Origin of the sequence: Sphingomonas rustica, assembly GCF_039652585.1 — a bacterium.
In the GTDB taxonomy this organism is placed as follows: Bacteria; Pseudomonadota; Alphaproteobacteria; order Sphingomonadales; family Sphingomonadaceae; genus Sphingomonas; species Sphingomonas rustica.
Genome location: NZ_JBDIZK010000007.1, coordinates 55,747 through 170,128, shown reverse-complemented (window position 1 = coordinate 170,128; position 114,382 = coordinate 55,747). Strand labels below are relative to the sequence as shown.

Annotated in this window: 110 protein-coding genes and 1 tRNA gene (1 of these 111 cut by a window edge); 54 read left to right on the top strand and 57 right to left on the bottom strand. The window is 64.6% G+C overall.

Annotated elements, in window-relative coordinates; genetic code table 11:
• Positions 1–398: 398 nt before the first annotated feature.
• Together TPR58_RS13180 and TPR58_RS13175 are read left to right on the top strand one after the other, a co-directional pair.
• Complete coding sequence (locus TPR58_RS13180) at positions 399–2,213, top strand: ribonucleoside-diphosphate reductase subunit alpha (protein WP_346247242.1); 1,815 nt, start codon at positions 399–401, stop codon at positions 2,211–2,213.
• A 67-nt stretch (positions 2,214–2,280) separates the two neighbouring features.
• Entirely contained in the window at positions 2,281–2,664 is a 384-nt protein-coding gene (locus tag TPR58_RS13175) for an endonuclease domain-containing protein (RefSeq protein WP_346247142.1), read from the top strand.
• Between the two features lie 170 nt (positions 2,665–2,834).
• Here TPR58_RS13175 and TPR58_RS13170 read toward each other — a convergent pair whose 3' ends face one another.
• Positions 2,835–3,080 carry a DUF2171 domain-containing protein gene (locus TPR58_RS13170; RefSeq protein ID WP_346247141.1) on the bottom strand — a complete coding sequence of 82 codons (246 nt, stop codon included), beginning with the start codon at positions 3,078–3,080 and terminating at the stop codon, positions 2,835–2,837.
• Between the two features lie 77 nt (positions 3,081–3,157).
• Here TPR58_RS13170 and TPR58_RS13165 point away from each other — a divergent pair, with 77 nt between their 5' ends.
• The 3 genes from TPR58_RS13165 (at position 3,158) to TPR58_RS13155 (ending at position 4,853) form a co-directional block, all read left to right on the top strand.
• Complete coding sequence (locus tag TPR58_RS13165; RefSeq protein ID WP_346247140.1) at positions 3,158–3,481, top strand: hypothetical protein; 324 nt, start codon at positions 3,158–3,160, stop codon at positions 3,479–3,481.
• Positions 3,478–3,699 carry a hypothetical protein gene (locus TPR58_RS13160; RefSeq protein WP_346247139.1) on the top strand — a complete coding sequence of 74 codons (222 nt, stop codon included), beginning with the start codon at positions 3,478–3,480 and terminating at the stop codon, positions 3,697–3,699. Before TPR58_RS13165 ends, TPR58_RS13160 begins: the two co-directional genes overlap by 4 nt.
• Before the next feature lie 98 nt (positions 3,700–3,797).
• Complete coding sequence (locus TPR58_RS13155; protein WP_346247138.1) at positions 3,798–4,853, top strand: ribonucleotide-diphosphate reductase subunit beta; 1,056 nt, start codon at positions 3,798–3,800, stop codon at positions 4,851–4,853.
• 104 nt (positions 4,854–4,957) lie between these two features.
• Here the strand turns inward: TPR58_RS13155 and TPR58_RS13150 are convergent, their stop codons facing one another.
• On the bottom strand, positions 4,958–6,142 hold the full coding sequence (locus TPR58_RS13150; RefSeq protein WP_346247137.1) for an elongation factor Tu: 1,185 nt from the start codon (positions 6,140–6,142) through the stop codon (positions 4,958–4,960).
• A 572-nt stretch (positions 6,143–6,714) separates the two neighbouring features.
• The gene (locus TPR58_RS13145; RefSeq protein WP_346247136.1) at positions 6,715–7,608 is read right to left on the bottom strand and encodes a lipase family protein; all 894 of its coding nucleotides are present in this window, start codon (positions 7,606–7,608) and stop codon (positions 6,715–6,717) included.
• A 111-nt stretch (positions 7,609–7,719) separates the two neighbouring features.
• Here TPR58_RS13145 and TPR58_RS13140 point away from each other — a divergent pair, with 111 nt between their 5' ends.
• Positions 7,720–8,169 carry a hypothetical protein gene (locus TPR58_RS13140; protein WP_346247135.1) on the top strand — a complete coding sequence of 150 codons (450 nt, stop codon included), beginning with the start codon at positions 7,720–7,722 and terminating at the stop codon, positions 8,167–8,169.
• Here the strand turns inward: TPR58_RS13140 and TPR58_RS13135 are convergent.
• A complete protein-coding gene (locus TPR58_RS13135) occupies positions 8,129–8,665 on the bottom strand; it encodes a thermonuclease family protein (RefSeq protein WP_346247134.1) in 537 nt (178 codons plus the stop codon). The genes TPR58_RS13140 and TPR58_RS13135 overlap by 41 nt on opposite strands.
• A gap of 140 nt (positions 8,666–8,805) precedes the next feature.
• On the opposite strand from TPR58_RS13135, the gene TPR58_RS13130 reads away from it, so the two are divergent.
• Complete coding sequence (locus TPR58_RS13130; protein ID WP_346247133.1) at positions 8,806–8,991, top strand: hypothetical protein; 186 nt, start codon at positions 8,806–8,808, stop codon at positions 8,989–8,991.
• A 30-nt stretch (positions 8,992–9,021) separates the two neighbouring features.
• Here TPR58_RS13130 and TPR58_RS13125 read toward each other — a convergent pair whose 3' ends face one another.
• From TPR58_RS13125 to TPR58_RS13115, 3 genes are all read right to left on the bottom strand, one after another.
• Positions 9,022–11,085, bottom strand: coding sequence for a S9 family peptidase (locus tag TPR58_RS13125; protein ID WP_346247132.1), 2,064 nt, complete (start codon positions 11,083–11,085; stop codon positions 9,022–9,024).
• A 40-nt stretch (positions 11,086–11,125) separates the two neighbouring features.
• The gene (locus tag TPR58_RS13120; protein WP_346247131.1) at positions 11,126–11,617 is read right to left on the bottom strand and encodes a methylated-DNA--[protein]-cysteine S-methyltransferase; all 492 of its coding nucleotides are present in this window, start codon (positions 11,615–11,617) and stop codon (positions 11,126–11,128) included.
• 83 nt (positions 11,618–11,700) lie between these two features.
• On the bottom strand, positions 11,701–12,162 hold the full coding sequence (locus TPR58_RS13115) for a hypothetical protein (RefSeq protein ID WP_346247130.1): 462 nt from the start codon (positions 12,160–12,162) through the stop codon (positions 11,701–11,703).
• Between the two features lie 161 nt (positions 12,163–12,323).
• Here TPR58_RS13115 and TPR58_RS13110 point away from each other — a divergent pair, with 161 nt between their 5' ends.
• The gene (locus tag TPR58_RS13110) at positions 12,324–14,117 is read left to right on the top strand and encodes an aminopeptidase P family protein (RefSeq protein WP_346247129.1); all 1,794 of its coding nucleotides are present in this window, start codon (positions 12,324–12,326) and stop codon (positions 14,115–14,117) included.
• Here TPR58_RS13110 and TPR58_RS13105 read toward each other — a convergent pair.
• Complete coding sequence (locus TPR58_RS13105) at positions 14,114–14,263, bottom strand: hypothetical protein (RefSeq protein WP_346247128.1); 150 nt, start codon at positions 14,261–14,263, stop codon at positions 14,114–14,116. The two genes, TPR58_RS13110 and TPR58_RS13105, sit on opposite strands and share 4 nt — an antisense overlap.
• Before the next feature lie 89 nt (positions 14,264–14,352).
• Between TPR58_RS13105 and TPR58_RS13100 the strand changes: the two genes are divergently transcribed.
• The 6 genes from TPR58_RS13100 to TPR58_RS13075 all read left to right on the top strand — a co-directional run bounded on the left by TPR58_RS13100 (position 14,353) and on the right by TPR58_RS13075 (position 21,221).
• Positions 14,353–14,427 (top strand) — tRNA-Thr (locus tag TPR58_RS13100).
• Between the two features lie 213 nt (positions 14,428–14,640).
• A complete protein-coding gene (locus tag TPR58_RS13095; protein WP_346247127.1) occupies positions 14,641–18,060 on the top strand; it encodes a response regulator in 3,420 nt (1,139 codons plus the stop codon).
• Between the two features lie 7 nt (positions 18,061–18,067).
• On the top strand, positions 18,068–18,892 hold the full coding sequence (locus tag TPR58_RS13090; protein WP_346247126.1) for a CheR family methyltransferase: 825 nt from the start codon (positions 18,068–18,070) through the stop codon (positions 18,890–18,892).
• Positions 18,889–19,458, top strand: coding sequence for a chemotaxis protein CheB (locus TPR58_RS13085; protein ID WP_346247125.1), 570 nt, complete (start codon positions 18,889–18,891; stop codon positions 19,456–19,458). The genes TPR58_RS13090 and TPR58_RS13085 overlap by 4 nt, the downstream gene beginning before the upstream one ends.
• Positions 19,455–20,639, top strand: a complete 1,185-nt coding sequence (locus TPR58_RS13080) for a hybrid sensor histidine kinase/response regulator (protein WP_346247124.1) — start codon at positions 19,455–19,457, stop codon at positions 20,637–20,639. Before TPR58_RS13085 ends, TPR58_RS13080 begins: the two co-directional genes overlap by 4 nt.
• Positions 20,640–20,843: 204 nt before the next feature.
• On the top strand, positions 20,844–21,221 hold the full coding sequence (locus TPR58_RS13075; RefSeq protein WP_346247123.1) for a response regulator: 378 nt from the start codon (positions 20,844–20,846) through the stop codon (positions 21,219–21,221).
• A 120-nt stretch (positions 21,222–21,341) separates the two neighbouring features.
• Here TPR58_RS13075 and TPR58_RS13070 read toward each other — a convergent pair whose 3' ends face one another.
• Positions 21,342–22,403, bottom strand: coding sequence for an acyltransferase family protein (locus tag TPR58_RS13070; protein ID WP_346247122.1), 1,062 nt, complete (start codon positions 22,401–22,403; stop codon positions 21,342–21,344).
• Between the two features lie 181 nt (positions 22,404–22,584).
• On the opposite strand from TPR58_RS13070, the gene TPR58_RS13065 reads away from it, so the two are divergent.
• Entirely contained in the window at positions 22,585–23,415 is an 831-nt protein-coding gene (locus tag TPR58_RS13065; protein ID WP_346247120.1) for a hypothetical protein, read from the top strand.
• Positions 23,416–23,595: 180 nt separating this feature from the next.
• On the opposite strand, the gene TPR58_RS13060 is transcribed toward TPR58_RS13065, so the two are convergent.
• The gene (locus TPR58_RS13060; protein ID WP_346247119.1) at positions 23,596–24,027 is read right to left on the bottom strand and encodes a hypothetical protein; all 432 of its coding nucleotides are present in this window, start codon (positions 24,025–24,027) and stop codon (positions 23,596–23,598) included.
• A 259-nt stretch (positions 24,028–24,286) separates the two neighbouring features.
• Between TPR58_RS13060 and TPR58_RS13055 the strand changes: the two genes are divergently transcribed.
• The 4 genes from TPR58_RS13055 (at position 24,287) to TPR58_RS13040 (ending at position 30,225) form a co-directional block, all read left to right on the top strand.
• Positions 24,287–26,899 carry an O-antigen ligase family protein gene (locus tag TPR58_RS13055; RefSeq protein WP_346247118.1) on the top strand — a complete coding sequence of 871 codons (2,613 nt, stop codon included), beginning with the start codon at positions 24,287–24,289 and terminating at the stop codon, positions 26,897–26,899.
• 10 nt (positions 26,900–26,909) lie between these two features.
• Entirely contained in the window at positions 26,910–27,998 is a 1,089-nt protein-coding gene (locus tag TPR58_RS13050; RefSeq protein ID WP_346247117.1) for a glycosyltransferase, read from the top strand.
• 94 nt (positions 27,999–28,092) lie between these two features.
• On the top strand, positions 28,093–28,332 hold the full coding sequence (locus TPR58_RS13045) for an acyl carrier protein (protein ID WP_346247116.1): 240 nt from the start codon (positions 28,093–28,095) through the stop codon (positions 28,330–28,332).
• 18 nt (positions 28,333–28,350) lie between these two features.
• A complete protein-coding gene (locus TPR58_RS13040; protein ID WP_346247241.1) occupies positions 28,351–30,225 on the top strand; it encodes an HAD-IIIC family phosphatase in 1,875 nt (624 codons plus the stop codon).
• Here TPR58_RS13040 and TPR58_RS13035 read toward each other — a convergent pair.
• Positions 30,222–31,163, bottom strand: coding sequence for a class I SAM-dependent methyltransferase (locus TPR58_RS13035; RefSeq protein WP_346247115.1), 942 nt, complete (start codon positions 31,161–31,163; stop codon positions 30,222–30,224). The genes TPR58_RS13040 and TPR58_RS13035 overlap by 4 nt on opposite strands.
• 201 nt (positions 31,164–31,364) lie before the next feature.
• On the opposite strand from TPR58_RS13035, the gene TPR58_RS13030 reads away from it, so the two are divergent.
• The 3 genes from TPR58_RS13030 to TPR58_RS13020 are packed head-to-tail and all read left to right on the top strand — an operon-like array spanning position 31,365 to position 34,409.
• Positions 31,365–32,915: an MBOAT family O-acyltransferase gene (locus TPR58_RS13030; protein WP_346247114.1), complete on the top strand. Its 1,551-nt coding sequence runs from the start codon at positions 31,365–31,367 to the stop codon at positions 32,913–32,915.
• A gap of 10 nt (positions 32,916–32,925) precedes the next feature.
• Positions 32,926–34,008: a hypothetical protein gene (locus TPR58_RS13025; RefSeq protein ID WP_346247113.1), complete on the top strand. Its 1,083-nt coding sequence runs from the start codon at positions 32,926–32,928 to the stop codon at positions 34,006–34,008.
• Positions 34,005–34,409, top strand: coding sequence for a VOC family protein (locus TPR58_RS13020; protein ID WP_346247112.1), 405 nt, complete (start codon positions 34,005–34,007; stop codon positions 34,407–34,409). Before TPR58_RS13025 ends, TPR58_RS13020 begins: the two co-directional genes overlap by 4 nt.
• 8 nt (positions 34,410–34,417) lie before the next feature.
• On the opposite strand, the gene TPR58_RS13015 is transcribed toward TPR58_RS13020, so the two are convergent.
• Positions 34,418–36,619, bottom strand: coding sequence for a GumC family protein (locus TPR58_RS13015; RefSeq protein WP_346247111.1), 2,202 nt, complete (start codon positions 36,617–36,619; stop codon positions 34,418–34,420).
• 30 nt (positions 36,620–36,649) lie between these two features.
• A complete protein-coding gene (locus TPR58_RS13010; protein WP_346247110.1) occupies positions 36,650–37,375 on the bottom strand; it encodes a polysaccharide biosynthesis/export family protein in 726 nt (241 codons plus the stop codon).
• A gap of 255 nt (positions 37,376–37,630) precedes the next feature.
• Here TPR58_RS13010 and TPR58_RS13005 point away from each other — a divergent pair, with 255 nt between their 5' ends.
• Complete coding sequence (locus tag TPR58_RS13005; protein ID WP_346247109.1) at positions 37,631–38,818, top strand: cytidylyltransferase domain-containing protein; 1,188 nt, start codon at positions 37,631–37,633, stop codon at positions 38,816–38,818.
• Complete coding sequence (locus tag TPR58_RS13000; RefSeq protein ID WP_346247108.1) at positions 38,808–39,791, top strand: hypothetical protein; 984 nt, start codon at positions 38,808–38,810, stop codon at positions 39,789–39,791. Before TPR58_RS13005 ends, TPR58_RS13000 begins: the two co-directional genes overlap by 11 nt.
• A 46-nt stretch (positions 39,792–39,837) precedes the next feature.
• On the opposite strand, the gene TPR58_RS12995 is transcribed toward TPR58_RS13000, so the two are convergent.
• The 6 genes from TPR58_RS12995 to TPR58_RS12970 all read right to left on the bottom strand — a co-directional run bounded on the left by TPR58_RS12995 (position 39,838) and on the right by TPR58_RS12970 (position 47,663).
• The gene (locus TPR58_RS12995) at positions 39,838–40,974 is read right to left on the bottom strand and encodes an acyltransferase family protein (RefSeq protein ID WP_346247107.1); all 1,137 of its coding nucleotides are present in this window, start codon (positions 40,972–40,974) and stop codon (positions 39,838–39,840) included.
• The gene (locus tag TPR58_RS12990) at positions 40,949–42,163 is read right to left on the bottom strand and encodes a hypothetical protein (RefSeq protein WP_346247106.1); all 1,215 of its coding nucleotides are present in this window, start codon (positions 42,161–42,163) and stop codon (positions 40,949–40,951) included. Before TPR58_RS12990 ends, TPR58_RS12995 begins: the two co-directional genes overlap by 26 nt.
• Before the next feature lie 73 nt (positions 42,164–42,236).
• Complete coding sequence (locus TPR58_RS12985; RefSeq protein WP_346247105.1) at positions 42,237–43,967, bottom strand: ABC transporter ATP-binding protein; 1,731 nt, start codon at positions 43,965–43,967, stop codon at positions 42,237–42,239.
• The gene (locus TPR58_RS12980; RefSeq protein ID WP_346247104.1) at positions 43,964–45,292 is read right to left on the bottom strand and encodes a polysaccharide pyruvyl transferase family protein; all 1,329 of its coding nucleotides are present in this window, start codon (positions 45,290–45,292) and stop codon (positions 43,964–43,966) included. Before TPR58_RS12980 ends, TPR58_RS12985 begins: the two co-directional genes overlap by 4 nt.
• Positions 45,293–45,361: 69 nt before the next feature.
• Positions 45,362–46,246: an N-acetylneuraminate synthase family protein gene (locus TPR58_RS12975; RefSeq protein WP_346247103.1), complete on the bottom strand. Its 885-nt coding sequence runs from the start codon at positions 46,244–46,246 to the stop codon at positions 45,362–45,364.
• Between the two features lie 121 nt (positions 46,247–46,367).
• A complete protein-coding gene (locus TPR58_RS12970; protein WP_346247102.1) occupies positions 46,368–47,663 on the bottom strand; it encodes an O-antigen ligase family protein in 1,296 nt (431 codons plus the stop codon).
• A gap of 58 nt (positions 47,664–47,721) precedes the next feature.
• Between TPR58_RS12970 and TPR58_RS12965 the strand changes: the two genes are divergently transcribed.
• On the top strand, positions 47,722–49,548 hold the full coding sequence (locus TPR58_RS12965; protein ID WP_346247101.1) for a right-handed parallel beta-helix repeat-containing protein: 1,827 nt from the start codon (positions 47,722–47,724) through the stop codon (positions 49,546–49,548).
• Here TPR58_RS12965 and TPR58_RS12960 read toward each other — a convergent pair.
• Together TPR58_RS12960 and TPR58_RS12955 are read right to left on the bottom strand one after the other, a co-directional pair.
• Positions 49,464–49,877, bottom strand: a complete 414-nt coding sequence (locus TPR58_RS12960; RefSeq protein ID WP_346247100.1) for a hypothetical protein — start codon at positions 49,875–49,877, stop codon at positions 49,464–49,466. The two genes, TPR58_RS12965 and TPR58_RS12960, sit on opposite strands and share 85 nt — an antisense overlap.
• Before the next feature lie 116 nt (positions 49,878–49,993).
• On the bottom strand, positions 49,994–50,428 hold the full coding sequence (locus TPR58_RS12955; protein ID WP_346247099.1) for a hypothetical protein: 435 nt from the start codon (positions 50,426–50,428) through the stop codon (positions 49,994–49,996).
• A 426-nt stretch (positions 50,429–50,854) separates the two neighbouring features.
• Here TPR58_RS12955 and TPR58_RS12950 point away from each other — a divergent pair, with 426 nt between their 5' ends.
• Positions 50,855–52,156: an exopolysaccharide biosynthesis polyprenyl glycosylphosphotransferase gene (locus tag TPR58_RS12950; protein WP_346247098.1), complete on the top strand. Its 1,302-nt coding sequence runs from the start codon at positions 50,855–50,857 to the stop codon at positions 52,154–52,156.
• On the opposite strand, the gene TPR58_RS12945 is transcribed toward TPR58_RS12950, so the two are convergent.
• Positions 52,150–53,058, bottom strand: coding sequence for a glucosamine inositolphosphorylceramide transferase family protein (locus tag TPR58_RS12945; RefSeq protein WP_346247097.1), 909 nt, complete (start codon positions 53,056–53,058; stop codon positions 52,150–52,152). The two genes, TPR58_RS12950 and TPR58_RS12945, sit on opposite strands and share 7 nt — an antisense overlap.
• A complete protein-coding gene (locus TPR58_RS12940) occupies positions 53,059–53,886 on the bottom strand; it encodes a metallophosphoesterase family protein (protein ID WP_346247096.1) in 828 nt (275 codons plus the stop codon). It abuts the gene before it with no gap.
• Between the two features lie 367 nt (positions 53,887–54,253).
• Here TPR58_RS12940 and TPR58_RS12935 point away from each other — a divergent pair, with 367 nt between their 5' ends.
• The 4 genes from TPR58_RS12935 to TPR58_RS12920 all read left to right on the top strand — a co-directional run bounded on the left by TPR58_RS12935 (position 54,254) and on the right by TPR58_RS12920 (position 57,709).
• Positions 54,254–54,649 carry a glucuronosyltransferase gene (locus TPR58_RS12935; RefSeq protein WP_346247095.1) on the top strand — a complete coding sequence of 132 codons (396 nt, stop codon included), beginning with the start codon at positions 54,254–54,256 and terminating at the stop codon, positions 54,647–54,649.
• Entirely contained in the window at positions 54,631–55,167 is a 537-nt protein-coding gene (locus TPR58_RS12930; RefSeq protein ID WP_346247094.1) for a glycosyltransferase, read from the top strand. Before TPR58_RS12935 ends, TPR58_RS12930 begins: the two co-directional genes overlap by 19 nt.
• A 79-nt stretch (positions 55,168–55,246) precedes the next feature.
• Positions 55,247–56,641 carry an O-antigen ligase family protein gene (locus TPR58_RS12925; protein WP_346247093.1) on the top strand — a complete coding sequence of 465 codons (1,395 nt, stop codon included), beginning with the start codon at positions 55,247–55,249 and terminating at the stop codon, positions 56,639–56,641.
• A gap of 60 nt (positions 56,642–56,701) precedes the next feature.
• Positions 56,702–57,709, top strand: a complete 1,008-nt coding sequence (locus TPR58_RS12920; protein WP_346247092.1) for a glycosyltransferase family 4 protein — start codon at positions 56,702–56,704, stop codon at positions 57,707–57,709.
• On the opposite strand, the gene TPR58_RS12915 is transcribed toward TPR58_RS12920, so the two are convergent.
• From TPR58_RS12915 to TPR58_RS12890, 6 genes are all read right to left on the bottom strand, one after another.
• A complete protein-coding gene (locus TPR58_RS12915; protein ID WP_346247091.1) occupies positions 57,699–58,715 on the bottom strand; it encodes a glycosyltransferase family 2 protein in 1,017 nt (338 codons plus the stop codon). The genes TPR58_RS12920 and TPR58_RS12915 overlap by 11 nt on opposite strands.
• Positions 58,688–59,929, bottom strand: a complete 1,242-nt coding sequence (locus TPR58_RS12910) for a hypothetical protein (RefSeq protein WP_346247090.1) — start codon at positions 59,927–59,929, stop codon at positions 58,688–58,690. The genes TPR58_RS12915 and TPR58_RS12910 overlap by 28 nt, the downstream gene beginning before the upstream one ends.
• A gap of 49 nt (positions 59,930–59,978) precedes the next feature.
• Positions 59,979–62,093 (bottom strand): GumC family protein, encoded by a 2,115-nt coding sequence (locus tag TPR58_RS12905; RefSeq protein ID WP_346247089.1) that lies wholly within the window; start codon positions 62,091–62,093, stop codon positions 59,979–59,981.
• Positions 62,094–62,140: 47 nt separating this feature from the next.
• Positions 62,141–63,355 (bottom strand): outer membrane beta-barrel protein, encoded by a 1,215-nt coding sequence (locus TPR58_RS12900; RefSeq protein WP_346247088.1) that lies wholly within the window; start codon positions 63,353–63,355, stop codon positions 62,141–62,143.
• 196 nt (positions 63,356–63,551) lie between these two features.
• Positions 63,552–64,121 carry a polysaccharide biosynthesis/export family protein gene (locus TPR58_RS12895; RefSeq protein WP_346247240.1) on the bottom strand — a complete coding sequence of 190 codons (570 nt, stop codon included), beginning with the start codon at positions 64,119–64,121 and terminating at the stop codon, positions 63,552–63,554.
• Between the two features lie 175 nt (positions 64,122–64,296).
• Positions 64,297–65,067, bottom strand: a complete 771-nt coding sequence (locus tag TPR58_RS12890) for a class I SAM-dependent methyltransferase (RefSeq protein WP_346247087.1) — start codon at positions 65,065–65,067, stop codon at positions 64,297–64,299.
• A gap of 157 nt (positions 65,068–65,224) precedes the next feature.
• Between TPR58_RS12890 and TPR58_RS12885 the strand changes: the two genes are divergently transcribed.
• From TPR58_RS12885 to TPR58_RS12875, 3 genes are all read left to right on the top strand, one after another.
• A complete protein-coding gene (locus TPR58_RS12885; RefSeq protein ID WP_346247086.1) occupies positions 65,225–66,283 on the top strand; it encodes a class I SAM-dependent methyltransferase in 1,059 nt (352 codons plus the stop codon).
• A gap of 284 nt (positions 66,284–66,567) precedes the next feature.
• Positions 66,568–67,620 (top strand): dTDP-glucose 4,6-dehydratase, encoded by a 1,053-nt coding sequence (gene rfbB, locus TPR58_RS12880; protein WP_346247085.1) that lies wholly within the window; start codon positions 66,568–66,570, stop codon positions 67,618–67,620.
• 151 nt (positions 67,621–67,771) lie between these two features.
• Positions 67,772–67,930 (top strand): hypothetical protein, encoded by a 159-nt coding sequence (locus tag TPR58_RS12875; RefSeq protein WP_346247245.1) that lies wholly within the window; start codon positions 67,772–67,774, stop codon positions 67,928–67,930.
• Positions 67,931–67,998: 68 nt separating this feature from the next.
• Here TPR58_RS12875 and TPR58_RS12870 read toward each other — a convergent pair whose 3' ends face one another.
• From TPR58_RS12870 to rfbA, 9 genes are all read right to left on the bottom strand, one after another.
• Positions 67,999–69,351 (bottom strand): hypothetical protein, encoded by a 1,353-nt coding sequence (locus TPR58_RS12870; protein WP_346247084.1) that lies wholly within the window; start codon positions 69,349–69,351, stop codon positions 67,999–68,001.
• Between the two features lie 1,344 nt (positions 69,352–70,695).
• Positions 70,696–71,592: a glycosyltransferase family 2 protein gene (locus tag TPR58_RS12865; protein WP_346247083.1), complete on the bottom strand. Its 897-nt coding sequence runs from the start codon at positions 71,590–71,592 to the stop codon at positions 70,696–70,698.
• Positions 71,593–71,729: 137 nt separating this feature from the next.
• The gene (locus TPR58_RS12860) at positions 71,730–72,983 is read right to left on the bottom strand and encodes a hypothetical protein (RefSeq protein ID WP_346247082.1); all 1,254 of its coding nucleotides are present in this window, start codon (positions 72,981–72,983) and stop codon (positions 71,730–71,732) included.
• A gap of 28 nt (positions 72,984–73,011) precedes the next feature.
• Positions 73,012–73,941: a glycosyltransferase family 2 protein gene (locus tag TPR58_RS12855; RefSeq protein WP_346247081.1), complete on the bottom strand. Its 930-nt coding sequence runs from the start codon at positions 73,939–73,941 to the stop codon at positions 73,012–73,014.
• A 77-nt stretch (positions 73,942–74,018) separates the two neighbouring features.
• Complete coding sequence (locus tag TPR58_RS12850) at positions 74,019–75,260, bottom strand: lipopolysaccharide biosynthesis protein (protein WP_346247080.1); 1,242 nt, start codon at positions 75,258–75,260, stop codon at positions 74,019–74,021.
• 120 nt (positions 75,261–75,380) lie between these two features.
• The gene (locus TPR58_RS12845; protein ID WP_346247079.1) at positions 75,381–76,481 is read right to left on the bottom strand and encodes a DUF1972 domain-containing protein; all 1,101 of its coding nucleotides are present in this window, start codon (positions 76,479–76,481) and stop codon (positions 75,381–75,383) included.
• Positions 76,482–76,575: 94 nt separating this feature from the next.
• On the bottom strand, positions 76,576–77,433 hold the full coding sequence (rfbD, locus tag TPR58_RS12840; RefSeq protein ID WP_346247078.1) for a dTDP-4-dehydrorhamnose reductase: 858 nt from the start codon (positions 77,431–77,433) through the stop codon (positions 76,576–76,578).
• Between the two features lie 9 nt (positions 77,434–77,442).
• The gene (gene rfbC, locus TPR58_RS12835) at positions 77,443–77,988 is read right to left on the bottom strand and encodes a dTDP-4-dehydrorhamnose 3,5-epimerase (RefSeq protein WP_346247077.1); all 546 of its coding nucleotides are present in this window, start codon (positions 77,986–77,988) and stop codon (positions 77,443–77,445) included.
• Positions 77,985–78,869: a glucose-1-phosphate thymidylyltransferase RfbA gene (gene rfbA / locus TPR58_RS12830; RefSeq protein ID WP_346247076.1), complete on the bottom strand. Its 885-nt coding sequence runs from the start codon at positions 78,867–78,869 to the stop codon at positions 77,985–77,987. The genes rfbC and rfbA overlap by 4 nt, the downstream gene beginning before the upstream one ends.
• 725 nt (positions 78,870–79,594) lie before the next feature.
• Between rfbA and TPR58_RS12825 the strand changes: the two genes are divergently transcribed.
• From TPR58_RS12825 to TPR58_RS12805, 5 genes are all read left to right on the top strand, one after another.
• Positions 79,595–80,068, top strand: coding sequence for a GNAT family N-acetyltransferase (locus tag TPR58_RS12825; protein WP_346247075.1), 474 nt, complete (start codon positions 79,595–79,597; stop codon positions 80,066–80,068).
• Between the two features lie 98 nt (positions 80,069–80,166).
• Positions 80,167–81,279, top strand: a complete 1,113-nt coding sequence (locus TPR58_RS12820) for an S-(hydroxymethyl)glutathione dehydrogenase/class III alcohol dehydrogenase (protein ID WP_346247074.1) — start codon at positions 80,167–80,169, stop codon at positions 81,277–81,279.
• Between the two features lie 163 nt (positions 81,280–81,442).
• On the top strand, positions 81,443–81,637 hold the full coding sequence (locus tag TPR58_RS12815; protein WP_346247073.1) for a helix-turn-helix transcriptional regulator: 195 nt from the start codon (positions 81,443–81,445) through the stop codon (positions 81,635–81,637).
• Positions 81,624–82,067, top strand: coding sequence for a hypothetical protein (locus TPR58_RS12810; protein ID WP_346247072.1), 444 nt, complete (start codon positions 81,624–81,626; stop codon positions 82,065–82,067). Before TPR58_RS12815 ends, TPR58_RS12810 begins: the two co-directional genes overlap by 14 nt.
• Before the next feature lie 24 nt (positions 82,068–82,091).
• Positions 82,092–83,012 (top strand): TraB/GumN family protein, encoded by a 921-nt coding sequence (locus TPR58_RS12805; RefSeq protein ID WP_346247071.1) that lies wholly within the window; start codon positions 82,092–82,094, stop codon positions 83,010–83,012.
• A 78-nt stretch (positions 83,013–83,090) separates the two neighbouring features.
• Here TPR58_RS12805 and TPR58_RS12800 read toward each other — a convergent pair whose 3' ends face one another.
• Genes TPR58_RS12800 through TPR58_RS12785 form a run of 4 tightly spaced genes read right to left on the bottom strand, consistent with a single transcriptional unit; the run spans position 83,091 to position 86,441 of the window.
• A complete protein-coding gene (locus TPR58_RS12800; protein ID WP_346247070.1) occupies positions 83,091–83,858 on the bottom strand; it encodes an exonuclease domain-containing protein in 768 nt (255 codons plus the stop codon).
• 57 nt (positions 83,859–83,915) lie between these two features.
• Complete coding sequence (pgmG, locus tag TPR58_RS12795; RefSeq protein ID WP_346247069.1) at positions 83,916–85,304, bottom strand: phosphoglucomutase/phosphomannomutase PgmG; 1,389 nt, start codon at positions 85,302–85,304, stop codon at positions 83,916–83,918.
• A 50-nt stretch (positions 85,305–85,354) separates the two neighbouring features.
• The gene (locus TPR58_RS12790; RefSeq protein ID WP_346247068.1) at positions 85,355–85,636 is read right to left on the bottom strand and encodes a DnaJ domain-containing protein; all 282 of its coding nucleotides are present in this window, start codon (positions 85,634–85,636) and stop codon (positions 85,355–85,357) included.
• Between the two features lie 10 nt (positions 85,637–85,646).
• Positions 85,647–86,441 (bottom strand): division plane positioning ATPase MipZ, encoded by a 795-nt coding sequence (locus tag TPR58_RS12785; protein WP_428835716.1) that lies wholly within the window; start codon positions 86,439–86,441, stop codon positions 85,647–85,649.
• 77 nt (positions 86,442–86,518) lie between these two features.
• Here TPR58_RS12785 and panC point away from each other — a divergent pair, with 77 nt between their 5' ends.
• Together panC and TPR58_RS12775 are read left to right on the top strand one after the other, a co-directional pair.
• A complete protein-coding gene (gene panC / locus TPR58_RS12780) occupies positions 86,519–87,367 on the top strand; it encodes a pantoate--beta-alanine ligase (RefSeq protein WP_346247066.1) in 849 nt (282 codons plus the stop codon).
• A gap of 71 nt (positions 87,368–87,438) precedes the next feature.
• On the top strand, positions 87,439–87,735 hold the full coding sequence (locus TPR58_RS12775; protein ID WP_346247065.1) for an SEL1-like repeat protein: 297 nt from the start codon (positions 87,439–87,441) through the stop codon (positions 87,733–87,735).
• Positions 87,736–87,738: 3 nt separating this feature from the next.
• On the opposite strand, the gene TPR58_RS12770 is transcribed toward TPR58_RS12775, so the two are convergent.
• From TPR58_RS12770 to plsY, 6 genes are all read right to left on the bottom strand, one after another.
• The gene (locus TPR58_RS12770; protein WP_346247064.1) at positions 87,739–88,056 is read right to left on the bottom strand and encodes a hypothetical protein; all 318 of its coding nucleotides are present in this window, start codon (positions 88,054–88,056) and stop codon (positions 87,739–87,741) included.
• A 6-nt stretch (positions 88,057–88,062) separates the two neighbouring features.
• Complete coding sequence (locus TPR58_RS12765; RefSeq protein ID WP_346247063.1) at positions 88,063–88,515, bottom strand: hypothetical protein; 453 nt, start codon at positions 88,513–88,515, stop codon at positions 88,063–88,065.
• A gap of 94 nt (positions 88,516–88,609) precedes the next feature.
• Positions 88,610–91,177, bottom strand: a complete 2,568-nt coding sequence (gene topA, locus TPR58_RS12760) for a type I DNA topoisomerase (RefSeq protein ID WP_346247062.1) — start codon at positions 91,175–91,177, stop codon at positions 88,610–88,612.
• 128 nt (positions 91,178–91,305) lie between these two features.
• A complete protein-coding gene (locus TPR58_RS12755) occupies positions 91,306–91,968 on the bottom strand; it encodes a hypothetical protein (protein ID WP_346247061.1) in 663 nt (220 codons plus the stop codon).
• Entirely contained in the window at positions 91,965–93,050 is a 1,086-nt protein-coding gene (gene dprA, locus TPR58_RS12750) for a DNA-processing protein DprA (protein WP_346247060.1), read from the bottom strand. Before dprA ends, TPR58_RS12755 begins: the two co-directional genes overlap by 4 nt.
• Positions 93,043–93,651 carry a glycerol-3-phosphate 1-O-acyltransferase PlsY gene (gene plsY / locus TPR58_RS12745; protein WP_346247059.1) on the bottom strand — a complete coding sequence of 203 codons (609 nt, stop codon included), beginning with the start codon at positions 93,649–93,651 and terminating at the stop codon, positions 93,043–93,045. The genes dprA and plsY overlap by 8 nt, the downstream gene beginning before the upstream one ends.
• Positions 93,652–93,721: 70 nt before the next feature.
• Between plsY and murI the strand changes: the two genes are divergently transcribed.
• From murI to TPR58_RS12720, 5 genes are all read left to right on the top strand, one after another.
• The gene (murI, locus tag TPR58_RS12740) at positions 93,722–94,519 is read left to right on the top strand and encodes a glutamate racemase (RefSeq protein ID WP_346247058.1); all 798 of its coding nucleotides are present in this window, start codon (positions 93,722–93,724) and stop codon (positions 94,517–94,519) included.
• 13 nt (positions 94,520–94,532) lie between these two features.
• Entirely contained in the window at positions 94,533–94,814 is a 282-nt protein-coding gene (locus tag TPR58_RS12735; RefSeq protein WP_346247057.1) for a hypothetical protein, read from the top strand.
• Between the two features lie 80 nt (positions 94,815–94,894).
• Positions 94,895–96,556: a hypothetical protein gene (locus TPR58_RS12730; protein WP_346247056.1), complete on the top strand. Its 1,662-nt coding sequence runs from the start codon at positions 94,895–94,897 to the stop codon at positions 96,554–96,556.
• Positions 96,557–96,669: 113 nt separating this feature from the next.
• Positions 96,670–97,914, top strand: coding sequence for a 5-aminolevulinate synthase (gene hemA / locus TPR58_RS12725; protein WP_346247055.1), 1,245 nt, complete (start codon positions 96,670–96,672; stop codon positions 97,912–97,914).
• Complete coding sequence (locus TPR58_RS12720) at positions 97,911–98,354, top strand: DUF695 domain-containing protein (RefSeq protein WP_346247054.1); 444 nt, start codon at positions 97,911–97,913, stop codon at positions 98,352–98,354. The genes hemA and TPR58_RS12720 overlap by 4 nt, the downstream gene beginning before the upstream one ends.
• Positions 98,355–98,515: 161 nt before the next feature.
• On the opposite strand, the gene TPR58_RS12715 is transcribed toward TPR58_RS12720, so the two are convergent.
• The 5 genes from TPR58_RS12715 to TPR58_RS12695 all read right to left on the bottom strand — a co-directional run bounded on the left by TPR58_RS12715 (position 98,516) and on the right by TPR58_RS12695 (position 101,892).
• Positions 98,516–99,181, bottom strand: coding sequence for a class I SAM-dependent methyltransferase (locus tag TPR58_RS12715; RefSeq protein ID WP_346247053.1), 666 nt, complete (start codon positions 99,179–99,181; stop codon positions 98,516–98,518).
• Positions 99,178–100,422, bottom strand: a complete 1,245-nt coding sequence (locus TPR58_RS12710) for a BtaA family protein (RefSeq protein WP_346247052.1) — start codon at positions 100,420–100,422, stop codon at positions 99,178–99,180. Before TPR58_RS12710 ends, TPR58_RS12715 begins: the two co-directional genes overlap by 4 nt.
• 173 nt (positions 100,423–100,595) lie before the next feature.
• Positions 100,596–100,850, bottom strand: coding sequence for a hypothetical protein (locus tag TPR58_RS12705; protein ID WP_346247051.1), 255 nt, complete (start codon positions 100,848–100,850; stop codon positions 100,596–100,598).
• A 75-nt stretch (positions 100,851–100,925) separates the two neighbouring features.
• Entirely contained in the window at positions 100,926–101,684 is a 759-nt protein-coding gene (gene map / locus TPR58_RS12700) for a type I methionyl aminopeptidase (protein WP_346247050.1), read from the bottom strand.
• A gap of 1 nt (position 101,685) precedes the next feature.
• Positions 101,686–101,892, bottom strand: coding sequence for a ParD-like family protein (locus TPR58_RS12695; protein WP_346247049.1), 207 nt, complete (start codon positions 101,890–101,892; stop codon positions 101,686–101,688).
• Positions 101,893–102,039: 147 nt separating this feature from the next.
• Here TPR58_RS12695 and rpiB point away from each other — a divergent pair, with 147 nt between their 5' ends.
• From rpiB to TPR58_RS12670, 5 genes are all read left to right on the top strand, one after another.
• Positions 102,040–102,492 (top strand): ribose 5-phosphate isomerase B, encoded by a 453-nt coding sequence (gene rpiB / locus TPR58_RS12690; RefSeq protein WP_346247048.1) that lies wholly within the window; start codon positions 102,040–102,042, stop codon positions 102,490–102,492.
• Positions 102,489–103,799, top strand: a complete 1,311-nt coding sequence (gene glyA / locus TPR58_RS12685) for a serine hydroxymethyltransferase (RefSeq protein ID WP_346247047.1) — start codon at positions 102,489–102,491, stop codon at positions 103,797–103,799. The genes rpiB and glyA overlap by 4 nt, the downstream gene beginning before the upstream one ends.
• A 115-nt stretch (positions 103,800–103,914) precedes the next feature.
• Positions 103,915–104,376 (top strand): transcriptional regulator NrdR, encoded by a 462-nt coding sequence (gene nrdR, locus TPR58_RS12680; protein WP_346247046.1) that lies wholly within the window; start codon positions 103,915–103,917, stop codon positions 104,374–104,376.
• The gene (locus TPR58_RS12675; RefSeq protein ID WP_346247045.1) at positions 104,373–105,101 is read left to right on the top strand and encodes an RNA methyltransferase; all 729 of its coding nucleotides are present in this window, start codon (positions 104,373–104,375) and stop codon (positions 105,099–105,101) included. The genes nrdR and TPR58_RS12675 overlap by 4 nt, the downstream gene beginning before the upstream one ends.
• Before the next feature lie 60 nt (positions 105,102–105,161).
• Positions 105,162–105,410, top strand: a complete 249-nt coding sequence (locus tag TPR58_RS12670) for a hypothetical protein (protein WP_346247044.1) — start codon at positions 105,162–105,164, stop codon at positions 105,408–105,410.
• Here the strand turns inward: TPR58_RS12670 and TPR58_RS12665 are convergent.
• The gene (locus tag TPR58_RS12665) at positions 105,404–105,721 is read right to left on the bottom strand and encodes a chorismate mutase (protein ID WP_346247043.1); all 318 of its coding nucleotides are present in this window, start codon (positions 105,719–105,721) and stop codon (positions 105,404–105,406) included. The two genes, TPR58_RS12670 and TPR58_RS12665, sit on opposite strands and share 7 nt — an antisense overlap.
• A gap of 199 nt (positions 105,722–105,920) precedes the next feature.
• Here TPR58_RS12665 and rpsD point away from each other — a divergent pair, with 199 nt between their 5' ends.
• Complete coding sequence (rpsD, locus tag TPR58_RS12660; RefSeq protein ID WP_346247042.1) at positions 105,921–106,535, top strand: 30S ribosomal protein S4; 615 nt, start codon at positions 105,921–105,923, stop codon at positions 106,533–106,535.
• Positions 106,536–106,676: 141 nt separating this feature from the next.
• On the opposite strand, the gene TPR58_RS12655 is transcribed toward rpsD, so the two are convergent.
• The gene (locus TPR58_RS12655) at positions 106,677–108,671 is read right to left on the bottom strand and encodes an alpha/beta hydrolase family protein (protein WP_346247041.1); all 1,995 of its coding nucleotides are present in this window, start codon (positions 108,669–108,671) and stop codon (positions 106,677–106,679) included.
• Positions 108,672–108,807: 136 nt separating this feature from the next.
• Here TPR58_RS12655 and TPR58_RS12650 point away from each other — a divergent pair, with 136 nt between their 5' ends.
• The 3 genes from TPR58_RS12650 to aguB all read left to right on the top strand — a co-directional run bounded on the left by TPR58_RS12650 (position 108,808) and on the right by aguB (position 112,522).
• Complete coding sequence (locus TPR58_RS12650; RefSeq protein ID WP_346247040.1) at positions 108,808–110,460, top strand: M28 family metallopeptidase; 1,653 nt, start codon at positions 108,808–108,810, stop codon at positions 110,458–110,460.
• A gap of 162 nt (positions 110,461–110,622) precedes the next feature.
• Positions 110,623–111,624 (top strand): agmatine deiminase family protein, encoded by a 1,002-nt coding sequence (locus tag TPR58_RS12645; RefSeq protein WP_346247039.1) that lies wholly within the window; start codon positions 110,623–110,625, stop codon positions 111,622–111,624.
• Positions 111,625–111,673: 49 nt separating this feature from the next.
• Entirely contained in the window at positions 111,674–112,522 is an 849-nt protein-coding gene (aguB, locus tag TPR58_RS12640) for an N-carbamoylputrescine amidase (RefSeq protein WP_346247038.1), read from the top strand.
• Positions 112,523–112,542: 20 nt separating this feature from the next.
• Here aguB and TPR58_RS12635 read toward each other — a convergent pair whose 3' ends face one another.
• The gene (locus tag TPR58_RS12635) at positions 112,543–114,123 is read right to left on the bottom strand and encodes a carboxylesterase/lipase family protein (RefSeq protein ID WP_346247037.1); all 1,581 of its coding nucleotides are present in this window, start codon (positions 114,121–114,123) and stop codon (positions 112,543–112,545) included.
• A 109-nt stretch (positions 114,124–114,232) separates the two neighbouring features.
• A protein-coding gene (locus TPR58_RS12630) for an alpha/beta fold hydrolase (protein WP_346247036.1) crosses the window boundary here: on the bottom strand, positions 114,233–114,382 show its final stretch. Its footprint extends 1,023 nt past the window's final position; only the last 150 of its 1,173 coding nucleotides appear in the window; the start codon falls outside the window, past its right edge; its stop codon occupies positions 114,233–114,235.

The following is a 114,382-nucleotide window of genomic DNA, read 5'->3' as shown; positions in this document are numbered from 1 at the left end:
CGAAACGACTCGTTTTAGCGACGAACCGAGTCCCCCGTTCGCGAATTAACATCTTGTGCACGGATTCAAGATGGCACAATCTATAGTGGTTGCTGTGAGGGGCGAACTCTAGCACTGGTAGTTTGGACGGCACGACACCATGTCGTGATCGGGCGAATGGCCCATTGTCGCGCGGCGGTTGGACATCTTTTGTTCCCGCGCGCAGCCAGGTCGATGATATCATCGGACCTTCGCCCCGAGTCGCATCTGCGGGCCTCGCAGGAGGCTGAGTGAGTGTCAGTTTTCAGGGGCAGATCGTTATGGAATTCAGGGACACCGAAAGCAGCGTGAACGCCATCACCACCGACACCGTCGCCGCACCGGCAGACACCAAGCCGAAGGCCAAGAAAGCCAACGACATGGACTCGCACGCCATCGCGCCGAAGCTGTATTCGGTCGAGGTCGATCACAGCCGCGACGCGCTGCTGACCGAGTTCGGCAAGGAGACGCTGAAGGACCGTTACCTGCTGCCGGGCGAGAGCTTCCAGGATCTGTTCGTGCGAGTCGCATCGGCCTATGCCGACGACCAGGCGCATGCCCAGCGCCTCTACGACTATATCTCGCGCCTGTGGTTCATGCCGGCGACGCCCGTGCTGTCGAACGGCGGCACCGGCCGCGGCCTGCCGATCAGCTGCTATCTGAACTCGGTCCCCGACAGCCTTGAAGGCATCGTCCAGACCTGGAACGAGAATGTCTGGCTGGCCGCGCGCGGCGGCGGCATCGGCACCTATTGGGGGTCGGTGCGCGGCATCGGCGAACCGGTCGGCCTGAACGGCAAGACCAGCGGCATCATTCCGTTCGTCCGCGTGATGGACAGCCTGACGCTGGCCATCTCGCAAGGCTCGCTGCGCCGCGGGTCGGCCGCGACCTATCTCGACATCTCGCATCCCGAGATCGAGGAGTTCCTCGAGATTCGCAAGCCGTCGGGCGATTTCAATCGCAAGGCGCTGAACCTGCACCACGGCGTGCTGATCCCCGACGCCTTCATGGAGGCGGTCCGCGACGGCGCCGAATGGACGCTGCGCAGCCCCAAGGACCAGTCGGAGCGCGGCAAGGTGGACGCGCGCGCGCTGTTCCAGAAGCTGGTCGAGACCCGCCTGGCGACCGGCGAGCCGTACATCGTGTTTTCCGACCATGTGAACAACACGATGCCCAAGCATCACCGCGACCTGGGCCTGAAGGTCTCGACCTCGAACCTGTGTTCCGAGATCACGCTGCCCACCGGCCGCGACCATCTGGGCAACGACCGCACCGCAGTGTGCTGCCTGTCGTCGCTGAACCTGGAAACCTGGGACCATTGGAAGGACGCCAAGGGCTTCATCGAGGACGTCATGCGCTTCCTCGACAACGTCCTGACCGACTATATCGATCGCGCCCCCGACGAGATGGCGCGGGCGCGCTATTCGGCCGGTCGCGAGCGTTCGGTCGGACTGGGCGTGATGGGCTTCCACTCGTTCCTGCAGGCGCGCGGCCTGCCGTTCGAGGGCGGCACCGCCAAGAGCTGGAACAATCGCATCTTCAAGCACATCAAGGGCCAGGTCGACGAAGCGTCGATGCAGCTGGCGGTCGAGCGTGGCCCCTGCCCCGACGCGGCCGACATGGGCGTGATGGAGCGGTTCAGCTGCAAGATGGCGATCGCGCCGACCGCGTCGATCTCGATCATCTGCGGCGGCACCTCGGCCTGCATCGAGCCGATCCCGGCGAACATCTATACCCACAAGACGCTGTCGGGCTCGTGGTCGGTGCGCAATCCGTTCCTGGAAAAGCTGCTGATCGAGAAGAGCAAGAATTCCGACGCGGTGTGGAATTCGATCCTCGAACAGGGCGGCTCGGTCCAGCATCTCGACTTCCTCAGCGCCGAGGAAAAGGACGTGTTCAAGACGTCGTTCGAGATCGACCAGCGCTGGATCCTGGAACTGGCGGGCGACCGCGCGCCGTTCATCGACCAGGCGCAGTCGCTCAACCTGTTCATCCCGGCCGATGTCGAGAAGTGGGACCTGCTGATGCTCCACTTCCGCGCGTGGGAGCTGGGCATCAAGTCGCTCTACTATCTGCGCTCCAAGTCGGTGCAGCGCGCCGGCTTCGCGGGCGGCGTCGAAGCCGACAACACGCCGGACCTGCGCGAGATCCAGGTGGAATCGCGCGACTATGACGAATGCCTGGCGTGCCAGTGAGGTGCGCGGGCTAGGCGAAGCCGGGACGCCCTCCCCCCGTGTGGGGGAGGGTGGGGTGCGGGGAGATATGGAAGGTCTGACCAAGCGTCAGCGACTTCCTGCCCTGACCCCTTTTTGGTCGCGCGAACTACGCCGCAACGCGGGCGAGCCGGAACGGGTGATGAAGCGCGCACTGCGCGAAGCATTGCCGGATGCGAAGTTCCGCCATCAGGTTCCCATCGGGGCCTATCATGCGGATTTTTGTTCGCATGGGGCGAAGCTGATCGTCGAAATCGACGATGCGTCCCATGCAGAACGACGCGGGCTCGACGATGTGCGGACCCGCTTCCTGAACGACGAAGGCTATCGGGTGATCCGGTTCTGGAACAACGAGGTGATGGAGAATCGCGATGGCGTCCTTGCCGCGATCGCGGGCCATTTGCCTGCGCACCTGCGCGGGAGCTTTTCGTGATCCGACAGCCCCCTCACCCTTCCGCGGCTTCGCCGCTCCCTCCCTCTCCCACAAGGGGAGAGGGAAAGGTGGCAGTGACCTCCCTCTCCCCTTGTGGGAGAGGGAAGGGGCCCGCGCGCATCGCGCGTGGGAAGGGTGAGGGGGACTTGCCCGAAGTGTTGCCTAACGCGTCACTCTGCCTCTTCTTCGAACGACAGGGCGTTCGCGCCGGTGGCGCTCAGGCGGACCTTGTCGCCTTCGATCGCGGCGACCAGGCCGAGCGGGAGGGTGTGGTGGTGCCCCTCGTGCGACCCTTCGCCGCTGTCGGCCTTGGTGAGCTTGATCTTGTCGCCCTCGACCCGGTCGACGGTGCCGACATGGACGCCGTCGGCACCGATCACTTCCATATGTTCCTTGATCTGGCTCGCATCGGTCATGGTTGGTCTCCTTGGTGGAATCGGGGGCACAACGCCGCATGTGAGCAAAACGATGCACCGGCCGAACGGAGGATAGCATGACTCGTACCCGCACCGTCATTGCGCTCGGCGCGCTTGTCCTGCTCGCCGGCTGCGCGACCCAGGTGCCCGCCGGCGTCAGCCCCTCCGCGCCCGGCTTCCTGATGGGCCTGTGGCACGGGTTCATCTTCCCGGTCGCCTGGTTCCTCAGCCTCGTGATGCCCGATGTCGCGGTCTATGCCGTGCCCAATAACGGCGGCTGGTACGATTTCGGCTATTTCATCGGCATCTGCTTCCTGGGCGTCGGCGCGCATGGCACGCGCACCCGCATCGTCTATCGCGACCGCCCGGCGCGCCGCGGCACGGTGATCGACCACGAATGAGCCGCGGGCTGATCCTGATGGCCGGCCTGGCCGGTGTCGCGGGGACGGCGGGGCTGACCGCGCTGGTCCGCCCCGGTGCTGCGCGGCGCGTGCTGCGCCTGCCCGCGCGTGCCGAGACCGTCTATGCGCTGCGCATCGGCGGGATGATGGCCCTCGCCCTCGGCCTGCTGCTCGGCGGCTTTGCCGCGACCCTCACTCTGTCGGGCGCGGCCGCATGACGCGTCGCCCGCCCACGATTCCGACCCTTTCGGTCCCGCCTGCCATGGCAGGCGCCACCGCCCCCACCCATATTCAGTTCGCCCAGGAGTAACCCCCCATGCCTCTTCTCGAAGCCCGCAAGCAGTACAAGCCGTTCGAATATCCCTGGGCCTATGACTTCTGGAAGCGCCAGCAGCAGATCCACTGGATGCCGGAGGAAGTGCCGCTGGGCGAGGATTGCCGCGACTGGGCGCAGAAGCTCGACGCGACCGAGCGCAACCTGCTGACGCAGATCTTCCGCTTCTTCACCCAGGCCGATGTCGAGGTGCAGGACTGCTATCACGAGAAATACGGCCGGGTGTTCAAGCCGACCGAGATCAAGATGATGCTGGCCGCCTTCTCCAACATGGAGACGGTGCACATCGCGGCATACAGCCACCTGCTCGACACGATCGGCATGCCCGAGAGCGAATATGGCATGTTCCTCGAATATGCCGAGATGAAGGACAAGCACGACTATCTGCAGCGCTTCACCGTCGACACCGACGAGGATATCGCGCGCACGCTGGCGATGTTCGGCGGCTTCACCGAGGGGCTGCAGCTGTTCGCCAGCTTCGCGATGCTGATGAACTTCCCGCGCTTCAACAAGATGAAGGGCATGGGCCAGATCGTCAGCTGGTCGGTGCGCGACGAGAGCCTGCACTGCGAAGGCATCACCCGCCTGTTCCACGCCTTCGTCAAGGAGCGCGATTGCCTGACCAAGGCGGTGCGCGAGGACATCATGGACGTGTGCCAGACCACCGTCCGCCTGGAGGATGCATTCATCGACCTGGCGTTCGAGCAGGGCCCGGTGCCCGGCATGACGCCCAAGGAGATCAAGAAGTATATCCGCTACATCGCCGACTGGCGGCTGGGCCAGCTGGGCTTCAAGCCGATCTACATGATCGAGGAGCATCCCCTGCCCTGGCTCGCCCCGCTGCTGAACGGCGTCGAGCATGCGAACTTCTTCGAACAGCGCGCGACCGAATATTCGAAGGGCGCGACCCGCGGCAGCTGGAACGAGGTATGGGACAGCTTCGACAAGCGCCAGAACGCCAAGGCCGAAAAGCCGGCGAACGAGGACGCGACCGGCGGGGACGACATGTTCTCGAAGGCGGGGATCGCGGCGGAGTAACTGCCCGCCGGACATGCGAGCGACCGCATGTCGGATCATTGCCCCTCAAGTGAACGCCCGGCTCCGGAGTCTCCTCCGAAGCCGGGCGCCCCTGGCGGCGATGCCTACGTCTCCACCGTGGTGACGACGCCGGCACCGACGGTCTTGCCGCCCTCGCGGATCGCGAACCGCACACCCGGCTCGATCCCGACCGCGCGGTTCAGCTCGAAGCCGATCTCGGCCTGATCCCCCGGTGCAACCTGTGCGCCGTCATCGGTGAGGATGACGCCCGTCACATCGGTCACGCCGAAGAAGAATTGCGGCCGATACCCGCTGTCGAACGGCGTGTGCCGCCCGCCTTCCTCATGAGTCAGGACGAAGATCTGCGCCCTGCCCTTTCGCTGGGCGCGGATCACGCCCGGCGCGCTGAGGACCTGACCGCGAACGACATCGTCCCGCTTCAGTCCCCGAAGCAAGAGGCCGACGTTCATGCCGGCCCGCGCCTCGGGCACATCCTTGCGGAACGACTGGGTTCCGGTGACGATCACCTGACCCGCCTCGTCCATGCCGACGATCTCGACGGCATCGCCAACCTTAAGCACGCCGCGTTCGACACGACCGGACACGACCGTGCCGCGACCCGGAATGGTGTGAACACCCTCGATCGGCATCATGAACGGGCTCTCATAATCCCGCACGGGGTCGGGAATATGAACGTCGAGCGCGGCCACCAGTTCGACGATCGCGGCGACTGCCGGATCATCGAGATCGCCGCGCATCGCCGCGTCCAGCGCACCGAGCGCGGTACCGAACACGAACGGCGTGTCGGCATAACCGTGCGCGGCGAGCAGTTCGCCCGTCTCGAGTTCGATGAGCGCCTTCATGTCCTCCCGGTCTTCCGGGGGAACCGCGTCCATCTTGTTCACGAACACCACCATGTGGCGCACGTTCACCTGACGCGCGAGCAGGACATGCTCGATCGTCTGGCGTGCAGCGCCCTTGGTGCCGTCGACGAGCAGGATCGCGCCATCCATCTGCGAGGCGCCGGTGATCATGTTCTTCACATAATCGGCGTGCCCGGGGCAATCGATGTGCGCATAGTGCCGCGTCTCGGACTCATATTCGACATGGCTGGTGTTGATCGTGATGCCGCGCGCCTTCTCCTCGGGTGCCTTGTCGATCTGATCGAACGACAGGGCCTGCCCACCCAACCGGGCCGCCTGGACCTGAGTGATCGCGGCGGTCAGCGTGGTCTTGCCATGATCGACATGGCCGATGGTTCCGACATTCACGTGCGTCTTGATAGGCATGGTTTCCTCCTGCCTGTTGTGGGCGCCGACGGACCCGGTTGGCCAAACCGGGCCCGGCGGCCATTGGCATTGGCGCGCCAATCTCGTGGTCGGGCGGCGACGGTCGTAGCCGCCCGGAAATGAAAAGAGCCCGCTACCGGGGACCGGGCGGGCTCTCGACAAGGTGCGAGATCCGGGGTCCTGTGGAAGCGTCCCCCGGCAAGATGCGGGGCGTCAGCTCATGCCGAACAGTCGTGCGTCGACGGGGCACGATCCGAGGTGCGGCTGCGGAGCGACAATGATGATTGCGGCATTGATCATAACGGACTCCGCCAGCGCGACAGTGCACTGATAATAAAAAACCCTGGAGGCGCCGGGCCATCCAGGGTCTTGCGAGTCCGGGAGGCCAAGGCCTCCACGACGAGCGTCAGAGGCGTATCAGAATTCGATCGGGTACAGCATTCCATCGCGGGAATTACCCGACGCGATGTTCAGCAGACCTTCAAATCCAACACGCGAGAACATGGTTGATCCAATCAAAATCGATGCGCGCCCTAACTCCGTCTTTATCGAAATGCAAGTGCAACGATCCGTCACTCGTTCAGTCCGTCGACCTCCCGCGCCACCAGCGCATCATAATCCGTCCCAGGCCCGATCAGGTGCGCGCCGAGGAAGTCGTGGCGCCATGCGGCGGGGTGGAAGCCGCCGGCGAACATCGCGCGCAGTTCGGCTGCCTTGCGCTCGCGCCATTCGGGTAGCGTCGCGGTCGCGGTGACGCGGCGGCCGACCGGGCGGTAGTCACCGTTCAGAAGCGCGGGCCACATCTTGCGGACGGTCGCCTTCACCGCATCCTCGCGGTCCCAGCCCATCGGCAGATAGGGGATCATGTCGAGCGCGGTCTCGTAACGGACGCAGTCGATGCGGGAGTCGCTCTCGAAGGCGTCGGCAAACGCCTCGTTGCCCGCGCGCGCCGAGCCGAAGGTCGCCACCTCGATCGGGAGATCCGGCCAGGTTCGTGCCGCGCGCCAGGCGAACAGGTTGGCGAGCGCACCGCCCTTGCTGTGGCCGGTCAGGTACAGGCGGCGCGGGCCGCCCTCGGCCAGCATCGCGTCGACGACCCGCTCGAGCCCCGGCGAGTCGGCGCTGTCATTCCACAGGCGGCAGAGCGACTGGGCAAAGCCGCGATGGACCCGGCCGGGCCAGTCGGGATGCGGCCGGCATGAGGCCGCACCGTTGTTCGCCCAGTCGAACATCACCTCGAGCGCGCTGTGCAGACTGCCGATCGGGGGCAGCGTGCCGCGAAACGCGATCGCCACGCCTTCGGCGAACCGCCCGGCCAGCGCCACGTCGATCGTCGTCCGCCAGGGCGGCACGCCCCGCTCGATCCGCAGCGGCTCGCCGAGCCATCCCGCCGGACGCGGGTCGATGATGTGCGAATAGCTGGCACCACAGGCGAGCAGCAGGTGATGTGCGATCTGACGGTCCATCCCGCCCTTTCGATCATGTCCGTGCCGCCATCGCAAGGCCGGCGCGTGACAGCCGGGTTCGACCGGAATAGGCTGCGCGGTGCGGGCGTCCTGCCTGCGGTGGGGGATGAAATGACACGGATGGGATTGGTGGCCGCGGGCAGCGCGGCGCTGCTGCTGGCCGGATGCAACAGCTTCATGGGCGAAGCCGCCGACGGTGCGATGGAAGTCACGCGAAGCGCACCGAATCGCTGGCAGATTTCGCTCAACCGCGTCGATGCCAACGATACGCTGCGGCCGGCCCTCTATCAGGCGGCGATCGTAACCAAGGCCAATGGCTTTGGCTGGTTCCAGATCCTGCAGGCCAATGACGGCGTGCTCGGCCTGGGTCGCGGGGCCAGCTGGCTGATCGCCGGCATCAGCGATCCGAACGCGCCGGTGCCGTGCACCGCGCGCAGCGGCTATGAATGGCAGTGCAAGCCACAGGCCGTGGACGAGGTGATCGCACGGGTCGGCCCCGCGCTGAACAAGACGCCCGAGATCATCGAGCAGGATCTGCGCGTCGCCGGCGCGCAGCGCTGAAGTCCGGATCGGGGGCGTCGCACCAGGGCTGGCGCCGCCCGGTCCAGCGCCGGGCCAGCCCCTCGTCGACCAGCCTTGCGCCGAGTGATTCGCCGTCGCGGATCACGATCCTGAGCTTGCGCCCGTAACGGTCTGTCGCGCGGCCCTTCACCTCCAGCGTCACCGGTCCGGCGTTGAGCAGGTCCTGGAGCCGCTTCGTCGCGGCCTCGCCCAGCCGCTTTTCCTCGGCACAGCGCGGCGGGTGGGTCTCAGGCGCGTCGATGTCGGCGATGCGGATCTTCTCGCCATGCATCCAGATCGTGTCGCCATCGACGACGCAATTGGTGCCGCCCCCGGTGTGGCAGAAGCCGAAGCGGAGCCGCTCGCCGTCATCAGCGCTGAAGATCGCCAGCGATGGACCGGGCAGGCCCGTCACCCCGCCCCAGCCGATGATCCCCAGTCCCGCCGCAAAACTGCCCAGCAGGAGCCACCCGAACTTGCGTAACGCCACTCGCATCGGCGGGGCGATAGCAGGCTGGCCAGGAAAATGGTGCTAAAGCACCATAAATTTCAAAATCGCCGATTTCACTCCTAGTCGTGTCCAATCCGGAGGGGATTGGATCCGCGGGCCTGACGGAGCGCGATAGGCTGGCCGACATGAGCCAGCCAGCCCTTCGATGCGATCATCGCTGCGTCCATTGCGGCGCGACCGACGTCACCCGCGAAGCCTGGGCGCAATGGGACAGTCGCCATCAGGCGTGGACCGTGCGCGAGGTCTTCGACTTCGCCTTTTGCCACGCCTGTCACCGCCAGACGCGGGTCGAGATCAGCCCGATCGACTGATCCCACCCTGTCCGTCGGCGACCGGCCGATTCAGCCCTCGATCCCTAGCTGCCACAGGACGAACGCCATCTCGTCGGCGGCCTCCCTAAGGCTTTCCCAGCGGCCCGACTTGCCGCCATGGCCCGCGCCCATGTTGGTCTTGAGCAGCAGCACATTGTCATCGGTCTTGGTCGCCCGCAGGCGGGCCGCCCATTTGGCGGGCTCCCAATAGGTGACGCGGGGATCGTTCAGCCCGCCCGAGATGAACATCGGCGGATAGGCCTGCGCCTTCACATTGTCATAGGGCGAATAGGAGCGGATCAGCTCGAACGCCCTGGCATCCTCGATCGGATTGCCCCATTCGGGCCATTCGCCCGGCGTCAGCGGCAGGCTGTCGTCGAGCATGGTGTTGAGCACGTCGACGAACGGCACGTCGGCGACCACCGCGCCCCACAATTCCGGGTCCGAATTGACGACCGCGCCCATCAGTTCGCCGCCTGCCGATCCGCCGGCGATGGCGATCCCGCCTTCGTGGGTGAAGCCGTGGCCGATCAGCCCGCGCGCGACATCGACGAAGTCGGTGAAGGTGTTGGTCCGCTTCTCCAGCTTGCCGTCATGATACCATTGCTGGCCAAGATCGTCGCCGCCGCGGATATGGGCGATGGCGAACGCCATGCCGCGATCGAGATAGGACATGCGGCTGGTCGAGAAACCGGGCGGGATGGCGATACCATAGGCGCCATAGGCATAGAGATAGAGCTTGCCCGTGCCGTCGCGCGGAAAGTCGCGGGGATAGACGATCGAGACAGGAATCTCGGTGCCGTCGCGTGCGGCGATCTTCAGCCGCTCGGTGCGATATTTGTCGGGGTCGTAGCCGCTGGGGATGGGCTGGACCTTCAGCACCTCCAGCGCGCCGGTCGCGACCTCATAGTCATAGACGGTGCCCGGCGTGACCATCGACTGATAGCCGATGCGCAGCTTCGCCATGTCGTACTCGGGATTGTCGCCCAGTCCGGCGACATAGCTCGCCTCCGGGAAGGCGATCCGCGTCGGCGCGGCGTCGGGCGCATAGTCGTGCAGGTCGATCTGATCGAGCCCGTCCTCGCGCCCCTCGACGATGAAATAATTCGCGAAGCAGGCGACGCCGGTCATGTAGAAATGCTCGGACGGGGCGATCCGCTCGGTCCATTCGCCCGGCGCGGTGATCGGCGCGGTCACCAGCCGCCAGTTGGTGTGAGTGTCGTTGGTGTGGATGAACAGCGTGCCGTCATGCTCGTCGACATCATATTCGCGGCCCGTCTGGCGCGGCGCGACGCACAGCAGCGGCGCGGACGGATCGTTCGCCGGCAGCAGATAGATCTCGCTGGTGACATGGTCGCCGGTCGAAACGATCAGCCATTTGCGCGATTGGGTCTCGCCCACCCCGACGCGGAAGCCCTCGTCCGCCTCGTGGAACAGCTCGACATCCTGCTCGACCGGCTGGCCCAAGCGGTGCCAGCGCACCCGGTCGGTCCGCCAGTTGTCGTTGACCAGCGCATAGAGGAAGCCGCCCGAATCCTCGGTCCAGATCAGCTCGGACAACGTGCCGGGGATGACGTCGGGCAGATGCTCGCCGCTCTCGATATCCTTGACGCGTGTCTCGAACCGCTCCGACCCATTGTCGTCGATCGCATAGGCAAGCGTGCGACCATCGGGGCTGACGCTCAGGGCACCGAGGCGGAAATAGTCCTTGCCCTTCGCCAGCGCCGGCTCGTCGAGGATCAGCTGATCCGCACCGCCGCCCACTGGCTTTCGCCACCAGCGGCGATATTCGCCGCCCACCTCGTGGTCGCTCCAGTAGAGCCAGTCGCCGTCCTTCTGCGGCACGGTCGCCTCGTCTTCCTTGATGCGCGCGCGCATCTCGTCGAACAGGGTGTCGGACAGTGCCTTGTGCGGCTTCATCACCGCTTCGAAATAGGCATTCTCGGCCTCCAGATAGGCCAGCACGTCCTTGTCGGTGACCTCCGGATAACCCGGATCGCGCAGCCAGGCCCAGGGATCCTCGATGGTGACGCCGTGACGGGTATAGCTGTACGGGCGGGTCGCCGCGACCGGCGGCTTGGGGAGGTCGTTCATCGCACCGACCTAGCGACGCGATGCGGGTCCTGTCGAGCGTTCAGACCAGCGTCGACATCCCCTCGTGCCTCAGCAGGAACGCCTTGGCCTCGAGCCCGCCGGCGAAACCGGTCAGCGATCCGCCGGTGCCGATCACCCGGTGGCATGGCGCGACGATCGAGATCGGGTTGCGGCCGTTCGCCGCGCCGACCGCACGCGACGCGCCCGGCCGGCCGATCTGGCGGGCGATCTCGCCATAGCTGCGCGTCTGTCCGAACGGGATCGTCAGCAATGCCGCCCAGACCTGTTTCTGGAAGTCGGTTCCGCGGAAATCGAGCGGCAGGTCGAAGGCGGTGCGACTGCCTACGAAATAGCCGCCCAGCTGGCGCCCCGCTTCCGCAAGAACCGGATGCTCGGGCGCGTCGTCCATGGCACCCAGCCGCACCCGCCCTTCGCGGTCGTTTTCCCACAGAATCGCGACCAGTCCGGCGTCACTGGCCACCAGCTTCAGCGCACCCACCGGCGAGGGGATCGTCGTGAACAACAGGGTCATCGTCCAGCTCCTTCGAACGATGCGATAGCGGGTCGGCCACGCCGCCGCGTCCCGTCGCTTGCGCCCAAAGCGCTGCCCGCCACTTATCGCGCCGACTGGCCCGCCACGCCGGCCGGCCCGGCATGACGTACCAGCCGTTGCCAGGTCCGCTCGGAAATCTCCAGCGTGCCACGATCGGCAGTGCCGAAATGCAGGCGCACATATCGCCCGAATACGAAGCGGCCGGTGACGGGCTCGACCCGGATCTCGCGCCACGGCACGAGGAACGGCCGGCAGAAGGGACCGAACAGGCGCAGGATGCGCAGCCGCAGTCCCGTCCGGGTGGCGGCCAGGCCGAGAACGCCGCTCATCTGGAGCATTGCGTTCAGCACGCCCGACTGGAAATGCAGGGACAGCAGGGCCGGATCGTCGCGATCGGGGTAGAGATCCTGCAGCTCCTCCCAGCCCGATTTCCAGGCGAGCAGCTTGGTGACGCCCAGCCACATGCAGACGAAAAAGACGGGAAACACATAGGGAAACCAATCCATCAGCTGTGTGGCGTCCATCGTTCCCTCCATCGCGTTCGGCCTGTTCTATAGCGCGCAAATCTGCCAGAGAAACGGGATGCGCAGGTCCCGTCCCGTTCCGCCGCCGCGTTCGCATCGGCTGGGACGATGGGGTGTTCGGGACCGTCCGCTTATGGTCCACTGAGCCTGCAGGTTTTGACATGTCTTCCTATGCCGACCGCCTTTCCGCCCTTCGCGAACAGCTGAAGCACGACCGTCTCGACGGCTTCGTCGTGCCGCTGACCGACGAGCATATGTCCGAATATGTCGGCGCCTATGCCCAGCGGCTGGGCTGGCTTACCGGATTCCAGGGATCGGCGGGCACCGCGGCGGTGCTGCCGCAGGAAGCGGCGATCTTCACCGATGGCCGCTATACGCTGCAAGTGCGCCAGCAGGTGTCGGGCGATCACTGGGCCTATGTCGCGGTGCCCGCGACCAGCGTCGCCGGCTGGCTGGGCGAGCATGTCTCCGATGGCGGGCGCATCGGCTACGATCCGTGGCTGCACACCCGCGCCTGGGTCGAGGAAGCGCGCAAGGCGCTGGCCGAGAACGGCGCGGAACTGGTCGCGGTCGAGCGCAACCCGATCGACGCGGTATGGGCCGACCGCCCCGCTCCATCACCCGACACGCTGGCGGTGCAGAGCGACGCGCATAGCGGCAAGTCCTCGGCGGCCAAGCGCGCGGAGATCGCCGACTGGCTGAACGAGCGCAAGGCGGATGCGGTGGTGCTCTCGGCGCTCGATTCGATCGCATGGGCGTTCAACATCCGCGGCACCGACGTCAGTCACACACCGGTCGCGCTGGCCTATGCCATCGTCAATTCGGACGGGACCGCCGACCTGTTCGTCGCGGGCGAGAAGATGACCGACGCGGTCGCCCAGCATCTGGGCAACGCAATCCGCGTGCACGAGCGCAGCGCCTTCGCCCCGGCGCTGGAGGCGCTGAAGGGCAAGCGCGTCGCCGCCGATCCCGAGCGTGCGGTCGCCGCGATCTTCGATTCGCTTGACGCGGGCGGGGCGAAGATCCTTCAGCTGCGCGATCCGGTGGTGCTGGCCAAAGCTTTGAAGAACCCGGTCGAGATCGCCGGCCACCGCGCCGCCCAGGCGCGCGACGGCGCCGCGCTGAGCCGCTTCCTGCGCTGGTTCGAGGCGACCGCGCCGCAGGGCGGGCTGACCGAATTGTCGTGCGAGGAGAGGCTCGAGGCGTTTCGCCGCGAGACCGGCGTGCTCAAGGATTTGAGCTTCTCGACCATCTCCGCCACCGGTCCGCATGGCGCGATCCCGCACTACAAGGCGACCGAGGAAAGCAACCTGCCGGTCGAGCGGGGCCAGCTCTACCTGGTCGATTCGGGCGGCCAATATGCCGACGGCACGACCGACGTGACCCGGGTGATGCCGGTCGGCGAGCCGACCCGGGAAATGCGCGACCGCTTCACCCGGGTGCTGAAGGGGCATATCGCGATCGCCACCGCGACCTTCCCGGCCGGCACCACCGGGGCGCAGCTCGACGGTTTCGCCCGGCGCCCGCTATGGGAAGTCGGCCTCGATTATGCGCATGGCACCGGCCACGGCGTCGGATCCTATCTGTCGGTGCATGAGGGGCCCCAGCGAATCGCCCAGCCCTTCTATCCCGGCGGCCAGGCGCTGGAGCCGCTGCGTGTCGGCATGTTCCTGTCTAATGAGCCCGGATACTACAAGGCAGGCGATTTCGGCATCCGCATCGAGAATCTGGTGCTGGTGATCGAAAAGGATATTCCGGGCGCCGAGCAGACGATGCTGGGCTTCGAAACGCTGACCTTCGCGCCGATCGAGCGCACGCTGATCGAGTCGAGCCTGCTCAGCGCCGAGGAACGGACGTGGCTCAACGCCTATCACGCGCAGGTTCTGGCGATTCTCTCCCCCCAGCTGGAGGGCGAGGACCTGGCCTGGCTCGAGGCGAAGTGCGCGGAAATCTAGTCGGGCTTCGGCGCCTCGTCCTCGGGCGAGGCGCCGGCCTCCGGCGAATCGCCGGTCGCGCGGACCTCGCGCGCCTGGGCCTTTCGCCGACGAAGATTGGCGCGCAGCGCCTCTGCCAGACGCGCCTGTTTTTCCGAATTGCTCATGCTGATTGCGATAAACCGCGAAACATCTGGTTGACAATCGGGGGGTCCCCTGCACATAGGCCCCTCCCCGCAGGTTCCGACCCGCGAGTGCTGCCGTAGCTCAGTGGTAGAGCGCATCCTTGGTAAGGCTGAGGTCGTGAGTTCAATCCTCACCGGCAGCACCATTTCTTCCGACAGATAGACGACCTGGACTTCCCCCCAGGGGGACGCGAGGCTCGTCTCCTGAAGCGAGCGAACGCGGCGCCGCACTGAATCGGGCAGCGCCCCGCCCGCCGACATGCGGCCGAATGGCCATTTGATCGGGCAACCACCTTGAACTTGCGGCAAAAGCGCCGATAGGCATGCCGCAGTCGATCGTTTCAAAATCCGGAGACTGCATGACCGCCGCATCCCGCGCGCCCAAGTCCAAGCTCGACCTGCGGGTGGGGATCGGTCTGTTCGTCGTGATCCTGTTTTTCCTGGGCAGCGGCACGCTGGCCTATCGCAACATCAGCATGTTGCGGGCGGACACTGCTCGGATCCAGCATACGCACGAAGTGATCATCGCGCTCGAGCGGTTGATGTCGACGATGCAGGATGCCGAAACCGGACAGCGCGGGTTCCTGCTGACCGGCGACGAGCGCTATCTGGCGCCGTACGAGGAAGCGGTGTCGTCGATCGAGCCGAGGCTGGACGCGATCGCCGCCCTGACCCGCGACAATCCGAGCCAGATCGCCCGGCTGACGTCGCTGCGGCGCCATGCCCAGGCCAAGCTGGCCGAGCTGGGCGAGACGATCAGCACCCGTCGCTCAGATGGCGAGGCCGCGTCGCGGGCGATCGTCAACACCGATCGCGGCAAGGTCGAGATGGACGGCATCCGCGACCAGCTCGGGCAGATGCAGCAGGAGGAGACCCGGCTGCGCCAGGAGCGCATCACCGAAATGGACCTGGCCTACACGACCGCCTGGGTGAGCAGCATCATGACCGGCCTGCTGGGCGTCCTGATCACGCTGATCGTCGGGCTGCTCGTGCGGCGGGCGGCGACGGCGCGCAACCGCCAGCAATGGCTCCAGACCGGCCAGGCGGACCTGTCGTCCGCGATGCTGGGCGACCAGCGGAGCGGCGCGCTGGGCGACAATGTCCTGGCGTTCCTGTCGGACTTCCTGGGCGCCCAGGGCGGTGCGGTCTTCTCGCGCGACGGCGCGTCGTTCGAGCGGATCGCCACATCGGGCGTGCCGGCCGACGCCGCGATCATCGATCGCTTCGCGATCAATGACGGGCTGCTGGGCCGCGTCGTGGCAGACAACCGCCAGAGCCTGATCAGCGACGTGCCACAGGGCTATCTGACGATCGGATCCGCGCTCGGCCAAGGACGGCCGCGCCACCTCACGATCTCGCCCGCCACCGCCGATGGCGACGTGCAGGGCGTCATCGAACTCGGTTTCCTCCAGCCGGTCAGCCCGCTCACGCTGCAATTCCTCGAGGAAGCCTCGTCCGCGATCGGCGTCGCGCTGCGCTCGGCCCGCTTCCGCACCGAACTGCAGAATCTGCTCGAAGAGACGCAGCGCCAGTCGGAGGAGCTGCAGGTCCAGAGCGAGGAACTGCGCGTCTCGAACGAGGAGCTGGAGGAACAGAGCCGCGCGCTGAAGGAATCGCAGGCCAGGCTGGAGCAGCAGCAGGTCGAGCTGGAGCAGACCAATGCCCAGCTGGAAGAACAGGCCCAGCTGCTCGAGGCGCAGCGCGACGACCTGGAACGCGCCAATGTCGAGGTCGAGCAGAAGGCGCGCGAGGTCGAGCAGGCGAGCCGCTACAAGAGCGACTTCCTCGCCAACATGTCGCACGAACTCCGCACGCCGCTGAACTCGCTGCTGATCCTGTCGAAGCTGCTGGGCGACAACCCGAACGGCAATCTGAGCGACGACCAGGTGAAATATGCCCGGACGATCCATTCGTCGGGCAACGACCTGCTGGCGCTGATCAACGACATTCTCGACCTGTCGAAGATCGAGGCCGGCCATATCCAGATCCAGCCCGAGACAGTGTCGCTGGACCGGGTGGTCGGCGACATGCGCCAGCTGTTCCAGCCGGTGGCCAACGAACGCGAGCTGACGTTCGAGATCGCGCTGGATCAGGGCGGCCCTGGCACGATCGACACCGATCGCCAGCGGCTCGACCAGATCCTGAAGAACCTGCTGTCCAATGCGTTCAAGTTCACCGAGGCTGGCCAGGTGACGCTGGAGATCCGGCGCGACGGCCGGGATCATCTGGCCCTCACCGTCGCCGATACCGGCATCGGCATTTCGGAGGAGCAGCAGCGCAGCATCTTCGAGGCGTTCCGCCAAGCCGACGGCACGATCAGCCGCAAATATGGCGGCACCGGCCTGGGCCTGTCGATCTCGCGCGAGCTTGCCCGGTTGCTGGGCGGCGCGATCTCACTGGAAAGCACGCCCGGCAAGGGCAGCCGGTTCACGCTGACCATTCCGCTCGCGATCGACGGGCCCGACCTGCCCGAAACGAAGCCGGGCGCCCCCGCATCGCATCTGCCGGCCCCTGCGCGCGAGGTTCCGGCGCCACCGAAGCTGCAGTTGCGCCGCCGGGTGGATGACGATCGCGACATATTGGACAGCGCGGAGCGGATCCTGCTGGTGGTCGAGGACGACGCCAGCTTCGCCGGCATCGTGCGCGATCTGGCGCACGAGATGGGCTTCAAATGCCTGGTCGCCGGCACTGCCGAGGAAGCGCTGTCGCTCGCCCGGCAATATCAGCCGAGCGCGGTCGTGCTCGACATCGGACTGCCCGACCAGTCGGGGCTGGCGGTACTCGACCGGCTGAAGACCGACGTGGCCACCCGCCACATCCCCGTCCATGTCGTCTCGGCCAGCGACCATGCCCAGACCGCGCTGTCGCTCGGCGCGATCGGCTATCTGGTGAAGCCGGTGAAGCGCGACGACCTGGCCGATGTGCTCGGCGCGCTGGCAGCCAAGATGGACCGCAAGGTGCGCCGCGTGCTGATCGTGGAGGATGACGAGGTCCAGCTCGACGCCGTGGCGCAGCTGCTGGGGTCGGCCGATGTCGAGACGGTTGGCGCACGCACCGCGGCGGAATGCATCGAGAAGCTCGAATCGGACGTGTTCGATTGCATGGTGCTCGACCTCAGCCTGCCCGATGCCTCGGGCTTCTCGCTGCTCGAACAGCTGCGTGAGGAAGGCGGGCACAGCTTCCCGCCGGTGATCGTCTATACCGGCCACGACCTGTCCCCCGACGACGAGCAGCGGCTGCGCCGCTATTCGGACTCGATCATCATCAAGGGCGCGCGCTCGCCCGAGCGGCTGCTCGACGAGGTGTCGCTGTTCCTCCACCGCGTCGTGACCGAAATGCCGCCCGAGCAGCAGAAGATGATCCAGCAGGCGCGCAACCGCGATGCCATCCTGGAGGGTCGCCGCATCCTCATCGTCGAGGACGATGTCCGCAACATCTACTCGCTGACCAACATCCTCGAGCCGCGCGGCGCGACGATCGAGATCGCCCGCAACGGGCGCGAGGCGATCGATGTGCTCGACCGCTCGACGCAGGACGGCGGCGCATCGATCGACCTGGTGCTGATGGACGTGATGATGCCGATCATGGACGGCCTCACCGCCACCCGCCACATCCGCGAGGATGCGCGCTGGAAGAAGCTGCCGATCATCACCCTGACCGCCAAGGCGATGCCCGACGACCAGCAGCGCTGCATCGAGGCGGGCGCCAGCGACTATATGGCCAAGCCGATCGACGTCGACCGGTTGCTGTCGCTCGTCCGGGTGTGGATGCCGCGGTGATCCAGGCATGAGCGACAGCGTCGACGATATCGAGATCCGCCTGCTGCTGGAGGCGCTGTACCAGCGCTATCATTACGACTTTCGCAGCTATGCGCAGGCATCGATCCGGCGACGCCTGCGCCAGGCGCGCCAGCAGCTCGGCTTCGCGACCTTCTCGGCGATGCAGGAACGGCTGCTGCACGACGAGAGCTTCCTGCAGACGATGCTGGGCTATCTCACGGTGCAGGTGAGCGAATTCTTCCGCGACCCCGGCTATTTCCGTGCGATCCGCGAGCAGGTGATCCCGCGGCTGCGCACCTATCCCTCGCTCAAGATCTGGATTGCGGGGTGCAGCACCGGCGAGGAACTCTATTCCTTCGTCATCCTGTTCCGCGAAGAGGGGCTGGAGGATCGCACGATCTTCTACGCGACCGACATCAACCAGGATGCGCTTGATGCCGCGGCGCGCGGCATCTATGCGCTCGACCGGATCAGGGGTTTCACCGAGAATCACCGGCAGTCGGGCGGCAAGTCGTCGCTATCGGACTATTACACCACCGCCTATGGCGGCGCCGTGTTCGACAAGAGCCTGCGCGAGCGGGTCGTGTTCTCCGATCACAGCCTGGTCACCGACGCGGTGTTCGCCGAGATGCAGCTGATCTCCTGCCGCAACGTCATGATCTATTTCGACCGCGATCTTCAGGACCGCGCAATCGGCCTGTTCCGCGATTCGCTGGCGCACGGCGGGCTGCTCGGGCTGGGGTCGAAGGAAAGCCTGCGCTTCTCGCGCCACTCGGCCGCCTTTGCCGATTTCGTGCGGACCGAGAAACTCTACCAGAAGGTGGACGCATGACGGCGCCGCGTGCGGTGGTCATCGGCGCGTCGGCCGGCGCGGTCCAGGCGCTGTCCGAACTGCTGCCGGCACTGCCCGCCGACTATCGGCTGCCGGTGCTGGTCGTGGTCCATGTGCCGGCGGATCGCAGCAATTTTCTGGCGCCGCTGTTCCAGCATAAATGCCGGATCGCGGTGCGCGAGGCGGAGGACAAGGAACCGATCGCCCCGGCTACCGTCTATTTCGCGCCCGCCGACTATCACCTGATGGTCGAGGACGACGCGACGCTGTCGCTGTCGAACGACCTGCCGGTGCATTATTCGCGGCCATCGATCGACGTGCTGTTCGAAAGCGCCGCCGACGCCTATGGACCGGAGGTGATCGGCATCATCCTGACCGGCGCCAACGCCGATGGCGCCCAGGGGTTGCGGGCAATCATCGACGCTGGCGGCGTAGGGATCGTAGAAGCGCCGGACGGCGCCTATGCCGACGCGATGCCGCGCGCCGCAATCAACCTATGTCCATCCGCTTCGGTCCTGCCGCTGGAGGCGATCGCATCCCATCTGGTGAAAGCAGGCGAGTCGTGAATCGAGAGCTGAGCCCCGTCCACTTCCTCCTGGTCGACGACCTAGCGGAAAACCTGCTTTCGCTGGAGGCACTGCTGGCGCGCGACGGCATCGTGCTGCTCAAGGCGCGCTCGGGGGACGATGCGCTCGAGCTGTTGCTGCGGCACGATGTCGCGCTCGCGCTGCTCGACGTGCAGATGCCCGAGATGAACGGGTTCGAGCTTGCCGAATTCATGCGCGGCAACGAACGCACGCGTCATATTCCGATCATCTTCGTCACCGCCGGCACCGCCGACAATCAGCGGCGCTTCCGCGGCTATGAGGCGGGCGCTGTCGATTTCATCCAGAAGCCGATCGAGCCGGACATCCTTCGCAGCAAGGCGGAGGTTTTCTTCGACCTGTATCGCCAGCGCCAGCTGCTGGCCGCACATCGCGACGAGCTGGAGGCGGCGGCGCAGTCGCTGCGGGAGGCCGATCGACGCAAGGACGAGTTTCTCGCGGTACTGGGCCACGAGCTGCGCAACCCGGTTTCCGCGCTGTTCGCAGGCTTCCACCTGATGCGCAAGAAGCGCGACGACCCCGCGCGGACCGAAATCATCCATGAACAGATGGGTCGCCAGCTGACGCACCTGTCACGACTGATCGAGGATCTGCTCGACCTGTCGCGGATCAGCGAGGGCAAGATTTCGCTGCGCACCGAGCGCATCGAGCTCGACACGATCCTGCGCTCGGCGATCGAGGCCAGCCAGCCCAATCTCGACGCCGCCGGCCATGATTTTACCGTCCGCCTCCCGGACGAACCGATCTGGCTGGAGGCGGATCACACCCGGATCGCGCAGGTCGTATCCAACCTGCTCAACAATGCCGCTAAATATACGCCTGCAGGCGGCAAGGTGGCTCTGGCCGCGGTCCCGCGTGACGCTCAGGTCGACATCGTCGTGGAAGATAATGGCGTCGGCATCCCGCCGACGATGCAGTCGCGCATCTTCCAGATCTTCACCCAGGTCGAGGGTCATCGCGATTTCGCGGCCGGCGGCATGGGTGTGGGACTGGCGCTGGTGAACCAGCTGGTCGCACTCCACGGCGGATCGATCGCGGTGGCGAGCGAGGGCGACGGCAAGGGAAGCGTCTTCACCGTGACGCTGCCGCTGGCGCAAAGCGCCCAGCCGGCGGACGCGACGGTTGGAGACGCGCGGGCCTGACGGTGCCGGTTTCATCGACTCGCGCTTGATGCGGTTTCGGTACGGTTGTGGAACAGATCGGCCGATCGTGCATTTCAGGACCGGCGCGGAACTACCGGATGCATTATCTGGTTATTGACGATCCGGGCCACCCGCTCGCCTCCTCAACCCGACCCCCAAAGCCGGAAGTTCATCAATTTGGCTCATCCCCCCTTCCAGGCTCCGGTGGTTCTCGTCGTAGAGGACGAACCGCTTCAGCGAATGCTCGCGGTCGATCTGGTCGAGGATGCCGGGTTTGTCGCGATCGAGGCGGAAAATGCCGATATCGCGATCCTGACGCTCGGGCACCGTTCGGACATCCAGGCGGTCTTCACCGATATCGACATGCCCGGCAGCATCGACGGGCTGAAGCTGGCCGCCTGCGTGCGCGACCGCTGGCCGCCGATCGAGATCATCGTGACTTCGGGCAAGGCAGCACGCGCGCCGGCCGAACTGCCCGAAGGCAGCGTGTTTCTCCCCAAGCCCTATGACCCGGGCAACCTCACCCGCCTGCTGCGCGAGATGGTTCTGCACGCCGAGGCGAAGGACGAGACCACGCGATAGACCGGAGCGTGATGCCGGCAGCGCGGGGGACCCGGGCAGGCTGACCTTGGAGTTCAATCCCGGTCGGCAAACGCCTCTGCCTCCGGCAGATCATCGCGTCGCATCAACCCGGAGGGCCGCTCACCCGGACGGTCGGTCCGCCTCCGTCGCCGGCGCGTTTGACCGCCGCCCCCGGATCCATCCCCTGGCGAGCCCGGCAATGGGCAGTTCGAACGCATGATAGGACAGGAATGCGGCGACGATGGATGCGATCGCCATCGTGATTGCCGCTCCCGCGACGGCCGTACCGGGCGCAAGCAGGGGCAGCAGCAGGGTCACGACGAGCGGGTGCGTCAGGTAGAGGCTGTAGCTGGCATCGCCGAGCCGCCGCAGCGGTCCGAGCACGGCCATACGAAACAGGGGCTCCGCAATCACCGCTCCGGCGACGATCGCGATCGCGAATGGGCCGAAGAACAGCACGCGTGACAGCCCGGTCCCGATCGTCGCAAGGCCGGCGAAGGCGACCGCGATCAGGATCGCGCCGCTCCAGGCCGGCAAGCGCGACGCCGCAGAGGCGGCATAGGCAAGTGCCATGCCCGCCACGAATTCCAGGGGATGCGGGCTGGTCAGTCGAAACAACAGGGCGTCGTCCGCCGGCACCAGCGGGCGGAACATGCAGATGAACGCGAAAATCGCGCCCAGCACCAGGATGCGCCGCGCGACGCTCAGCCACAGCACCGCGGCGAACATCACATAGAAATAGACTTCGTAGTTGAGCGACCATCCGGGCACCAGCAGAGGGGTCGGCTCGCCGGTCCGCGGGTTGGTGTAGAAGACGAAGAACAGCGACTTGAGCAGTTCCTCCAGAGACGGCGCGCCCTGCCGCTGAAGCACGAGCAAGGCCGCGTACAACAGTGTCGCGACCCAGTAGAGCGGCACGATCCGGGCCATTCTCGCCCTGAGAAACCGGCCTGGGCCGACCGGGCGCCGCCGGGTCGCAACGACCATCACGAAGCCGCTGACCACGAAGAAGATGTCGACGCCGGCGGTCAGCCAATGCGGCCGCACGGGACCGTCGTGCAGCACCGATAGCGTGGTTCCCACGTGATAGACGAGCACCATGAGCGCCGCGAGCGCCCGGAGACACTGGATCGACTGATACTCATCGTGTCCGGCAGGACCTGCGGACGGACGCTCCAACATCTCGGCCCTGCCCTCTTCCCCGCGCATCGCCCACCAGTATCGGCGCACCGTTCCCAATGAAACAGCCAATCAAGCGTGATGCACCGCTCGCGAGGTTGGCAAAATGGGACCGCTCGGCTACCTCTCCGGGGTGCCGCCTGCTGTTCCTGGTGGGGATGCGCCATTTCAGGGACAGAGCTCGATGATCGCGCCACGCTATCGAAGACTTGCCGGCATCGGTTGCGCAGCGACCCTCGTGCTGATCCTGCTTGTGCTCGCGATACCGTTTCTGTTCAGGCTCTCGGGCCAGGGCGACCGCATCTCGGTCGCGGCAAGGACGACCTACACGTCCGGCCAGTATCTTGCCCATGTCCAGCCCTGGGCAGTCACCGACATGCCGGTCCTGCGGGCCTGGTCGAACGTCTCCGAGACGATGTGGATCGACCCGGCGAGATTCCCGGGCAATGTCAGGTTCAACTGGGCCTGGCCGCCCTTTTCGCCAAGAAACGGCGTCGGCGTATGGGGCTATCATCACGTGGCCTTCGGCAATGCCGACGGCGGAGAACCCGAGGCGCCGGTGCAGCCGCGTCAGGTGAACGCCATGACCGCTCTCAGCACCCGATTTGCCTGGACGGGAGACTTCAGGTTCGGTGAATCGACGGTCCTCACCGAATTCTATCTCCGCTCAAATCCGAAGGACAATGAGTCCAAGCTGATCGAGATCGGCTGGCTGCTCCACATGTCGGAGGCCACGAAGCGATTCCTGGACGACGGGCAGGCCTATGGCACCTACACGGATCCCCAGGGGCGCCAATGGCGGGTCGTCATTTTCGACACCTATCTGACCTTTTCGGCAGCCAATGGCGACGATGTCCGCAAGGGCGAGATCGACATGCTGCATGCCCTCCACTGGTTGCGCGGCAAGGGCAAGATTACCGGCAAGGAATGGCTGACCGGACTGGCCATTGGTGCCGAGCCGATCAAGGGCTTCGGCAATCTCGAACTCGAGCAGTGGAAAGTCGACTTCCGCTGACGGCATGATACCCGGCCGGCACGCGGAGCCGGGCGCTCTGCATGATTAAGCGAATCGCGCACGACACTGCCGCGCGCCCAGCGTCCTGTCCGGAAGAAATCACCGCGCCTGCAGTAAAGCAGAGCCACGCAACGACCGCGGGCTGGCCAGTCTGCGCAATTCAGCCCGAAGCGTTACCGATCAACCAGGGCTTGTCGGAGTAGGCGTGGGCGTCGGCGTCGGTGTGGGCGTCGGCGTCGGTGTGGGCGTCGGCGTCGGTGTGGGCGTCGGCGTCGGTGTGGGGGTCGGCGTCGGTGTGGGGGTCGGCGTCGGCGTGGGCGTGGGCGTCGGCGCAGGCGTGGAACTGTCGCCCGTCGACACAATCACAGCCAGACCGACACCCAGGCCCAGCAATGCCAGCAGCGCCGTCAGCGTCCCCGGAAGTGCCGAGTTGGGATCCTCGAGAATTGCGCCGGCACGACCACTCAGCGCCGTGCCGTTGAGCGCCATCGCCCTGCTATCGGACAGCCGGACCGAATAGGGACGAACCGGCGCAGACGCGGCGGCGATCGATGTCGAGGACGTGACCAGCGAAGCTGCGGTCGCCGCCAATACGAACTTGTTCATGCTCATAACGGGCACCTGCTAATGTCACGTCAAAATGGACCTAATCTCGCGGTGCCACATTTTTAACCGTGCTTCAAGGCAAGCATGGACTATTTCGCAGCGCCTGCGCCGAAGAGCATTTCCGCAATGCCCCGCATGGCATCTCCCCCGCTCGTCATGGGGGCGAAATCCTCATCCAAATCGGGCGTGGCGCGCCTTGACCCCTTCAGTCCCTTGAGGCCATTGTCGCGCTCCGGGGAAGGTCATCGGCATTGGGGGGAAGCATATGCAGGCAGACACTGCCGAACGCGACCCCGACGCCGGGACCCGACTGCCGCACAGACCGCCCGGTTCGACGGAACGGATCGATCTCCATCTTGCCGCCGGCCTGCTTGCGACGGCGGTATTGCTGGGCGGCAGCAGTGGCGCGATCCCCGCGCGTGGCACGGTCATCGAATTGCTGTCGGTGCTGGTGCTTGCCTGGACACTGTGGCGATCCGCAGGCCGTCGCTGGCCCCGCACCGCATGGATCGCCTGCGGGCTGGTCCTAGCGATTCCCGTCCTTCAGCTGGTGCCGATCCCGGAAGCGCTATGGGTACAACTTCCCGGCCACCAGACGGCGGTCGCGATCGCCGGCTTCGTCGGGAACGGGCAACGTCCGTCGATAACACTGGACTCGAACGCGACCTGGCGCGCGCTTCTCAGCCTTGTCGTTCCAGCCGCGATGTTCCTATCGGTCATCCGGCTCTCCGGAGCCAGCCGGGTGCTGCTGTTGCGCGTCCTGGTCGCGCTCGCCTTGGGAAGCGTGGTGCTCGGAATCCTCCAGATCGCGTCGGGGAGCCAGCACCTCTACCTGTTCCACGACGCCGTTAGGGGCCTGCCCTCGGGCGTGTTCGGCAATCGCAACCACCAGGCGTCGTTCCTGGTAATAGCCGCGGTCGCATCGATGGCGCTGGCCCATCTCGCGCCACGGTCCGACATGGTCTCGCGGATCAGCTATTGCGGGCTGGCGGCGTTGTTCGCGGCCGGGGTCTTCGCGACCGCCTCGCGCGCGGGCATGGCATTGCTCGCGCTCAGCGCGCTGCTGCTGCTCGTGATGCTGTTCCGCCGCCATTTCAGCTGGAAGGTGATGACCGTCCTTGGACTGGTCGTCGCCTGTGTCGCGATCCTGATCCTCAAGAACGAGGTGGTCCGGGATGCACTCTCGCGGTTCGAGATGCTTGCCGACGCAGGCCGTTACTCGATCTGGCGGGAAGCGTTCGTCACCGCCGAAGCCTATTTTCCGTCAGGCTCCGGCGTCGGCACCTTCGTCAATTCCTATCAGGCCATCGAGCAACTGGATCTTGTCGGACCCGCCTTCGTCAATCGCGCGCACAACGACTTTCTCGAGATGCTGATCGAAAGCGGGATCCTGGGGTTCGGCATCGTCCTTGCGCTGATGGTCGTGTTCGCGGTGCGAGCCTGGTCGATCCTGACCCGCCGCGACCGCGAGCCCGACAACACGCTGGGGCGCAGCGCCCTGCTCGCGATCCTGGTGCTTATCCTTCATTCGCTCGGGGACTATCCGTTGCGTAGCTTCGCCGGCATGGCGGTCTGCGCGATGTTCGCGGGGATGTTGTTCCGCCCGCTCGTCGCCTCGGCACGCCCGGATGCCCGTGCAGGCGACACGCCGGGCGGTGCGATCCGATCATCGGTGCCCGCGTCTGCGATTGCGCTCGCCGCGCTCCTGCTCGCCGTGCCGGTCGCGCAGGCCGGCCTGTCGGATGTGGCAGTGGCGCGCGGCAATCCCGAGCTTGCAGCCACGCTCTGGCCCGGCTCCGCCGATGCGGCAACCGGGCGCGCCGAGGCGCTTCTCCTGAAGAAGGATTATGACGGCGCGATCGCCAGCGCATCGGACGCCCTGCGGATCTCGTCGCAGCGCTCCCGAGCCCTGCGCACGATCGGGCTCGCCTCGATTGCGAAAGGCAATGACGAGATTGGCGAGACGGCCTTCGCCCTGGCGGCACGCCTGGGCTGGCGCGATGCGCTGATACAGCGATGGGTGTTCGAACGCTCGCTTGCCAAGGGCGACATGGTGCCGGCCGCGCAGGCAGGCGACGCGATGCTTCGGCAGGGTGACCAACGCGCGGTCGTTCTTCGCGGCTTCAGCACCATGATCGCGACCCCCGCAGGCCGGGCTGCGCTGGTCGATCGTCTGGCGAGCAAGCCGGCCTGGACGGGCAGCTTTGTCGCAAGCCTCGACCCCGCCACCGCGCAGGAGGGGATCGCCTATACCCAGTTCATGACTGAACTGGCCGCCGACGGCCTCCTCCCCGACGGCGCCGAGGTTCAGGCCTTTTTCCGCAACCAGATTTCCGCGGGACATGTCGCCCAGGTGGTCGAGACCTGGCGCCGCCTGAACCCCGACGCCAAAGGAGATCCGACGCGCGAGATCATCGATGGGAGCTTCGACCGGTTCGGCTCCGATGGGGCGGGTAACGGCCCCTTTGGCTGGACCGTGCGAGCGACGCCCGCGATCATATTGACGACCGACATGCGATCCGACCTGTCCGGCGACCCGGTGCTGACGGTGAAGAGCTATGCGTCGCGCCGATCGACGGTGGTGGCGCAGATGCTGGCCCTCCGACCCGGTCGCTACCGACTCGATTTCGACGTGCGCCCGGGAGACGGCGCGCAGCAGAGCCTGCGCGTGGTTCTGGAATGCGACCCGAGCCGAAAGCGGTTATTCCGTCCCGGCGAATTGCCCGCGGGACCGGACTGGACCACCGTCAGCGTCCGGTTCGCCATCCCCGACAGCGGCTGCGCGGCGCAGGCGCTTCGAGTGGTCAGCGAGGTGGCGCCGAGCGACGGCGCGGCAGCATCGTTCGATTCATTCCGCCTTTCGCCCGCCACCGACTGACGGGGACGGCGTGAGGATTCTTCATATCGCCCAGATCGTGAAGGGCGGCACCGCGGCTCATCTGTGCGAGGTCATGCCCTGGCAGATCGAGCGCTGGGGCGCGGACAATGTCACCCTGCTCGCGGCCGCGGACCAGCTCGACCATCTGCGTGCATTGCCCCGCGACCGGATCCGGACCTTCCCGAGCGCGCGGCGCAGCCCTGGCCAGTTGATCGCGATGACACGGGCGGCGCGACGACTGATCCGGCAACAGCGCCCGGACATCGTACATCTGCACGGCACTTTCGCAGGAGCGATGATCCGCCTGTCCTATCTGTTCAAGCGGCGCGGGCGACCGATCATCGTCTATTGCTCGCATGGCTGGTCGTTCAACATGCAGGTCCGGCCATCGGCCCGCTTCGCCTATACCGCCGTCGAACGACTTCTGGCCCCGGTGGCGGCGTCGATCCCGTGCATCTCGCACTATGAGGTGCGAACCGCGGTCGAGCGCGGCCTTCCGCAGGACAAGCTCGTGCTGATCTACAATGGCGTCGCCGACATCGCGACGGGTCAACAAGAGGCGCCCGTCCCTCGCGGCGAGCACGTGAACCTGTTGTTCATGGCCCGTCCCGGTCCGCAAAAGGGCTTCGACACCCTGGTCGACGCCATGCGGCTGGTCGAAGACCGGCCCTTGGTGTTGCACGCCGTCGGCCCCGACGTCGATCCGGACACGCTCGGGCCGAACATCGTCCAGCATGGCTGGCAGCCACGAAGTCGCATCCCCGACTTCATCGCCGCCTGCGATGCGGTCGTCGTCCCCTCGCGGTGGGAAGGCTTCGGCCTGGTGGTGATCGAAGCGATGCGCCAGGCACGGGCCGTCCTGGCCAGTACGGCCGACGCGCTTCCCGAACTGGTCGAGGATGGGAAGACCGGCCACCTCTTCGCGCCCGACGACGCCCCTGCCCTGGCCCGACTGCTGTCCGGGCTGGAGCCCGGGGCCTTGGCGGAATTCGGCCGCGCCGGCCGGGACAAATTTCTGGAGCGCTTCACCTCCGACCGGATGAATCTCGCGCTTGCAGCACTCTATTCGGATCTGGTGTCGCGCCGCGGCGGCGTCTGACCTCCAGCGTTGCACCGCACGCGGTTATGGTCCAGTCTTGCACCCTATGTTGCGACGCAGCGACACCGCCGATCCGGCGTCAGGGGGAGTTGGAATGAATCGGGAAGAGGTTACCGGCATCGTCGGTGAGATCATGTGCGACGTGTTCGACCTGGACGAACTCGATTATTCCGATTCCCTGTCCGCCGAAGACATCGAGGAATGGGACAGCCTGAGCCATATCAGTTTCGTGGTTGCGGTGGAAAAGCGGTTCGGCGTCCGCTTCACCAGCGCCGAGATCGCGGATCTTCAGACGGTCGGCGAACTGGTCGACAAGATCGTCGCCCGGGTCTGATCGTCGAAACGCCGCGTGATGCGGAACCCCTTCGACCTGCCCTGGCTGCTGCCGGCTCCCGACGATTTCCGTGCGCGACTGAAGGCGCTTCGCGGAGCCGAAACCGCGGATCTGGCGGCGCTGCGTGCGTTGGCGGCGAGGGGGCTGGACACGACCCAGTCCGAACAACTCAGCCGCGTCGTCACCGCGCGGGCGGACGAGTTCGCGGACACCGCCCGGATGACGCTCGGCATCGTGTCCTCGCACACCGTGTCGGTCATTGCCAGGACGCTGCCGGCGGCTGCCCTTCGCCACGGGCTGGTGCTGACGGTCCACGAAACCGACTACGGCCAGGCCGCGCAGGAACTGCTCGACCCGCACTCCCGCCTCGCATCGCTGCGGCCCGACGCGGTGTTGCTGGCGTTCGACCCGCAGGCGCTGGGCCTTGACCGCCCGCGACTGGATCCGGATGCCGCCGAAACGGCGGTGACCGCGGCCATCGCCCATGTTCGCGCGCTGTGCGCCGGTGCGCGCAGCCATCTCGGCGCGGTACCGATCGTCCAGACGCTCGTGTCCCCGTCCGAAAGCCTGTTCGGAAGCTTCGATGCCCAGCGCACGGGGTCGGTGCGCTGGCTGATCGCCCGGTTCAACATGCGGCTGGCGGCGGAATCCGGGAACGGCGGCCTGGTTTTCGATGCCGCCTTCGTTGCCGCGGCGATCGGCCTGGACAACTGGCTGGACCCGCGCCTCTGGCACGATGCCAAGATCCCCTTCGCGCTCGACGCCACGCCGCGATACACGGACGGTCTCGCCGCGTTGCTCGCCGCGTCGCGCGGCCTTGGCAGGAAGTGCCTGGTCCTCGATCTCGACAATACCCTGTGGGGCGGCGTGATCGGTGACGACGGGCTGGACGGTATCGTGCTCGGACAGGGATCGGGCACGGGGGAAGCGCACCTCGCGATCCAGGCCTTCGCACTCGACCTGCGCAGCCGCGGGATCGTCCTGGCCGTGTGCTCCAAGAACGAAGACAGCGTCGCGCGGCTTCCCTTTGCCGGCCATGCTGAGATGCTACTGAAGGAAGAGCATATCGCCGTCTTCCTCGCGAACTGGACCGACAAGGCATCCAATCTGCGCCAGATCGCGGCGACGCTGAACATCGGCACCGATGCCCTGGTCTTTCTGGACGACAATCCTGCCGAACGGGAGCAGGTCAGGCAGGCGCTGCCCGAGGTCGCGGTCCCCGAGATTGGCAGCGATCCGGCGAACTATGTCCGCCTCCTCGGACAGGCCGGCTATTTCGAGGCGATCTCGTTCGGCGAGGAGGACCGCACCCGCGCCGACATGTACAGCGCCAACGCCAAGCGGCTGGCGACGATGGACGCGGCGAGCGACCTGAGCAGCTATCTGGCGTCGCTCGACATGGTCTGCACCATCGCGCCGTTCGACGAGACCGGCCGCGTGCGGATCGCCCAGTTGATCAACAAGTCGAACCAGTTCAACCTCACCACCCGCCGCTATGGCGAGGTCGAGGTCGCGGCGATCGCGGCGAACCCGTCCAAGTTCACGATGCAGGTCCGGCTGGCCGACCGGTTCGGGGACAATGGCATGATCTCGGTCGTCATCTTCGACCGAGACGCCGAAAGCTGGCACTGCGATAGCTGGCTGATGAGCTGCCGGGTGCTGGGCCGCAGGGTCGAGGAGGCGGTGCTGGCGCATGTTGCGCGCGCGGCCCTGGCCGACGGAGCCACGCGACTGACCGGCACCTATATTCCGACACCCAAGAACGGCATCGTCCGCGACCATTTTTCCAAGCTAGGCTTCGCGTCGGACGGCCAGGGGGCGGACGGCAGCACCCGCTGGTCCCTCGACCTGACGCGGTACACCGCGCCCGATCTGCCGATGACGGTCGCTTAGTCAGGGTTGCGCGCGAGCACCGAGCAACTGATCGACAGCTTGTGCTTCACCGCGCGTTCGAGCGTTGTCCCCGACATCGGGAAGGCCTTTGCCTCGACGACCTCTAGCCCGGCCTCCCGCACGATCTGCTCGGCATGGTCGAGGCTCTCGAACAGGAAGATGTGATCCGGCGCCGGGCTGTTCGCCGGCACGTTGACCCACAGCAGTCCGCCCGGCTCCAGCCAGCGCGCCGCCGCGCGCAACGCGGCCACCGGCGATTCGAGGTGCTCCAGGATTTCGCTCATGACGATGCTGTCGAACCGCTCGTCCGCGCCCGGCGCCTCGGCGGCGAACAGATCCTGCAGCGTCAGATCGACCGGATGATCGACGCCCAGCAGGCTGAGCGCATGGCGGGTCTTGGCGATGCTGGTCGGACTGACGTCCCAGGCGGCGATGCGGGACAGCCGACCGGTCGCAGCGGCGAAGTACAGGAACAGGCCGTGCCCGGGGCCGATTTCGAGGTGCCTGGCCCCTTCCTCCAGGCGCGGAAGATAGTCGTTCACGAAATAGGAGAAGGCGTGGGCGTGATTCGACCAGAGCACGTCGGACAGCAGGAGCCCGTTCATGTAGCGATCCATGAACGGGCCGTTGGCGTAGCATTCCCGGTTGGCCTCCGCGAAGCTGCTCAGACGATATTGGCCGTTGCGCCGGAAATGGATTTCCTCGGGAAGAACGATGTCCTCGCACAGGAAGCGATAGTCATTCACCAGCGCGTCCAGGCCATTGTCGATGCTTGGCGCCAGCTTGAGGATCGCGGCACTCAATTGCTCGGAGACGTCAAGCACCGGATCGGCCCGCCCGGCCAGGCTCTTCTCGATAAATCCGACATGTTCGGGCCAGGCCTCCGACACGCGATCGACGATCGTGCTGGTGGCCGTTCGAGAAGCTTCGACGTTCATGCGACACTCCACGCACCAGGAATCGCGGTGCCGGCGAATGGTGACGACGTCGTATAAGGACGGCGCGGCAGCGAACGCAACGCAAACCGCGCCGCTCTGGACAAGGCCTGGGTTGCACTGCACAAGACACTCCCGGGGGGCCGGGTTCTCGGCGCGACCAGTCAGGTCGCCACGGGGCGGCACGAGCGGCGCTGAGGATTCATGCCATTTAACTCGGTGGGGTTTCTGTTCGTGCTGCTGCCGGCGTCGCTGGCGCTGTACCATTTGCTGGTCGCCCGGTCCGATCGGCTGCGCCAGCCCTTTCTCGTCGCCGTCACCCTGATCTTCTACGCGATCGGCGGATCCCAGTATCTTCTGCTGCTGATCGCCTCCGTCGCGCTCAACTATATGGCCGCGCGGCTGATCGCAAGCGGCACGCCCGAAAGCCGCCAGGCCAAGATGGCGTTGGCCACCGGCATCAGCCTGAACCTCGCCCTGCTTTTCTACTTCAAGTACATGAACTTCTTCATCGGCAACGCGAATGCGCTGTTCGGGACCGAGCTGGTGCTTCGCAGCGTCGTTCTGCCCCTGGGAATCTCGTTCTTCACCTTTCAGCAGATCGGCTTTCTGGTCGATCTGTCGCGAGGACGCTTCGCACTTGGCCGTGCGATCGACTATGCCTCGTTTGTCCTGTTCTTTCCGCAACTGCTGTCCGGCCCGATCGTCAAATATGACGAGCTGACGCCCCAGCTTCGTACGCGGCCACCGCGGGGAACCGCGTCGGCCAATATCCTGATCGGCCTGACGATCTTCGCGCTCGGGCTGGCCAAGAAGACGGTGATTGCGGACAGTATCGGTGGCCTCGCCGCACCCGTCTTCGACGCCGCCGCCGTCGGCCGCTCGCCGGGCATGGCGGAAAGCTGGATCGCGGCGTTCGCCTACACGGCGCAGATCTATTTCGATTTCTCGGGCTATTCGGACATGGCGATCGGCGTGGCCCGCATGTTCGGCATCGTACTTCCGCTGAACTTCCACTCGCCACTGCGCGCGACCAGCATCATCGACCTCTGGCGCCGATGGCACGTCACGCTGAGCCGCTGGGCCCAGACCTATATCTTCCAGCCGCTTTCCATGCCGATGGCACGGTTCGCCGCCCATCGGATGCCCGGCCGGTTCGGCATGTTCCTGATGAGCTTCGCGCTGCCGACGATGCTTTCGATGATCGTGATCGGCATCTGGCACGGTGCGGGCTGGACCTTTGTCCTGTTCGGTGCGCTTCAGGGCCTCTACATGGCGGTCAACGAATATTGGCGTCAGGCGCGCCGCAAGAAGCGCAAGGCGAACAAGTCCGCGCCCCGCTTCTACGAGGCGCCGCTCGCGCGCGCGCTGACCCTCGTCGCATTCGTCGTTGCCGTGGTTGCGTTCCGCGCGCCCGACCTCGCTTCGGCATCGATCCTCTATGCCAGCATGATCGGCGGCGGCGACGCGGGAGCCCCCCTGCTGAGCGCAAGCTGGCCCGGCGGCCTCGGCGGCGCGGTCGCCGCGCTCGCCGCCGTCTATGCGATCGTCTATCTCGCGCCCAACACCCAGCAGTTCATGGCGCGCTGGAATCCGGTCCTGGAGTGGGAGAAATGGCGCAAGGTGGATCCCCCGGCGCGCCCGATCGAGTGGAAGATGACCGCGATCTGGGTGAGCGCCTCGGCGCTGGTCCTCTTCCTGGGCTTCGTGCTGATGATGCGCGGGACCACCAACTTCATCTATTTCAATTTCTGAGGGACGGGCGATGAACACGACGCCTCCCCTAGTCACCGGGTTGCCGGCCCGATCCGGCGCGAACCGGCTGCTGCTGTTGTTCCTGCTCGTCTTCGCACTGGGTTGCGCGGCAGCGATTGCCCTGCCCCACTCGACCTATATCCGCTTCCAGCAGGTCGCGACGTCGAGCATGCGACCGGGCGTATGGGTCTATGAGCGGATCCATTTCGACCCGGCACCGATCGATGTCGCGATCATCGGCGCGTCCCGCACCGAAACCGGGATCAGCGGGCCGAAGCTCCAGGCGGCGCTCAGCACAAGGCTCGGCCGGCCGGTCACCGTGGCCAATCTGTCGATGCCGGCCGATGGGCGCGACCTTCATTACGAGATCGCCAGGCGATTGATCGAAGCGCATCCGGAGGTGAAGCTGATCCTCCTGTCCTTGACCGAACATCCGTCGCGCACCGGCCACCCCGCCTTTCGCAGCCTTGCCGATACGCGCGATGTCCTGTCGGGGCCCAAGCTGATCAATCCGGGCTATCTCGATGACGTCACCTACCTTCCTTACCGGCAGCTGAGCCTGTTCGCCCAGTCGCAGATGCCCTCCCTGTTCGGCGTGCGGTCGGCGTTCGACCCCGCCGCCTATTGGGGGACCGGCTATGACTCCACGCACAGCTATTGGTCGGCCAACGGCCGGTTCGTGGATCGGGAGGCGATCTATCCGCCGGCAGTGCTGTCCGCCCAGGCGCGCGGCAAGGTCTCGCAACGGACCCGCGTCTTCCTGCCGCCCTGGGCGCGCGACTATGAATATGCGATCGAGCGCCACTACACCCGGGCCCTCGATGCGCTTGCGCGCGAGCATGGGGTCAGGATCGGGTTCGTCTATCTGCCGGTCTATGCCCATGCCGCGCCGATCAGCGACCTTTCCTTCTACGCCGCGCGCGGTGTCGTCTTCGACGCCAGCTTCGTGGCGAACCGCTCGGACGCCTATTCGGACTATGCGCATCTCAATCGCCGCGGATCGGAGCAGGTGACGGCCTGGCTCGCGGAACGCCTCGCTGGCATGGCCGAAAGCGGGCGGATGCCACTGGCGCCAGAACCGACGAGGCAATGACCATGTTCGAGGACTACACGCTGCATCATGTCGGCATCATCGTGCCGAGCCTGGAGGACGCCAGCGCCTTCATGGCGGCGATGGGGCTGACGGAAGACTATCGCGGCTATGTCGATCGCTGGACCTGCTGGTGCATCTTCACCCGGTCAGGATCGGGCGCGGCGATCGAACTGGTCGCACCCGAGGGAGGCGCGCTCGCCCGATTCAACAAGGGGGCCGGCGGCGTCCATCACTTCGCCTATCAGGTCGACGATCTGGCCGCGACGACGCTGTGGTGCGCCGAGCGCGGGCTGCGCATGATCGAACCTGCCCCGGTCCGCGGGGCAGGTAATTTCATCTGCAATTTCGTCAATCCGATCGACACCCGCGGCATTCAGATCGAGTTCGTCCAGCTGCTCTGAGCGAGCCGTCAGCTTGAAGGCTCGCCATAGGTGTAATAGCTCGAATAGTGATAGCCGCCATAGCCGGCATCGCGGCTGCTGAACTTGGTCAGCACGACGCCGGCTAGCATTCCGCGCGCATCGCCAAGCCGGCGCAGCGCGCTGCGGATCGCGCCGCGACGGCTTCTGCGTGCTTCGATCACCAGCACCGTAGCCTCGGCCACATCCGCAAGCAGCGGTGCGTCGGCAAGTCCCATGACCGGTGGGCCGTCGAGGATGACGAAATCATATTCCGCGATCAGGTCCTCGATCTGCGCCTGAAGCCCCGAGGACAGCAGCAGCGCCGGGTTGGGCGGCAGCGGCCCTGACGTGATGATGTCGAACCGCTGCTCCTCGAGCCGGATCCGCACTTTCGACAGCGGCAGCTCGCCGGTCAGCAGGTTGGAAAATCCCAACTGGTTGGGCTGGGCGAACCGATGGTGCAGCGTGGGCTTGCGCAAGTCGGCATCGACCAGGAGCACCCGTTTGCCGCGATCCGCGACACCCTGCGCCAATGCCGCGGAGGTCGTCGATTTGCCTTCGCCCATCGCTGCGCTGGTCACCAGCAGCGTGCGCGGCAAACCGCCCGGTGTCGCCAGCTGGAGCGCGGTCTGGATCGAGTAATAGGCTTCCGCGATGCTGGAGCGCTTGTTCGCCAGCAGTTCCGGGATTTCCTGGCCCTCGACGGTCGGAGTGATGCCGAGCAGGGGCAGGTGCAGCTTCTGCTCGACATCGTCGGGGATCTTGATCGAATCGTCGACGAACTCGATGATGAAGGCAATCGCGACCCCGGCCAAGGCGCCGACGCCGATCGCCAGGATCAGGTTCAGCCACAGCACGGGGCTGGCCGGCGCGCCGGGCGCCCGGGCGGTGTCGATCACCGAAACGTTGTTCGCGCCGCTGCCGCCCGAGACCCCGATCTCCTTGAAGCGCTGAAGCAGCGCGTCGTAGAGCGCACGGTTGGTATCCACCTCACGCTGGAGGATCATGTACTGGATGCTGCGGGTCTGAAGGTCGGACACCGACCCCTTCAGCTGATCGAGCTGCGCCTGAAGCGCGCGTTCCTGATTGAGCGCCAGCGTATAGGCGGCGCGGAAACCGCCGACGATCCGGCCCCTGAGCGTGGCAATCTGGCCGCGGACGCTCGCGATCTGGGCGGCGAGCGCCTCCATCGGCGCATAGCCCGCCTTATAGGTCTGGCGCTTCTGCTGATAGTCGGCCTCGAGCGTCGCGAGCTGTCCGGTCAGCGCGGCGATCTGGACATTGTCCCGGATCTCCGGAAGCGATTCCGCTCCCGGCGAGCGGGCAAGCTGCCAAGCCTGCTCGGCGAGGATGCGATTGGCGCGCGCGGCCGCGACCCGGTCGTTCAGTGCCGCCATCGAAGCGGAATCGAGCGACTGGGCGCCCGAGCCGGTTCCTGCGGTCTTGGCATCGGTCACCGAAATGATGCCGTTCTGCTCGGCATAGGCGACCAGCTGGCGCTCCGACTCCTCGAGCCTCGCGCGCTGCTGGGTAAGCCGGTTGCCGACGAAGCTGCGCGCATAGCTGGACGCGGCATATTGCCGCTGGGTCGTGCTTTCGATGAACTGATCGACGGCAGCGTTCGCCACCGCGGCGGAAAGCCGGGGATCGCTGCTGGTGTACCGAAGCTCGATCACCGAGGAGCTGACAATCGGTACCGCCTCGACATTGCGCATCACCTCGGCCGTCGCGGCATCGATCCGTCGCTGGCGGACAGCGGCGCTCTTGGTGTCGCCGCCCCCGGTGACCGCATCGTCGACGAACGCATCATTCTGGTCGAGATGAAGCCGCTTCACGATCCCCTCGGCCATGGCGCGGCTGCGAATGAACGCGAGCTGGGTTTCCATGAACATGGTGTCGGACGCAGGGCGTTCGGTCTCGGCCGAATTGACGTCGAGCACGCGCGGCGCCTCGCGCTGGACCTCGAAGGTGGTCCGGGCGACATATTGCGGCTCGGTCAGCATCGTGACGATCAGTGCGAGCAGGGCCGACGCGATCGTCGCCCCCAGGATCAGCAGGCGATGCTTCGTCAGCGTCGCGACATAGCGCTGCAACGAAATCGAGCCGCCGTCCCACTGCTCATCCTGGTTCGCCGGGCGCATGTCGCCACGCCGCGAATGCAGTTCCTCGATCGGTCCAGTGCGCATGTCGTTGTTCAAGGATCTGGTCATTTCATAAATCGGGCAAGTGCCAGCGCCGGCTCAATCGATAAAAACGCGATCGACGGTGTTGAACACGCCCAGCAGCGGAAGGGTCGCACTGAGATCGCGCAGGATGGTCTTGCCCCGCGATCGCTCGACGACGATGACGTCATTGCCGTAGATCGCCGGATCCGCCATGCGGCCGTCGCGGATCATCTGCAGATTGAACACGGCCGCCATCGTCCTGCGCTCGATGCGCCGGAACACGACCACGACCTTTTCATTCGCGACATTGTTCGTGCCGCTTGCCAGCGCGATGGCGCGCAACAAGGTCAGCTGGCCGGAAACGGGATACACGCCAGGCGTGGTGACCGCCCCCTCCAGCGTGATGCGCTGGCTGGCCGATTCGGCGATCGCGACGGTGACGTCGGGGCGTTCGAGGACGTTCACGGCAAGGCGCCGGGCGATCTCTTCCTTGACCTCGATCGGCGTCTTGCCCGCGGCAACCAGCGCGCCGACATGAGGAATGTCGATGGTGCCGGCAGGGTCGACGACGACCGTCCGGGTCGCTTCCTGCAGGTTGACGACGGTGATCTCTAGCTTGTCCTGCGGGCCGATATAATATTCGCTCTGGACGCCGCCGCTCAGCTCCCGGGGGTTCGGCGCCGGCAGCTGCGATGCGACTTGCACGGCGGTTGCGGTATTGTCGACGATCGCATTACGCGTTGCGCAGCCCGTCAGTGCGGCCGCCGCGACAAGCAGCAGCCCGGCTGCCGCAGTCGCCATCCATCGTTCCGCCGAATAATTCACGCCAACGCCCCGCCCCCGAGTAAATAGTCCGGCTGTTGCAACCGAGCCGATTGCACCGGGGCCCCTTCGCCCCGGACCCCACCATCCGAAGCACCAAGTCCGGAACGATCAGATTCGCTGCCTGATAGCCTAACTCGCACGAGATTGGGGTCAATCGAATTTGACCTCCCCATATTCTCGACAATCCCGGGACCGCTGCCTAGAGCAGCCATGAAGCGGTGGGGGGTCAGGATGGCTGAGCAGGTTCTTGCGATCATTCCGGCACGCGGCGGATCAAAGGGAATCCCGCGCAAGAACGTTCTCCCTCTGGCAGGCAAGCCGTTGATCGCGCACACCATTGCGGCCGCCCGTTCGGCACGGAGCGTGACCCGGGTGGTCGTCTCGACGGATGATCCGGAGATCGCGGAGGTTTCCGCACGCTATGGCGCGGAGGTCATCTGGCGTCCGGCCGAACTGGCGACCGACCTGGCCAAGTCGGAAGACGCCATGCTCCACGTGATCGACACGCTGCAAGAGCGGGAAGCCTATGCGCCGGACGTGACCGTCCTGCTCCAGTGCACCTCCCCCCTGACCAGCGCCGAGGACATCGACGGCACGATCCTCAAGCTGGTTCAGTCCGGCGCGGACAGCGCCTTCGCCGCGACGATCTTCCATTATTTCCTGTGGCAGGAGGATGCGGACGGCGCTGCGGTCGCGATCAATCATGACAGTTCGGTCCGCCTGATGCGGCAGGAGCGCCGCCCGGAATATGTCGAGACCGGCGCGGTCTATGCGATGCGCACCGAAGGATTCAGGGCGAGCCGCCACCGCTTCTTCGGCCGGACGATCCTGTACGAGACGCCGGTCGAGCGCAGGCTCGAGATCGACGACCCCGCCGACTTCCGCCTTGCGGAGGAGCGGATGGAGCGACTGGCGCGCGGCAGCCATACCAACAGCTTGCCCGGCCGGATCGACGCAATCGTGATGGATTTTGACGGCGTCTTTACCGACGACCGTGTTTTCGTCAGCCAGGACGGCACGGAAAGCGTCGCATGCTCGCGCCGGGACGGCATGGGCATCGAGCGGCTGCGTCATCTCGGCGTGCCGATGGTGGTGATCTCCAAGGAGCGAAATCCCGTCGTGGCGGCTCGCTGCCAGAAGCTGGCCCTGGAGCATCATCACGGAATCGACGACAAGCTGAGCCTGATGCGCGACTGGCTTGCAGGCCGGAACATCGAAGCAGCGGACATCATCTATGTCGGCAACGACCGAAACGATGTGGCCTGCATGGCGGAAGCCGGATGCGCCATAGCCCCGCGCGACGCGCATCCGTCGGCGCTGGCCGTGGCGGATATCGTCCTGGATGCCGATGGCGGACGGGGCGCGCTGCGCCTGCTTGCGGACATGATCGAAGCGACCCGGGGCGGCGGTGCGACCTGAACCGGGCGGCAAAACCGCGGCGCTGCCGCGATCGCTGCTCCACCTGCAGTTCCTGATCGACAACGGCGCCAGCCCGGATGTCGTGCTGGTGCGCGACGAGAAGATGCAGTCACCGGTTGCGCGTGCGTTTCCTGGCAAGACCTGCTGGTTGGGCCGTGAAACGGTTCCGGGACGCTCGCTGTCCAGCCTCATCGCGGCGCGGCGCCTCAATCGCGCCTATTACCAGGGTGTGGAGCGCGAGATCGCGTCCCTCGGCATCCGTCACCTCATCCTGTTCCTCGAGGGCGAGCCGCTCGAACGCCTGCTCGTCCGGCTGCCGGGGATCGACACGGTCGAATTGTGGGAGGACGGGCTGTCGCACTATGTCGATCTGACCAGCGACCTCTGGTACGCGGCGCGCGGGGCGGTGCAGGCGATTGCCGGCTTTTATCCGCACCGGATCCTGCATCGACGGATGGACCGCGGCACCGTGCTGGTGCGGGACCGGTTCGAACGCGCCAACCTGGTCCTGAAGGCGCCGGCGGCGCCCGCGGATCACCGCAACGAGGCGCTGATCATCGGATCCCCGCTGGTCGAGGACCGGATCCTGTCCGCGGATCAGCATCGGGACGGCGTCCAGACGATCGCAGCGAACAGCCCCGTTCCGGTTCGCTATCTGCCCCACCCGCGCGAGGATCGGGCCCGGCTGGGCACGGCGCTGTCCGCTGTCGCCAACCTGACCATCGAAGAGGATCGCGCCGGCCTGATGGATCATGCCGCACGCCATGGCTATCTCGCCTATCTCGCGCCGGTGTCCACGGGGTTGCTCGATCTGGGACGCGCCGAACGCTGTTTCTTCGTTCCCCGCCTCTTCGGGCTCAAGCACATGGCGGCGGTCCTGTCGGGCTGGCGCGCGAATCCGATCGGCGTACTGGAAAGCGTGGAGGCGCTGCGGACGGAGCTTGAAAGGCTCTGCAGCCCTCACCTACGATGATCCGCCAGATGGCATCCGCAATCAGCCAGGGCGCCGCCGGGTCCGCTTAAAGATCCGCGACGACGATCAGGCCGGTCGACACGGCCGCCAGAGACATCAGATAGCCGAGACGGGACCCGTTCAGCGCCCCGACCGGACCGCGATGGTCGGGCAGACGGATCGACCGGAGCTTCTCGCGCGCGGGCAGTTCGAGATAGCGATAGCTGACCATCCCTGCGACCAGGGTCACGCCGACGGTCAGGCTGACCCATGCCAACCGCCCTTCGATCGGCATGATCAGCTTGTCGGCTGCAAGCAACAGCTTCAGCACCAGCGGATGGATCAGATAGATCGAGTAGGACAGCGTGCCGAGCCACATGACCGGCCGGGCTGCGCAAAGTTTTGCGGCGGTGGAGTTCGTGCCGGCCAGCGCCCAGATCAGGAATGGATAGACGAGGATCAGGAAGAAGGCGTGATCGTCGACGAGCGCCGGCGCCGCGAACAGCCCGATCAGCGTGGCGATTGCCAGGAGATTGGCGGTACGCCCGGAGGGCACCCAGCCTCGCGCAAACGCGCGATAGGCCACCCATCCGCCGATGAAGCCGATCGCGGCGCGCGAGAAGGCAATCCAGCCGCGCGTGACCTGATGGTCTGCCGGCAGCGCGTAGATCGCAACGACCAATATCAGCGCCAGCAATGCGAAGCAAAGCGCGGACGATGCGAAGCCGATCCGTCGATGAATCAGAGCCAGCGGTGGAAAGATCAGGAAATAGACCCACCATTCGACCGAGATCGACCAGGCCGGGCCGTTCATGATCCATTCCGAGCCCGCCAGCGGCATGGCCATGGTGAGCGTTATTTCGCGTGCCACCTGAGCAAGCGAATAATATGCCGGCATCGGCTCGCCCTGCATCGTCGCGAACAGGACGCCGGCCCCGGCCATCGCCGCAGCGGTGGCAATGTGAAGCGGATAGATCCGGGCAAAGCGCGCGACGGAATAGGCCTGCCAGTCGATCCGGTCGGATCGCAGATAGACATAGCTGATGACGAAGCCCGACAGCGCAAAGAAGAGATCGACAAAGGGCTGCCCCGGCATCCACCGCTCGACCCCGGCAGCATTTTCAGCGTGAGCGAACACTACGGCGATGGCGGCCAGACCACGCAGACCCGTCAGGGCATCAAATTCGTGTGCGGCGCCCCTCAATCGCTATCCCCACCGCCATGTTCAGAATCGCTTCTGCGCACCGGAAGGACGCGTCGCCATCGACCCGTCCGGTTTCGCCCTCAACGTTCGACCAGGCGATTTGTATCCCGGGACGGTTTCCCGACTGTTTCAGGATCTTAGCGATTTCGTTCGCGTTCGTTACGGTCGTCGCACCCGCGTCAACCAGCCAGGCCTGCTTCCTCGCCTCGGACTCTTCGGAAAAGGCCGTCTCGGGCACGGGCAGGCACAGCACCGGACGTTCCAGCGTCGCCGCTTCCAGCAGGCCGCTTGAATAATGCCCCACCACGAGGTCGATGTCGGCGAGCCGTTGTTCCAGCGGCACGGTGCCGGGATCATCCGACGGCGCGACCTTCAGCAGGTGCCGCAGCGTCGCGACATCGTCGACGCTCGAGCGCGGGTGGGCGCGGATGACGAACTCGAACGCCACCGTCTCGGCGGCGAGGTTGAGACCCTCGGCCAGCCGCTGCTGCAGCTGCTCCGCTGCCTGCCTGTCGACCTTGCCATGCGCGGCGAAGGGCTGAACCAGGTACAGGATACGAAGCGGGCCGGCGCGGCGCGGCGTCGATCGAAAACGCTCGCGAAGTTCGGCGAGCGGATCGTAGCGTGGTACGCCCGCGACGGAGATCCGATCGGCCGGAACGCCGGCCGCGATCCACTGGTGTCGATAGTCGTCGGACGCTGCCAGGACGAGATCATGTCCGGCGCAGCCATAGTCCGGAATGGCGGGCAAGATGCCGCTGCGCGTGACCAGGGGCGCAAGTGCCGACTTGATCGCGAGCGATCCGGACTGGCGGCCGGCATGGCCGATCGCGCAAAACGGCCCTTCCTGGACCAATACCGTTGGCGTCCCCAGCTTTCTGGCGGCCCGGATCAGCGCGGTTTCGGCGTAGATGCGGTCATGGCACAGGATCAGGGCATCATGCCGACGCCCGAGCAGGCGGCGCATCAGCCGCTCGATCCGGGCATAGGCGAGCGGGCCGCCGTTCAACACCAAGTTGACCGTCTGGCTGCCGGTCCAGCGGCGAAGCGCGCAATCGGCGGGGTTCGCGCGGCGTATCTCCCCCTGCCCGTCATAGCGGGTGATGCCCCCGGTACGCAGGTTGAACGGCTGCGTGTCGATAAAGAGGATGTCGAGGTCCGGCCTCAGCGCACGAAGCTGCGCCTCCACTGCCGCAAGGGTCCGTCCGGACGAGCCGCCGGTCCCGACGAGCGCGATGCTCGGCCGTCCGGCCGGGCGCCCCTCATCCGACATGGACAGGGAGCGCGGCTTCGCGGAGCACGCCATGCTTCAGTTCGAAGATCCGGTCGCAGATCTTCAGCGTGGCAGGGCGATGCGCCACCAGGACGATCGTGGTCTGCCCCTTCAATTCCTCCAGCGTCTGTCCGATCAGCGTCTCGGAATGCTGATCGAGCGCGCTGGTCGGTTCGTCCATCACGATCAATTGCGGACGCGCGAGCAGCGCGCGCGCGATCGAGACACGCTGGCGCTGCCCGCCCGACAGGCCGCGGGCGCCCGGCCCGATCCTGGTCTCGAACCCTTCAGGCAAGCGCATGATCTCGTCATGGACATGCGCCGCCCGCGCAGCCGCCTCCACCTCGGCGATGCCGAACCCGTCCCTGAAGAAGCGGATATTGTCGGCGACGCTGCCGAAGACGAGGCGGCTTTCCTGCGGGACATAGGCGGTCAGCCTCGCCCAGGCGAGGTCCGACACGCGATCGAGCTCGAGATCGCCCACCAGGATCGCGCCACTGTCTGGATTGCGCAGCTTGAGCATCAGCCCGGTAAGCGTACTCTTGCCGCTGCCCGATGGACCGACGACGCCGACCATCTCGCCGGGGTCAATGGTGAACTGGACGTCTCGCAGCACCGGCGATCCAGTCGCATAGGCATAGGAGACGTTGCGAAACGCGATCGGTGCCAGCGCCTCGATCTCGACGCCCGCCGATGGCCAGGCATTTCGCTCGAGCGCATCCAGCTCGACTTCGATCGCGTCGATATAGGGCGCCATTTCGCGCGCGATATGAACGGACCGCTGAAGCTGGCGCACATAGCCCAGCGCCCGGACGAGGAGCAGGACCAGGGTCGCGAGCCCGCCGACCTCCACCGCCCGCGACCCCGCGATCAGCGCGACGAAGATCAGGACGACACCGATCGCGCCATACTGAAACAGACTCGGGGCCAACCTGCCCTCGAAGCGCAGCTTGCCCATCGCCGCGGCCGCACCCCGGATTTCCGTCTCGAGATAGGCGGCGACGGCATCCTTCACGCGGTACGCCGCGATCTCCTCCGAGATGCGGTTTGTCTGCGCGACACGACCCGAAAGCTCTCGGTTGATGATCGTCGGGGTGGCGGCATCCTGACGCATGCGGCGCATGAGCGGCGCGAGCAGCGCTCCGCAGGCCGCCAGCACCACCATCATTCCGAGCGAGATCAGCGGCGCACTAACCACTGCGCCGAGCAGGATGGCGGCAAGCATGCACAGGGTCACGCAGGCCAGCGTGAGCTGCTGCACCGAATTCTCGGCCAGATGCGAATATTCCCCGGCCAATTGTTGAAGCAGGCCTTCCCGGTGCGTCTCGCGATAATGGAGTGAGGCAGAGAGATAGGCGCGAACGATCCGCCCTCTCAGGCGGACCATCGCGCGGGCGCTCAGGCTGGCTTGCAGCCGCGCGAAGGGGATGGAGAGAATCAGCAGCAGCACAATCAGGCCCAGGCCGAGATAGGCGGTCGTCTGAATGGGAAGTTCGAGCTGAAACCCGGCGGGGCCGATCTGGACCGACGCGCGATCGCCCGATAGGGCGATCGCGACCGCGGCAACGATGAAGAGCAAGATCGTTTCCAGCACGCCGATCGCCGCTGCGAACAGCGCCGTAACCAGCAGGCGTGGCCGGTCGGGTCCGATCACCAGCAAGCCGTTGCGCAGCAGTTCGGGCACGGCCGAAATCCGGCGCTCGGGTTCCTGAACGCTCATCGCGCCGCACCGAGCGGCGCCGCCCAAAGCCGTTCCCCGCTCAGCAGGTCCGGAAGGCGACCGGCGAGCCGGCCAAGCTCAGCCGCGCGCGCAGCAATCGCGCTGCGACGGTCCATGCCCTCGGCAAGGCGCGCGCGCGCATCCGCCATGATCCCGGCAATGTCCTCCGCACCGGGAAAGGCATCATATTCGACCGGAACCGGGTAATCGAGCATCTGCTGCAGCGAGAAGGTCTTGTGCGAGTTGGAGCCCATGAACACGCACGGCGTGCCGCCCAGCGCCGCCATGATCCCGGGATGCCAGCGCCCGCTGACGAACAGCCGGGCGTTGGCCATGACCGCAGCGCCCGCCATGATCGGCGTGTCGACGCGCAGAAGCTCGAGACCGGTCCGTTCCGCCACCTTGCGGAGGAACACATCGCCGATACAGGTTTCGACCAGCAGGACCGGCAGGCCGAGGGCTTTCAGCGCATTGCCGAGCGCCGTGAAGCATCCGACGGCGCGTTCCGGCTCCCGGGCCGTCATCGAGCCGCCGGACAGGACGATGTAGGGAGAGCGCACGGCCTGCGGCATGGGCGTACCGGTACGGTCGAACCATGCGATCAGGCGCGACGCGTCATAGGGTGCCGTTGCAGTCGCCTCGAAATGCGGCGACCAGCTGAACAGCGCGTCGGGATACCAGGGCGCGGCGATACCGGGCAGCAATTCGGCAGCGACCGCCTGGGACTGAAGATCGCGAACGCCCAGCCTGGCATCGCGGAGCACCTGGGCTGCAGCTGCGACCGTCCCGGGATTGGCGGGACCACCGGGCGGCTTCGAGACCATGCCGTTGAGATAATAGACCGGCTTGTCCAGCCGGTTCGCCAGCGCGCAGATCGCCAGCGTTTGGAGCAACGTGTCCCGCGCGGGAGTCGAGAAGATCATCTCGCCTTCGCCATTGACGACGATCGCATCACTGCCAGTGACCGCCTCGACGATCGCACGCGATTTCGGGGAAGAAGACCGCGTCCGCCACAACAGGTCGGCGTCACCGTCGATATCATGGGTCGGCGCCGCATACCGGCCGGCGGCATCGATCGCGCGAAAGGCAAGCGGACCGAGCATCGGCACCCTCCGTACTTTCGGGCGCCGGAACCTTCGGACGATCTTGCGGTGCAGGTCGGCGGGCAGCCGCGACTCATAGGTGAGCGGCCCGCTGAGCAGCGCGCGCGTGATGGTCCCCGCAATGACGTGATCCCGCGACAACAGCTCGCGCAGCGCGAAGCTCGTCGCGCGGCATCCCCAATTGGGGGACGTGGCATTATCGGCAACCAAAGTCAGGCGCATTGCGGACCCGTCAGTTCATGCGGCACGGCGGCGGATGCGCCGCCGCCGCTTACTCCAGGACGAGCAACCTCAGGCAGCAGCCGCAGCAGAAGGCTTGGGACGCCATTTCAGCTTGTCGCGCTGGACCTTCTCGACCTCCAGGATGTCGCTGCTCTTGTAGGTCAATGCCCTGGAGACGGCGCGGGCATCGCGGCACAGGCGGCGCAGGCCGTCCGGCTCGAGCGACGCCGCATGGTCGGTCCCCTTCCAGGTCCGGTCGAGCGTGAAATGACGTTCGATCCACTCGGCACCGAGCACGATCGTCGCCATATCGGCGGCAATGCCCAGGTGATGGCCCGAAAAGGCGATTGCCTTGACGATGGATCCGAACTTCTCCTTCAGCCGGGTGATCTCGAGCAGGCAGAGCTCGTCGAACGCGACGGGATAGCCCGACGTGCAGGCATAAAGGACAAGGTCCTTCGCGCGATCGCGCTGGACGAAGAAGTCGACGATCCGCTCTTCTTCTTCCTTGGTGGTCATGCCGAGCGACACGTGAATCTCGCCCTTATAATCGTCGGCAAGGACCCCCAGCATCTCGAAATGGAGGTTGCATGCCGATGGCACCTTGATCAGCACGGGGTCGATCGAGGCGATCTCGCGCGCCGAGGTCGTGTCCCAGACCGAGGTCGAATAGGCGATCCCGTATTTCTCACACTCGGCGCGCAGTTCACGATGCTGGTCGAGAGAGAATTCGAGAAATTCCCGGTGCGCGCCATAGGTGTCCCCATAGCTGTTCTGCGGATTGGGATGCGGCGCATCATATTGCGCCTCGGTCAGCAGTTCGCGATTGTTGCGCTTCTGGAATTTGACAACATCCGCCTTGGCGTCGAGCGCAGCGACACGGATCATGTCCTTGGCGATATCCATATCGCCCTTATGATTGCAGCCGACCTCGGCAATGATCTTCACGCTCATTTCAAGAACTCCGCCCCCATTGCGTTGCAGCGCAGCGTACCAGCAAAGCAATGCAGCCGCCACAGCCATCGCGCCGGATCGGAACTGCGGAATGTCCCGCAAATCAGGGTCGGATCCGCACCTAGATCCGGCGCCCGGCCTCGGCCAGCGTCATGCCCCTTCTCGGAACCGTCGGCACAGGGGCCTGGCGAACGCGGTCGCCACGATATCCTCGACGATAGAGCAATGCCGACAGGAACAAAAACTGTGCGATCGTCGGTGGATAGATGAATGCTGCGTCGAAAAACGCGACGAGGAGATAGGCGCAGACACCCAGCAGGGCCGAGACGCGAAGCGGCGACAGTCGCTTGAGGTTGATCAGCCCGTAGACCAAAGGAAAGCCCAGTGCGGTGAGCGCGAGCGCGAACCCCACGACCCCGAAGCTCTGAAGAAAGCTCGCGTAGAGAATCTCGTAGATTCTGACATCTCGCGCGCCGAACAGGCTCAGGCTCAGGTCGGACCAATAGACCAGCCGCCCTCCGAGATTGACGTCGACCACCCGGTCGCTCGTCCAGCCCATATAGGGGAGCGCGATGATGACGACCATGACGGCGGCCGCGACACCCAGCCAGATGAACGGACGAGTGAGCCGGATGCGGCCGAACAGGATCAACAGGCTGAACACCGCCGCCAGGCCGAACCAGGCGGTGCGGCTGAGCGTCAGCACGATGGCGAGGCAGAAAGCGGCGATGAACGCCCTGCTCTTCTCGAAAAACAAATAGACCGGCGCCATCATGATCAGGCACGAACCGAGCAGATTGCCGTTATTATAGGTCGAGACCAGCTTCATCAGCACGCCGCGACGGTTATTCTTGCTGTAGATCGCCCCTAGATCGATCTGATTGATCGTCAGATAGTTGATCTCGATGAAGTTCTTGGTCAGCGCGTACAGGAAGAAGTTCATCAAACCCCAGATCACCACGATGCGGATGCACCATTTGATCGGCGCGCCGATCTGATCCTCGGTGAAGTCTTCCAGATAGGGCGCATAGGCGAGAAGGATGATGAGGGGCAGGACCGCCAGAATCGTGGTAAGCACGATCAGGCTGAGGATCGTTCCGTAGCTCAGCAGCTTGTACGTCACGAAAAGCGAGATCGGCAGATAGCCCAGCAGCAGGTTCATCGTCGGCACCGCCGAGAAGTCTGGCCGCCGGAAAAGGCCCACAAGCGCCACCGGCGCGAAGGCTGCCAGCAACATATAGCCGAAGGTCAGCGGGGTGCCGTTTATTCCGATTCCCGCCTTGGGCATCGCGACCGTGAAGACCAGCAGCAGCACGAAGACCCAGTAATGGACGGGGACCCTGGCAACGGCTGCGCGTGCGCCGAAGGCGGCGCGCCTTCCCGAATGCAGGTCCAGCTTCACACGACGGTCGTACACAAGAGGCTCATCCCATGCCATAGGGGTTCCGCAAGTGATCGCACGGAGCGTAAACCAGGTGCGCGACAGCATTGATATCGGCCGCCGTGCCCTGTTCATGGTCCCCTTCGGGATCGCGCCCGCACTGCTTGTTGCCGGTCGCACCGCACCTGCCGGCGCGGAACATGAGGATTGGCCGGCATGGGCGCCGCAGCGGACGACCTTCTATGCCCGGCTCGACGACCTGAGGCGGTCCGGGCGCGACATTCGCGACTTCGGCGCGGCGCTGGATGGGACATCCGATGCCAGCGACGCGCTCGAACGCGCGGCGGCCACCGCTTCGGTTCTGCTGGTCCCGGCGAACAGCGTCCTCAGGATCACGCGCCAGATTCCGTTGAACCGGCCGATCGCGATCCTGGGAAGCGGCCGGGGCGCGACCATCAGCGTCGAGACGCCGCAGGGCGACCTGTTCCTGGCCAATGCCCTGGACGATGATCCGTCCGGCTTTCTCAAGGGCGTCAGGATCGACGGGATCCGCTTCATCCGGCCCGCGCCGCTCAAGCCGCACGGCGCGGTCGTGCGCGCCTTCAACCTGCGCGACGCGTCGATCACGCGCTGCACGTCGCAGCGAATGGGCCTGCTCGCCCTGCGTCACACCCGCCAGAGGCTGGGCCTGTATGACCGGACGAAAGGTTCGGTCGACGAGGATCCTGCGCTCAAGGCGGGGTTTTCGGCCCAGCCCATCGACCTGAGCGAGGACATCCTCGTCTATGACAATATGGTCGATGGCGAGACCTATATGAGCCAGATCGCGCGATTCGAGTTCGCTCGGCGGGTCGCGATCGCGGGCAATACGGGGAAATTCGCCAATATCAGCTGGTGGGGCGGCGGCGCACGACGCAACGAGGGCGGGGACATCCGCCACCTGCGCCGGGTTCGCGACATCTACATCGCGGACAACCGGCTGTCCGGCGCCAATGGCGGCGTGTACGGCAACAATGGCGACGGCATCGTCGTCGCGAGAAACATCATCAGCCTGATGACCGATGTCGGGATCGATTTCGAAGGCTGCTTCAATGCCGTGGCCTATGGCAATCACGTCAGCAATGTCGGCAACTACTGTTTCGCCACATTCTACGCAGCCAGGAATGTCGAGTTTCGCGACAATATCGGCGTGCAGGATGGAAGCGCGACGAACCTCCATCTGCGATTCGGGCGCGGAAAATATGGCGCGATGGCGGGCACGGCGCTGTTCGGGATGCGAAGCGCCGGGTTCGCGTCTCCGCAGGACGCGATCGATATCAGGCTGATCGGGAACCGCTTCAGCTGGCAGGGAAAGGCCGGGACCGGACGGTTCGTCGCGAGCTATTTCGGCACGCTGGAGTTGCGGCGCAACCAGCTCGAGAACGTCACCTGCAACCTCGCCTATCGCCGTACCGGGACCTTCATCGCGCGGGACAATCGACTGGCGTTCGACCGAAGCGCGTCGGAACCGATCAACGCGATTACCTCGAGCGCCGCGCGGATCGAAATTCGGGATAACGAGATACGGTCAAGCGTGGCGCAGCCCGTCGGCTCATCGGCGATCCTTGTCGACTCGACTGCAGCCGGCACCCTGGTCGAGCTCACCGGCAACCGTGCAGTGGCGCCCGACGCCACCCTGCCGATCACGATGCGCGGGATCCGACGTCCGGGACAGGATGCGGTCATTCGCAGCAATCAGGCCGACGCACTTTTTGTCGAGCACGGCGCTGCATCGGACATCTCGGGCAACAAGGACAATGGCGGAAGATCGCTCACGCCGCGCGAACTTCCCGCGGCTTATCGGGTGCTATCCGGGTCAGGGTCCTCGGGAACGGACGATTCGGGACCGGCCTCGCCTTCAGCCGTGGACGGCGATGGCTGAGGTCGATCGTCGATACGGTCCACCGCATGCCAGTCCGATGCCAGCAGGAAGATCAGCGTCGGCCACAGCATCGTGTTGAGCGTGTCGAAGAATGTATCGGCCCACAGCCACCGGGGAATGTCGGGCCATTTGAAAGCCAGATCGGCGAATTCGTTGGCGACCTGAAGCGCCAGAAGGGCGAGCAGAACCGGCCAGGCACGCAACCTTCTGCGAGAGAAGGCAGCGCCCGTCAGGAAGAAAAACAACCCGAAATGAATGTGGATGAGCGTCCGTCCCGCGCCCCCGACGGGCGCGATCCAGTCCTTGATCAACTCGTACTGGGCGATCATCCAAGCCTCACGCGCTACCGCGACCGCCGGCCAACCGGCCAGTGAAATCCGTACGTAGCCATGCTGCATTGCAGCATGGCTACGCCCTTGGCAACGCCGGGGTCGATGACGACTCGCTAGCCCTGGATATCCGGCGACGGATCAGGGCGCTCTTGCGCGAACCAGGATCGCGCTGTCGGAGTGAAGAGATATTTGAGCGACATCGCTCGCACGATCGCCGCTGCCGCGGTGACCAGAGTGAGGGCGGTGTGAGACGGGCTCCAGTTCACCACGCTGAGTGCAACGACCACACTTGTCGCCAGCACATGCACCACCAGCAGCCATTTCGCGACGACGCTGGCGCGGCGGGCGATCAGCCACATCAAGCCAAGCGGGATCAGCAGCCCGATTATGGTCATGACAAGGAGGGCGGGGATCATGCCCTGACCCAGCCCCGGGCTGCGGGCGACTGCATCGAGCGAGTCCGCGAACCAGGCCAGGCTGACCACCGCGCCGACGAGCCAGCCCCAGAAGTAGAGTCTCTCGAACTGAAGGATCGTATCTGGTCGCATCGCCGTCCCGATTGAAGTGCCTTGGGCGCCCGCTTGATCCGACTCCGGCGAAACTATGCGGCCGGGTCCGGATGGACATGGCGGATCCTGCCAGAATGGGTTGCATTTATCATCCATTTTCGACTTTGCTGCATCGCGAAATAGGTTTACGAAGACGAGAAGCCGCACCTCTGAACGATGCGGCAATTGCTGCACAAGTCGGCGCGACGCCATCGGGGGTGGAAGCGTGAAGATTCGGCTCGGTAATCCGGCAATTTCGGTCTCGTTTACGCCAGCTCTTGGCATCGCCGCGGAAGTGGCGGTGCGGAATTTCCCCGGGCGATCCGGCAACCCGGCATGAATGTCGAGGCCGGCCGCTTGATCCCTCCTGCCGCACCCGGGACGGCGCGCGCCTCGCGCATCTCGAAGCGCATATTGCGCAGAAGGGTGGGCATCGCCCTGATCACCCTCGATTCGCTCTCAATCTATCTCGGCTTTTTCATTGCCGCCGCCGGCTATGGACTGCTGTACAAGTCCCAATGGTATGTGATGGCGACGGTCATGCTTCCGGTCTATCTGGGGTGTGCCGCCAATGCTCGCGCCTATGCGGGCGACATTCTCGGCAATTGGGGCCCTGGCATCAGCCGGGCCATCACGGCGTTCGCGCTCGGCGTGGGGGTGCTGACCTTCATCGCCTTCTTCCTCAAGGTAGGCGACGATTTCTCGCGCGTGACCTTCGCAATCGGGTGCGGCGTCTCTGTGGTCCTGATCGCAGTCTCGCGCGACGCCGTGCTTCGCTACAGCAAGAGGCTGCTCACCGATAATCGGTACAGCATCGTATTGATCACCGATGGCGCGGCGTGCGAGCCGCTCTCGCAGTTTTCGTCCGTGATCGCCGCCGAGGGCTGGCTCGATCCCGCCAATGCCTGTCCCGACATGTATGGCCGACTGGCATCGGCATTGATCGGTGCCGACCGTGTCGTGGTTGCCTGCAAGCCCGAACGACGTGCGCTGTGGGCGCATGCGCTCAAGGGCGCCAATGTCAGAAGCGAGGTGATCGCGCCGGAACTCGATGCGCTGCACCCGCTCGCAGTCTCGGGATGCGGCGGCACGTCGACCCTCGTCGTGGCCGACGGACCGCTCAACGCGTTCGACAGTTTTTCGAAGCGGTGCTTCGATCTGGTGGTCGCATCGGGCGCGCTGCTGATCATGTCGCCGCTGCTGCTGACGATTGCCCTGTTGATCAAGATCGACAGCCCCGGACCGGTCTTCTTCCGTCAGATCCGCATCGGCCAGGGCAACAGGGCATTCAGGATGATCAAGTTCCGCAGCATGCGGATCGATGTGGCCGATCATGACGCATCCCGCCTGACGACACGCCGCGATCCGCGCGTGACGCGGGTCGGCCGCTTCATTCGGCGCACCAGCATCGACGAATTGCCGCAGTTGCTGAACGTGCTCGCCGGCACCATGAGTGTGGTCGGGCCGCGCCCCCATGCCTTGGGCGCCAAGGCGGCGACAAAGCTCTATTGGGAAGTGGACCAGCGCTACTGGCACCGGCATGCCGCCAAGCCGGGCCTGACCGGCCTGGCGCAGATTCGCGGCTTCAGAGGCAATACCGAGCAGGAGCGCGACCTGACCAATCGGCTTCATTCCGATCTGGAATATCTCCATGGCTGGTCGATCTGGCGCGATGTGATGATCATCGTCCGGACCTTCTATGTCCTCACCGACAAGAATGCCTATTGAGCGCTTGCGCGCAGCCGACGAAGGTCGCGCAAGGGGCGCATCGCCAGCCCCTTGAGCGAGAACTGGCGTTGCTTCACATCGATCAGCGTGACGGGACCTGCCGCCGACAGCGTGTGCAGCCCGTCGACGAACGGCGCCACTGCCCTGGGCGCATCGAGTTGGGCGACCTCACGCGCGACGAAGTCATTCGTATCGAGGCGTTCGATCTCGAGTAGCCGGATCGCGCGGCCATAGGTGCGCTCGCAATTCTGCACCGGCAGGATCAGCCGGCCATCGACAAGGATCGGGGTGCCACCGGGACGCGCGCTCGCAAGATCGACCCGCACCGGATTGCGCGGATGCGGCGTCCAGGGCCCCGCCAGAGTCGCTGCATGCGCGACATGCAGGCTCCGCAGAATATCGCGAGGATGATCCGCCGACGTATAGAACAACCACCAGCGTCCCGCATGAAACACAGGCGTCGCATCGACCGGCACGTGATCGAGCGCGATGCGCCCCGCCGCCTCCCAGCGGGTGGGGAAATCGACCGCGCGGTAGAGGGTCAGCGTCCCCGAGGCGCTGGCCTCGGGCAGCATCCAGGTTTCGCCATCGGCATCGAAGACCTGTGGATATGAGAGGTGCCATCGCTCGCGCAGCGCGGGCACGCGCGCGATCAGGCGGTACTCGGCATCATAGACCAGCACCTCGATCGTCCCGACCGCATCGCGATAGTCGAAGGCCTCCACGAACACGTGAAGCCTGCCGTCACGCCAATATCCGAACGGATCGGCGAGATAGCGCAGAGTGCCGGGGCTGGGCAGCCAACGCAGATCGAAACCCTCGAGGCTGCCCTGGCGGACGATATCGCCAAGCGGCGCCATCACGATCAACGGCCGCCAGATATCCTTGCGCAGCTGGACCATCTATCCCCGCGACCGCCGGAAGGACCGGTCCCAATGGGCAGGCCCTGCCGGGGCGGAGGCATCGAGCGCCTGTACTTCCCCGGTCGCGATGATCTCGCGCTTGCTGCCTTCCAGGTACAGCGCCGTGAGCACGCCGGTTCGATAGGCGCCGGTATCGATGCCGATGCGGTTGGGCTGCAGGTCGACGCTGGGCGAGATGCTGTGGCCATGGACGATGGTCGCGCCGTGCTCGCCACGGAACTGCAGAAACTCCTCTCGGATCCAGATCATATCGGTCTTGGTCTGGCGCTTTAGCGCGACGCCCGGACGAACCCCGGCATGGACGAAGACATAGTCGCCCGAACGCGCGGTGACCGGCAGGCTGCGCATCCAGTCCATCAGCTCACGCGGGATCGCCCGTCGCATCTGTTCCAGAAAGGCGACCGGATCGCCGTCCCTGGGCGGCGGCTCCAGCCCGAAGCTGCGCAGCGTTTCGGCCCCGCCGATCCGCAACCAGGGACGCAGCAGCAGCGTCTCGCCGTCATAGACGCGCAGCATGACTTCCTCATGGTTTCCCATCAGGACGATCAGGCCCGAGATCGTCTTGTCGAGTTCGTAGAGGTAACGCAGGATCTCGGCGGAATCGGGTCCGCGGTCGACCAGATCGCCGAGCAGGACGACATGGAAGCTCCCCGGCTCGGGCAGCGCCTTGGAATGCGCCTCGATCCGCCGCAGCAGATCGCGCAGCAGGTCGTACCGGCCATGGATGTCGCCGATCGCGTAGATGCGCTCCCCCTTGGTGGTGGAGATCAATTTCTGTCGAGAGGCTGACGGGGGGCTAATGGCCACCGCACGTCTCCAGCATCACCATGGTATCGGCCCATCCCCCGCGGCAGTGCGGTCCGGCCCGGCAGCACTCGCGGCGCTCCGCCACCACGCATGCGCAGCAGCCCGAACCGCCCCGACGGTCACCGCCCGACCTTCCCGCTATGCGCCTCGCGTATAACGAACCGGGCGTGCCTGCAATGTCCGGGTGGGCTTCGATGCGTTAACGCACGAAAAGCGTGACAGATGAACCAATTGTGCGGCTGCTCAGTGGAAAGAGTTGAGCAATGCCCGATATACCGCATATAACCGGCTCACAATGCCAGGCGCCCCGTCCCCCAGCTTCAAGATTTTGGCGGTGGCTTCCGGCGGGGGGCACTGGGAGGAGCTGATGTTGCTCCGCAGCGCATTCGAACGGTTCGACCCTGTTTTCGCCACGACGAACAGCAATCTGGCGGTGCGCGACGGGTTGGAGCGCGTGCACGTCATCCCCGATTCCAATCGCGATCAGCCGATCCGGTCGCTCAAGACGCTGGCGGCCTGCATCGGGTTGATCTGGCGGGTGCGGCCGACCCTGTTGATCAGTACCGGCGCGCTGCCCGGCCTGTTCTGCCTGATCGCCGCCCGCCTGTTGGGCGCGCGGACGATCTGGATCGACAGCGTCGCGAATTCGGACCAGCCGTCTCTCAGTGGCAAATGCGCACGCCCGTTCGCCTCGCTTTGGTTGACCCAGTGGCGCCATCTCTCCGACGAGAGGGACATAGACTATTGGGGCGCGCTGTTGTGATCCTGGTGACGGTGGGGACCCAGCTGCCGTTCGATCGACTGGTCAGCGCGGTCGATGCGATCGCCCCGACGCTCAACGTGCCGATCATCGCCCAGATCGGCCGCGGCAGTTACCGGCCGGCCAACATGGAATGGCGTACCTTCGTCGATCCGATCGCGTTCGAGGAGCTGTTCCAAACCTGCAGCTTGGCCGTGTCGCATGCCGGCATCGGCACGATCGTCACTGCACAACGCTTGCTCAAGCCGCTGATCGTCCTTCCGCGTCTCGCCAGCCTCGAGGAACATCGCAACGATCACCAGCTCTCGACCGTGCGCGCGCTCGAAGCCCGAAAGGGTCTGTATGTCGCAAACGGCTCCGAGGATCTGGCACGGCTGATGGCCGAGACGCTCGATCCGCCATCGGAACGTGCCGAAGTCCCCGAGCGGGAACGGCTCCGCACCAAGCTGAGCGATTTTCTGGATCAGGAGTATTCGAGCTGGCAGAAGCGCGCCGGCGGGCCGTCCCAAGGCGCTCGATAAACGTCGGCGCAGGGTTACCCCATAGTTGAAGCGGCGCTAGAACGACCGCGAAGATCGGTTCCGGGGGGACACAAGCATCATGGCGTCGAATGCAAAGCCCGCACGGTCTCGGCGCAGCCGCAGCGCGAAGCGTCCGGGCGCGTCGGTCCATCTGGGGCTGGCCGCCGCCGCGATGGTCGCACTGCTTATCCTGACGCTGCTCGGGCCGCTCATGAGTTTCGGCACGGTCGATCATAGCGGTGTCGGCAGCCTGTGGCGGCAAGTCGGCTATATCGCGATCTTCATCGCATGCGTGATCGCGATCCGCCCGTTCAGCAACCCCGAGCGGTTGGCGGTCGTGCCCTGGCCCTTGCTGCTGGCGCTGGGCTGGTGCTGGCTCAGCCTGTTATGGGCGATCGACCCCAGCATCGCGCTGCGCCGGCTGATCCTGACCAGCGTGATCATCTGGGGCGTCTTCGTCCTCGTCCGCCAGCTTGGCTATGACCGGGCGCTGGCCATGATCCGGCTGCTGCTCGTGATCGCACTCGTGGTAAATTTCGCGTCGATCGCCGTCGCGCCCGAAATGGCCATCCATCAGGTCAACGATCCCGAGGACACATCGCTGGTTGGCGACTGGCGCGGTGTCATGGGGCATAAAAACATTGCCGGGCTGATCGGTGCGCTGACGGTGCTGTTCTTCGCCTTCGACCGGCAGCGAATCCCGCGGCTGGTGCAGATTGCCGTGATCGTTCCTGCCGCCATCTTCCTGCTATACACCAGCTCGCGCACTTCGATGGCACTTTGCGTCGGCGGGGTGGTGCTCGGCCTGATCTTCGCCCGCTACAAGTCGCGCTATCGCTCGGCAGTGATCGGCATGGTGATCGTGCTCGGCATCGTGGGGGCATGGGCGCAAAGCGCCTATAGCGATCCGTTCATGCGGGTGCTCAACGACCCCACGGCCTTCACCGGACGTACCCAGATCTGGCAGGCTCTGTACCAGTATCATTTGAATAATCGCTGGTTCGGATCGGGCTATGGGTCGTTCTGGAATATCGGGGATCGCAGCCCGATTCTCTATTATGGGACGGATTGGGTCAGGACGATCGCCCAGGGCCATAACGGCTTTCTCGATCTGCTCGTCCAGATCGGCATTCCCGGCCTGATCCTGGTTCTGTTCGCGACGCTGGTCTGGCCGCTGATCCAGCTGCTCAACAGCCGCGCGACCGAGGGAGAGCGCGGCGCGCTGATTGCGGCGACATTGTTATTCTGTATCGCGCATAACGGCTCCGAATCGAGCCTGATGGACCGCGACATGATCGGGCAGGTGTTCCTGATGGTCGCGATCGCCATGCTGTGCACGCTGGTCCGGCTGGAAAAGCGCGATGGCAGGCTGCGCATGTCGACCGAGGCGCTGAACTGGGCGAACAAGCGGGGAGAGCGGTCGCGTCCGACCGCCCCCGACCCTGCCCCGTCGGCCGATCCGGCTGCGACCTAGGTGCGGCTATGCATCCTGGGAGGCTCGCCATTCCATCCCGGCGGGCTCGAGGCGTTCTGCTTGCGCGCGACGCGGGCGATCGAGGCCCATGGCGGCGAGTGGCAGGCGGTGGCGCTGCCCACCAATAGCGCCTATCTGTCGCCTGCGCGCCTGCCCGGCCTGTTCAGGGGGCTGGCGGCGCTGCTCAGGGCACGACGGGAGGGGCTGGACCTGGTCTGGCTTCAGTTCAGCAACCTCGCGGACCTGACCTATCTCGCCTGGGCGAAGCTGCTCGGCCTTCCCGTCCTCGTCACCCCGCATCTGGGCGCGAACAGCCGCCTGCAGCGGTCGCCACTACTTCGCCGGGTCAGCGCGTCGCTGCTGACGCTGGCAGACCGGCTGGCATTGCTGTTCGAAGGACAGGAGGACGAAATCCTGTTGCCCAGGCGCGTACCGCGCTCGGTCATCCGAACCTTCCTCCCCGAGGCCAGCCTGACCGCGGCGCCCGCGGATCGCAGCAGCCGGCCGCTTCAGCTGGTCCATGCCAGCCGACTTTCGGAGGGCAAGGGCAGCTTCCGCATGCTCGATCTCTGCACCGAGATGCAGCGGCGCGACATCGACTTCACCGCCCGCATCATCGGCCGCGCGGAGCCCGATATCCTGGCGCGCATCCGCCGGCAGATCGCCAGCGCCGGGTTGGAAACCCGGGTCTCGCTTGAGGATTGGATGACAGAGGAAGCGCTGCTGACGGCGCTGGGCGAGGCCGACATTCTTGTCCATCTCTCCACGCTCGACAGTTTTCCGCTGATCGTACTCGAAGCAATGGCGATGGGGACGATGCCCGTCGTGCTCGACATGGCCGGCGTCCGGGCCATGGTCACCAGCTATGATGGGTTGGTGGTTCCTGCGGGTGATGCGGTGGCGCAGGCGGTCGACCGGGTGGCGACCCTGTCACCGGCGGAAATGCGCGCGCGTGGCGCGCTGATGGCGGGACGTGTCCGGACGGATCATGCCTGGGCCGCGGTGGTCGCCCGGCTTGTACCGACATTCGACGAGACTGCCGGCGTGCGCGCGGCGCTCAAGGCTTAGACTGCGGGCTCAGTTCGACGGCGGGTACCGGGCGGTCGGGCGGGACGCGCGAGCGAAGCAGCCCTGCGATGATTCCGACCGCCACCAGATTCCACTGGCAGAAAGAAAAGATCCCGAGCCGCAGCGAACCGCGCCGCCAGACCAGGAAGGCGCAGGGACCGAGCAGCAGCGCCGGCAAGGCGAGTGGGGCGAATACGCCGCACGCCACGCACGCACACCACCATGCCCAGATCGTCATCGCCGCGCGGACATGTTTCAGCCGCGTGAGCACGAAGGGAAGCTGCCGCCGACCGAGCGCCGAGCGCAGCACCTGCCCTGCCCCGCTCAACTGGCCCGAGGTCAGCCGCCGGAGCAGCAACGGATAGCTGCTGCCGGAATGACCGCTATGCTCGATTGCAGGGACATCGATCCGCGCCAGTTTCCACCCGGCGGCGTCGAGGCGCGCGGCCAGTTCGAATTCCTCGAACGAACCGAGATTGCGGTCGGAGAAATAGCCGACCTGCCGGATCGCCGCCATTCGATAGATGCCGCCGCCGTCGAGGCGATCGACCAGCCCCTCGCGCCGATGCGCTTCGTCCCGGACCGCGGCGGCGCGGATCTGGAACTCGAGCGTGGAAAGGTTCCGCTCGATCACCTCGCCGCCGACGCCAGCGACGTCGGGATGCACCTCGAGATAGGCCAGGCCCGCTTCCAGAAAGCCCGGCACCAGTGTCATGTCACCATCGATCAGGCAAAAATACTCGCCCTCGGCATATTGATAGGCGAGCTGCGCGCCAGCCCCGCACGAGGCGTCGCCAGGGTCGGCAAGCTGCACCACCCGGACATCGAGCGGCCGGGCGATGTCCGTGGTGGCGTCCCGCGATCCACTGTCGGCCAGGACGACGCGCCCCCCCAGCGGGGCCACCGCAGCGAGCGCGCTGCGCACCGATGCCTCGATATGCGCCGCCTCGTTCAGTGCCTTGATGCCGATGGTGACCTTCACGGTGCGCCAATCCCGGAGATCCATCGCCGCGCTTCACGCCAGATCAGCACCGCTCCCAACGCCTGGCCCAGAAACACGCCCGCGATCGACCAGATCGGCGGCGCGACCGCCAGGATCGCAGCGACCGCGACGCAGGACAGCAAGGCTGACCATATCCCGGTCATCGCCAGCGGCCGGAACGCCCCGAGCGACTGGAGCAGCGCGCTTTCGGGAAAGGGCAGGACACGCACCGCGATCGTCGCGATCCACAGCGCGGTGCCGAGCGCGAGCAACGACGGCGCATAAGCGGCCGGATACAGGAGCCGAGGATCGTAGCAGAGCAGCGCCGCGCTGAGCGCCGCGGTCGTCACCACGATCAACACGATGATCAGGCGAAAGAAGCGGAGCATCGCCACGGTTTTCACGCGCCTGTCTGGCCCGGACAGGCGCGCCATGCGGGCACGTTCCAGTTCGATCAGGGCGTTGGTCGCGACCGAAACGGGCCGGATCAGCAGCGCAGTCGCGGCGATCGGTGCATATGCCGCCGGCCCGATCAGGAAGGCGACCAGATAGGTATGCGCATTCGCCGTGAGTTCCGAAGCCCCGACGCCCATCAGGGACCAGCGGGTATAGTCGTTCCAGATCAGCCCATAGGCCTTCAGGCGCGAGAACATCGAACCCGCCGACCGCTGCGGCAGATAGGACATGCCGAAAGGCGCCAGCGCGACGATCACCGACATGGCGAGCAGCGCATAGGCCTGCACCTCCAACGCGTCGGGCGCCACCGCCAGCCACGCTGTCCCGCCGATCAGGATCAGCGCATAGAGAAGGTCGGACATGACGACCTTGCCCTGCTCGCCATGCGCATAGGCCAGTGCGCGAGCGAACCAGCGCAGCAGGCTCACCGAGACGAACACTGCGTACGCCAGCGCCGCCCCCAGGGGCTCGTTGACCAGATACGCCATGACCGAGAAGGTCGGCAAGGCCAGCACCACGCCCGCCAGATTGGCCAGGAGGATGCCGGGCACGGCCGCCTCTCGCACCGATGACCCCGCCTCGCTGAGCAGTCTCGGCAGCGGCGCGCAGAACAGTGCGGACCAGATCCCCCAGCTGAACTGCGCAATGACAAGCAGGAGGGCGAAGCGGCCGAAACTGTCGGGATCGAGGATCCGCAACAACACCAGCGACAACAGGAATTGCGCGCCGGCAGCACCGACCGGGCCGGTCAGCGCGAACCCGTACCGGCCCAGATCGATCAACCGCGCGCTTGTTCCTCCCGTGGCCGGCGATGGCAGTTCCGGCACGGCGTCATGCCGCCTGATAATAATCCGAATATTTGCGGGAATAATATTTCCCCCCGACCACGTCCGCCGACGAATCGACCATGGTCAGGATGACGCCAACCGGATTCGCACCGTCGCCCTGAAGCATCGACAATGCCTGGGCGGCAACCTTGCCCGGCGTATCTTCCCATTTGACCACCATCAGCGTCATGTCGGCCATCACCGCCAGCGCGCGGCTGTCAGCCAGGCCGATCAGCGGCGGAAGATCGAGCACGATATGCTGGTAACGCCCGCGCACCTCTTTCAGCAACTGCTCCATCGTGCCGCTGCCGAACAGGTTCTCGGACGTGTAATAGGGCGTCTGTGCCAGCAGGTGATCGAGATTGGGGACGTCACCCTGGGTCATCGTGTCGGCCAGGGTGGCGCTGCCCTGCAGAACTTCGACGATGCCGCCACGGGTCGGCTCCTGTTTCACCAGCCGGCGCATCGCGGCGCGGCGGACATCGCATTCGATCAGCAGCGTCTTGCTGCCTGCAATCGCCAGGGTGCGCGCAAAGGCCAGGGCAGTCGTCGTCTTGCCCTCGCTGGGCACTGAGGACGTGATCGCAATGATCTGTGACAGGCCCTCCTTGTTTCCGAGCAGGGCCGCACGCGCAATGCGATAGGCTTCCGCGAAATAGGAGGTCGGCCGTTCGATAAGGAGATCCGCCGGGTTCGGCGCCGTCTCGCGCGGCACCGCGGCGAGCAGCGGGATACCCAGTTGCGACTCGACCTCATCCGACGTCCGCAGACCGCCCGACATCAATTCCTGGACCGTGATGGTGCTCGCACCGGCCGCAAGGCCAGCGACTAATGCCAGCGCGATCAGCAGCGGCTTGTTCGGGGATGAGGGCGCACGTGCCGGCTCGGCACGATCGATGATCGCCGCCTGCGACATGGAGTTGCGCGACGCCTGGACGCTGGCGAGCGCCTGCTGCGACAGGCTGTCATACTGCGCACGCTTGCCTGCCGCTTCGCGCTCCAGGCCTTCGATCGCGACGGTGTTGCGGGCGTCGAGCGCGCGCTTGCCGTCGAGTTCGTTCAACGTCTTGCGCAGGCTCGCGGCGCGGGCATCGGCGGAGGCAGATGCCGCCTGGAGAGAGCCGAGCACCCGGCGTGCCTCGGCAGCGATGGCGACGTCGATCGATTCGAGCTGTTCGCGAATCTTGATGCTCTCGGGATGGCGGCTGCCATAGCGCGCCTCGATCTCGCCCTTGTTGCGCATCACTTCGGTGCGCTGCCGTTTCAGGTCCGCGATCACGCCTGAATTGAGCACTTCCGACACCGACTCCAGCCCGCCGCGTGCCACCTGCGCGCGTGCAGAGCTATAATTGGCGCGTGCGGCCGCTGCCTCGGAATCTGCTGCCGCCAGGCTACCCGCCAGCGGCGCGACCTGCTGATCGGCGATCGTGCCGACACCGCTGGCCGTGCTCTGCAACAGCCCCGACTGTGCGCGATATTGGGCGACGGCGGCGTCGGCCTTGCGGACCTCCTCGCCCATTTCGGCAAGGCGCCTCTCGAACCACTGCGCCTGCTGCGTGGCCGTACCGGTCTTGTCGCCTACCCGACCCGAGATATAAAGTTCCGCAAACATATTCGCGATTGCCGCCGCCTTGACCGGATCTCGCGAGACATACGACACGCCGAGCACATAGGTCTGCCCCTCGCGATACACGCCCAGCTTGCTGAGCACCGCGTTGGCAACGGTGGTTTCGCGCTGTGCGGAGTTGAGTACCTTCGCATTGTCCGAATTCAGGAGCGCGCCTGCGAATTCGGGGTCGTTCATCAGATTGAGCTTGCGCACCACCTGCCGCGCGAGGTCGAGCGAATACATCGCCGTAACTTCGGTCTCGATCGCTTCGGCGGATAGCTCGGTTCGCGCATCGGCCGCTTTTGACAGCGGATCGCGCGACGGATCGATGCGGATTCGCGCCTGGGACGAATACAAGGGTGTCATCTGGTAGACCACCACCACCCCGGCGACGACGATCAGTGCCGTGACGATCGTCAGGACCAGCCAGCGCCGGCGCAACGTATCCCTGACGGCTGCGATGATATCCGCGAGCCGGGCCTCATAGGCTGTGTCCTGTCTGACTTCCATGGCGGAATATGAGATCCTGTATGCCGCGGGTGCGGTCTGATAAGGTTTCAGAGCTTCAGCTTAGCGCCGACTTGCATTCTTAACTCACGTATTTCGGTCGATGGCGCGTTCGTGGTGAGAGTGCGCTCACCGTAGCTGAGCGATCCATTGACCTCAATGCGACGGCTCGAAAGGTAACGCGCGCTGGCAGCAACGCGAAGACTTTCCGATCTCCGCGAACTGACGACATAATTCTGTTTCACGACCTGTCCCGACGCGGACAGAATCAGATTCTTCAGAAGCTCGTGATCGACACTGAGCGTTGATCGACTGTCCCAATAGGATCCATCGCCCCCGATCTGCGAATCCTCCAGCACGCGCTGGCTGCTCACGGTGACCGTAGTGAGCTCGGTCAGGAAAAACTCGAGCCGGGATTCCACGGAAATGCCCTGTGCGTCCGGATAAAGCGGCGCCAGATAGTTCCTGCGGGTATAACCGACACCGATCGTACCGCGCACGCGTCCGGCAAGGTCGAAATTGACACCGCCCAGGATGCGAAGGCCGTTAGAGTCACGATTGGGCGCTCCCGAAGCCAGCGGACGCTCGAAACCGGTGCGCGAATAGGAGATCTGGCCCATGAACGCGAGGCTGGGCGTCTGCGCATATTCGAATTGCACGGTCGCGCGGCTGACTCCGCGATCGCGATCCGACTGGTCGCGAAAATTGCCGCTGCGAAGCGCGAGGGGCTGGAAGCTCAGACTCGTGCGATCGACGATCCAGGTGCCGCGAACGCGCCCTGCCGTGTACCGCCCCGTCAGCGACCCGGTAATTCGCCGGTAGCGGGACACCGCCGCCGCAACCGGAAGTGCCTCTCCCGAAAACGGGTTTTCGAAATCGAGATCGCCGGCGACCGACCCCTGTACCGTGAGGTGCGTCGTCGCATCGAGCTGGCCGATCGCCGATACCTTCAACCGATCCTCGTTGCGGGCGGACTGCCCGATGAAGCGGCGGGCCTCCCCCTCTCCGGAGAGCCTGAGCGAATGGCGCGACCAATTCGAGCGCATCGCAACCACGCCCCGGAGATAGGCAAAGGGGGATGCCACCTCGTCGGTGGTCGAGAGATAGGTGTTGGACGTCGCGCCGACGCCGGTTTCTACCTCGGGCAAGATCACGAACGATCCGACCCTGACGCCCAGCGCATCGAAATCGGGCCTGAGGCGCTCTCGAACGCTGACGTTACGTCCCGCATTGTAGCCCTCCGGAACTACCGGCGGCACCAGCATCGACTCGCCGATCTGCGCATAGGCAACCGGCGCGCCCGCCAGACACAGCAGACCCGTCGCGCCGGTAGCGCAGACGCCGGAAAAGGCGCGCGACTTAGCCATGCACAGGAAGGAAGACGCTGCTCACCGTTTTGCACCCCAAGTCCGGCATGTCGCCGGTCCGTACCGTTTCATCACCGCACCATGTGCGCGACGATCAGAAATACCGTTCCCCGACGCGGATCACATCGCCGGGATAGATGCGCAGATTGGGGGTCACGAGATACGTCTTCTCGTCGGCCTCACCCTCGCGCCGGATAGAGATTACGCGCTGGTTCGCGCGCGGCGTATAGCCCTGCGACGTGGCTACCGCGCTCAGCGCAGTCAGGCCAACCGTATAGGGATACTGGCCGGGATCGCGGACTTCACCCAGGATGAAGAAGGGGCGGTAGGCGATCACCTCCGCGCTGACCTTGGGATCGCGGATATAGCCATCACCGTAACGCTGCTGCGCATTCGCCACGATGGCGGGAATGGTCAGCCCCGCCGCCGGGACCTCGCCGATCAACGGCAGCGCCAGGTTACCGTTGGCGCCGACCGAGAATTCACCGGTCAGCGACGGCTCGTTATAGACGGTGAGGCGCAGCTTGTCGCCGACACCGAGGCGATACTCCTCGACCTCTCCCGGCGCGGCAGCATAGCGATCGCCCGACGACAGAACTTCCGTATCGCCGCCAAAACACGCCGTAGTTAACAGGAACACGCCCAGAAAGGCCGCCGATAGCATTCGCACTTGAACTTCCCCCGGCGCGATTACGCACGGGAAAACTGATGGCATGGGTCCAAAGGGAAAGCAAGCGAAGCGTTCGCAGTTGCAGCATGCGAGCGCTGAATTCAAGTACGACAATCGTAATATTAGTTCGCTTACGTAACATTTTTTTGCGGTGGCTCGAGCCCAGCGTTCAGCCGGGCATACCCGGCTGACGCATGATCATCGCGGTGCCCAGCCGGTCGTTCAGCGGCCAGGCAACGATCCCGCGCGCGGCGAAGAAACTGTCCACCGCTTCGGCCGCCATCGGATAGCGTTTCGAGCGATAGTCATGAACCAGGATGATCCCGCCATCCACCATGCGCGGCCAGAAGGTTTCCAAGGCCGCGGTGATCGGATCGGCGAGATCCATGTCGATATGGACCAGGCGGAAGCGACTGTCCTCCAGCCCGGCAAAGGTTTCAGGAAAGAACCCGACGCGGAACGCCAACCCCTCGTCCTTGCCGTTCGAGATCTGCTTCCGCACGATCTCGAGGCTCGTGTCGCGGAATGCCGCCCGCTCCATCGGCTGGGCGAGCCGGTCATCGGCGAGGTCGCGTTCGTCGAACCCCTCGAACGTATCGAAGCAATAGAGCGTGCTGCCCTGGGCCATACGCGGCCAGATGATCGACGCGGTCAGCCCTCGATAGGTGCCCAGCTCGGCATAATCGCCCGCGGGCAGCTTCGCGACCAGATCCAGCGCGATATGAAAGTTGAGAACACGATTGGCGTCGCGGATCGATTTGCCTGCCTCGGCGGACCGTGCGCCGTTATAGGCGCGCGTCGCCGCCAGGCTTTTCAGCATGGGATGCCCCGGCGCGAGATCGGTATCGACGGCGCCCGGAGGCGAAAAGGCGCTGATCGCGTCCGACCGGTAACGGCCGAGACGGCGGCGGATCGCACCCAGCGTTGAACGTCCGATCACTTGGTCCTCCCGAATCGACAAGGCGCGTGACAGCCGGGGCAAGCCGCTGCGATCCGGACGTCGCAAATCGGCCAGGAGCGGGCAAGGCCGTTTTCGGCGCCGACGCAATTGGTTTGGCTGTTGGCCAGAATCATCATTTCGCCCTATGTGGCGGGCGATGCGCGTTAATCACGACTATTTCCGGGCGCGTGAGGGCTGCCCCGTGTGCGGTGGCACGGACACCGAAACGCTGTTCGCAGGCGCGATGGACGAAAGTCCGGTGCGCGACCTGATCGCCAGCCACTTCAGTCGACAGGGTACGATCGACTGGGAGATGCTTGCAGGAACCGACTTCGTGCTGGCGCTGTGCCGGGCGTGCCAGACCATCTACCAGGTGGCGGAGCCGAACGACGCGGTCCTTGCCGCGATCTACACCCGGATGATCGACGCGGCATTTCTCGATCCGTTCGAACAGGCCCAGTTGACGGTCGGCCGCTTCAACGAGATCGCCGGCGAACTCGCGATCCTGTTCGCCATGACCGGCAAGCCTGCGGGCAACGTCACCTTCCTCGATTACGGCGCCGGCTACGGCAGCTGGGCGCGCGTTGCCCGCGCGATGGGCGCCACCGTCTATGTCACCGAGATCGGAGAGGAAAAAACCGCTGCCGCGGCCGCGCTCGGGCTTAAGGTGATCAATGACGCCGATATCGACACGATGCGCTTCGACATCGTCCACACCGAACAGGTGTTCGAACATCTGACGCATCCGCGCGAAACCTTCGCCCGGCTGGCGGCGGCGACCGCCTGCGTGTTCAAGATCGCGGTGCCGCCGCAGCGGAATGCCGCCAACGTGCTGCGCCGCAAGGGCCTGGCGACCGAGTCCCCCTTCGGCCGGATGCTCGCCGGGGGCCGCCGTCACCGCGACGACGACGTCTATATGGCAGTGCAGCCGCTAGAGCATCTCAACCTGTTCTCGGCCCGCGCCATCGAGATGCTGGCGGCAGAGAACAGCATGCGCATCGTCGGCCGCACGCGCCCGCGCGCACTTCAGATCGACATCGGGTCTCCACGCGAACTGGCTCGATCGACTGCCAGACTGGCAAAATCAGTGGCTGGCAGGATCGCGCGCAGAGGCTCCGGCTATGCCCTGTTGCGCCCGCTGCACCCGGCCGAACAGGGGATCAGGGAAACCCCTTCTCCAAAACGGCCGGCCCCGGAAGGCCCAAGCCCTTCTTGAACTGCCTCCGCAGCACCGAACATCCAATCATCTGAATGCAGGATCCGTCTCCCAGGGCATGCATTTCATGGCCCTCTGCCGTTGCGCGAGCTTGGGTAAGCGCACGGATTCGCGGCAATTGCTGAGCGGAGGCCTTGTTTTGATCAGGCGCATTCGTTCCGCCTTTCTCCGGCGCATCTCGATTGATAAGAGCCATCAGGTTGAACATGCTGCTGCAACGCAGCATAGACCATGGGATCGGCGAGCGTGACTCGAGCGATATGCTGGACAAGGGGGCTGAAGCGATGAAGGTTCTGGTAACCGGCGGTGCGGGATTCATCGGCTCGGCGCTGTGCCGCCATCTGATCCAGGATCTGGGTCATGACGTCGTCAATGTCGACGCCCTGACCTACGCCGCCAGCCTTTCCTCGCTGGATCCGGTCGCCAAATCGCCCAAATACAGGTTTGAAAAGGCCGATATCCGCGACCGTGCCGCGATCGACGCGATATTTGCGAAACATCAGCCCGATGTCGTGATGCACCTCGCCGCAGAGAGCCATGTCGATCGGTCGATCACCGGTGCGGCGATTTTCCTCGAAACCAATATCATGGGCACCGCGGTGATGCTCGAGGCGTTGCGCGCCTATCGCGACACGCTCTCGTCCGAAAAGGCCGGGGCGCTGCGCATGCTGCACATCTCGACCGACGAGGTCTATGGCTCGCTCGGCCCGACCGGCCTGTTCACCGAGGAGACGCCCTACGATCCCTCCTCGCCCTACTCGGCTTCGAAGGCGGCATCGGACCATCTCGTCCGCGCCTGGGAGCGGACCTACGGCCTGCCGGTCGTGATCTCGAACTGTTCGAACAATTACGGCCCGTATCACTTCCCCGAAAAGCTGATCCCGCTCGTCATCCTCAACGCATTGGCGGGCAAGCCCCTGCCCGTTTACGGCGACGGCTCGAACATCCGCGACTGGCTGTATGTCGAGGATCATGCCCGCGCATTGGTGATGGTGCTGGAAAAGGGCCGCTTCGGCGAGAAGTACAATATCGGGGGGCGCAACGAGCGAACCAACCTCCAGGTCGTTGAGCGCATCTGCGACTTGATGGACGAAATGGCGCCGAAGGGCCATCCGCACCGCGACCTGATCACCTTCGTCACCGACCGCCCGGGCCACGATCATCGCTATGCGATCGATGCGACCAAGACCGAGGGCGAGATCGGCTGGCGCGCCCAGGAGGATTTCGACACCGGCATCGCCAAGACCGTGCGCTGGTACCTCGATAACGAAGGCTGGTGGGCTCCGCTTCGCAAAGGCTATTCGGGCGAGCGGTTGGGGACGCTCGCCAAGGCATGAGGCCGCTACCGAGCGGAGAGAGATGATCGGGACGGGGCGCATAATTGGCCGCAGGGCTGCCCCGTCTCGCCCCTAGAATGAGCAAGAGCGGTTTCCGGGCGTTTTGACTCGTGAGGATTTCCCACGGCGTCGATTTTGCGACCCAGGCTGGATGCTGCGAACGCTATCGAAGGATCTTCGCGAGCGCGAGTTCGGTGATCGAGGGTGCGATCTGGTGCCGCCCTACAGCCTCGATTTCAAGCCGAGCGAGCAGGCCTTCTCCAAGCTCAATGCCTACCCGAACAAAGCTGCAGAGCGCGCCATTCCATGACCCCTGCAACCCGATCAGACGCATCATCGACCTCTATTCGCCACGGAATGCGCAAACTATTTCGATGATCACGGAGCCGATGTGGACCGATCGAAAACCTCTCTAGATAATCCCCGCCCATCTCTTACGCGACTTCTGAAGCTTCCACCAAGCACCGCCCCGCCACTACCTCTCAAGAGAACGCCATTTTTACGATAATCAACAAGATCTGGATTAACGATAAAAACGTTCTTTGACAGCAATTTGGCATATCCATTCTCGACGCGGATTGGGCGACCGTTTTGATCAAACATGCCATTCAACCAACCGTCGCCAACAACTATTCCGTCATCGCATCCACGCACTTTGACATTGTCAATCGTCAGATTTTGTACACCTTGCACATAAAGACCTATAGATCTACTTTTTGAGAAAATCTGATTTCCCTCAATATAGACTTCACCAAATTTGACATTGTCTATAATACCCCCGCTGTTGCCCGTCACAACGATGTAGCCCATCGTGTTTGCATATAGGCTTGGTTTCTTTGATTGATTATCGACTATATTTGCAGATCTTACGAAGACGTTTTCAACGACCGCGGCGCACACGAAGTAGTGAGACCCGCCAACGCCGGACAAATCCAATTTTCGCCTTTGCAAGGACGATGAGCGGCTGTCCGAAAGTGATATACTTCGGTCCTCGTTCTCAATAATGAAATAGTGCTTGCCAGGGACCAGCGGGCCGCGCGGCCCGACACCCCGACAATACAGGATCGGCTGTGCGTTACTTAATCGAACATCCTTAGGAAAGATGGCATTTTCAACGATATCCGACTCACCAACCTCGAACGAGTCTTTCACTATCGGCTCAATACCAATTACCTCTCTGTAACAATCCACCGCCGATACATCGACAACAGCACCATTTACAGAGCCAAACTGGACGCCATAGTCGCCACTGTTGGTTATTTCCGCCTTTATGTAACAATTACGAGACTGGCGATTTTCGGGATAGAAAGGCGATATTCCGATTGCGCCACCCTGCGCACCAGGATCACTAGTTACGGCAATGTCGAAGTAAAGATTCTTGATATTGTCAATTACTATGCCGTGCTCCGCGTACGGACCGCATCTGTGAAATTTTATCCCTATGACACAGACCGACAGTGGCTGATATCCCTTTGATCTCCCAATTATCTTTTTTCCCTTATCAGAAAACCAACCAAATATTATTGGCCTGGATACGGTATCTCCTATCCAGTACATGTCATGTGCGTTAATTTGTTCAGTGGTCTTGTAACACGCTCTTGACTTAAATTTGATACCATATCCTTGCTGGGCCATGGCCTCGGCGCGCGCAAATGCTCGGGCGTTATCAGTCCCGCTGCCGGTGGTGGGATCTCCGTCGCCAACACCTCCGATCGTTTCAAATTCTATCATTTTATTGGGCTTTGACGGGGGTATCGTCAAATCAGATAGTCTGACATCACCGCGTCCGATTGGAATTACTGAGTTACAGTATCCAAGAAAAAAAGACGATAGTACGCTTCTTCTTCTCATGATGACTTTACGCCTACTCAATATTTCAGATAGCGATCTCGCTCGGCTTTTTTGAGAGCGAATCTCATATAGCGGGATATAAGCTTGTAATCACCTGCGGGCTTGAGCCCCCCGCACCGACGCGATATTTACCCCATTGAACGCAATATGTCTGGTAGCGGCCGTTCACTGGCACGCGCCTGCTCCAACGAAGGGGATTGGGTCGTCCGACATTGGTTCATGGCATATTCGTGATTTTCGAAACGCTGGTTGATGAGCCTCTGGCGCTCTGAACGAACGACAGCATCTCGTGGTTGCTCGACCCAAGAGCATGCCTGATGGTCCGCGGTGCGTCATCATCCTGGTGACCGGCAGCCTGCATGATCGATATTCGACCATGCAGGCGTTTGCAATTCAAGCGATCAATGAGCCGATATCAGCGGGCCGCGGTTGAGCAGCGCGCTCCAGCCCGACAAGAATGCGTGGCGAGCCGCGCGTCGATGATCGGCGCGTATCGACGGCATCCTGAGTGCTTCGGCCGGAGGGGAGACGTGGGGTCTTTGCAAGCACTACGGGGTCGCGCGCCGTCTGCTTCAAGCACCTGAACGATTGCCGACAGGCAGTTGTGCGGAGCGGGATGTCGGGCGCCATCAGCTCCGCAGCGAAAGCGAGGTCCGGCCGATCGATTACCCCCCCTCTTGCGCCGATCGAAACGCCGCAGCAGCGACAACGAAAGGGGGACAGGACGCTGTCTCAATCAACCAGATCGGGCTTACGACCAGAATCGGCGACATTGTCGAAGCGCCGGGAGCTGATCCGGCCGTGTCTGATCCCAGAGCAGTGTCACAACCACATGTCGCGGTTTAGCGCTCGAGGAGTTCGTCAGCGCACCTTCGCACTGGCTTACGAGGCCGAATGCATTCGCGAGCTGCCAAGCAGCAGGGCCATCCCGCGCGATAGCAACAGGCGTTGAGCGCGCTTCTCCCGCGAGCGCGGATTGCTCAAGCGGCCCTTTCTGCGCTGAAGTAGGTTCGACGCCCCCACCATCGGCTGTGACAAGTTTGCGACCAACTGCTGCGTCACGATATAGATAGCCTCACTGCACATTCGCACTTACAGTGCCTAAGGTGTACACTAAAATATGATCATTATATTTATACACTAGCGCGGCACGGTTTTACGCGCGCATCCATCCCCTATTGCGCAACTTCGCTATTACCGCGCACATCCGATCTTTTGCAGCGACTATGCCGGGCCACTTTGCCTATTGGCGCTGCGGATCAGTCCCCGGTGCAAACGTGACCAAAGCTTCGATGGATAGAAAAGGGTGGATATACAAAGGAAAATCATCCTACGCATCGGTTCGTTGGCAAACAGATATCTTCTGTAGAACTTGATGTGCACGAAGTAGGCTATAACCCGCCATCTAGGCGTACGAGTATTAAAAATATTATCTCGCAACATGAAAGTCGTTTCGATTGTCGAGAACGGAAGGATGTTCGAGGCGCTTTTCTGATGAACGCGATAACGTGTTAGCACCCTGTCGACATTAGCGAAGCGTGCGCCCGCTACGAGCATGCGTGCGAAGACATCATAATCCTCTGCCGGCACATGCGCCTGAACATAGGGTTCCGATTTGAAGAATTTTGTAAGTCCCATGACGGTGGGATGCAGCACGCCATGTTCGCCCGCACGAATCTTTGCATCGATCTCATCATGCGTGAGAGGGAAATTGGTAGTTCCAAGCACTTTACCTGTATCGGAATGAAAGATTTCCGCGTTGGAGCCGACAACGTCGCATCGTCCCGAAGCGAGCAACTCGTGCTGCACCTCGATCCGATCCGGCAGCATAATGTCATCGGGGTCAATGCGCATAATAAACTGACCCGTCGCTCGTTCAATCCCTGCATTAAGCGCGTTGCCAAATCCCTGGTTACACTCCAGCGGAACAATCTCCAGATAGGGAAGCCGGCCGGCAAACCTACGGGCTATGACCAATGAATCGTCCGTTGAACCGTCATCGACGAATATCAGCTCTTTTGGGGACAGCGTTGACACCTCAAACGCCGTAAAGAAATCATCCAAATATGGCGCATTATTATAGTTTGCACACACGACGCTGACTTCTGAAATCTTGTTCACTGTCACGGCCCCTTAGATCCGGAAGTTAACTCGCATCGTAGCCCGTATGCTCGCCAAGACATTGGTATCGACATACGGATTTTAGAAAAGCAGTAAGCAACTTATATGTAGACGGGAGTCGACACAACATGCCACGTTCAATTCCGATCGTTCGTTTGGCGCCCTGGAGCAATGCCGGAGGGCTTATATCGTGCTGTAGAAATCGTTCTACCGCGTAGATACGTTAGGTACAGAATTGCATTGAAGGAGAAGACGAACGTCAAATCAGTGAGCGCAAAATTGAGTGTCACAAATGACAGAAAAACACAGGCGAAAATAGCAAACTGTAAGTAGCTTCTTGTAAACCTAATTATCAGAATAAATTGATACGACATGTAAAGGACAAGACCAACCAATCCAAAATCAACATACAAACTGTATATCGTGCTGAATCCCGCATTATAAAGCCATTCTTTCGTAATTGGATTATAATACGTCAAAGCGCCCCGTCCAAAAATATTAACTCCCTCGGCGAACATCTGTCCAATGGGAGAGAATCTTGACGCGGTCCCCCACGCTTCCTTGTGGTAATATTCATCCATCGCTTGCGCGAGAAAGTCGCTAATTAATGTTGACAGAGGGGAATACATAAGAAGAATTAGGGGCGAGGTCACAGCCACTAATATCAAAGTTAATTGATAACGATTGCCATAAAGCGACCTATAAATATTATTCGCTAGCAAAAGCGCCATAATCAGCATGAATGCGATTTTCGCAGCGTTTGAGTTTCCCAGTAGAATAATAGCAAGAGACAACGAAGAAATAATGATCCTATCACTTCTTCTTGAACTTAGCAGGAAGCTCGCTATTGTTAGAAGCTCGCAGACCGCCGCCAACGCTGCGTCTGACTGAAGATAGAAAGTTCCAAAAATTGCATCAATTCTACCAATTGGTGCTCGTGAGTAACTAATAAACACGTCCGTGAACAGCCTCTGGAAAATCACAAAAGCCAATTCGATCGGTAGAAATATTTTCGCAATTCTGAAAAAGGATCTTGTGCTAACCAAGGACGCTACTCTCGAAGCGTATACGCGCCCAGCGATTGCGGCAATAATGGTGCAAGCTATATAATAGAAATATGTAGCTGTGTAGGAGATCGGCAAACGGTGATTCAAAGTGTCCAATGCCACAAATATTAAAAATATGAAGAGTAGAATTTCATATTTGATTTGGGCTAAACTCGAACTCCTTACAAATACGTGGCTGAGAAAGAGTAGAGAGAGCCAGTTAGTTTGCGTCTGAGACAATATGCCGACATACTGCAGGAATCCCCCCGCAAGAAAAATCAGCACGATCGGCGTCGTCCATAGAAGGCCGAACGCAGCACCATTTTGTTTGTTTGTATTAAGCATGGTGGATCATTCTATGTTAAATAACATATTACTTTCTGTTCTTGACGTAATTCGTTAGGCAAATAAGAAAGCTGCGGCAGGCCATCAGTGTCGCGGGCAGGCCTGGTCTTCCTTTAGTGTAGGCATGCCTGAGTACCGCCAGAGCGCCTTTGACATCACCGAAGTGCGCAGTAACTTGCATCGGAGTGGTTGCGCAGAAATCCCCCATTACCCGTCGAGAGCTGTGGGATAACATATGGTCTGCCCAAGCAAGAATTTTCCGCGTGCGATTGGTCTTTGATACTCCACCGGGACCGGAGATATCATAATGAGTGCGATGCCCTGCGCCAATGATGATCTGGCACTCGGTGGCTCGATTTGTTGCTATGACCCACCCCCAATCAGTGCACACTTCCGGAAGCGTATCAAATGGCACGAGCATGGCCATTCGCCTTGGGAACATCAACGTTGATGATTGAATAAAGTTATCCGTTCTACGCAAAGACCTACGCAAGAATAGATATTCACTTGGATTCTCGGTAACGATAGGTTTTTCATGGATCCGCGGACGCAAGGCTTGGCGCCCGCCAGGATAGTGAAGAGTGACACCAGTTGCAGCGATCCAGTTATCGCTATTTATCGGTGCAAACTTTTCTAAATCTTGGATTTGCTCTATACATTTTCTCGGATGCCAGAAATCATCGTCATCCAACAGGGCAATGATAGCGCTACTTGCGTTTTCCGCGCCAATCTGCCGCGCAGGCCCCTGCCCAGGCGCCTTTCTTGCGTCGACTATCCTGACTCTAGGATCATCAAAATGAGGCAGGTCTTCAGTATTGTTAACGACAGCAATGATTTCTATGTCGACTCCCTCCTGCGCAAGCACGGAATCCACGGCGCGAAACAGAGATGGCCGCCCCATCGTCGGAATTACCACACTAATCAAGGGGCGGTTGACACTACTTTCATCAGAATTCATTGTTTATTTTTCCATATCAAATTTGTACGGAAGATTTTTGCCGAATTTGAACAGCCACCGCGGTTCGCATGCCGTCTTCACGACGCTCTCTCTAACCGGTCATACTTTCGCATGCCCGTGATCGTCAGCCCGATCGTCACAACATAAGCCAACGACCATACGGCGGAAATCAGGGTGACGGTCAGGGGCATTCCAAGCGCAAAATGGGCTGCAGCGAGAATGCAGCCAACCGTGCAGAAAATCCTGCCGATTTGTATAGCCAGCATTGCTTGTTGCATCCCGAGCATCACCATTAGCGGTGCCATAGGGATGGCAACAAGCTGCAAGCACATGGGAAGCGCCAGTATCCTCATGTAATCGCCTGCAGGCGCCCACGGTGCACCAAAAATCCAGGAAGTGAGTGGCGGGATAATGACCGCGATTGCCAGGGCAGCGGCGAGAGATAAGGATATCAGCATGATAATCTGCCGGCGAAGGCCCGGCCAGAGTTTGGCCTCTCCACCGCGAATTATTGCAGATGCATCCGCCACGATAATCTGGTTAACCCCTTGGCCGATCAGGGCAGTCGGGGCGCCCACGACTCTCTGCCCAAGGCCGAGATACCCAGCGGCCGCGGCCCCATAAACTGGCGCGACTAATAACATGGGCATCTGAGACGCGAAGGTGCCCAGTGCGTTTGCACTGGCGCCACTCAAAACTCTCCACAAGTCCTTGGGCACATCGGCAATGTTCGGGTGGGGAGCACAGGCCTTTCCCGATCTTAGCAAGGCTTGGCAAAATGCTCTGCCGACAAACATTCCCAGACCAAGCGAAATCGACGTCGGATGGAGCATGGCGAAAATTGTCTGGCTAATTGCCACAAAGGCACCGCCCGCGATGTTGCGGTGAACAAGTTTGGGCATATCATTCTTGCGAATGAGTACCGCGTTGGTCACGGAGATAAGGGACATAATGGCAAGTAGCAATGCAGTCGTGACAGCTGCCTCCAAACCACCTCCGTTCGGCAGAAGCGCTGCCACGGATGTGGCGATCGAACCAACTATCAACGTGGTCAGCACCGCCCGGCGCTCCAGCAAACGGACTTCGTCTGCGTCGCGTGCGACGGGTACAAAGACATCCGCCTGAAAGAGTGCGAACGGAAGCGCGACCAATGCGATCGAAAGCGCGACCTGATAATGCCCCATCTGTTCCGGATTGAGCAGGCGGGTCAGAAACGGAATGGCTGCAATCGGCATGATCTGGCCGAGCGCTTGGCTCACCAGAAGCTGAGCGCGAATACCGAGCCTAAGCTCCTTTGCACGGCGAAATCTGGAAATCATCTTCGGATATCTCCGACCTCTTGGACTAGCCTGCACATTTCAATGATTGCAGTCATAGCAACCAAGGACCTCAGATATCCTCACCGATCCCGACTTAAGAATCCCACTTCACGACGATTTCTACAGGCAGCGTTCAATAACCCGCTCATACTCAGCCAGGACCTTTGGCCACGTAAACTCAGCTTCCCAGCGCTGATAGGCGCTTGCGCGCAATCGGTCGCGCAGAGAAGGCGAGTCGAGCAGTGCCCCTATTTGCGCTTCACACTCGTCTTCGCTGGAAAAGAAAAGGCCGGCATCGCCCGCCACCCAACGGTTAAAGAGATTGTCGTGCGCGATAACCGCGTTGCCCGCACCGAGCGCCTCCACCAGCGAGGGATTGGTGCCGCCTACCTGGTGGCCGTGGACATAGGCAGTGCTGAACAATCGTAGTGCGTGCAGCGTCGGCTTGTCGTAGATCGCGCCGGGGAAGATGACTTCGTCACTCGCCGCGGAGATGACCGTGTTCTGGTAGGAATGTTCCTTGCTGAAGTTTCCCAGCACCACCAGCTTCGCGCCGCGGCGGCGTCGCGAGAAAGCCCGTACGATCTCCAGGATGGAATTTTCGGGTTCCGGCCGGGCAATCACGGTGAAGAATTTGTCGCGCTCGATGCCGAATCGAGCGAGCAGGTCTTCATCGGCAGTTTCGATCCTGTCGCTGCCATAAGGGATCATCGAGATCTTGGCGGGAGCGGCATGGGTAGAATGGTGACGCGCGATTTCGGGATGATCGGCGATCAGGACATTGCCGGATGCAGCCGCGATACGCTCATTGATCCATAAGTAGATTTGCTGGATTTTGGAGTATTTTGCTCGGCGCCACTCAATGCCATCCATGTTGATGAGGTTGAGTTTCCCGCGAAGTCGCGCATAACCCGAGAGAAACCCGGTGTTGTACCCGAGCGTGAGCAACACGCCGTTTTCCTTCACCGCGGCGATGGTCGATTTGATGTCGAACTCGATCGTGCCCAGGGAGCCTTCGGTCTTCACCGGGATATGGACCCGACGGCAACCTTCCCAGCTGTCTTCATAGCGTTTGCCGGTGTCGCTGCCTTGGCAGTACACCGTCACGCGCCAGCCTGCTTGCACCATCCACGGCACCAGACGTTCGGCGAAGCTCTCGAAGCCGCCATGAGCCGCAGGCACGCCGCGGATGCCCAGAATGACAAGATGCTTTTCAAGCAATTTTGCACCATGAGCCCATCGCCGGCCCCCATCCCCAAAGTTTCAAGATCTGCACAGTGTGTCGACGAGGCCAGCGCCGACAGTCACGAGTAGATTAGCCATTGGCCACGATCTCGGCCATCATCACTCTCAGGTTTGCGCGCCAGTGCGGCGCCGGGCCGCCGAGGTGTGCGAACGTCGATGTTTTGTCGAGGACGGAATAATGCGGCCTGCGAGCCGGAGTCGGATAGTCACCGCTGTTGATGGGGATGATCGGCACGGCCTGGTTCAGCAGCCCCGCGGCCAGGCCCTCCTCCTGGATCGCGACGGCAAAGTCATACCAGCTGCAGGCCCCTGCGTCGGTATAATGGTGAATGCCGATCACGCTCTTGCAAGCCATAGTCCAGAGCGCCGCAGCAAGACCGGGCGCATAGGTGGGCGACCCAATCTGGTCTGCAACGACGCGTACTTCGGGACGCTCAGCCATCAGGCGCAGCATCGTGCGCACGAAATTTCCGCCCGCTGGCGCATAGACCCAGGCGGTCCGGACGATCAGCGCGCCCGCGCCCGCGGCCCGCTCGCCCGCCAGCTTGGTCCGGCCATAGGCGCCGAGCGGATTGGTCTGCGCATCCGGCGCATAAGGGCTGCCGGCCCGGCCATCGAAGACGAAATCGGTCGAAATATGAACAAAGCGCGATCCGACACCGCGCGCCGCGTCGGCAAGAATACCCACCGCGGTGCCGTTCACGGCCAGTGCCGCTTCCTCATTGCTCTCGGCCAGATCGACCGCGGTATAAGCGGCGGCGTTGAACAGCAGATCGGGCTTTTCCGCGACGACCAACGCCTCCACCGCATCGCGATTGGTGATGTCGAGCGTGTCGATGTCATGGCCGACGATCTCGTAACCCGCGGGCGCCGTCGCAGCGAGCCCACGCCCCAGCTGGCCCTTGCTGCCTACGATTAGCGCTTTCATGCCCACTCCTCAGGAAAACGCCTTCACTTCGGCGAGTGGCAACCCGACCTTGTCTTTGGCAGACAGCTGCGGCTCGATGCCTTCCAGCGGCCATTCGATGCCGACGCTGGGATCGTCCCAGGCCAGCGAATGCTCCGACGCGGGATCGTAGACGCCGGTACATTTGTAGAGAAAATCGGTGCCGTTCTCCAGACTGACAAAGCCGTGCGCGAAGCCCGGCGGCACCCAGAACATACGCCTGTTCGATGCCGACAATTCGACGCCGGCCCATTTACCGAAGGTCGGCGAAGATCTGCGGAGATCGACCGCCACGTCCCATACGCGGCCCGCGGTGACCCGCACCAGCTTGCCCTGCGGATTGGGGTTCTGGAAATGCAGTCCGCGCAGCACGCCCTTGGCCGAGCGGCTGTGATTGTCCTGCACGAAGGCCAGATCCAGGCCATGCTCGCGGAACGTGTCGGCGTTCCAGCTTTCCATGAAGAACCCGCGATCGTCGCCGAATACCTTGGGCTCGATGATGAGCAGATCGGGTATCTCGGTCGGAATTACCTTCACGAGAACGCCCCCTTGCCGAGCAGCAATCCCATCAGATACTCGCCATAGCCACTCTTGCGCAGCGGTGCGGCCAACACCTCCAACTGTGCGTCATCGATAAAGCCCTGACGCCAGACGATTTCCTCGGGACAGCAGATCTTCAGACCCTGGCGATCCTCGATGATGCGGACATAATTGGCCGCGTCGAGCAGTGATCCGTGCGTGCCGGTATCGAGCCAGGCATAACCGCGTCCCATGATCTCGACCGAAAGATTGCCGGCCTCGAGATAGAGGCGGTTGAGATCGGTAATCTCCAGCTCGCCACGTGCCGACGGCTGGAGGTCCCGCGCCAGTTCGACCGCACGGCCGTCATAGAAATAAAGCCCGGTGACCGCATAGTTCGACTTCGGACTCGCCGGCTTTTCCTCGATCGTCTCGGCGCGGCCCTCCGCATCGAACGAGACGACCCCGTAGGCGGTGGCGTCTTTAACATAATAGCCGAACACGGTGGCGCCCGCCTCGCGCGCGTTGGCGCGCTCGAGCAGTCCGGAAAAGCCGTGGCCGTAGAAGATATTGTCGCCCAGCACGAGCGCCGAGGGCTGATCGCCGACGAACTCAGCTGCGATATGATAGGCTTGGGCCAGGCCCGCAGGCTCGGGCTGCACCGCATAGTGAAGCTCGATGCCCAATTCGCTGCCGTCGCCGAGCACCGCCTTGAACGCCGCCTGATCATGCGGCGTGGTGATGATCATGATCTCGCGAATGCCGGCGAGCAGCAGCGTCGACAGCGGATAATAGATCATCGGCTTGTCGTAGACCGGCATCAGCTGCTTCGAGACGCCCTTGGTCAGCGGATACAGCCTTGTACCCGAGCCGCCGGCGAGAATAATTCCCTTGCGCACGTTACCCTCGCCCCCTCGGATCACCGCAGCCTGTCTAAGCGTCGCCCCAGTGTTCGGCAATGGCGCGAATCGATCAAAATTGTGCACAGCAGCATAACCTTTCAAGATTGGGCGACTGGCACCGTCCATCGATGTTTCAGAAGCAACCGGTAACTCGGATGTGCGTCAGGCCGCTCCCCCGCCGTATCGGCAATCAAGGCGTTTCGGGTGACACCTAGGCTTCGAGCTTCCGTCCCGTATCGTTCCCGAAATATCGCTATACGATATGCCTGTTCGCCAATCCCGTTAACACCGGCTCGGCAGACAGGTGATAGAGAACGCACTCGGCCGTCGCCAGCACGGCCGGCCCCCGCATCGCGACCATCGGCGTCATCTTGAGCAGTCTTATGATGGCATGCGTGCCGAGAGACAGGACGACGGGGTGGACGAGGCAGATCGCTTAGGACGCCTCCCCCATCATCAATACGAACCGACCAAGCGTGAGCGGTCGGCGCCGCTTCCATGCTCGCGAATATCGATCGAACTGCGCCGCTGGTCATTGCTGCTCTGCAGCATGAAGGCATCGACCGAGATCAACGCCACCCGCAGCAAATGGCGCGGGATGGTGACGCACGGGCAGCCTTGGACAGGCCACCGGCTGAAAACGCCGATGCATCCGCTCTTGCCAAGGCAGACGGGGCACGCGACCTTCTTCCCCGCGCAAGCGGACAAGGACGGGGGACAGCATGGAGATTCGCGAGGACGACCTGTCGGGTCAGCAGACACAGGCGCTGCTGCGTCTGCATCTGACCGGCATGGCCGACACCTCCCCACCCGGCCACAGCTTCGCGCTCGATCTGACGGGCCTGCTTGCTCCGGACGTGACGGTGTGGAGCGTGTGGGACGGCGATGCAATCTGCGGGATTGGCGCGCTGAAACGACATGATGCGGCGATGGCCGAGGTGAAATCGATGCGGACCCATCCTGACCAGCTGCGCCGGGGCGTCGCCGCGCTGCTGCTGGAGCATATCCTGTCGATCGCGCGCGAGCGTGGCGTGACCCGGATCAGCCTGGAAACCGGAAGCGGTCCGGCATTCGAGCCCGCGCTCGCGCTGTATCGCCGGCGCGGTTTCGCCAGCGGCCCCGCCTTTGCCGACTATGTCGCCAGCCCGTTCAATCAGTTCCTCCACCTCGATCTGGAGGCCGCTCCCGCGCGATGATGTGCAGGCGAACGACGGTTTCGCCACGCAGCGGTTGCACCGGATGTGCGCTTCGCCGATGAGACGGGCAACCAGACCATCCTCCCGGAGTGCCCATCATGAAGACCCGCGCCGCAGTCGCTTTCGAGGCCAAGAAGCCGCTCGAGATCGTCGAGCTCGACCTCGAAGGCCCCAAGGCGGGCGAGGTACTGGTCGAGATCATGGCGACCGGCATCTGCCATACGGATGCCTATACGCTCGACGGGTTCGACAGCGAGGGGATCTTCCCCTCGGTCCTGGGACATGAGGGTGCGGGCATCGTCCGCGAGGTCGGCGCCGGCGTCACCAGCGTGGTGCCGGGCGACCATGTCATCCCGCTCTACACGCCCGAATGCCGCCAGTGTAAGTCGTGCCTCAGCGGCAAGACCAATTTGTGCACGGCGATCCGCGCGACCCAGGGCAAGGGGCTGATGCCCGATGGCACCACCCGCTTCAGCTACAAGGGACAGCCGATCTTCCACTATATGGGCTGCTCGACCTTTTCGAACTTCACGGTGCTGCCCGAAATCGCGGTGGCGAAGATCCGCGAGGACGCGCCGTTCCAGACCAGCTGCTATATCGGATGCGGCGTCACCACCGGCGTCGGCGCCGTGGTCAACACCGCGAAGGTCCAGGTCGGCGAGAACATCGTCGTGTTCGGACTAGGCGGCATCGGCCTCAACGTGCTGCAGGGCGCGAAGATGGCGGGCGCCGACCGCATCATTGGCGTCGACATCAACCCGGACCGCGAGGAATGGGGCCGCAAGTTCGGCATGACCGACTTCATCGACGGCCGGGGCAAGTCGCGCGAGACGGTGATCGCAGAGATCCTGGCGCTGACCGATGGCGGCGCCGACTATACGTTCGATTGCACCGGCAACACCGAGGTGATGCGCACCGCGCTCGAGGCGTGCCATCGCGGCTGGGGCACCAGCATCATCATCGGCGTTGCCGAGGCGGGCAAGGAGATCTCGACGCGGCCGTTCCAGCTTGTCACCGGCCGCAACTGGCGCGGCACCGCGTTCGGCGGCGCCAAGGGCCGCACCGACGTGCCGAAGATCGTCGACTGGTACATGAACGGCAAGATCCAGATCGACCCGATGATCACCCATGTCCTCACGCTGGACGAGATCAACAAGGGGTTCGACCTGATGCATGCTGGCGAGAGCATCCGCTCGGTCGTCGTCTACTGATCCGCGCTCGGCCCGCCTGGTCGGCGGGCCTTACACCCTCGATCCGACGTCAGCCTTGCCTTGCATGAGGTAAGGGTCGCTTGACTTATGTCGCGAATCGCTGTCTTATTGTCAGCGTCACCTGACATATGGTCAGGGGATGGCGACAAGCGCGGGGCAAATGGTGCGGAACCGATTGAAGGTCCTGAGGGCGGAACGCGACTGGAGCCAGGCGGAGCTTGGCGGCCGGCTCGGCGTCTCGCGCCAGGCAGTCAACGCGATCGAGACGGGGAAATACGATCCCTCGCTGCCACTCGCCTTCCGCATCGCCCGGCTGTTCGACCTGACGATCGAGGAGATTTTCGATGACTCGGAATGAGCGGGGCACGGCCGGCGCTCTGGGCGAAGGCGAGCGCGCACTGCAGGCCCGCAAGCGCAAGGTAACGGGCACCGTCATCATGCTGATGCTGGGCGGCGGCGTCGTCGGCTTCGTCACCAGCATGGGCAGCGGCGGCACTTCGTTCCTGCTTGCGCCAATGGCGCCGTGGCTGGCGGTTGCGGCGACGGTCGTGATGCTCGTCACGCTGAGCTGGGGAAGCTGGCGCTTCTTCCAAGTCGTCGACGAAGTCGAGGTGCGCGACAACTACATCGCGAGCACGATCGGCCTCTACGCTTATTTCGCGGTCTATTTTTCCTGGTCGCTGCTCTGGCGCGGCCAACTGCTGCCCGAACCACAGCATTTCCTGCTGTTCTGCATCACCATGGTGATCACGATCCTTGCCTATCTGTGGATGAAATTCCGGCCGTGAGGCCGTTTGAAAAGGGAAATCAAGATGTTGAAGAAACTGCTCGTCTCCGGCGCCGCGCTTGCGTTCGCCTTTGCCGGCGCGCCCGCCCTTGCCCAGCAGGCCGCACCCGCGGCACCGGCCGCAGCGGTCGCGACGCGCGACGCCGATCCCGCCCTCTGGGTGGTCAAGGATGACGACACCACCATCTATCTGTTCGGCACCGTCCATGTGCTGAAGCCGGGCCTCAGCTGGTTCGACGAAGCGGTGAAGACCGCGTTCGACAAGAGCGACACGCTGGTGCTTGAGATGATCGAGCCCGACCCCGCGACGATGCAGGCGCTGATGATGAAGATGGTTATCAACCTCGACGGCCCCAATCTGAGCGCTCAGCTGCCCGAGGAGAAACGCGCCGCCTTCGCCGCTGCAATGAGCGAGGCGGGCACCCCCGCCGCGGGCTATGAGCGGTTCGACCCCTGGTTCGCTTCGCTGGTAATCACCCTGACGAAGGTGGCGAAGCTCGGCTATGATCCCAATCAGGGCGCGGAAAAGACGCTGACCGCCGCCGCCAAGGCAGCGGAAAAGCCGATCGTCGGCCTGGAAACCGCCGAGGAGCAGCTCGGCTTCTTCGACAAGCTGCCGCAGGCGGTGCAGGTCAAGTATCTGGAAGTCACGCTCGACCAGCTGCCGAAGACGGGCGAGATGCTCGACAAGATGGTCGAGAGCTGGGCGAAGGGCGATCCCGACACGCTGGCCGCGGTGATGAACGAAGGCATGGCCGAGACGCCGGAGGTGAACAAGGCGATCCTGGTCGACCGCAACGTCCGCTGGGCCGACTGGATCGCCGAGCGGATGAAGAAGCCGGGCACCGTGTTCATCGCGGTCGGTGCCGGGCATCTTGCCGGGCCGGACAGTGTCCAGACCTATCTGGCCGCCAGGAAGCTGAAGACAGAGCGCGTCAAATACTGACGCCGCATCCGGCGATCCATACCCCGCGCCGCGGCGTCCACCGGATTCTTCCCGGTGGCGCTGCGGCGCGGGCACTTTTTATTCCAGGTCGAGCTGCCACACGGGATCGCTGCCCCGGATCTGGCCGCCGCCGCGGCGACGCTCATATTCGGTACGCGCGGTGAATCGGATATCCTCGTCGCGGTCTGTCAGGAAGCCCTGCAGGCTCTCGTCCTCGATCGCGGTCCATTCCTTGCCCCGGTCGGGGCCGTAGCGGACGCGGGGCAGCAGCCCCGGCAGCTTCGACCACTCGATCAGCTGCGCGACGCTCGCCTCGTTCAACATGTCGCGCAGATGATGCGCGGTGACATAGGCATCGGGAAAGGCGCGATGCGCGGGCAGCCCGCGCTCATGCTCCAGCCCCTCGGGCTTGCGCCAGTAGCGCAGTACCTGGTTCGAGAAGCTGGGACTGTCCTGCCACAGGCGAAGCGCGCATTTCCAGGTACAGATCCAGTCGGCCCCGCGGGTCAGCGCAGGAGTGCAGAACTGCTCCTCGAAGCTCGCGCGGTGCGCGGCCAGCGCGATGCGCCGCGGCCAAGGATCGAGGATGGGGCGCGCGACGTCGTGCCACCAGGGCGAGTCGGCGACATCCTCGTCGCGAATATGGTGGATCGCAGTCGTGATCGGCGACATCGGCCGGCCTGGATTCACCAGATGGTTACCGCCATCGCCGAACAACGCCCAGCGACCGTCCTCGCCCAGCGCGACATCCTGCCAGCCGATCTCGCATACGCCATGCGCCGGTGGCGAGGCGCCGGTCGTTTCAAGGTCGATGACGCGGATGATCGAGGGCTGGCGGGGCGGCATTGGCGCCGATGTGGGCGCTAATGCCGCAGATTGCCAGCCCCGATCACTGCCCGGGTCTCAGTGACCCGCCTGCGGACCACGCGCCAGCCCGCTTGCCGCCAGCTGCGCGTCGATCTGCGCCAGCAGGCGATCGAGCGCCTCCTGGCTCTTGGCTTCGGCGCGGGCGACCAGGACGTCCTGGGTGTTCGACGCGCGCAACAGCCACCAGCCGTCCGGCGTGTTGACCCGCGCACCGTCGGTCCGGTCGACCTCGGCGCCATCGGCCTCGAGGCGCGCCAGCACCTCGTCGATCACCGCGAACTTGCGGCTCTCGTCGACCTGGAAACGCATCTCCGGCGTGTTGACCATCGCCGGCATCGCGTCCTTGATCTCGTTCATCGACTTGCCGATGACATGGACCGCCTGGATCAGCCGCACCGCGGCATACTGGGCGTCGTCGAAGCCGTAATAATCCTGGGCGAAGAAGATGTGACCGCTCATCTCGCCGGCCAGCGGCGCGCCGGTTTCCTTCATCTTGGTCTTGATCAGGCTGTGGCCGGTCTTCCACATCAGCGGCTTGCCGCCCAGTTCGGCGATCCGGTCGTACAGCGCCTGGCTGGCCTTCACGTCGGCGATGATCGTCGCGCCGGGATCGATGCGCAGCACCGGCTCGGCAAGGATCGACAGCAGCTGGTCGCCCCAGATCACCCGGCCCTGCCCGTCGATCGCGCCGATCCGGTCGCCATCGCCGTCGAATGCCAGGCCGAAGTCGAGATTCTTTTCGGCGACCAGCTTCTTCAGGTCGGCGAGGTTCTTTTCCTCGGTCGGATCGGGATGGTGATTCGGGAAAGTGCCGTCGACGTCGGTGAACAATGTGTGGTGCTCGCCCGGCAGCATCTTCACCAGCTTCTCGATCACCGGGCCGGCCGCGCCGTTGCCCGCGTCCCAGCCGATGCGATACGAGCCGCCGGCATAGCCGGCCATCAGGCGGCCGACATAGATGTCGACGATGTCGTAATCGGTAACCGCGCCGCGCGTCTCGGCCTCTTCCCAGTCACCGTCTGCCGCCATCTGGCCCAGCTTCTGAATGTCCTCGCCGAAGAACGGCAGGTGCTGGAACACCATCTTGAAGCCGTTGTAATTGCCCGGATTGTGGCTGCCGGTGATCTGGATGCCGCCATCGACCTCCAGCGTCGCTTCGGCATAATAGAGCTGCGGCGTCGGGCCCATGCCGGTGCGCACCACGTCGCAGCCCGATGCGGTCAGGCCGTCGATCAGCGCTTCCTCAAGCATCGGCGACGACAGGCGGCCGTCGCGGCCGACCGCGACGCGGGTCCCGCCGGCGCGGCGCAGCAGCGTCGCGAAGCCACGGCCGATCGCACGGGCATCTTCGGGACCCAGCGCTTCGCCGACGATCCCACGGATGTCATACTCACGCAGCGACGTCGGATCGAAAGTGTGGGTCATAGAATCTCCTGGGAAGGGTGTTGGCCTAATCCGTGAACACTGGTTTAGTTTCAATTGCGAGTGCGTAACAAGCTGTCGCGCGCCGCATTGATGCGCCCGGTCAGTTCGGCCGATCCACCCTTGTCGGGATGCAGCGTGCCGATCAGGCGGCGATGCGCGGCACGGATCGCATCGGCATCGGCATCGGGCCCGACGCCGAGGATCGCCCGCGCCTCCGCGTCGCGAACCGCAGCCTCGGACGGCTGCCGCCTGGCCGGTTTCCTGCCAGGCTTGCTGAAGAACAGATACCAGATCGCACCGATGATCAGCGCCGCCAATATGGCCTTGCCCATGGTCGGATCCTTATGCGGGCAGTGGCAGGGCAGGCTCGGGCAGCGCCAGCCCGGCCATCATCTCGCGCAGTTCCTGACGCGCCGCCACATGGCTGAGCGCCATGCTGCCGAACTCGCCCGAGTCGAGCATGGTCAGCCCCTGGGGAAACAGCTCGCGATAGACCACGCGCTCGGACAGGCCCGAGATCACCCGGAAGCCGACCCGCTTCGACAGCTGGTCGATCGCCTCGGACACCCGCTTCATGTTGCGTGCCTCGATATGCTGAAGCCGGTTGCGCAGGACGACCCAGTCGATCGTCTCGCCATCGCTCTTGGCGCGGCGCTTGCGCGATTCCCAGATCAGCTCGGAATAGAAGCTGGGGCGCGAGACGCGAAAGGTTTCCGGATCGACCTGGCCGATCAGGTCGAAGTCGACGAAGCTGTCGTTCATCGGCGTGACCAGCGTATCGGCGTTGGTGACGGCGATTCGGGCGAACTTGTCGTCGCGCCCCGGCGTATCGATCACCAGGAAATCGGCGCCGTCGCCCAGCCGCTCGAGCGAGGTGGAGAATGCCTCCATCGTCTCGCCGTCATGCGTTTCGTAACGCGGCATCGGCAGCGTCCGGCCCGAACGGCGGATCGTCTCGGCCCGGTTGTCGAGATAGCGACCCATGGTGCGCTGGCGGTGATCGAGGTCGAAGCACGACACACGGGCCCCTTTGGCCGCGAGCGCGATGGCGGTGTGCACCGCCGTCGTCGACTTCCCCGTCCCGCCTTTTTCATTGGCGAAGACGATCACGTGCAGTCGGTTCGATCCGTCGGCCAAGCCTGACATCCTTTGTTGATCGCGCTGCCCTCCCCCCATAGAAGGCCGCCCCTGTCTCATATCGAAAGTGGTAACGCGTGCAAACCGTCCGTCAGCCCGAAGCTCTCAGAGAAGCGATCGCCGCGTTCCGCGCCGCGGGCGAGCGCGTCGCGCTGGTGCCGACGATGGGCGCGCTGCACGCCGGCCACATGGCGCTGGTCGAGGCCGCCCGCCGCCAGGCGGACCGGGTCGTCGTGTCGATCTTCGTCAACCCGAAGCAGTTCGGCCCGAACGAGGATTTCGACCGCTATCCGCGCAAGGAGACGACGGATTCGGCGATGCTGAAGCAGGGCGGTGCCGACCTGCTGTGGCTGCCCCCGGTCGAGGCGATGTACCCGCAAGGGTTCGCAACCAGCATCTCGGTTTCAGGCGTAAGCGAATTGCTCGACGGCGCTGCGCGCCCGGGGCATTTCGACGGTGTCGCCACGGTCGTCGCGAAGCTGTTCAACCAGGTCCGCCCCGATATCGCGCTGTTTGGCGAGAAGGACTTCCAGCAGCTGGCGGTCGTCCGCCGCATGGCGCAGGACCTCGACATGGGGGTCGAGGTGATCGGCGTGGTGACCCAGCGCGACGATGACGGCCTCGCTCTGTCTTCGCGCAACGCCTATCTGATGCCCGAGGATCGCGCCAAGGCGATCGCCCTGCCCCGCGCGCTGGGCGCGGCGGCGCGATCGATCGAGGAGGGCGGCGATGCCGCTGCCGCTCTGGGCCAGGCACGGGACACGATGGCCGCAGCCGGGTTCGACGTCGATTATGTCGAGCTGGTCGATGCGGAGACGCTGGGGGAGCCTCAGCGCGACCGGCCCGGCCGGCTGCTGGCGGCGGCGCGGATCGGCACGACCCGGTTGATCGACAATATCCCCGTGAGCCTCAACAAATACGGTTAACGCCGTTAACCCTTTCTTGCGACTTCCAGAGGCACAACACCCGTACCACTTGGTTAACGGGGTTTGACGACATGGGCACCAGCCTGACCAATATGCGCGTCCTGATCGAGGGACGGGTTCGCGACGCGGCACATGGCGACGAGACCGCCTGCTACGACCTGGGCATCGCCTATTCGAGCGGTGTCGACGGCGTCGATATCGACCTGGTCGAGGCGCATAAATGGTTCAACATCGCGGCCATGTCGGGCAGCGAGCGCGCGCAGCAATGCCGGGCGGAGATCAGCAGCGACATGACCGCGCGCGAGATCCTGGCGGCACAGCGCGCCGCGCGCGACTGGCTGTCGCGCAGCTACCGTCTCGCCGCCTGATTCTCATCGCCGAAACATCCTGACGGCGATCAGCGCAGTCACCAGCCCGACCGCGGCACCGATCGCCATCGCGTAGATCAGGAAGAACACGAAGGCGAAGATCACCATGCCCACCGTGCCGCCCGGCTCGGGCAGGTCGGGCAAGGCGAGCGTATAGACGGTCGCAACCACGAACAGCAGGATCGCGACGACCGGAGAGCTCATCGTCGCAAGGATGACCTGCAGCCCGTAGGACAGGTTCGGGCGGCGCGCCGTGATCCATTTCGCGGCGACCAGCGTCACCAGGATCGCCGCCGCCACGGTGCCGATGACGATGTCCATCGAACCTCAGCCGCAGGGCTTGGCGGGAAGCAGCTTCGCTGCGCCCGCCAGCGACTGGACGCTGGTCCTGCCATCGGCATAGCGCAGCGTCACGATATCGTTGGCGCGCAGATTGGCCCAGAGCCGGCGAAAGGCGGGGCTCGTCGCCCGCACGACCGCTGATCCCTGCGCATTGGTCGCGAACCGGGAGTCGCTCGATCCCGCGCGCGACGAGGTGCTCAGCACCAGGATCGATCCCGCGCGCGGCGCCTGGCCCTTGATCTGCGCCATGATCGCGACATTGCCGTCGCGGCGGCACGACAGGTTCAGCGCGCCGCCGGTCGGCGAATCCCATTCGCCGGTCAGATACTGGCCGATACCGTTCTGGAAGTGATAGTTCCACAACCCGCTGCTGGTCTGGGCAAGCGCAGAACCTGCAACCAGCGCGAGCGGAAGTACTGCAAGGGCAAAGCGTTTCATCGCGTCTCTCCTCGACAGGGGAAAGCGCGCGACCCGTCATTCCGGTTCCGGGACTTTGGGCGAGAGCATGCGACTGCTCTCGCCCGTCTTGGCATCAGGCTTCGGCGGCAGATTTTTTCTTGGCCGGCGCCTTCTTGGCCGCAGGCTTCTTCGCCGGGGCTTTCTTCGCCGCCGCCTTCTTGGGTGCAGCCTTCTTCTTGCCCTTGGCCGGCGGCGCGGCGGCCGCACGCGCATCGATCAGCTGCGCGGCCTCCTCCAGCGTCAGCGCGTCTTTCTCGATCGACTTGGGCAGCGTCGCATTGGTGGTGCCGTCGGTGACATAGGGCCCGTAGCGGCCCTCCATCAGCTTGATCTCGGCCTCGGTGCGCGGATGCTTGCCCAGTATCTTGAGCGGCTCGCGCGCGGCGCCGCGCTGCGGACGTCCGCCGCCCGCCGCCGCCTCGGCCAGCTTCACCACCGCCGCATTCATGCCGGTCTCGAAGACCTCCGCGGTCGACTGCAGCCGCGCATATTTGCCGTCATGCGCCAGATAGGGGCCGTAGCGGCCGATCGACGCGGTGATCGGCTTGCCGCTCTCCGGATGGTCGCCGACGGTACGCGGCAGCTTCAACAGCTTCAGCGCCCAGTCGAGATCGAGCTCGATATCCTTGGGGATGGACGAACGCGCCGCCTCCTTGCCCTCGCCCAGCTGGATATAGGGGCCGAACCGTCCCGACTTGCGCTCGACCGGCAGCCCGGACTCGGGATCGGTCCCCAGCACCTCGTTGCCGCCGCCGTCACCTTCCGCACCGCCCGGCTGGGCGAAGCGGCGGGTATATTTGCAGTCGGGATAGTTGGAGCAGGCGACGAATGCGCCGAATCGGCCGCCGCGCAGCGCCAGCCGGCCCTCGCCGCAATTGGGGCACAGCCGGGGATCGCTGCCGTCCGCGGTCGGCGGGAACAGGTACGGCTCGAGGAACTGGTCCAGCGCCGCGGTGATGTCCGACGGCTTCTGCTCCATCACCTCGACGGTGCGCGGCTTGAAGTCGCGCCAGAACTGCTCGAGCACCTGCTGCCAGGCGGCGCGGCCGCCCGACACGTCGTCCAGCTCCTCCTCCAGGTCGGCGGTGAAATCATAGGTGACGTATTTCTCGAAGAAGCGTTCGAGAAAGGCCGTCAGCAACCGTCCGCTCTCCTCGGCGAAGAAGCGATTCTTCTCGATGCGGACATAGGTGCGATCCTTCAGCACCTGGATGATCGAGGCATAGGTCGACGGACGACCGATCCCCAGTTCCTCCAGCCGCTTGACCAGCGAGGCCTCGGAGAAGCGCGGCGGCGGCTGGGTGAAATGCTGTTCGGCGTTCACTGCCTTCTTCGCGGGCGAATCGCCCTGGCTCATGCGCGGCAGGCGGCGCGATTCCTCGTCGCCCTCGTCGTCGCGGCCTTCCTCGTACAGTGCCAGATAGCCGGGGAAGAGCACCACCTGGCCGGTGGCGCGCAGCCCGTGCTGGCCGGTCGCGTCCTCCAGGTCGATCGTGGTGCGCTCCAGCCGCGCCGACGCCATCTGGCTGGCCAGCGCGCGCTTCCAGATCAGTTCGTACAGCCGCGCATGGTCGCCGCCGCCGGTGCGGTCCTTCGAGAAGTCGGTCGGGCGGATCGCCTCGTGCGCTTCCTGGGCGTTCTTCGCCTTGGTCTGATACTGGCGCGGCTTGTCGGGCACATAGCTGCCGTCATAGCGATCCGCGACCGCCTTGCGCGCCGCCTGGATGGCCGAGCCGTCCATCTGCACGCCGTCGGTCCGCATATAGGTGATCGCGCCATCCTCGTAGAGGCCCTGGGCGATGCGCATCGTGTGGCTGGCCGAGAAGCCCAGCTTGCGCGCGGCCTCCTGCTGCAGGGTCGAGGTGGTGAAGGGCGGCGGCGGGTTGCGCTGCATCGGCTTCGTCTCGACCGACGCGACGCTGAAGCGGCCATCCTCGACCGACTTCTTCGCCGCCTCGGCAGTCTTGCCGTCGCCGATCGACAGGCGGTCGAGCTTGTCGCCCTTCCACTTGACCAGCCGCGTGGTGAAACCGGTGCCGTCCTGCTCCATGTCGGCGGTGACCGACCAATATTCCTGCGGGCGGAACGCCTCGATCTCACGCTCGCGCTCGACGATCAGGCGCAGCGCGACCGACTGGACGCGGCCCGCCGACTTGGCGCCGGGCAGCTTGCGCCACAGCACCGGCGACAGGGTGAAACCGACCAGATAGTCGAGCGCACGCCGGGCGCGATAGGCGTCGATCAGGTCGGTATCCAGCTCGCGCGGATGCGCCATCGCCTCGAGGATCGCCGGCTTGGTGATCGCGTTGAAGGTGACGCGCTCGACCTCCTTCGGCAGCGCCTTCTTGAGCCGCAGCACTTCCTGCACGTGCCACGAGATCGCCTCGCCCTCGCGATCAGGGTCGGTCGCCAGGATCAGTCGGTCGGCCTTCTTCGCCTCGTCGGCGATCGCCTTCAGCTGCTTCGACTTGTCGGCATAGGTTTCCCACTCCATCGCGAAGTCGGCATCCGGATCGACCGATCCGTCGCGCGCCGGCAGGTCGCGGACATGGCCGTAGCTGGCCAGGACGCGGTAATCCTTGCCCAGATATTTCTCGATGGTCTTCGCCTTTGCGGGCGATTCGACGATGACAAGCTGCATGATAGGGATCTGGTCTCTCGTGTGTACGCGTACGAGGGTGGTAAGCCCGCCCTTCCCTCGTCAAGCGCTTCGTTGGTGCTGATAGATGATGTCGCGCGCCGCCGCTGCAATGGCTGGCGGCGTCATGATCAGGCGAATGCCTCCTGGCAGGCCGGCTGACCAGTGCGGTACAGGCGATAGATTGCGACCGAGGCATACCAGGCAACAACCGGCTGCGCACTCAACATCACCTCGGCTACCAGCTCATAGGCGCTTCCGATCTCCGAGACTGGGTGACCTATGCCCGACAGCACGATCACCAAGATGAGCGGGGACATCAGGATCCCAAACACCAGCGTAAGGATCAACATGTCGTTTCGGGTCATCTCCGCGCTCATTGCCATCGCCTGTGCCGAACCGATGCGGCGACCAACGATGATCGGCAGAGCAACTGCCCAGCGCGCCGCCAGGAAAAGCCCCGGAATGATCAACAGCAACCCCAGCATGGTCGCCAGCCCGGTCGCGACCATCGTCCATACGAACGCACCCCGGCGCGATCCCGTCTCTCGATCAACCAGGCACGTGGCCCGCAGGAGATGGTCGAGAACAACGAATTGAGCGATCGCGCTAAAGACCAGCGTGATCACTATGTAGGCCAATTCGTTATCGAAGAAGGCGTCGACAAGTGCGGGCATGACCAACAGGACGACGAAACCAATCGTACCTGCCAATGGCCGCTCAGCGAGCAAGGCTATCGTCGCGCTCAAGACCATATGAACGCTCAGCCTGCCACGCATCTGGCTGTCCATCATGCCCCCATCACCGACACCCGCCCGCCGGCATGCCGCTCCAGCCGCCCGCCCAGCTCGAGTTCGAGCAGCACGGTCTGCACCACCGGCGACGGCAACCCGGCCTGGCGGATCAGTTCGTCGACCGCGACGGGCACCGGCCCCAGCAGATCCTCCACCTGTCGCCTGTCGCCATCGTCGGCATCCACGGCGGGGCCGCCTTCCCAGGCGACGACCGGCGATCGGACAGCACGCGAATCGATCGGGCGGACCGATTCGAGGATATCCTCGACCGACTGGACCAAAGTCGCGCCTTCGCGGATCAGCAGATTGCAGCCCTGCGCGCGCGGATCGAGCGGCGATCCCGGCACCGCCATCACCTCGCGCCCCGCCTCCACCGCCAGCCGCGCGGTGATCAGCGATCCCGATCGCGGCGCCGCCTCGACCACCACCGTGCCCAGCGCCAGCCCGGCGATGATCCGGTTACGAGACGGGAAGAAGCGCGCCAGCGGCTCGGTCCCCGGCGGCTGTTCGGCCACCAACAGGCCATCGGTGGCGACGCGTTCCTGAAGCTCGCGATTTTCAGGCGGGAAGGTCATATCGATGCCGCTGGCGATCACCCCGATCGTGCCGCTCTCGATCGATCCCTGATGCGCGGCGGTGTCGATCCCGCGGGCAAGGCCCGACACGACGCTGGCCCCCGCCTCGGCCAGGCCATGCGCCAGCAGGCGGGCGAAGCGGCATGCCGCCGCGCTGGCATTGCGCGCGCCGACCATCGCCACCGGGGTGCGCCCGGCCAGCGACAGGTCGCCGCGCAGGATCAGCGCCGGCGGCGCCGTCTCCATCTCCGCCAGCAGCGCGGGATAGGCGTCATCGTCCAGGAACAGATATCGCGCGCCCAGCCGCTCGACCCGCTCGATCTCGCGGCGGACCTTGCCCGGATCGGCAAGCTGCGGTGCCCGCCCGCCGCCGCGCGCGGCCAGCCCGGGAAGCGCCTCGATCGCGGCCTCGGCGGAGCCGAACCGCTCGACCAGCCTGCGATAGGTGACGGGACCGATATTGGCCGACCGGATGAGCCTCAGCCGCGCCTCGCGCGGGTCAGCCATGCTTCTTCTTGCCGACCCGGGGCTCGGTACCGTTCAGCAGCCGGTCGATATTCTCGCGGTGTTTCCAGACCACGATCAGCGCCAGCGCAAGGAAGACGAGCACCAGCCCGATCCGCCCGAAGGCGGCGGCGCTGACCGGCGCGCTGATCGCCGCCATCATCCCCGCGACCGACGAGATGCGCAGTCCCGCAAGCAGGCCCAGCCAGACCGCCGCATAGACCAGGCCCGATGGCCAGTGCAGCGCGACCACGACTCCCATCATCGTCGCCACGCCCTTGCCACCGCGAAAGCGCAGCCAGATGGGATAGCAATGGCCGATGAACGCCGCGAGCCCGGCGAGCATCGCCGTGCCGGGAAGGAGCCATTCGGCCAGCAGCACCGCAGCCGCGCCCTTCAGCATGTCGAGCAGCAACGTCGCCGCGGCCAGGCCCTTGCGACCGGTGCGCAGCACGTTGGTCGCGCCGATATTGCCCGATCCGATCTGGCGCAGGTCGCCCGCGCCGGTGAAGCGGGTCAGCAACAGCCCGAACGGAATCGACCCCAGCAGATAGCCGAGGACCAGCGCACCGACGCTGCCCTGCCAGAGAATTTCGGTTTCCACGCGTTCCCCCGTTCTTGCGCACAGGCTAGGCGCTCCCGTAATCGCGCGCAAGAATCCGGATGAGCCAAACATGACCGAACCCCGCCCCATCCTGTTTTTCGATTCCGGTATGGGCGGACTTTCGGTGATGGCGCCGACTGCGCGGCTGCTGCCCCGGGCGCCGCTCGTCTATGTCGCCGACTCGGCCGGCTATCCCTATGGCACGCGCAGCGAGGCGGAGATTGCCGCGCGCGTGCCGGCGTTGCTGGGGCGGCTGGCGGAACGCTATCGGCCGCGGCTGATCGTGATCGCGTGCAACACCGCCTCGACCATCGCCCTGCCCCATGTCCGCGCCGCACTGGACCTGCCGATCGTCGGGACCGTGCCGGCGATCAAGCCCGCGGCGGAACTGAGCGAAACGCGCGTGATCGGCGTGCTGGGGACCGAGGCGACGGTGCGCCAGCCCTATGTCGACGATCTCGCCGCGCGCTTCGCCGGCGACTGCACCGTGCTTCGCCACGGATCGGCGGAGCTGGTCGACCTGGCGGAGGCCGCGCTGGGCGGCGAAGCGCCCGACCCGGACCGATTGCGCGCCGTGCTGGGCGGCCTGTTCGACCAGCCGGGCGGCGATCGGCTGGACGTCATCGTCAACGCCTGCACCCATTTTCCGCTGGTCGAGGCGGAACTGGCGGCGGCGGCGCCCCATCCGGTGCGTTTCGTCGATGGCGGACCGGGAATCGCCCGCCGCGTCGCCTGGCTGACCCGCGACCAGCATTGGCCCGCCGATCCAGGACCGGGCCGGGCGGTCTTCACTGCCCGCAATGCGCGCACCGATCGGCTGGTGCCCGCGCTCGCCCGCTTCGGGTTGAGTGTCGTCGAGACGCTGTAGCGGTCGATCAGGCGTGTGCGGGCGGGACGGTGCCGATCGCCTGGATCATCGCGCGATAGCGATCGGCCAGTTCAATATGGACAAGGCGCGCGCCAAGATCGTCGGTGCGCTGGGCACTCTCGCGCTCCTGATGCTCGCGACGTCAATAATATTCGAAGTCCTGACGGGTCATGGTCATGTCCTGTTCGACAAGCCGGCATCGTCGGTGGCGTCGGGCCGGATGCCCAGCGCGGACCGACTCGGGTGCCGGGTGGTCCTGATCCCGGATAGCACTTCGGGGCCCATCCCAACTTGATTTGAATCACGTTAGCGCTCCCTTGCTTGCGCTTGCCCCGGCACAATGCGAAGCGCGGCGAACGATCGGGGGAGCGGAAGGTGACGGACAAGGGCTGGATGCGGCACATCGTGCTCGTCGGCATCTGGGCGATCGCGATGATGCTGGTCTTCCGCGTCCAGATCTTCGGCGGGTTCGCGCTCGGCTTCGGCGACCGCGGCGACGGCATCATCGAGATTTCGATCCTAGAGCACTGGCACAATGTGCTGACCGGCAACGGCGTGTGGAACCTGCCGCTCTATTTCCATCCGCACGGCAATACGCTGGGCTATAATGACGGCTATCTGCTGTACGGCATCGTCTACAGTTTCTGGCGGATCTGGTTCGATCCGTTCGTGTCGGACACGCTCAACATCATGGTGTTCCGCACGATCGGCTTCTTTGCCGCCTATGCGCTGGTCGCGCGCACGCTGCGTTGGGAACGGCCGGTCGCAATCCTCGTCGCGCTGCTGTTCACCCTTTCGAACAATCTGCTGGTCCAGGCGACGCATGCCCAGATCGCCAGCATCGCGCTGCTGCCGGTCGTCGCGATGCTGGTGCTGGAGGCGGCCCGCGCCGAACTGGACGGTCGCCGCTGGCGCGCGCGGATGCTGGGCGTCAGCTGCGCGGCGGTCATGGCCGCGTGGCTGCTGACCACCTATTACATGGCCTGGTTCACCCTGTTCTTCGCACTGCTGCTCCTGCTGTGCTGGCTGGGCACTCAGGGCCGGGGCGCCGGCCGTGCGGCGATGGCGCTGATCCGGGCCCATTTCGGCACGCTCGCCATTTGCGGCGGCGCGTTCGTCCTGTTCGTCCTGCCCTTCCTGATCGTCTACCTGCCCAAGGCGCGCGAGACCGGCGGGCACGGCTTCATCCTCAGCTATACCGTCACCCTGTTCGACCCGGTCAATACCGGCCCCGGCAACCTGGTCTGGGGCTGGATTTCGCGCCTGCTGGAAGCGCTGCTGCCCTCCCCCTTCTACCAGAAGCTGTTTACCCGCGAGCATCAGTCCGGCTTTCCGCTGATCCTGTTCGCGCTCGCCATGATCGCCGCATGGCGGGTGCTGCGCCGGCCGGGGCACGACCAGCCGATGCGGATCTTCGCCGCGGCGATCCTGATCGGATGGGCGCTCACGCTGCGCATCTGGATCGTGTCGCCCTGGATCCTGGTCCATTATCTCGTGCCCGGCGCCGCCGGCCTTCGGGTGGTGCTGCGCTATCAGCTGTTCCTGGTGCTGCCGGTGCTGCTGCTCGTCGCCGGCGTCTATCGTGCGCGGTTCGCGGCGCTGGCCCGGTCGACGCCGGCACTTGCGGGCATCGTCGCGCTGGTGCTGGTCGCCGAGCAGGTGAACCTCGCCCCGCCGACCGAACTCGACCGCGCCGGGAGCCTCGCGCTGGACGCCATCCCCGCGCCGCCGCCGGGCTGCACCAGCTTCTATGTCGTCGCCGCACGCCGCAGCGAGCCGCTGTTCATCGATCCCGTGCAACACGCGCTCTACCCGCACAATGTCGATGCCATGTACCTGGCGCAGCGCTGGCGCATTCCGACGCCGAACGGCTTCTCGACCTTCAACCCGCCCGACTGGAACTTCGCCGCGGCCGATGCCGCGGACTATGATTCGCGCGCGCTCGCCTATGCCCGGGCGCACCGGCTGACCGGGCTGTGCCGCCTCGACATGCGCGACGCCCGGCCCTGGCGCCGACTCGGCGTGGCGGGAGCGTGACATGCCCGCCAGTCGGTTTTTGAGCAGGATCAAAGCGACCGGTTCCATATCCGCGGAAATATGCGATGCCGCACCGCTGGAAATTGCGGCGCTTTGGAGTTAGAGCACCCGGCATGAGCACCCAGGATACCGCGCCCGCGGGAGTGGACTACTCACGCGTCTTCACCAAGGCGATCGACCGGCTGCATGCCGAAGGTCGATACCGGGTGTTTATCGACATTCTGCGCAACCGGGGCGCATTCCCCAACGCGCGCTGCTTCGCCGGGCACAATGGACCCAAGCCGATCACCGTGTGGTGTTCGAACGACTATCTCGCCATGGGTCAGCACCCCAAGGTGATCGCGGCGATGGAAGAGGCGCTGCACGATGTCGGCGCCGGATCGGGCGGCACCCGCAATATCGGCGGCAACACCCATTATCACGTCGACCTCGAGGGCGAGCTTGCCGACCTGCACGGCAAGGAAGGCGCGCTGCTGTTCACCTCGGGCTATGTCTCGAACGAGGCGACGCTGTCGACGCTGGCCAAGGTCCTGCCGGGCTGCATCATCTATTCGGACGAGCTAAACCACGCCTCGATGATCGCGGGAATCCGCAACTCGGGCTGCGAGAAGCGCGTGTTCCGCCATAACGACCTCGAGCATCTTGAGGAGTTGCTGGCGACCGACGATCCTGCCGTGCCGAAACTGATCGCGTTCGAGAGCGTCTATTCGATGGACGGCGACATCGCGCCGATCCACGCGATCTGCGACCTGGCCGACAAGTATAACGCCTTGACCTATCTGGACGAGGTTCATGCCGTCGGTATGTACGGCGCGCGCGGCGGCGGCATTTCCGATCGCGAGGCGGCGGCGTCGCGCCTGACGGTCATCGAAGGCACGCTGGGCAAGGCGTTCGGCGTGATGGGCGGCTATATCGCCGCCGACCGGATGATCATCGACGTCATCCGCAGCTATGCGCCCGGATTCATCTTCACCACCTCGCTTTCGCCGGTGCTGGTCGCCGGCGCGCTCGCCTCGGTCCGCCACCTGAAGGGGTCGTCGATCGAGCGCGATGGCCAGCAGGCGGCCGCCGCGACGCTGAAGACGATGATGGCCGATGCCGGGCTGCCGGTGATGGCATCGACCACGCACATCGTGCCGCTGATGGTCGGCGACCCGGTGAAGGCCAAGAAGATCAGCGACATCCTGCTCGCCGAATATGGCGTGTACGTCCAGCCGATCAATTATCCGACCGTGCCGCGCGGGACCGAGCGGCTGCGCTTCACCCCCGGCCCCGCGCATGACGAAGCGATGATGGCCGAACTGGTCGACGCTCTGGTCGAGATCTGGGGCAGGCTGGAACTGCGGCGCGCCGCTTGACCGATCAGCCGCAGGAACCCTGGCTGTTCGCTACGGGCTCGCGCGGCGGCGTCCCGATGCTGTGCCGGCTGCGGACCGAGGCGCCGACCGATGCCGAGCGGGCGCAGTTCCCGCTGCTCGTCCTGATCCAGTGGGATTTCGAGCCGGACGACGACGCCATGCCGGACGAGGCGACGCTGGCATCGATGACGGCGTTCGAGGATGCGCTGGATACGGGAATGCGCGGTGACGACTGGGGCCGGCTGGTCGCGGTCGTGACCAGCGGCGGCGAGCGCGAATGGCGCATCTACACCGCCGATTTCGAACGGTTCCAGGAAGGCATCAACGACGCGCTGAACGGCCAGCCGCGCCTGCCGCTGGCGTTCGAGACCTTCGAGGACACCGAATGGCAGGCCTATGCCGAGATCGCGACCGCATTGATCCCGCGCGGCCGGGCCTGAGAGACCCTTTTGAGAATGCGCCTGCCGGCGCATTGCTGCACCGGCCCGCTCCCCCACCCGACCACCCACGGCAGTATCCTATGGGTGGTCGGGTGGGGGAGCGGGCCGGTACCGGATCGAAAATCGCGCTTTCGCGATTTTTCCAAACAGTCTCTGACCCTTCAGCGCGGCCGCGTCAGCGTCCCGCTCCACGCATAGCCGCGAAGCAGCGGCGTGAAGGCCATCGCCAGCCCCTGCTGCGCCGCCACCCGCTCCATCACCTTCGGCAGGTCGCCACGAGGCTCGACATGGAAGTCGTTGAGCGACTTGAAGTGCAACCGCCTGGCCAGTGCCGGCAACCGCTCATATTGGCCGAAATCGACGATATGCAGGCTGCCGCCCGGCGCGAGGCTGGCCGCACCCAGCTCGATCGCGCGCTGCCAGGGCGGGATCATCGACAGCGTGTAGCTCATGAATACCCGGTCGACCGTTTCGAGACCGAACAGCGCGCCGGTATCGAACGCCCCGGCATCGCCCTGCGCCAGCCGGATGCGCGCGCCCAGCCCTTGCCGCTCGACCGACTTGCGCGCGGTCTCCAGCATCGCCTCGCTGATGTCGAAGCCGACGAAACGCGCCTGGGGCCAGCGTTTCGCTGCAACGATCAGGTTGCGCGCGGTGCCGCAGCCGACCTCCAGCACGGTGCCGCCGGGCGGCGGCGCCAGCTCCCGGATCAGCCGGTCGCGGCCGAGCAGGTAGAACTTGCGGGTAAGGTCGTAGAAATGACGGTGCAGCTTGTACGTCGCATCCATCAACCGCCGCTGGTCGCCCGCCTCCGCAACCGCGCTCATTCGTGCGGCTTCAGCGTATAGAGGTGGATGGCGCCGTAGACCGACGAACGGTCGCGGCGGTTCATGTCGTCCAGCCAGTCCTGGTCGGCGCGCTGCCACTGGTTCATCAGCGCATCGGGGATATGCCCCGGCACGACGTCCGGCGCTGCCGCGGTCCGATACAGCACCCGCGATCCGGGCTTTGCCGTCCGGGTAATCTCGCTCCACAGCCGCGTCAGTTGCTCGTCGGTCATCCAGTCCTGCGCATCGAGCAGGATATAGCGATCGAGCGACTGGGCGGGCATCGATTCCAGATAGTCGCACATATTGGCGTGGCGGACATCGACCCGGCCGGCCCGCTCGCGCACCGCCGCGTAATTGGCTGCCTGGAGATAGGGCGGCAGCGGCGCATCGTCCCGCTTGCCATAGCCGCGGCCGAACGCCTGCCAGGCGTAGAAATTGTCCTTGATGTCGAAGTCGCAGGCGAGCTTCTCCAGCCGCACCTTGAGCGCCCCGGTGATCCCGGCCTGATCGTCGATCTTCAGCAGGTCGTACTGCGCCGGCGGGATGCCGAAGCCGAACAGCGCGGCCGGCTGGTCGACCAGCCAGCGCAGGAAGCGCTTGCGGAAGAACGGCGCCAGCTTCTCGTCGAAGATGCGGCGCTGCTCGGCCCGGTCGCGCGCCTCGAGGATCTCGGCCGGATCGATCCGGTACAATTTGGCCAGGAAATGGACGAACCCGATCAGATGGCCGAGCAGCCCGCGCCGATAGAAGCCGGTCGCGAAGCCAGAGATGCGGCGGCGGCCCGACAGGTCGCGCCCGTCCCAATAGGCGCGGGTCGCGGCGTCGACATGATCGCGCAGGTGCCGTTTATATGCTGCGACATTGGCGGGCGTATCGGCGTGACCGAAGAAGCGGTGGAACGCCGCATGATCGGGCAACCGCAGCGCCGCCTGCTGCTTCAGCCGGTTCAACGCGACATGGGCCGGGTTGAGATCGACCGCGGTGATCGCCCTGGGATTGGCGGTCAGATAGGAAAATACGTTGCACCCGCCCGACGCGATCGTGACGACATGGCTGTCGGGGCCGATCTCCAGCGCCTCCATGTCGATGACCGGGTCTTCCCAGATCTGGGCATAGACCAGCCCGCGAAAGGCGAAGGTGAAAGCGCGTTCGAGCAGGCCTTCCCTGCTCAGATGCTCGTGGCGGTGAACCGCGCCGCGAACCGCACCGTTGCTGGGTGCCTTGGCAACCGAATCCATGTTCCCGTCCTCCGGCCGGCGTGCCCCGAACAGCACCCCGTGGCCGGGCGTTGCCTAGCCTGATGATGTGACAGATCGGAGGCATCGCGCTGCACCGAAGCCGTCGCGCGTCGATACGAAAACCCCGCCCGGCGAAGCCGGACGGGGTCGATCGTCTTCAATCGCGGTCGGGATCAGCGGGTCTCGTTCTCGATCGCATCGCCGACGCGGTCGGCACGGTTGCCCAGGTCGTCGCCGATCCGATCGGCATGATTGCCGACCCGGTCCGCCGCCTTGTCGATCGTCCGGATCGCATCGTCGGCTGCGTTGCTCAGCGACTTGCCGGCAGCGTCCGCGGTATTGCCCAGGTCATCCGCGGTCCGGTCTGCGTCGCTGCAGGCCGCCAGCAGGCCCAGCGGCAGGGCCATGGCCAGGATCATCTTGCGCATTGTTGCTCCTCCGAGCTTGTTGGTTCCGGTCCGAAACGATTTCGCCCGCAAGCCGTTCCCGCCGCGTGCCCGTCCTCAGGTCCCGTCCGCGCGCAGCGTCAGCACCTCGACCCCGTCCGCAGTGACCGCGACGGTGTGCTCGAACTGCGCCGACAGCTTGCGGTCCCGGGTGACCACGGTCCAGCCGTCATCCTGCGTCGAGACCCGGCGGCTGCCCTGGTTCAGCATCGGTTCGATCGTGAAGACCATGCCTTCCCGCAACCGGACGCCCGACCCCGGCTTGCCGAACCCCGGCACCTGCGGCTCCTCGTGCATCTCGCGCCCGATGCCGTGGCCGCAATATTCGCGCACGATGCTGTAGCCGTGCTTCTTCGCGTGCCGCTCGATCGCATATCCCACATCGCCCAGAAAGGCGCCGGGGCGCACCTGGCGAATGCCCTGCCACATCGCCTCCTGCGCCACCCTGGCCAGCCGACGCGCGGCGGGCGGAACGTCGCCGACCAGATAGGTCTTGCTGGAATCGGCGATATAGCCGTTCTTCTCCAGCGTGATGTCCAGGTTGATGATGTCGCCGTCCCGGATGATCTCGTTCGCATCGGGCACGCCGTGGCACACGACATGGTTGATCGAGCAGTTCAGGACATATTTGAAGCCATATTGCCCCTTGCTGGCCGGGCGCGACGCCAGATCCTCGGTAATGAACCGCTCGACGAGGTCGTTCACCGCCATCGTCGACATGCCGGCCAGGTCCAGCCCGTCCAGCATTTCGAACACCGAGGCGAGCAGCTTGCCCGAGATGCGCATCAGCGCCAGTTCATCGGGAGTCTTCACCATGTCAGGCCGCCATCGCCTGGACCGCGCGCAACTGCACCTCCGCGAACTGCGCCTTGACGATGTCGTTGAACGACAGCGTCGGGTTGGCCTCGGCAATCATCCCGATCTTCATCCAAAATTCGGCCTGGGCATTGATCGACCGGCACATGACCGTGCTGGCGCGCCGTGCCTCCTCATGCAGGTCGTCGTCGATCTTCACGATACCCATGTTCATCCGTCCACAGCAGTTGGTTGATACGCAAACCATATATGCTTCATATACGACTGGTCAATTCAGCCGAATTGCATCTTTCCGCTGCGCAAAGGTGGTCGCAGCCCCTAGGCAATCCGGCCTTGGCGGCGTAGAGGGCGCGCCATGTCGCGCCGCATCGCAATCGCTTCCGATCATGCCGCCTACTCCATGAAGGCGGAACTTGCAGACTGGCTGCGCGAGATGGGTCACGATGTGATCGATCTCGGCACCAACGGCCCGGAAAGCGTCGACTATCCCGACTATGGCTATCGGCTTGGCCATGCCATCGCGAAGCGCGAGGCCGAATTCGGCGTCGCCATCTGCGGATCGGGCATCGGCATCTCCATCGCGGTCAACCGCGTGCCCGAGGCGCGCTGCGCGCTGGTGTCGGAGCCGCTGTCGGCCCGGCTGGCGCGCAACCATAATGACGCGAACGTCGTGGCGCTCGGCGCCCGCGTGATCGGGATCGAGATGGCCAAGGCCTGCGTCGTCACCTTCATCAATTCCGAGTTCGACGGCGGTCGCCATGCCGGCCGCGTCGACAAACTCACCCATCCGGAAAGGACCCAGCCATGAGCACGAACCCGCAACAGGCAGGCATCCAGCCCGAAGGCTTCTTCAGCAAGACGCTGGCCGATGCCGATCCCGCCGTCTTCGCCGGCGTCCGCCACGAGCTGGATCGCGAACAGCACCAGATCGAGCTGATCGCGTCGGAGAATATCGTCTCCAAGGCGGTGCTCGAGGCACAGGGCAGCGTCTTCACCAACAAATATGCCGAGGGTTATCCCGGCAAGCGCTATTATCAGGGCTGCCACCCCTCGGACGAGGTCGAGCAGCTGGCGATCGACCGCGCGAAGCAGCTGTTCGGCTGCGAGTTCGCCAACGTCCAGCCGCATTCGGGCGCGCAGGCGAACGGCGCGGTGATGCTGGCGCTGACCAAGCCCGGCGACACGATCCTGGGCCTCAGCCTCGATGCCGGCGGCCACCTGACGCACGGCGCGCGCGCGGCGATGTCGGGCAAGTGGTTCAACGCGATCCAGTATGGCGTGCGCGCCGAGGATCACCTGATCGACTTCGACCAGGTCGAGGCGCTGGCCAAGGAACATCGCCCCAAGCTGATCATCGCGGGCGGCTCGGCCTATCCGCGTCACATCGACTTTGCCCGCTTCCGCGCGATCGCCGATGAAGTCGGCGCGACCTTCATGGTCGACATGGCGCATTTCGCCGGCCTGGTCGCCGGCGGCGTGCACCCCACGCCGTTCGGCCATGCCCATGTCGTGACCACCACCACGCACAAGACGCTGCGCGGCCCGCGCGGCGGCGCGGTGTTCACCAATGACGAGGCGATCGCAAAGAAGATCAACTCGGCGGTGTTCCCGGGCCTTCAGGGCGGCCCGCTGATGCACGTCATCGCCGCAAAGGCGGTCGCATTCGGCGAGGCGCTACAGCCGAACTTCCGCAGCTATGCCGCCGCCGTGGTCGAGAATGCGAAGGTGCTGGCCGCGACGCTGAACGAGCGCGGCGCCAACCTGGTCTCGGGCGGTACCGACACGCATCTGGCGCTGGTCGATCTGACCCCGCTGGGCGTCACCGGCCGCGACGCGGACGAGGCGCTGGAGCGCGCGGCGATCACCTGCAACAAGAACGGCATCCCCAATGACCCGCTGCCGCCGGTGAAGACCAGCGGCATCCGCGTCGGCTCGCCCGCCGGCACGACGCGCGGCTTCGGACCGGCCGAGTTCCGCGAGATCGGCAACATGGTCGCCGACGTGCTCGACGGCCTGCGCCAGAAGGGCGAGCAGGGCGATGCGGAGGTCGAGGCCAACGTCCGCACGCGCGTCCGCGCATTGTGCGAGCGCTTCCCGATCTACCCGGGGGCCTGATGGGCTTTGTCGCTTTCGGCACCAGCCCGCACCCCCACCCGGCCACCCATAGCTTACTCTGTCGTTGGGTGGCCGGGTGGGGGTGCGGGCCGGCACCGTCCCTAGGGGCATACTGATGCGCTGTCCGTTCTGCGGAAATGAGGACAGCCAGGTAAAGGACAGCCGTCCGACCGAGGACGGCGCCGCGATCCGTCGGCGCCGCCAGTGCGAGGCGTGCGCCGCACGCTTCACCACGTTCGAGCGCATCCAGCTGCGCGACCTGACCGTGCTGAAGAACCAGGACCGGCGCGAACCGTTCGAGCGCGACAAGCTGGTTCGCTCGGTATCGACCGCCACGCGCAAGCGCCCGGTCACTGCGGTCCAGATCGAGAAATTGGTTTCCGGCATCCAGCGCCAGCTGGAGACGATGGGCGACACCGAAGTCCCGTCGGAGAAGATCGGCGAACTGGTGATGGAAGGGCTCAAGGGCCTGGATCCGGTCGCCTATATCCGTTTCGCCAGCGTCTATAAGGACTTCCGCGAGGCCAAGGATTTCGAGGATTTTGCCGGCAACGTGACCGAGGCCGGCAAGGAATGACCGCGCCCGCGCCCGTCATCGTGCTGGTCCGGCCACAGCTGGGCGAGAATATCGGCAAGGCCGCGCGGGCGATGCTGAACTTCGGGCTGACCGAGATGCGGCTGGTCGCCCCGCGCGACGGCTGGCCGAATCCCAGCGCCGGCCCGGCTGCCAGCGGCGCGGACATCGTGCTGGAGCAGGCCAGGGTCTATGACAGCGTCGCCGATGCGGTCGCCGACTGCGTCGAGGTCTATGCCACCACGGTGCGCAAGCGCGGCGTGAGCAAGCCGGTGGTGACGCCCGACGAAGCCGCGCGCGAGATCCATGGCGCGCCGACGCGCGCCGCGATCCTGTTCGGCCCGGAACGTTCCGGGCTGGAGACCGAGGATGTCGCGATCGCACGCAAGATCCTGACGGTGCCGATCAATCCCGAATTCGGCTCGCTCAACCTGGCGCAGGCGGTGATCCTGGTCGCCTATGAATGGTCCAAGGGCGTGTCGCTGGCGCAGCCGACGCAGGAGGATCTCGATCCGCCGGCGCCGCAGGACGAACTGGACGGCATGATCGGCCAGCTGGAGGACATGCTTCACCGCAACGGCTTCTTCTATCCCGAGGCGCGCATTCCGACGACCAAGCGTACCTTGCGCACGCTGCTGACCAAGCCGGGCTGGACCAGACTGGAGTTGCGCACGCTGCGCGGCGTGCTGTCCGCGCTCGACGGGAAGAAAAGGGCCCGAATTGAATAGATCGGGTTACGCGCCATCCTCGGCACGCTACCGTCAAGGAACGTTACAGGAGTTCCTATCATGTCGTTTCTGCTCGGTCTGATCGCGGCTATCGGCGTCCAGGATGCTCCCGCAACCCAGGCTGCCCCCGCTCCCGCCGCCAAAGCCGAGAAGAAAATCTGTCGCTCGGCTGCACCTACCGGCAGTCGCCTGAAGGGAAAATCGACCTGCCATACCGCGGCAGAATGGCGCGAGATCAACGAGGCCAACGCGGCCAATGCATCGAGCATGGGGCAGAACAATACCCGCAGCAGCAACACGCCTTACTGAGCAGGCCCGCCGCGCCGGTCGAATGCCTTGAGCTCATAGGCGATCGAGGCTTCGACCAGCCGTTCCCAGATCTCGCCGATCGCCTCGTCCGGAAGTCCGGCAGCGCGGGCATGGGCGCGGACATTGTCGATCACCTGCACCTTGCGCGCCTCGTCGCGGACATGGCTGCGCTCGGGCTTGATGCGGGCGGCCGCGTCCATATAGCAGAAGCGTTGGGTCAGTAGCGCGATCAGCTCGCGGTCGACGGCATCGACGCCGGCGCGGACTTCGATCATCGTCGTGCAGGCTTCGGGATCGATCATTTGGGTCATGCCCGTGCATTAGGAGCTGCCGCGGGGCGCGGCAATTGCGACGTCCGTACCCGTAAAACTTGACTCGCTACCCCCCTGCGGCTAGGCGCGCGCCTTCGCAATGGCTCCGCACCCCGGTGAAGCGGCAGCCCTGCCCCTCTTTCAGAGACGGCGGAGCGAGTACCGGGACCAACGTCGTTCGTATTGCAAAGGATTGAATATGTCGAAGCGCTCAAGCGCCAAGCACAAGCTCGACCGCCGGATGGGCGAGAACATCTGGGGCCGTCCGAAGTCCCCGGTGAACAAGCGCGAGTACGGCCCGGGCCAGCACGGCCAGCGTCGCAAGGGCAAGATGTCGGACTTCGGTCTGCAGCTGCGCGCCAAGCAGAAGCTGAAGGGCTATTACGGCGACGTCACCGAGAAGCAGTTCAAGAAGGCCTATGAGGACGCGTCGCGCATGAAGGGCGACACCTCGCAGAACCTGATCGGCCTGCTCGAGATGCGCCTGGACATGATCGTCTATCGCGCCAAGTTCGCACCGACGATCTTCGCCGCCCGCCAGCTGGTCAACCACGGCCATGTCCGCGTCGATGGCGAGAAGTGCAACATCGGTTCGCGCCGCATCAAGCCGGGCCAGGAAATCTCGCTGAGCCAGAAGGCACAGGAAATGGCGCTGGTCATGGAGGCGCAGAGCCTCGCCGAGCGTGACATCCCCGACTATGTCGCTCCGGACGGCGCGTCGAAGATCACCTTCGTCCGCATCCCGACGCTCGACGAAGTCCCCTATCCGGTGAAGATGGAACCGAACCTGGTCGTCGAATTCTATTCGCGCTAAGTCCGGCTTCCCTCGGGAAACAGAAACGGGGCGGTCCTTCGGGGCCGCCCTTTTTCGTTGGAGGCGCCGGACGCCACCCAACGCCCCTGCCCGACAGGCCGCGCCCACCAGGACGACGACCCGTCGGGGGCACCAGGCCGCTCAGTCGGCCTTGGCGGGCATTCCCATCGAGGCGCGCAGGAAGCCGTCGCTCTTGTCGAGCATGCCGGTTCGCGCATCGGCATCGTCCAGATAATGGTCGAGATCACGATACTCGACATAGTCGACCTTCTTGCCGGCATCGCGCAGCCGCTTCGCCATGACGCGCGATTCACCGACGCCGACATTGGTGTCCCTGTCGCCGTGGAACAGCAGCACCGGGACCGAGATCCGATCGGCGTGGCGCGCGGGCGAGCCCTCGGCGACATGCGGGCCGCTGCCGATGAAGCGATCGACCACCCAGCGATTGGTGTAGTTGACCGATTCCTGCCGCAGCAGGTCGAGATCGGTCACCGGCGCGATCGCCACCACCGCCTTGAACAACCCCGGTTCGGTCACCGCCGACTGAAGCGCGGCATAGCCGCCATAGGACCAGCCGACGATCGCCAGCTTGTCCGGTGCGGCAATGCCCTGCTTCACCAGCCAGCGGCCGCCGTCATTGACGTCGCCGATCGCGGTCTTCCACGACTTGAACCCGTTATTGACGAACCAGGCATCGCCATAACCGGTCGAGCCGCGGAAATTGGGCTGAAGCACCGCATAGCCGCGCGCGGCGTAGAATTGCGCCAGCCAGTCGAAGCCCCATTCGTCGCGCGCACCCGGTCCGCCATGCGGCATCACGATGGCGGGCAGCCCCTTGCCGTCACTGCCGGCCGGAAGGGTCAGATAGGCCGGGATCTGCGTCCCGTCCGCAGCGGCGAAGCTGATCGGCTTGACCGTCGCGAGCGTGGTCGTTTCCAGCTCCGGGCGGGCGAGCATCAGTTCCATCACTTTCTTCGCCTTGCGATCGAAAACGAAGTATCGGCCCGGATCGACATCGCTGCCCGCCCAGAACAGCAGGCGGTTCTCGTCATTGCTGGCGTCCATGAAGCGGATCAGCGGCAGCTTGGGCAGCGCGCGGCCGAGCATGGTTGCGAGCGTCTTCAGTTCGGGATCGAAGAACTCGGCCTCGCGCTTCTCGGTCGCATAGGTCACGCCGACCACGCGCTGACGCCGCCCGATGCGGATCAAGCCATCGACATCGACCCCGTCATGCTTGAACACCAGTTCGCGAGCCATCGAACCGTCGAGCTTGATCCGATATAGCGCCGTCCGGCCGTCCAGCCCGTCGAACCCATAGGCGACGTTCAGGTCGCGATCGACGGCGTAGGGATTGAACCCGGTCCCGGCCAGCGTGTCGAGCATACTCAACTGATCCCAGCTTCGACCGTCGGGCTTGCGATAGGAATAGCGGATCCGCCCGGTCAGATAATCGCTGCCATCCTTGACCACACTACCCATGACCCGGACCGTACCGAAACCGTCGGTGATATATTCCACTGCATCGTCGCGTGCCGTCTCAACGACCTTGCGGGACAGATTGGTCGTTCCCACGCGCTCGACGCCGAGCCCGGACCGGGTCTGGGCGACATGCGTTCCGGTCGACATTTCGGGGACGAACTCCCGCGTCATCATCACGTCACCATCGGCCTCTGGCAGCCAGTCGATAATGCCGCCGCCGTCCTGCATCGGTCCCAGCGCCCGAAAGCTGGTTCGCGGAGACAGAAGCTTCAGGTTGGCCCCATCCCCCCCGAGCGAGACCAGGCGCGAATAGCCGATGGCTCCGATGCCGGACGGCGCTTCCGACTGGACCTGGCACACGATGCGCGTATTCGACGCCCAGCGGCACCAGCGAAGCGTTTCGGGCTTGCCGTCCGCCATCAGGATACGCCGCACTATGCCGCTGCCGTCGGTTTGCGCAACGAAGACGCCGCTCGACGCTCCAGCCAGCGGAGCGAGGAACACTACCTGATTCCCGTCAGGCGACAGTCCTATATGCTCGACGCTCTCGCGCGCGCCGAACTTCTTGGCATCCGCGCTCTGCGCGGCAGCACCCTGCACCCACGACGATGCGACCAGCGCCGCAACCGCGACCTGTCCGATGATTCCGATACGCATTCTTTCCCCCACAAACCCGTGCCCCGCCGGCATGCTAGGTCGCGATGGGCAATCCCCGCAACCTGAATCTCCCCCACTTGCGAGGCGATTCCCGCGCTGCCACAGTCCGCGGCACTTCGATCAGAGAGGATCCTTGATGCGTCTTGCCCCGATCGCCGCTGCCGCGGCGCTGCTCGCCGCCGTCGGCGGCTGCACGAAATCGACCCCGCAATCCGATACCGGTATCTCGGTCGACACGCTGAAGACGATCACCCAGAAGCTGTCGTCCGACGAATTCGAGGGCCGCGCGCCGGCGACGCCGGGCGAGGAGAAGACCGTCGCCTATCTGATCGAGCGGATGAAGGCGGCGGGGCTGCAGCCGGGCAACAAGGGAAGCTGGGTACAGGACGTGCCGCTGGTCGAACTGACCGCGCAGAATGTGAGCCCGCTGAACTTCACCGGCGGCACCGGCGATCCGATCAGCCTGAACTATCGCAGCGATATGGTGATCGGCACCTACCGGGTCACGCCCCAGACCCGGATCAAGGACAGCGACGTCGTCTTCGTCGGCTACGGCATCCACGCGCCCGAGCGCGGCTGGGACGATTATGCCGGGGTCGATGTGAAGGGGAAGACGGTCGTCATCCTGATCAACGACCCCGACTGGCAGACCAAGGAGTTGGCCGGCGATTTCGGCGGCCGGGCGATGACCTATTATGGCCGCTGGACCTACAAGTTCGAGGAAGCCGCACGTCAGGGCGCGGCGGCCGCGATCATCGTCCACGACACCGAACCCGCCGCCTATGGCTGGAACGTCGTCCAGTCGAGCTGGACCGGCCCGCAGCTGGAGCAGGACTCGCCCGGCAACCATATGGACCAGTCGCAGGCGGTGGGCTGGATCCAGAACGCCGCGGCGCGCAAGCTGTTCGCCAAGGGCGGCCAGGATTATGACAAGCTCACCGCCGCGGCGAAGGTGAAGGGGTTCAAGGCGGTGCCGCTCGCGGGCGTGAAGGCCTCAGTCTCGTTCGACAGCACGATCCGCCGCCAGGCATCGAAGAACGTCATCGGCATCCTGCCGGGCAGCGAGCGCAAGGACGAGTACGTCCTCTATTCCGCGCACTGGGACCATCTTGGCCGTTGCGACAAGGTGAATGACGACGATATCTGCAACGGCGCGATCGACAACGCGTCGGGCACCGCCGCGCTGATCGCGCTGGCCGAGGCACAGGTGAAGAAGGGCCCGGCCAAGCGGACCATGGTATTCCTGGCGGTGACCGCCGAGGAATCGGGGCTGCTCGGCTCGAAATATTATGCCGAGAACCCGGTCTTCCCGGTCTCGCAGACCGTCGGCGGGGTGAATATTGACGGCGTCAATATCAATGGCCCGACCAAGGACTTCGTCTTCATCGGCGTCGGCAAGTCCGAGCTGGAGGACATGGTCAAGCCGCTGGTCGAGCGCGAAGGCCGGACCGTCGTTCCCGAGCCGACGCCGGAAAAGGGCTTCTATTATCGCTCCGACCATTTCAGCTTCGCCCGGCTGGGCGTGCCGATGTTCTATGGCGAGAGTGGCGAGGACCTGGTGAAGGGCGGCAAGCAGGCCGGCAAGAAGGCGGCCGACGACTATACCACCAACCGCTATCACCAGCCGTCGGACGAATATGATCCCAACTGGGACTGGAGCGGCGCGATCCAGGACCTGAACATCTTCTTCTGGATGGGTCGCGAACTGGCCGACGGCACCACCTGGCCCGCCTGGTACAAGGATGCCGAGTTCCGCGAGATCCGCGAAAAGAGCCGCGCGGGCAAGTAAGGCGCGACAAGTCTCCCCTCCTGCTTGCGGGAGGGGTCGGGGGAGGGCTTGTTTTAGACGCAGCGTTGCGTGGACAGGCCCTCCCCTAGCCCCTCCCACAAGTGGGAGGGGAACTTGAAGACGCCCCTACCCCTGCGCGCATCTCGCGGGTAAGGGGCCCGCATGACCGACAACGCTTCCACCCAGCATACCCCCCCGCCCCCGCCCGCCGAGTGGGCGCCGCACGATGCGGTGTGGATCGGCTTTCCCAGCCATGGCGAGCTGTGGCTCGAGGACCTCGAGCCGGCGCGCGAGGAAGTCGCTGCCTTCGCCCGCGCCGTGCATGCCGGCGGGCGCGGCGAGACGGTGATCCTGGTTGCTGCAGACGAGGCTTCGGCCGAGGCGGCGCGTGCGCTGGCCGGTGATGCCGCGCAGGTGGTGGTCGAGCCGTTCGGCGACATCTGGCTGCGTGATACCGCGGCGATCGTCGGCGGCGACCGTATCGGCCATGACTTCCGCTTCAACGGCTGGGGCGGCAAATATGACCTGCCCGGCGACGACGATATCGGCCGGCGGCTGGCGGCACGCCGCGAGCTTCAGGTTGCGGACCATGGCTGGGTGCTCGAAGGCGGCGCGATCGACGGCGACGGCACCGGGCTGGTCGTCACGACCGAACAGTGCCTGCTCAACCCCAACCGCAATCCGGACCTGACCCGTGACCGGGTCGAGGCGCTGCTGCGCAACGCTCTGGGCTACACCCGCGTCCTCTGGCTGGGCGACGGGCTGCTCAACGACCATACCGACGGCCATGTCGACAATCTCGCCCGTTTCGTCGGCGAGAACCGCCTGCTCATCCCCGAACCGGCCGAGGGCGATCCCAATGCCGATATCTATCGCGACGCTGCCGAGCGCGCCGAGCGCTTCGGCGTCGAGGTGGTCCGCATGCCCTCGCCCGGCGCCGTGCTGGACGAGGACGGCGAGATCATCCCGGCCAGCTACATGAATTTCTATATCGGCAATGCCGCAGTCGTCGTCCCGCTGTATGGCCAGCCCAATGACGCGGCTGCGGTCGAGACGCTGAAGGCCATCTTCCCCGGCCGCGAAATCACCGGCTTCCGTGCCGACCATATCCTGACCGGCGGCGGCAGCTTCCATTGCATCAGCCAGCAGATTCCATCCTTCTGAGGCAAGCGCGGGGGTGCACGCGCCCCCAAAGCGCACTACATGGCGCGCCATGACCGAAATCACCGTCGCCGCGCTGCAGCTCGCCTTCTCGAACGATATCGACGCCAATATCGCCAACGTCTCCGAACTGGTTCGCGAGGCTGCGGCGAAGGGCGCACAGGTGGTGCTGCCGCCCGAATTGTTCGAGGGCGAATATTTCTGCCGCGTCGAGGACGAGGGCCTGTTCGCCAATGCCAAGCCGACCGCCGAGCACAAGGCGGTGCTGGCGATGCAGACGCTCGCCCGGGAACTCGGCATCTATATCCCGACCAGCTTCTTCGAGGCCGACGGGCCGCATCACTACAACAGTCTGGCGATGATCGGCCCCGACGGGAAGGTCGCCGGCGTCTATCGCAAGAGCCACATTCCCGACGGCCCGGGGTACGAGGAGAAATTCTATTTCCGCCCCGGCAACACCGGCTTCAAGGTGTGGGACGGGCCGCAGGCGACTTTGGGCGTCGGCATCTGCTGGGACCAATGGTATCCGGAAACCGCGCGCGCGATGATGCTGATGGGCGCGCAGATCCTGTTCTACCCGACCGCGATCGGCAGCGAGCCGCATGACGACAGCCTGGACACCGCCCGTCTCTGGCGCCGGGCGATGGTCGGCCATGCCGTCTCCAACGTCGTGCCCGTCGTCGCCGCCAACCGCGTCGGCACCGAACATGGCCAGACCTTTTACGGCACCAGCTTCATCACCGACGAGCGCGGCGATATCCTGGCCGAACTGGACCGCAAGGAAACCGGCGTGATCACCGCCACGCTCGACCTCGACCGCGTGAAGCGCCACCGCGCCGCCTTCGGCTTCTTCCGCGACCGGCGGCCCGAGCTGTACGGACGGCTGGTTCAGGACATCTGAGGCGATCCGGCCGGGTCGCCTCAGAACAGGCTGACCCGGCCGCCGCTTTCGACATAGCGCGTGAACAGATCCAGCGTGTCCGCCGGCAGGATCGGGCGCGCCTTGGCCCCGTCATCGCCGATCTCGATGATCTGCTGGTTGCTCGAATAGCGCGGCCAGTGCGGCAGGCCGGAGCCGTTCGGGTCGCCGCGCTTCACCCAGTTCACCCAATAGTCGCCGAGCAGCGCCGACAGCCTGCGATCGGCCGCGCCGAACGGCCGCTCGGGCGAGGCGCCCAGCGTGCCGAAGACATAGGGAATCTCGGAGGAATGGAAGGCGCGGTAGCGGGCCGCATCCGGGCCGGGCTCCCAGTGGCTCCACAGATAGGCGTAAACGGGATTGCGGCTGCCGCGCTGCCGCTGCTGTGCCCAGAAGGCCATGGCTGCGAGGCCGCGGTCGCGTGCCAGCGCGCTGACGGTCGCATTGGCCTCGGCATCGCTCGCCGCAGGATAGAGCTTCAGAAACTGCGGCGCGAGCGCGCCATAGCTGCTGGCGAGCGTGCCCTGGACCTGCGCAGCGGTGGCCTTGCCGAAGGCCGGATTCAGCCCGGTCATCTCGTCCGCGGTCATGCCGGTCAGGATCGGCGTGTCGTTGGTGTTGGCGCCCACGGTGCCGGTGTCGGGGAACACCAGGCCATCGACGACCGGGGCAAAGGCCAGCCCGCCCGCGCCCGCCAGCGTCTTCGCCGCCGCCTCGAGCTGGTCGGGGCTCAGCCGCCGCATCTCGTCGATCGAACCGGCCCCCGCCGAGGTCATCAGTGCCGTGCCGCGTGCTTCGGCCGTGGCGCGTGCCGGCACGTTCAGGCCCATGCCCGAGCCGCTCTGGGCGATGGCGCGAACGAACAGGCCCTTCGCCAGCGGCGTCGCAATCAGGTGATGGACCGATGCGGCGCCCGCCGACTGGCCGGCGATCGTGATCCGGGCGGGATCGCCGCCGAATGCCGCGGCATTGGCCTTGATCCACTTCAGCGCCGCGACCTGATCGAGCAGCCCGTAATTGCCCGACGCCCCTGCCGGGCTCTCCGCGGTCAGGCCGGGATGCGCCATGAAGCCGTACAACCCCAGGCGATAGTTGATCGCGATGACGACGATCCCCTTTGCCGCCAGCGCGCTGCCGTCATAGATCGGCACCGAAGCCGACCCGCTGGAAAAGGCGCCGCCATGGATCCACACCAGCACCGGCAGCTTCGCCGCGGCCGTCTTCGCCGGCGTCCAGACATTGAGGTACAGGCAGTCCTCGCTGACCGCATTGGTGACGACATATTCATGCGTCCAGGGACCGAAGCCGTTCGGCGTCACCTCCTGCCGGCAGCTGGACGGCAGCGTGTCGGCCCGGCGCACGCCCTGCCACCGTGCCGCAGCGAGCGGCGGCTTCCAGCGATTCTCCGCGACCGGCGGCGCGGCAAAGGGAACGCCCAGAAATGCGCTCACCGCGCCGGCGGACTTTCCGGCGAGCTGGCCCTCGGCAACCGTCGCGCTGCGGATCTGTGCCGCGGCGGGCAGCGCCTGAATCGCCATGGCGGCGACCGCCAGGCCCATCACCTTCCGAATGCCGGTGCGCATCATCTCTCCCCTCCCCCGGGATATCCGCCCTGATCACGGTCCGGGGAAAGCGTCAACGGCCCGACCTTCGACAGAAGGCCTCGTGCGATCCGCAGTTACGATCGCCCGGTTACCCCGCCCTTCCGGCTCGGCGCGCAAAGTCGAGCAGGAGCGCGCCCAGCCGGGCGGGCTGCTCCTGCTGGATCCAGTGGCCCGAGCCGTCGACCATCTCGACGCCCGCAAGCTTCGTCATCGCCTGGCCGGTCATGCGATCGAGCGC

Bases quoted from the DNA above. Each gene is read 5' to 3' on its own strand.
- TPR58_RS12670 (WP_346247044.1), top strand. From the start codon at position 105,162: ATGTCGTTTCTGCTCGGTCTGATCGCGGCTATCGGCGTCCAGGATGCT.
- nrdR (WP_346247046.1), top strand. From the start codon at position 103,915: ATGCGCTGTCCGTTCTGCGGAAATGAGGACAGCCAGGTAAAGGACAGC.
- TPR58_RS13120 (WP_346247131.1), bottom strand. From the start codon at position 11,617: ATGACCCTGTTGTTCACGACGATCCCCTCGCCGGTGGGTGCGCTGAAG.
- TPR58_RS12915 (WP_346247091.1), bottom strand. From the start codon at position 58,715: ATGGATCTCCGGGATTGGCGCACCGTGAAGGTCACCATCGGCATCAAG.
- TPR58_RS13020 (WP_346247112.1), top strand. From the start codon at position 34,005: ATGACCATGTTCGAGGACTACACGCTGCATCATGTCGGCATCATCGTG.
- rpiB (WP_346247048.1), top strand. From the start codon at position 102,040: ATGTCGCGCCGCATCGCAATCGCTTCCGATCATGCCGCCTACTCCATG.
- TPR58_RS12905 (WP_346247089.1), bottom strand. From the start codon at position 62,093: ATGGAAGTCAGACAGGACACAGCCTATGAGGCCCGGCTCGCGGATATC.
- TPR58_RS12900 (WP_346247088.1), bottom strand. From the start codon at position 63,355: ATGCTGGTGCCGCCGGTAGTTCCGGAGGGCTACAATGCGGGACGTAAC.
- TPR58_RS12810 (WP_346247072.1), top strand. From the start codon at position 81,624: ATGACTCGGAATGAGCGGGGCACGGCCGGCGCTCTGGGCGAAGGCGAG.
- TPR58_RS13130 (WP_346247133.1), top strand. From the start codon at position 8,806: ATGAGCCAGCCAGCCCTTCGATGCGATCATCGCTGCGTCCATTGCGGC.
- TPR58_RS12805 (WP_346247071.1), top strand. From the start codon at position 82,092: ATGTTGAAGAAACTGCTCGTCTCCGGCGCCGCGCTTGCGTTCGCCTTT.
- TPR58_RS13150 (WP_346247137.1), bottom strand. From the start codon at position 6,142: ATGCCTATCAAGACGCACGTGAATGTCGGAACCATCGGCCATGTCGAT.
- TPR58_RS12860 (WP_346247082.1), bottom strand. From the start codon at position 72,983: ATGCTTAATACAAACAAACAAAATGGTGCTGCGTTCGGCCTTCTATGG.
- TPR58_RS12935 (WP_346247095.1), top strand. From the start codon at position 54,254: ATGTTGCTCCGCAGCGCATTCGAACGGTTCGACCCTGTTTTCGCCACG.
- TPR58_RS12960 (WP_346247100.1), bottom strand. From the start codon at position 49,877: ATGATCGCCCAGTACGAGTTGATCAAGGACTGGATCGCGCCCGTCGGG.
- TPR58_RS12770 (WP_346247064.1), bottom strand. From the start codon at position 88,056: ATGGACATCGTCATCGGCACCGTGGCGGCGGCGATCCTGGTGACGCTG.
- TPR58_RS12980 (WP_346247104.1), bottom strand. From the start codon at position 45,292: ATGCGCCTGACTTTGGTTGCCGATAATGCCACGTCCCCCAATTGGGGA.
- TPR58_RS12825 (WP_346247075.1), top strand. From the start codon at position 79,595: ATGGAGATTCGCGAGGACGACCTGTCGGGTCAGCAGACACAGGCGCTG.
- TPR58_RS13010 (WP_346247110.1), bottom strand. From the start codon at position 37,375: ATGGCGACTGCGGCAGCCGGGCTGCTGCTTGTCGCGGCGGCCGCACTG.
- hemA (WP_346247055.1), top strand. From the start codon at position 96,670: ATGAGCACCCAGGATACCGCGCCCGCGGGAGTGGACTACTCACGCGTC.
- TPR58_RS13030 (WP_346247114.1), top strand. From the start codon at position 31,365: ATGCCATTTAACTCGGTGGGGTTTCTGTTCGTGCTGCTGCCGGCGTCG.
- TPR58_RS12855 (WP_346247081.1), bottom strand. From the start codon at position 73,941: ATGAATTCTGATGAAAGTAGTGTCAACCGCCCCTTGATTAGTGTGGTA.
- TPR58_RS13110 (WP_346247129.1), top strand. From the start codon at position 12,324: ATGTCTTCCTATGCCGACCGCCTTTCCGCCCTTCGCGAACAGCTGAAG.
- rfbB (WP_346247085.1), top strand. From the start codon at position 66,568: ATGAAGGTTCTGGTAACCGGCGGTGCGGGATTCATCGGCTCGGCGCTG.
- TPR58_RS12675 (WP_346247045.1), top strand. From the start codon at position 104,373: ATGACCGCGCCCGCGCCCGTCATCGTGCTGGTCCGGCCACAGCTGGGC.
- TPR58_RS13155 (WP_346247138.1), top strand. From the start codon at position 3,798: ATGCCTCTTCTCGAAGCCCGCAAGCAGTACAAGCCGTTCGAATATCCC.
- TPR58_RS13105 (WP_346247128.1), bottom strand. From the start codon at position 14,263: ATGAGCAATTCGGAAAAACAGGCGCGTCTGGCAGAGGCGCTGCGCGCC.
- TPR58_RS12875 (WP_346247245.1), top strand. From the start codon at position 67,772: ATGCTGCGAACGCTATCGAAGGATCTTCGCGAGCGCGAGTTCGGTGAT.
- murI (WP_346247058.1), top strand. From the start codon at position 93,722: ATGACCGAACCCCGCCCCATCCTGTTTTTCGATTCCGGTATGGGCGGA.
- TPR58_RS12945 (WP_346247097.1), bottom strand. From the start codon at position 53,058: ATGGTCCAGCTGCGCAAGGATATCTGGCGGCCGTTGATCGTGATGGCG.
- pgmG (WP_346247069.1), bottom strand. From the start codon at position 85,304: ATGACCCACACTTTCGATCCGACGTCGCTGCGTGAGTATGACATCCGT.
- TPR58_RS12635 (WP_346247037.1), bottom strand. From the start codon at position 114,123: ATGCGCACCGGCATTCGGAAGGTGATGGGCCTGGCGGTCGCCGCCATG.
- TPR58_RS12775 (WP_346247065.1), top strand. From the start codon at position 87,439: ATGGGCACCAGCCTGACCAATATGCGCGTCCTGATCGAGGGACGGGTT.
- TPR58_RS12710 (WP_346247052.1), bottom strand. From the start codon at position 100,422: ATGGATTCGGTTGCCAAGGCACCCAGCAACGGTGCGGTTCGCGGCGCG.
- aguB (WP_346247038.1), top strand. From the start codon at position 111,674: ATGACCGAAATCACCGTCGCCGCGCTGCAGCTCGCCTTCTCGAACGAT.
- TPR58_RS12800 (WP_346247070.1), bottom strand. From the start codon at position 83,858: ATGCCGCCCCGCCAGCCCTCGATCATCCGCGTCATCGACCTTGAAACG.
- TPR58_RS12850 (WP_346247080.1), bottom strand. From the start codon at position 75,260: ATGATTTCCAGATTTCGCCGTGCAAAGGAGCTTAGGCTCGGTATTCGC.
- TPR58_RS12925 (WP_346247093.1), top strand. From the start codon at position 55,247: ATGGCGTCGAATGCAAAGCCCGCACGGTCTCGGCGCAGCCGCAGCGCG.
- TPR58_RS13065 (WP_346247120.1), top strand. From the start codon at position 22,585: ATGATCGCGCCACGCTATCGAAGACTTGCCGGCATCGGTTGCGCAGCG.
- TPR58_RS13115 (WP_346247130.1), bottom strand. From the start codon at position 12,162: ATGGACGCCACACAGCTGATGGATTGGTTTCCCTATGTGTTTCCCGTC.
- TPR58_RS13090 (WP_346247126.1), top strand. From the start codon at position 18,068: ATGAGCGACAGCGTCGACGATATCGAGATCCGCCTGCTGCTGGAGGCG.
- TPR58_RS13070 (WP_346247122.1), bottom strand. From the start codon at position 22,403: ATGTTGGAGCGTCCGTCCGCAGGTCCTGCCGGACACGATGAGTATCAG.
- TPR58_RS13015 (WP_346247111.1), bottom strand. From the start codon at position 36,619: ATGACCAGATCCTTGAACAACGACATGCGCACTGGACCGATCGAGGAA.
- TPR58_RS13135 (WP_346247134.1), bottom strand. From the start codon at position 8,665: ATGCGAGTGGCGTTACGCAAGTTCGGGTGGCTCCTGCTGGGCAGTTTT.
- TPR58_RS13140 (WP_346247135.1), top strand. From the start codon at position 7,720: ATGACACGGATGGGATTGGTGGCCGCGGGCAGCGCGGCGCTGCTGCTG.
- TPR58_RS13170 (WP_346247141.1), bottom strand. From the start codon at position 3,080: ATGACCGATGCGAGCCAGATCAAGGAACATATGGAAGTGATCGGTGCC.
- TPR58_RS12885 (WP_346247086.1), top strand. From the start codon at position 65,225: ATGCGCGTTAATCACGACTATTTCCGGGCGCGTGAGGGCTGCCCCGTG.
- TPR58_RS12955 (WP_346247099.1), bottom strand. From the start codon at position 50,428: ATGCGACCAGATACGATCCTTCAGTTCGAGAGACTCTACTTCTGGGGC.
- TPR58_RS12790 (WP_346247068.1), bottom strand. From the start codon at position 85,636: ATGGGCAAGGCCATATTGGCGGCGCTGATCATCGGTGCGATCTGGTAT.
- TPR58_RS12715 (WP_346247053.1), bottom strand. From the start codon at position 99,181: ATGAGCGCGGTTGCGGAGGCGGGCGACCAGCGGCGGTTGATGGATGCG.
- TPR58_RS13040 (WP_346247241.1), top strand. From the start codon at position 28,351: ATGCGGAACCCCTTCGACCTGCCCTGGCTGCTGCCGGCTCCCGACGAT.
- TPR58_RS13085 (WP_346247125.1), top strand. From the start codon at position 18,889: ATGACGGCGCCGCGTGCGGTGGTCATCGGCGCGTCGGCCGGCGCGGTC.
- TPR58_RS12895 (WP_346247240.1), bottom strand. From the start codon at position 64,121: ATGCTATCGGCGGCCTTTCTGGGCGTGTTCCTGTTAACTACGGCGTGT.
- TPR58_RS13045 (WP_346247116.1), top strand. From the start codon at position 28,093: ATGAATCGGGAAGAGGTTACCGGCATCGTCGGTGAGATCATGTGCGAC.
- rpsD (WP_346247042.1), top strand. From the start codon at position 105,921: ATGTCGAAGCGCTCAAGCGCCAAGCACAAGCTCGACCGCCGGATGGGC.
- TPR58_RS12665 (WP_346247043.1), bottom strand. From the start codon at position 105,721: ATGACCCAAATGATCGATCCCGAAGCCTGCACGACGATGATCGAAGTC.
- TPR58_RS13095 (WP_346247127.1), top strand. From the start codon at position 14,641: ATGACCGCCGCATCCCGCGCGCCCAAGTCCAAGCTCGACCTGCGGGTG.
- TPR58_RS12695 (WP_346247049.1), bottom strand. From the start codon at position 101,892: ATGGGTATCGTGAAGATCGACGACGACCTGCATGAGGAGGCACGGCGC.
- TPR58_RS13005 (WP_346247109.1), top strand. From the start codon at position 37,631: ATGGCTGAGCAGGTTCTTGCGATCATTCCGGCACGCGGCGGATCAAAG.
- TPR58_RS12755 (WP_346247061.1), bottom strand. From the start codon at position 91,968: ATGATGGACAGCCAGATGCGTGGCAGGCTGAGCGTTCATATGGTCTTG.
- TPR58_RS13175 (WP_346247142.1), top strand. From the start codon at position 2,281: ATGGAAGGTCTGACCAAGCGTCAGCGACTTCCTGCCCTGACCCCTTTT.
- TPR58_RS13125 (WP_346247132.1), bottom strand. From the start codon at position 11,085: ATGAACGACCTCCCCAAGCCGCCGGTCGCGGCGACCCGCCCGTACAGC.
- topA (WP_346247062.1), bottom strand. From the start codon at position 91,177: ATGCAGCTTGTCATCGTCGAATCGCCCGCAAAGGCGAAGACCATCGAG.
- TPR58_RS12985 (WP_346247105.1), bottom strand. From the start codon at position 43,967: ATGAGCGTTCAGGAACCCGAGCGCCGGATTTCGGCCGTGCCCGAACTG.
- TPR58_RS12765 (WP_346247063.1), bottom strand. From the start codon at position 88,515: ATGAAACGCTTTGCCCTTGCAGTACTTCCGCTCGCGCTGGTTGCAGGT.
- TPR58_RS13025 (WP_346247113.1), top strand. From the start codon at position 32,926: ATGAACACGACGCCTCCCCTAGTCACCGGGTTGCCGGCCCGATCCGGC.
- TPR58_RS12655 (WP_346247041.1), bottom strand. From the start codon at position 108,671: ATGCGTATCGGAATCATCGGACAGGTCGCGGTTGCGGCGCTGGTCGCA.
- TPR58_RS13165 (WP_346247140.1), top strand. From the start codon at position 3,158: ATGACTCGTACCCGCACCGTCATTGCGCTCGGCGCGCTTGTCCTGCTC.
- map (WP_346247050.1), bottom strand. From the start codon at position 101,684: ATGGTGAAGACTCCCGATGAACTGGCGCTGATGCGCATCTCGGGCAAG.
- TPR58_RS12820 (WP_346247074.1), top strand. From the start codon at position 80,167: ATGAAGACCCGCGCCGCAGTCGCTTTCGAGGCCAAGAAGCCGCTCGAG.
- TPR58_RS13145 (WP_346247136.1), bottom strand. From the start codon at position 7,608: ATGGACCGTCAGATCGCACATCACCTGCTGCTCGCCTGTGGTGCCAGC.
- TPR58_RS13060 (WP_346247119.1), bottom strand. From the start codon at position 24,027: ATGAGCATGAACAAGTTCGTATTGGCGGCGACCGCAGCTTCGCTGGTC.
- TPR58_RS12870 (WP_346247084.1), bottom strand. From the start codon at position 69,351: ATGATAGAATTTGAAACGATCGGAGGTGTTGGCGACGGAGATCCCACC.
- TPR58_RS12650 (WP_346247040.1), top strand. From the start codon at position 108,808: ATGCGTCTTGCCCCGATCGCCGCTGCCGCGGCGCTGCTCGCCGCCGTC.
- TPR58_RS13160 (WP_346247139.1), top strand. From the start codon at position 3,478: ATGAGCCGCGGGCTGATCCTGATGGCCGGCCTGGCCGGTGTCGCGGGG.
- TPR58_RS13035 (WP_346247115.1), bottom strand. From the start codon at position 31,163: ATGAACGTCGAAGCTTCTCGAACGGCCACCAGCACGATCGTCGATCGC.
- TPR58_RS13180 (WP_346247242.1), top strand. From the start codon at position 399: ATGGACTCGCACGCCATCGCGCCGAAGCTGTATTCGGTCGAGGTCGAT.
- TPR58_RS13055 (WP_346247118.1), top strand. From the start codon at position 24,287: ATGCAGGCAGACACTGCCGAACGCGACCCCGACGCCGGGACCCGACTG.
- dprA (WP_346247060.1), bottom strand. From the start codon at position 93,050: ATGGCTGACCCGCGCGAGGCGCGGCTGAGGCTCATCCGGTCGGCCAAT.
- rfbD (WP_346247078.1), bottom strand. From the start codon at position 77,433: ATGAAAGCGCTAATCGTAGGCAGCAAGGGCCAGCTGGGGCGTGGGCTC.
- TPR58_RS12705 (WP_346247051.1), bottom strand. From the start codon at position 100,850: ATGCGCAAGATGATCCTGGCCATGGCCCTGCCGCTGGGCCTGCTGGCG.
- TPR58_RS12645 (WP_346247039.1), top strand. From the start codon at position 110,623: ATGACCGACAACGCTTCCACCCAGCATACCCCCCCGCCCCCGCCCGCC.
- TPR58_RS12975 (WP_346247103.1), bottom strand. From the start codon at position 46,246: ATGAGCGTGAAGATCATTGCCGAGGTCGGCTGCAATCATAAGGGCGAT.
- glyA (WP_346247047.1), top strand. From the start codon at position 102,489: ATGAGCACGAACCCGCAACAGGCAGGCATCCAGCCCGAAGGCTTCTTC.